At 46.7% G+C, this 115,343-nt stretch carries 83 protein-coding genes (2 of these 83 only partly in view); 47 read left to right on the top strand and 36 right to left on the bottom strand.

The annotated features are described in order from the left end of the window. Positions 1–473 carry the 5' portion of a sulfite exporter TauE/SafE family protein gene (locus ACJJI4_RS09950; RefSeq protein ID WP_444927949.1) on the bottom strand. The gene continues 352 nt to the left of window position 1, outside the view, so 473 of the gene's 825 nt are visible here — the first part of the coding sequence; the start codon lies at positions 471–473; the stop codon falls past the left edge of the window. A 521-nt stretch (positions 474–994) separates the two neighbouring features. On the opposite strand from ACJJI4_RS09950, the gene ACJJI4_RS09945 reads away from it, so the two are divergent. Next, a complete protein-coding gene (locus ACJJI4_RS09945) occupies positions 995–1,204 on the top strand; it encodes a hypothetical protein (RefSeq protein ID WP_444927948.1) in 210 nt (69 codons plus the stop codon). Between the two features lie 356 nt (positions 1,205–1,560). Then, positions 1,561–2,706: a hypothetical protein gene (locus tag ACJJI4_RS09940; RefSeq protein WP_444927947.1), complete on the top strand. Its 1,146-nt coding sequence runs from the start codon at positions 1,561–1,563 to the stop codon at positions 2,704–2,706. A 63-nt stretch (positions 2,707–2,769) separates the two neighbouring features. On the opposite strand, the gene ACJJI4_RS09935 is transcribed toward ACJJI4_RS09940, so the two are convergent. Continuing rightward, a complete protein-coding gene (locus tag ACJJI4_RS09935) occupies positions 2,770–3,642 on the bottom strand; it encodes a glycosyltransferase family 2 protein (protein WP_444927946.1) in 873 nt (290 codons plus the stop codon). A gap of 548 nt (positions 3,643–4,190) precedes the next feature. Between ACJJI4_RS09935 and ACJJI4_RS09930 the strand changes: the two genes are divergently transcribed. Both ACJJI4_RS09930 and ACJJI4_RS09925 read left to right on the top strand, forming a co-directional pair. Next, positions 4,191–5,036, top strand: coding sequence for an alpha/beta hydrolase family protein (locus ACJJI4_RS09930; RefSeq protein ID WP_444927945.1), 846 nt, complete (start codon positions 4,191–4,193; stop codon positions 5,034–5,036). 74 nt (positions 5,037–5,110) lie between these two features. After that, positions 5,111–5,998 carry an SMP-30/gluconolactonase/LRE family protein gene (locus ACJJI4_RS09925; protein WP_444927944.1) on the top strand — a complete coding sequence of 296 codons (888 nt, stop codon included), beginning with the start codon at positions 5,111–5,113 and terminating at the stop codon, positions 5,996–5,998. A gap of 59 nt (positions 5,999–6,057) precedes the next feature. Here ACJJI4_RS09925 and ACJJI4_RS09920 read toward each other — a convergent pair whose 3' ends face one another. Then, positions 6,058–6,450, bottom strand: a complete 393-nt coding sequence (locus ACJJI4_RS09920; protein ID WP_444927943.1) for an allophanate hydrolase-related protein — start codon at positions 6,448–6,450, stop codon at positions 6,058–6,060. Between the two features lie 34 nt (positions 6,451–6,484). Beyond that, the gene (locus tag ACJJI4_RS09915; protein ID WP_444908188.1) at positions 6,485–6,946 is read right to left on the bottom strand and encodes an allophanate hydrolase-related protein; all 462 of its coding nucleotides are present in this window, start codon (positions 6,944–6,946) and stop codon (positions 6,485–6,487) included. A 148-nt stretch (positions 6,947–7,094) separates the two neighbouring features. Here ACJJI4_RS09915 and ACJJI4_RS09910 point away from each other — a divergent pair, with 148 nt between their 5' ends. The 7 genes from ACJJI4_RS09910 (at position 7,095) to ACJJI4_RS09880 (ending at position 16,390) form a co-directional block, all read left to right on the top strand. Further along, on the top strand, positions 7,095–7,661 hold the full coding sequence (locus ACJJI4_RS09910) for a DUF1993 domain-containing protein (protein WP_444927942.1): 567 nt from the start codon (positions 7,095–7,097) through the stop codon (positions 7,659–7,661). A 214-nt stretch (positions 7,662–7,875) separates the two neighbouring features. Then, the gene (locus ACJJI4_RS09905; protein ID WP_413662096.1) at positions 7,876–9,585 is read left to right on the top strand and encodes an alkaline phosphatase D family protein; all 1,710 of its coding nucleotides are present in this window, start codon (positions 7,876–7,878) and stop codon (positions 9,583–9,585) included. 253 nt (positions 9,586–9,838) lie between these two features. Next, positions 9,839–11,269 carry an aldehyde dehydrogenase family protein gene (locus ACJJI4_RS09900; RefSeq protein ID WP_444927941.1) on the top strand — a complete coding sequence of 477 codons (1,431 nt, stop codon included), beginning with the start codon at positions 9,839–9,841 and terminating at the stop codon, positions 11,267–11,269. A gap of 263 nt (positions 11,270–11,532) precedes the next feature. Next, entirely contained in the window at positions 11,533–12,786 is a 1,254-nt protein-coding gene (locus ACJJI4_RS09895; protein WP_444927940.1) for a DUF3592 domain-containing protein, read from the top strand. A gap of 62 nt (positions 12,787–12,848) precedes the next feature. After that, a complete protein-coding gene (locus tag ACJJI4_RS09890; protein ID WP_444927939.1) occupies positions 12,849–13,373 on the top strand; it encodes a hypothetical protein in 525 nt (174 codons plus the stop codon). Between the two features lie 11 nt (positions 13,374–13,384). After that, positions 13,385–15,184: a DUF3592 domain-containing protein gene (locus ACJJI4_RS09885; RefSeq protein ID WP_444927938.1), complete on the top strand. Its 1,800-nt coding sequence runs from the start codon at positions 13,385–13,387 to the stop codon at positions 15,182–15,184. A gap of 312 nt (positions 15,185–15,496) precedes the next feature. Further along, a complete protein-coding gene (locus ACJJI4_RS09880) occupies positions 15,497–16,390 on the top strand; it encodes a hypothetical protein (RefSeq protein WP_444927937.1) in 894 nt (297 codons plus the stop codon). Between the two features lie 415 nt (positions 16,391–16,805). On the opposite strand, the gene fghA is transcribed toward ACJJI4_RS09880, so the two are convergent. Together fghA and ACJJI4_RS09870 are read right to left on the bottom strand one after the other, a co-directional pair. Continuing rightward, positions 16,806–17,657: an S-formylglutathione hydrolase gene (gene fghA, locus ACJJI4_RS09875; protein ID WP_444927936.1), complete on the bottom strand. Its 852-nt coding sequence runs from the start codon at positions 17,655–17,657 to the stop codon at positions 16,806–16,808. Between the two features lie 56 nt (positions 17,658–17,713). Next, on the bottom strand, positions 17,714–18,844 hold the full coding sequence (locus ACJJI4_RS09870) for an S-(hydroxymethyl)glutathione dehydrogenase/class III alcohol dehydrogenase (protein WP_282932909.1): 1,131 nt from the start codon (positions 18,842–18,844) through the stop codon (positions 17,714–17,716). A gap of 140 nt (positions 18,845–18,984) precedes the next feature. Here ACJJI4_RS09870 and ACJJI4_RS09865 point away from each other — a divergent pair, with 140 nt between their 5' ends. Beyond that, a complete protein-coding gene (locus tag ACJJI4_RS09865; protein WP_444927935.1) occupies positions 18,985–19,854 on the top strand; it encodes a LysR family transcriptional regulator in 870 nt (289 codons plus the stop codon). 76 nt (positions 19,855–19,930) lie between these two features. Here the strand turns inward: ACJJI4_RS09865 and ACJJI4_RS09860 are convergent, their stop codons facing one another. Next, positions 19,931–20,698, bottom strand: a complete 768-nt coding sequence (locus ACJJI4_RS09860) for an alpha/beta hydrolase (protein WP_444927934.1) — start codon at positions 20,696–20,698, stop codon at positions 19,931–19,933. 28 nt (positions 20,699–20,726) lie between these two features. After that, the gene (locus ACJJI4_RS09855; RefSeq protein ID WP_444927933.1) at positions 20,727–21,029 is read right to left on the bottom strand and encodes a putative quinol monooxygenase; all 303 of its coding nucleotides are present in this window, start codon (positions 21,027–21,029) and stop codon (positions 20,727–20,729) included. A gap of 108 nt (positions 21,030–21,137) precedes the next feature. Between ACJJI4_RS09855 and ACJJI4_RS09850 the strand changes: the two genes are divergently transcribed. Next, on the top strand, positions 21,138–22,136 hold the full coding sequence (locus ACJJI4_RS09850; RefSeq protein ID WP_444927932.1) for a GlxA family transcriptional regulator: 999 nt from the start codon (positions 21,138–21,140) through the stop codon (positions 22,134–22,136). Between the two features lie 49 nt (positions 22,137–22,185). On the opposite strand, the gene ACJJI4_RS09845 is transcribed toward ACJJI4_RS09850, so the two are convergent. Continuing rightward, a complete protein-coding gene (locus ACJJI4_RS09845) occupies positions 22,186–22,755 on the bottom strand; it encodes a DJ-1 family glyoxalase III (RefSeq protein ID WP_444927931.1) in 570 nt (189 codons plus the stop codon). Between the two features lie 573 nt (positions 22,756–23,328). Between ACJJI4_RS09845 and ACJJI4_RS09840 the strand changes: the two genes are divergently transcribed. Further along, a complete protein-coding gene (locus ACJJI4_RS09840; protein ID WP_444927930.1) occupies positions 23,329–26,262 on the top strand; it encodes a YncE family protein in 2,934 nt (977 codons plus the stop codon). A gap of 368 nt (positions 26,263–26,630) precedes the next feature. On the opposite strand, the gene ACJJI4_RS09835 is transcribed toward ACJJI4_RS09840, so the two are convergent. The 6 genes from ACJJI4_RS09835 to ACJJI4_RS09810 all read right to left on the bottom strand — a co-directional run bounded on the left by ACJJI4_RS09835 (position 26,631) and on the right by ACJJI4_RS09810 (position 30,518). Next, positions 26,631–27,515 carry a homocysteine S-methyltransferase family protein gene (locus ACJJI4_RS09835; RefSeq protein WP_444927929.1) on the bottom strand — a complete coding sequence of 295 codons (885 nt, stop codon included), beginning with the start codon at positions 27,513–27,515 and terminating at the stop codon, positions 26,631–26,633. Between the two features lie 265 nt (positions 27,516–27,780). Then, complete coding sequence (locus tag ACJJI4_RS09830) at positions 27,781–28,008, bottom strand: hypothetical protein (RefSeq protein ID WP_444927928.1); 228 nt, start codon at positions 28,006–28,008, stop codon at positions 27,781–27,783. Positions 28,009–28,070: 62 nt separating this feature from the next. Continuing rightward, on the bottom strand, positions 28,071–28,460 hold the full coding sequence (locus ACJJI4_RS09825; RefSeq protein ID WP_444917235.1) for a hypothetical protein: 390 nt from the start codon (positions 28,458–28,460) through the stop codon (positions 28,071–28,073). A gap of 297 nt (positions 28,461–28,757) precedes the next feature. Then, positions 28,758–29,261: a GrpB family protein gene (locus ACJJI4_RS09820; RefSeq protein ID WP_444927927.1), complete on the bottom strand. Its 504-nt coding sequence runs from the start codon at positions 29,259–29,261 to the stop codon at positions 28,758–28,760. 120 nt (positions 29,262–29,381) lie between these two features. Next, positions 29,382–29,747, bottom strand: a complete 366-nt coding sequence (locus ACJJI4_RS09815; RefSeq protein ID WP_444927926.1) for a cupin domain-containing protein — start codon at positions 29,745–29,747, stop codon at positions 29,382–29,384. Between the two features lie 312 nt (positions 29,748–30,059). Next, on the bottom strand, positions 30,060–30,518 hold the full coding sequence (locus ACJJI4_RS09810; protein WP_444927925.1) for a nuclear transport factor 2 family protein: 459 nt from the start codon (positions 30,516–30,518) through the stop codon (positions 30,060–30,062). Positions 30,519–30,767: 249 nt separating this feature from the next. Between ACJJI4_RS09810 and ACJJI4_RS09805 the strand changes: the two genes are divergently transcribed. After that, positions 30,768–31,007: a hypothetical protein gene (locus ACJJI4_RS09805; protein WP_444927924.1), complete on the top strand. Its 240-nt coding sequence runs from the start codon at positions 30,768–30,770 to the stop codon at positions 31,005–31,007. 448 nt (positions 31,008–31,455) lie between these two features. On the opposite strand, the gene ACJJI4_RS09800 is transcribed toward ACJJI4_RS09805, so the two are convergent. Both ACJJI4_RS09800 and ACJJI4_RS09795 read right to left on the bottom strand, forming a co-directional pair. After that, positions 31,456–31,899 carry a bacteriohemerythrin gene (locus ACJJI4_RS09800; protein ID WP_444927923.1) on the bottom strand — a complete coding sequence of 148 codons (444 nt, stop codon included), beginning with the start codon at positions 31,897–31,899 and terminating at the stop codon, positions 31,456–31,458. A gap of 1,031 nt (positions 31,900–32,930) precedes the next feature. After that, positions 32,931–33,314, bottom strand: a complete 384-nt coding sequence (locus tag ACJJI4_RS09795) for an SMI1/KNR4 family protein (protein WP_444927922.1) — start codon at positions 33,312–33,314, stop codon at positions 32,931–32,933. A gap of 102 nt (positions 33,315–33,416) precedes the next feature. Here ACJJI4_RS09795 and ACJJI4_RS09790 point away from each other — a divergent pair, with 102 nt between their 5' ends. Then, the gene (locus tag ACJJI4_RS09790) at positions 33,417–34,367 is read left to right on the top strand and encodes an IS5 family transposase (RefSeq protein WP_444927921.1); all 951 of its coding nucleotides are present in this window, start codon (positions 33,417–33,419) and stop codon (positions 34,365–34,367) included. 446 nt (positions 34,368–34,813) lie between these two features. On the opposite strand, the gene dbpA is transcribed toward ACJJI4_RS09790, so the two are convergent. The 4 genes from dbpA to ACJJI4_RS09770 form a co-directional block, all read right to left on the bottom strand. After that, a complete protein-coding gene (gene dbpA / locus ACJJI4_RS09785; RefSeq protein ID WP_444927920.1) occupies positions 34,814–36,202 on the bottom strand; it encodes an ATP-dependent RNA helicase DbpA in 1,389 nt (462 codons plus the stop codon). Positions 36,203–36,465: 263 nt separating this feature from the next. Beyond that, positions 36,466–39,600, bottom strand: coding sequence for an efflux RND transporter permease subunit (locus ACJJI4_RS09780; RefSeq protein WP_444927919.1), 3,135 nt, complete (start codon positions 39,598–39,600; stop codon positions 36,466–36,468). After that, positions 39,594–41,132: an efflux RND transporter periplasmic adaptor subunit gene (locus ACJJI4_RS09775; RefSeq protein WP_444927918.1), complete on the bottom strand. Its 1,539-nt coding sequence runs from the start codon at positions 41,130–41,132 to the stop codon at positions 39,594–39,596. Before ACJJI4_RS09775 ends, ACJJI4_RS09780 begins: the two co-directional genes overlap by 7 nt. Positions 41,133–41,317: 185 nt before the next feature. Further along, positions 41,318–41,719: a hypothetical protein gene (locus ACJJI4_RS09770; protein ID WP_444927917.1), complete on the bottom strand. Its 402-nt coding sequence runs from the start codon at positions 41,717–41,719 to the stop codon at positions 41,318–41,320. Positions 41,720–41,918: 199 nt separating this feature from the next. Here ACJJI4_RS09770 and ACJJI4_RS09765 point away from each other — a divergent pair, with 199 nt between their 5' ends. The 4 genes from ACJJI4_RS09765 (at position 41,919) to ACJJI4_RS09750 (ending at position 46,055) form a co-directional block, all read left to right on the top strand. Next, a complete protein-coding gene (locus ACJJI4_RS09765; RefSeq protein ID WP_444927916.1) occupies positions 41,919–42,812 on the top strand; it encodes a hypothetical protein in 894 nt (297 codons plus the stop codon). 73 nt (positions 42,813–42,885) lie between these two features. Continuing rightward, complete coding sequence (locus ACJJI4_RS09760; RefSeq protein WP_282932883.1) at positions 42,886–43,443, top strand: hypothetical protein; 558 nt, start codon at positions 42,886–42,888, stop codon at positions 43,441–43,443. Between the two features lie 222 nt (positions 43,444–43,665). After that, entirely contained in the window at positions 43,666–44,493 is an 828-nt protein-coding gene (locus tag ACJJI4_RS09755) for an SDR family NAD(P)-dependent oxidoreductase (protein ID WP_444927915.1), read from the top strand. 314 nt (positions 44,494–44,807) lie between these two features. Continuing rightward, positions 44,808–46,055 carry a DUF418 domain-containing protein gene (locus ACJJI4_RS09750; RefSeq protein WP_444927914.1) on the top strand — a complete coding sequence of 416 codons (1,248 nt, stop codon included), beginning with the start codon at positions 44,808–44,810 and terminating at the stop codon, positions 46,053–46,055. 272 nt (positions 46,056–46,327) lie between these two features. On the opposite strand, the gene ACJJI4_RS09745 is transcribed toward ACJJI4_RS09750, so the two are convergent. From ACJJI4_RS09745 to ACJJI4_RS09730, 4 genes are all read right to left on the bottom strand, one after another. Further along, entirely contained in the window at positions 46,328–47,680 is a 1,353-nt protein-coding gene (locus tag ACJJI4_RS09745; protein WP_444927913.1) for a lectin-like protein, read from the bottom strand. A gap of 463 nt (positions 47,681–48,143) precedes the next feature. Beyond that, positions 48,144–49,115 carry a methyltransferase gene (locus ACJJI4_RS09740; RefSeq protein ID WP_444927912.1) on the bottom strand — a complete coding sequence of 324 codons (972 nt, stop codon included), beginning with the start codon at positions 49,113–49,115 and terminating at the stop codon, positions 48,144–48,146. Positions 49,116–49,176: 61 nt separating this feature from the next. Continuing rightward, positions 49,177–50,367, bottom strand: a complete 1,191-nt coding sequence (locus tag ACJJI4_RS09735) for an AMP-binding protein (protein ID WP_444927911.1) — start codon at positions 50,365–50,367, stop codon at positions 49,177–49,179. A gap of 117 nt (positions 50,368–50,484) precedes the next feature. Next, a complete protein-coding gene (locus tag ACJJI4_RS09730) occupies positions 50,485–51,699 on the bottom strand; it encodes a CaiB/BaiF CoA transferase family protein (protein ID WP_444927910.1) in 1,215 nt (404 codons plus the stop codon). A gap of 327 nt (positions 51,700–52,026) precedes the next feature. Between ACJJI4_RS09730 and ACJJI4_RS09725 the strand changes: the two genes are divergently transcribed. From ACJJI4_RS09725 to ACJJI4_RS09715, 3 genes are all read left to right on the top strand, one after another. Next, positions 52,027–53,151: a mandelate racemase/muconate lactonizing enzyme family protein gene (locus ACJJI4_RS09725; RefSeq protein WP_444927909.1), complete on the top strand. Its 1,125-nt coding sequence runs from the start codon at positions 52,027–52,029 to the stop codon at positions 53,149–53,151. Positions 53,152–53,164: 13 nt separating this feature from the next. Continuing rightward, the gene (locus ACJJI4_RS09720) at positions 53,165–54,724 is read left to right on the top strand and encodes a BCCT family transporter (RefSeq protein WP_444927908.1); all 1,560 of its coding nucleotides are present in this window, start codon (positions 53,165–53,167) and stop codon (positions 54,722–54,724) included. A 523-nt stretch (positions 54,725–55,247) separates the two neighbouring features. Continuing rightward, on the top strand, positions 55,248–56,006 hold the full coding sequence (locus tag ACJJI4_RS09715) for a putative outer membrane beta-barrel protein (RefSeq protein ID WP_444927907.1): 759 nt from the start codon (positions 55,248–55,250) through the stop codon (positions 56,004–56,006). 84 nt (positions 56,007–56,090) lie between these two features. On the opposite strand, the gene ACJJI4_RS09710 is transcribed toward ACJJI4_RS09715, so the two are convergent. Further along, positions 56,091–57,695 (bottom strand): (2,3-dihydroxybenzoyl)adenylate synthase, encoded by a 1,605-nt coding sequence (locus ACJJI4_RS09710; protein ID WP_444927906.1) that lies wholly within the window; start codon positions 57,693–57,695, stop codon positions 56,091–56,093. Between the two features lie 121 nt (positions 57,696–57,816). Between ACJJI4_RS09710 and ACJJI4_RS09705 the strand changes: the two genes are divergently transcribed. From ACJJI4_RS09705 to ACJJI4_RS09640, 14 genes are all read left to right on the top strand, one after another. Next, positions 57,817–58,554 (top strand): thioesterase II family protein, encoded by a 738-nt coding sequence (locus ACJJI4_RS09705; protein ID WP_444913889.1) that lies wholly within the window; start codon positions 57,817–57,819, stop codon positions 58,552–58,554. A gap of 317 nt (positions 58,555–58,871) precedes the next feature. After that, on the top strand, positions 58,872–59,201 hold the full coding sequence (locus ACJJI4_RS09700) for an isochorismate lyase (protein WP_020415350.1): 330 nt from the start codon (positions 58,872–58,874) through the stop codon (positions 59,199–59,201). After that, on the top strand, positions 59,198–60,613 hold the full coding sequence (locus tag ACJJI4_RS09695; RefSeq protein WP_444927905.1) for an isochorismate synthase: 1,416 nt from the start codon (positions 59,198–59,200) through the stop codon (positions 60,611–60,613). The genes ACJJI4_RS09700 and ACJJI4_RS09695 overlap by 4 nt, the downstream gene beginning before the upstream one ends. Then, positions 60,591–67,214 carry a non-ribosomal peptide synthetase gene (locus ACJJI4_RS09690; protein WP_444927904.1) on the top strand — a complete coding sequence of 2,208 codons (6,624 nt, stop codon included), beginning with the start codon at positions 60,591–60,593 and terminating at the stop codon, positions 67,212–67,214. Before ACJJI4_RS09695 ends, ACJJI4_RS09690 begins: the two co-directional genes overlap by 23 nt. Before the next feature lie 48 nt (positions 67,215–67,262). Further along, positions 67,263–72,848 carry a non-ribosomal peptide synthetase gene (locus tag ACJJI4_RS09685; protein ID WP_444927903.1) on the top strand — a complete coding sequence of 1,862 codons (5,586 nt, stop codon included), beginning with the start codon at positions 67,263–67,265 and terminating at the stop codon, positions 72,846–72,848. Next, positions 72,849–74,642: an ABC transporter ATP-binding protein gene (locus ACJJI4_RS09680; protein WP_444927902.1), complete on the top strand. Its 1,794-nt coding sequence runs from the start codon at positions 72,849–72,851 to the stop codon at positions 74,640–74,642. It abuts the gene before it with no gap. Continuing rightward, positions 74,639–76,393, top strand: coding sequence for an ABC transporter ATP-binding protein (locus ACJJI4_RS09675; RefSeq protein ID WP_444927901.1), 1,755 nt, complete (start codon positions 74,639–74,641; stop codon positions 76,391–76,393). The genes ACJJI4_RS09680 and ACJJI4_RS09675 overlap by 4 nt, the downstream gene beginning before the upstream one ends. After that, positions 76,390–77,490: a saccharopine dehydrogenase NADP-binding domain-containing protein gene (locus ACJJI4_RS09670; RefSeq protein WP_444913883.1), complete on the top strand. Its 1,101-nt coding sequence runs from the start codon at positions 76,390–76,392 to the stop codon at positions 77,488–77,490. Before ACJJI4_RS09675 ends, ACJJI4_RS09670 begins: the two co-directional genes overlap by 4 nt. Continuing rightward, positions 77,487–78,638 (top strand): class I SAM-dependent methyltransferase, encoded by a 1,152-nt coding sequence (locus tag ACJJI4_RS09665; RefSeq protein ID WP_444927900.1) that lies wholly within the window; start codon positions 77,487–77,489, stop codon positions 78,636–78,638. The genes ACJJI4_RS09670 and ACJJI4_RS09665 overlap by 4 nt, the downstream gene beginning before the upstream one ends. A 9-nt stretch (positions 78,639–78,647) precedes the next feature. Continuing rightward, positions 78,648–80,921: a class I SAM-dependent methyltransferase gene (locus tag ACJJI4_RS09660; protein ID WP_444927899.1), complete on the top strand. Its 2,274-nt coding sequence runs from the start codon at positions 78,648–78,650 to the stop codon at positions 80,919–80,921. Next, on the top strand, positions 80,911–82,017 hold the full coding sequence (locus ACJJI4_RS09655; RefSeq protein WP_444927898.1) for a Gfo/Idh/MocA family oxidoreductase: 1,107 nt from the start codon (positions 80,911–80,913) through the stop codon (positions 82,015–82,017). The genes ACJJI4_RS09660 and ACJJI4_RS09655 overlap by 11 nt, the downstream gene beginning before the upstream one ends. Before the next feature lie 76 nt (positions 82,018–82,093). Next, the gene (locus ACJJI4_RS09650; RefSeq protein ID WP_282932862.1) at positions 82,094–82,981 is read left to right on the top strand and encodes an ABC transporter ATP-binding protein; all 888 of its coding nucleotides are present in this window, start codon (positions 82,094–82,096) and stop codon (positions 82,979–82,981) included. After that, positions 82,978–86,388, top strand: a complete 3,411-nt coding sequence (locus ACJJI4_RS09645) for an ABC transporter permease (protein ID WP_444927897.1) — start codon at positions 82,978–82,980, stop codon at positions 86,386–86,388. The genes ACJJI4_RS09650 and ACJJI4_RS09645 overlap by 4 nt, the downstream gene beginning before the upstream one ends. Before the next feature lie 31 nt (positions 86,389–86,419). Next, a complete protein-coding gene (locus tag ACJJI4_RS09640) occupies positions 86,420–88,564 on the top strand; it encodes a TonB-dependent receptor (protein ID WP_413662052.1) in 2,145 nt (714 codons plus the stop codon). Positions 88,565–88,663: 99 nt separating this feature from the next. Here the strand turns inward: ACJJI4_RS09640 and ACJJI4_RS09635 are convergent, their stop codons facing one another. The 5 genes from ACJJI4_RS09635 to ACJJI4_RS09615 all read right to left on the bottom strand — a co-directional run bounded on the left by ACJJI4_RS09635 (position 88,664) and on the right by ACJJI4_RS09615 (position 93,447). After that, positions 88,664–89,347 carry a VOC family protein gene (locus ACJJI4_RS09635; protein WP_444927896.1) on the bottom strand — a complete coding sequence of 228 codons (684 nt, stop codon included), beginning with the start codon at positions 89,345–89,347 and terminating at the stop codon, positions 88,664–88,666. Positions 89,348–89,638: 291 nt separating this feature from the next. Further along, positions 89,639–90,250, bottom strand: a complete 612-nt coding sequence (locus ACJJI4_RS09630; RefSeq protein ID WP_444927895.1) for a hypothetical protein — start codon at positions 90,248–90,250, stop codon at positions 89,639–89,641. A 319-nt stretch (positions 90,251–90,569) separates the two neighbouring features. Next, the gene (locus ACJJI4_RS09625) at positions 90,570–91,868 is read right to left on the bottom strand and encodes a type II toxin-antitoxin system HipA family toxin (RefSeq protein ID WP_444927894.1); all 1,299 of its coding nucleotides are present in this window, start codon (positions 91,866–91,868) and stop codon (positions 90,570–90,572) included. Further along, positions 91,862–92,218 carry a helix-turn-helix transcriptional regulator gene (locus ACJJI4_RS09620; protein WP_282932855.1) on the bottom strand — a complete coding sequence of 119 codons (357 nt, stop codon included), beginning with the start codon at positions 92,216–92,218 and terminating at the stop codon, positions 91,862–91,864. The genes ACJJI4_RS09625 and ACJJI4_RS09620 overlap by 7 nt, the downstream gene beginning before the upstream one ends. A gap of 710 nt (positions 92,219–92,928) precedes the next feature. After that, positions 92,929–93,447: a MerR family transcriptional regulator gene (locus ACJJI4_RS09615; protein ID WP_413662048.1), complete on the bottom strand. Its 519-nt coding sequence runs from the start codon at positions 93,445–93,447 to the stop codon at positions 92,929–92,931. Positions 93,448–93,594: 147 nt separating this feature from the next. On the opposite strand from ACJJI4_RS09615, the gene ACJJI4_RS09610 reads away from it, so the two are divergent. Then, complete coding sequence (locus ACJJI4_RS09610; protein ID WP_444927893.1) at positions 93,595–94,704, top strand: LLM class flavin-dependent oxidoreductase; 1,110 nt, start codon at positions 93,595–93,597, stop codon at positions 94,702–94,704. Positions 94,705–94,918: 214 nt separating this feature from the next. Next, positions 94,919–95,383, top strand: coding sequence for a GNAT family N-acetyltransferase (locus tag ACJJI4_RS09605; protein ID WP_282932853.1), 465 nt, complete (start codon positions 94,919–94,921; stop codon positions 95,381–95,383). Between the two features lie 120 nt (positions 95,384–95,503). Here the strand turns inward: ACJJI4_RS09605 and ACJJI4_RS09600 are convergent, their stop codons facing one another. Further along, on the bottom strand, positions 95,504–96,037 hold the full coding sequence (locus ACJJI4_RS09600; protein WP_282932852.1) for a Dps family protein: 534 nt from the start codon (positions 96,035–96,037) through the stop codon (positions 95,504–95,506). Between the two features lie 261 nt (positions 96,038–96,298). Here ACJJI4_RS09600 and ACJJI4_RS09595 point away from each other — a divergent pair, with 261 nt between their 5' ends. The 3 genes from ACJJI4_RS09595 (at position 96,299) to ACJJI4_RS09585 (ending at position 101,427) form a co-directional block, all read left to right on the top strand. Next, positions 96,299–96,787 carry a hypothetical protein gene (locus ACJJI4_RS09595; protein WP_444927892.1) on the top strand — a complete coding sequence of 163 codons (489 nt, stop codon included), beginning with the start codon at positions 96,299–96,301 and terminating at the stop codon, positions 96,785–96,787. 615 nt (positions 96,788–97,402) lie between these two features. Then, positions 97,403–99,454, top strand: a complete 2,052-nt coding sequence (locus ACJJI4_RS09590; RefSeq protein ID WP_444927891.1) for a S8 family peptidase — start codon at positions 97,403–97,405, stop codon at positions 99,452–99,454. Positions 99,455–100,041: 587 nt separating this feature from the next. Beyond that, positions 100,042–101,427 carry a S8 family peptidase gene (locus tag ACJJI4_RS09585; protein ID WP_444927890.1) on the top strand — a complete coding sequence of 462 codons (1,386 nt, stop codon included), beginning with the start codon at positions 100,042–100,044 and terminating at the stop codon, positions 101,425–101,427. A 100-nt stretch (positions 101,428–101,527) separates the two neighbouring features. Here the strand turns inward: ACJJI4_RS09585 and zigA are convergent, their stop codons facing one another. Then, complete coding sequence (gene zigA, locus ACJJI4_RS09580) at positions 101,528–102,733, bottom strand: zinc metallochaperone GTPase ZigA (protein WP_444927889.1); 1,206 nt, start codon at positions 102,731–102,733, stop codon at positions 101,528–101,530. A gap of 121 nt (positions 102,734–102,854) precedes the next feature. Further along, on the bottom strand, positions 102,855–102,992 hold the full coding sequence (locus ACJJI4_RS09575; protein WP_444927888.1) for a hypothetical protein: 138 nt from the start codon (positions 102,990–102,992) through the stop codon (positions 102,855–102,857). A gap of 616 nt (positions 102,993–103,608) precedes the next feature. Between ACJJI4_RS09575 and ACJJI4_RS09570 the strand changes: the two genes are divergently transcribed. The 5 genes from ACJJI4_RS09570 to ACJJI4_RS09550 all read left to right on the top strand — a co-directional run bounded on the left by ACJJI4_RS09570 (position 103,609) and on the right by ACJJI4_RS09550 (position 110,945). After that, on the top strand, positions 103,609–105,525 hold the full coding sequence (locus tag ACJJI4_RS09570) for a VCBS domain-containing protein (protein WP_444927887.1): 1,917 nt from the start codon (positions 103,609–103,611) through the stop codon (positions 105,523–105,525). Positions 105,526–105,612: 87 nt separating this feature from the next. Next, on the top strand, positions 105,613–105,843 hold the full coding sequence (locus ACJJI4_RS09565; protein ID WP_444927886.1) for a hypothetical protein: 231 nt from the start codon (positions 105,613–105,615) through the stop codon (positions 105,841–105,843). A gap of 1,727 nt (positions 105,844–107,570) precedes the next feature. After that, positions 107,571–108,623: a hypothetical protein gene (locus ACJJI4_RS09560; protein WP_444927885.1), complete on the top strand. Its 1,053-nt coding sequence runs from the start codon at positions 107,571–107,573 to the stop codon at positions 108,621–108,623. A 273-nt stretch (positions 108,624–108,896) separates the two neighbouring features. After that, the gene (locus ACJJI4_RS09555) at positions 108,897–110,147 is read left to right on the top strand and encodes a hypothetical protein (protein ID WP_444927884.1); all 1,251 of its coding nucleotides are present in this window, start codon (positions 108,897–108,899) and stop codon (positions 110,145–110,147) included. 375 nt (positions 110,148–110,522) lie between these two features. After that, positions 110,523–110,945: a YecA/YgfB family protein gene (locus tag ACJJI4_RS09550; protein ID WP_444927883.1), complete on the top strand. Its 423-nt coding sequence runs from the start codon at positions 110,523–110,525 to the stop codon at positions 110,943–110,945. Positions 110,946–111,751: 806 nt separating this feature from the next. On the opposite strand, the gene ACJJI4_RS09545 is transcribed toward ACJJI4_RS09550, so the two are convergent. Beyond that, positions 111,752–113,662, bottom strand: coding sequence for a histidine kinase (locus ACJJI4_RS09545; RefSeq protein WP_444927882.1), 1,911 nt, complete (start codon positions 113,660–113,662; stop codon positions 111,752–111,754). A 366-nt stretch (positions 113,663–114,028) separates the two neighbouring features. Further along, positions 114,029–115,343, bottom strand: partial view of a histidine kinase gene (locus ACJJI4_RS09540; RefSeq protein ID WP_444927881.1) — the 3' portion only. It continues 599 nt past the right edge of the window; only the last 1,315 of its 1,914 coding nucleotides appear in the window; the start codon falls outside the window, past its right edge; it ends in the stop codon at positions 114,029–114,031.

Here is a 115,343-nt window from a genome sequence, read left to right as displayed (position 1 = left end):
CCAAAGATCGCTGCGAGCCATCCGATTACTCCTCCGGAACAGATCAAGGGGGCTGTCCCGGGTAAGTGACCGCCATTTTCTTGTGAGGTTGCCGAGGCCAATCCACCTAAGCCCATACGCACGGCCATAAATATGGCAAATACGCCAATCAATAGCTGCAACCAAGCACCAGGTAACAAGTCTGCTGTCACGCCGCCCAGCCAAGACCCTACAAGTATCCCTGGAGTCATAATCCAAAATAGGTGCCAGTCAACGGCACCTTTTGCGTTATGTGCCCAGACCGAACTGATTGAAGTCACGATAATGGTTGCCAACGAAGTCCCCACCGCCATATGGGTCAGCACCTGGGGGGAGATACCCGTGGCAGAAAAAATCAACACCAAAGCAGGCACGATGATTAAGCCTCCACCAATCCCCAAGAGGCCTGCCGCAGTACCCGCGATGGCGCCGAGTAACAAGTAAACAAATAGCATTTCCATAGTCTAATAGTTTAGTCACTCTTAAAGGCAACCAAATACACTGAGTCGCGCTGTTTGATACATTAAATTGCTTCATAGGATTTTTGCGTTCCAGCTAATTGACTTTTAAAAAATCTATTCGAGCCCCCATTTAAAAATAGAGGAGGGTGCCTCTGTAGGATTTGCACCTTTCAAGTTTGAGCTCTAGACGGGGTTTATATTGGGCTGTAAAGGTGTGGTGTTTGGTTGGCACTTGAACTATATCAGAAAGCTATTTACTCATTTCCTGGCTCCTAACTACTAACCCGGTGTGTTAGCCTCTATAAGTATTGAAACTATTGGCTATTTTTTGCATTTAATGAAGTTTGCTTTGCTTATGTCTTTGTGTGGTTAGGTCTGAGCAAGGATGGGAATCATAGGCATAAGTATTTTGATAGGATCAAAAAATATACTTACCTTTCCAGACTTAAAGAAATTTGAAGCTTCCCTATCTGTATAATTCAAGATGCATTTCAGGTTAGAGTGAAGGTGATTTATTGAGTTTAATAAAGGTTGCTTTGAGTATTGAAATATTTACTTTTCATATAAAAGAACAATTTTCCATTGTGTTTAACGGTATTGGAACAGGGCAATGCTTTACTCAACAGGCTCAAACGATTTATAGCATGTTAAGGTTCTATGGGGCTACGTGGGCACATGCAACAGTATTCAGGATTGATCCAACTGCAGTTGTTGAGTCACTTTAGAAGCTTGGTCTGCCAATTATTTAGATGGTGAAGCTTATCATCAGATAAGGCTTCGTTAGCTTTAAATTTAAGAAAATAATTTGATTAAACATGCGTCTTGCGACAACCCTGTCAGGTATCTATGGGCGTGTAGTTTTTCTTTAGTTATTATTTAGATATGGACCCCGGCGCATACACAGTTGTGTTAATGGTTGTTAGCTGATAATAACTACTTGTCTTATTTTTTTCTACGTCCTCTTTATGCTAAGTTGCTCAAAGGAAAACCTTGAAGTAATTGTGGCCATAAGGGTAGTTGACTAAATTTAGATGGTATGTGATCGACTGAAGTGACAATCCCTTCCTTGTAAGGTGGTATCGTGGCCGACAAATCCAACTTTCTGTCCAGATTATTCACGCCGATAGAAGCGCCAGAGAGCTTTGTCCAGCAGCACTTAAAAGGTTATGGCTGTGTATCTACTCTGCTTATAAATGTTGTCACTAGAAGTAACCAAGATGAAATTACTGATTGTCTAGACAAGCTCTATGACTTAGTTGCATTGACTACCGCGCCTCACCCAAAACGCTTTTACTTAGAAAAGATAGAGGCGCTGAGGAAAGAGCTGACAGGTGCCGTTGGAAGGAAGGCCCTATATAAGAGGTTGGAGGTCGAAAAGATCCCCTTCTACATCCACTTTGATAGCACGTCTGTATGCTTTATAGCAAATCATGATTTTTTTTCCGGTTACACTGGCCTGCTCTTTTCTAAATATGCCAATTGCTTGTTGAAGAAAGATCAGGAGAAGTCAGATGCATATTACTCTTCAATAATGCATATATACAAGGGTAATGGGCAATACTCGAATTTTCACCGAGTTATAGGGCTGGCCCAAGCTATATTTATAGGTTTAAGTCTGAGAATGTTTAATAGGAAGGAGAACAAGCCAAATCCATTTCTCTTGGAGGAAAAGGGTTGTATAAAAGGAGATCTCGATGACATCGTGTTGGTGTCAGCTAAAGTTGAATCTAGCGAGATATCTTTCGAAAATGTTTTGAAATCTTTTATAGATAATTTTGTCAGTACTTTCGAAAGGCAGCGAGCAAATATATTGATTACCCAAGAGTTTATTCACAATATTCCGGATCAGGGTGAAAGACTGGCTGGGGTAGGAAATACGGCGTCTGGTTTCTATTTTTCTCTAAATAAACTCTCTAGGTATCAAATATACCTATTAAAAAGGTACCATATTGCATATTATGCAATGGTGCTCCTCAACCTGTTAAAAGTTGAGAAGCAAGTTACATCAAGTATTAACGAAGACTTTACATTTAGTTATTTGCCTGCTCGAGAGGTCGACTGTATTGCGACCTATTCAATCACAAGAGATGCACTGGTTTTTGTTATTAGTAAAGCTTCTGATGGTTATCATATTGAGGTTGCTGTTAATGAGGCTATTTTCTCTCTTGATAAGGTTGTTCTGTTTCTGAAATCTTTCTCTAGTGAGATTGAACTATCAGATATCTGATAGACGCTTGAAAAATGTATACTAATATTTAGGTGCGTTTAAGTTGGTCACTCATGTCAATTGCTAGCTTGCAGTAGTTGTTAGCCCAAATCGTTTGAATTCGCGATTACTAAACTCATAATAACCGGAAATCCTCTTGCAGATATATTGATAGTTTGGGTTGCTCAAATCTTTAATTTTGTTCTTCTTGCCATTGATTGTCTCTGTTAACTTTATGTTGTCCTGGTGGTAGACAATGGCTTCTTTCATAAAAATTGGCTGTACTTTGAGCTCATTGATAACTCGATAAGCCAGGTCTATGTCATCGTAACCCCAAGTTCCGTCGTATTTTTCATCAAAAAAACCAACTTTAATGACATCCTGCCTTTTAAATACCATATTACATCCATAAAAGTGCCCCCAGGGGTGTTCTGTATTCGGTAATTGCTCTATTTTCCCTAGGCGCCTATCTTTACTGAGTCCATAATTTGATGGGCTATTAAATCTAGGGCATGCGTCAAGGTACTTGCCGTCGCTGTCCATTTCTGCTGGGACAATATCTTTAGAGTGAATAAACTCCCTTATCCCGGTCATACAGATGCTAGGCCCATAATCATTGATTATTTTTTGGATCTCTGCCAGATAGTTCGGGGCGGGGATACAGTCACTATCTGTAAATATACACCACCCGTGTCTAGCAATTTTTACACCTAAGTTTCGCGCCGAGTTTAGTGCGAATGGGTCTGGTAATTGAGGTCTGAATAGTAAAGTTAAAGTAAGGTGGTTCTTAAACTGGTTGTAACATGACAGGATGTTGGGATCTTTTGAGTTGTTATCGACAATAATGATTTCAAAATTTTCCTTTGGATAGGTTTGTAAAGTGTAGCCTTGTAATAGGTTATACAGAAGGTCAGAATCATTGTAGCATGGCATAATAATACTGAATCGATCGGACATGCACCTAAACTTCCTGTTGTCTATAGCTCAAAATCATTTTAAGTGAATCAGGTGGAATATAAGGTAAGCGATAAATCGAATCCCTTTAACTTGGCGACTGGATTGATCGGCTATCAAACCTGATCCTTGCATTTTAGAGTACTTAGAGGTTTTAGCACTTTTGATAGTGAATATGAGGGTTATTGGCAGGATATATCTTTGTGCAGCTCACTTGGACATTTGCAGGTGAGGTAGTGGAAAGCTAGAGAAATAGTCTGCCATGTTATTTGACTTCTTGGTAAAGCTACCTCCTTTCAATTCATAAACTGGAACATCGAATCTCATTATATAGGGCGATATAATTAAGGCTTTTAACTTGCTCTAGTCTTTAGGGGGTGGTAAATGTCGAGAAGTGAATATTCAGGTCAATTTATTGCTCTTGGAAGGAGGAAATACCTGTTAGGGATCAGCTTGTTAATTACATCTCATGCGATAGACCGGAAGTATTGGGTGGAATTTTAACTTACCCAATAGTTTGTGTTGAATTACACGGGGGAACCTTTGAGTAAATGATTGAGGCTCAGCAAATCCCCACTAACGATGGGATAGTGCTTGGTGGAAGGCTATTCTCGCCGAGTGAGGTGCCCAAAGCCGGCATCATTATTAATTCTGCTATGGCGGTTAAGCAGAGCTACTATCGGGATTTTGCTTGTTTCTTAGCCCGGAATGGCTATTTGGTTCTTACTTATGATTACCGAGGTATCGGAAAGTCCGCTATCGAGAGTCAAAGGGACAAACGGCTGACCTTAAGAGCCTGGGGGGAGAGAGATTTGGCGGCAGTGATTGACTGGTGTAGCAAACGAGCTAAAAGCTTGGAGTGGCACTGCATTTGCCATAGTGTCGGTGGTCAAATTGTAGGTCTTGCATCAAATAACACCCGATTTGCGAGTGTGTATTGTGTTTCTTCTCAGAGCGGTTATTGGGGGCACTGGGATGCAAGGTATCAGCCAAAGCTGTTGTTTGGATGGTACTGCGCATTTCCTTTGCTATCGAATGTTTTGGGGTGGGTGCCTGGAGTACTTTGGGGGGGAGAGAACCTACCTGCAGGAATAGCTCGTGAATGGGCTTACTGGGCTCGACATAAGGATTACGTTGTCGATCAGCATGGTCTGCCGATTCGTGAGGGATTCGAGCGCTTGCAGTGTGATATGAAGTTCCTGCTAATAGATGACGATAAGGACTTTGCACCAGAGAAGGCTGTCTGTGCATTGCGAGATTTTTACTCTAATGCAAATACAGATATTGAGGTTATTCAAACCAGCTCTATTGGAAATACATCAATAGGCCACTTTGGTTTTTTCCGAAAGGAGTTCAAGGAGAGTCTTTGGCGGAACGTATTAGGTTGGCTGGACTAGTCCCTCCTGGCGTTGATACGTCCTCGTATCACAAATGATGCCTTTTTAAGCAACTCGAGTCTGTGGTCGTTAGCATGGAAAGACAAGTACTGTGTAGAGGCTTACAAGAACCAGAAGGGCCCGTCTGTCTGCCTGATGGCCGCATTTATGTCACTGAAATGGCATCTGGACGGCACTGTATAAGCCGTATTGACTTGCAGGGTCAATATCAACAAATAGGCTATCCTGCTCGGCGTCCTAATGGCATGGCAATCGATGGGTATGACAATTTATGGATTGCAGATGGAGGGGGTAAGCAGCTTGTTCGCATGGGGCTAAATGGGGATCTTATCGAATCTTATGACGGACCAGAAGATCAGCCCTACTTATGGCCCAATGATCTGGTTTTTGGTGAAAATGGCTTACTTTACATAACAGACTCCGGGATTGACCCGGATATTTTTGTTCAGGGGCAGGTGATTCGAGCTGATTGCCGATCTTGTCGCTACGATGGACAGGTATTAGAGATAGATCCTCGCAATGGAGATGTGTTGCGACAGCTTGATTCCGGATTGCGTTTTCCCAACGGTATTGCCATTGATGATCGGGGCCAGCTGTATGTAGGGGAGACTATTAGCGGCAATATCTACCGCTACGATCTCGCTTCGTTAACGCACCCCAAACGGGAGCTTTTCGGCAATGTGGTTGTTGGGGCGCCAGAGGGATTTGTCGGGCCAGATGGGATGGCTTTCGGTAGTGACGGGCGATTATATTGTGCAGTTTTTGGTCAAGGTGACATGACCGTTCTTGATGGTGGGGGAAGGGTGGCCGAACGTATACCCACCTGTGGTAAGCGACCCACGAATATAGCCTTTTGCGAAGACTCGAGAGGTGGGGCGGTAGTAACGATTCTGGATGCAGGGTGCTTAGAGTGGGTAGGAATACCGTGCCGTGGTAGGCAGCTATACCGCCCAAAGATATAGACTGAGTGGATTGTCTACCTAATGATATTGTTTAGGGTCAAATAAAAGCAGCTTCAACGTCAGTTTTTAGATTTCTGTTGTATATAGTTGCGCCATCCATGAAATTGGGAAATATCTTCTTGTTGCTGAGTCAAATAGTTTTCTCCTAATATCCCTAAAACTTGCCCGCCATTTTCTAAGACTACTTTACCCAAAGTTAGTCCCGCCGCTTCTAAATTAAGCACTTCAATTAAGTTGGCCTTGGGTAAGGACCAAATTTCAACGTTGAACCATGTTCCACCTGTGCGCACTCTCTGCATCGAAGGATATTCGCCTTTGATTGCCCACATCCGGTAAATGGCTTCTGTTTTAGCCTCCCTGACAAATGTTGCATTGTTTTGTATTAAGTTTTTATCTAACGCCAGGCCACGCATCAATGGTCCATTTACTGCGACTTCTGTATGTGTACTCATTTCGATTGTCTAAATCAAATATTTGATATTAGTGCTACTGACCGGTTTTATTACTACTCATACTCTCCGCATAAGCTCGCCAGCCATGCCACTTGGATATATCTTTCTGGTTTTGGACAATATAGTTTTCACCCAGTATGCCTAATACTTGTGTTCCATCCGCTAAAGCAACTTTACCTAAAACTAACCCTTTGGCCTCCTCCTCTAATAGATTGACCAAGTTGGCTTGCGGAATCGACCAGATCTCCAGTGTAATCCATGTGCCGCCGTTGAGAACTCTTTCCATTGCGGGGTATTTGTCTCCAATTGACCACATGCGATAGATCGACGCCGTTTTAGCCTCTCGTACAAAAGTGGCATGGTTTTTAAGCATATGTTTTTCGAGGGCGAATCCACGCATTAGCGTGCCATTAACTGCGACGTCAATAGATTCAGCATTCGCTAGTGACACCAATACCATTAAACTAGCAGCAATATATCTGAGTATCCTGAGCATTTATTTATCTCGAGTTGGCGCCTTATGAATTTAGCTTAGATATGGAGGCAAGAAGACACTAAATTATGCTTGTGCCTCCCTTATTATTTTAGAATGCTACCAGAGATATATTTTGTCGTTTATCAATAAAAACCAGTGGAAACATATTATGAACCTGACAGATTTGTTATTACCTACATATATACAACTATTGGAAGCCCTTTCTAGTTGGTTGGAAAAGGCAAAAACAGAATTTCCAGAAGATGAGTCTGAAGCCCTCCTTAAAGCGAGGCTTGCTCCAGATATGTTTCCTTTATCATCCCAAGTGCGGTTTAGTTGCTTACAGGCGCAAGAGGCAATATTTCGATTGGGGAGGCGTGCGCTTCCAGATTTTCTGGAGCAGTTGGCTCGTGAAGGGCAGGGAGCTGGTGAAAACCCCGGGTCCATTTCCGAAGCTCAAGAGCGAATTCGAGAGGCACTGGCATTTTTAAAAAGCGTTACGCCAGAAACAGTGATGGTAGCAGTGGATGAGCCTGTGACGATTAAGCTCCCGAATGGGATGACTTTCGATATGACTAATGAGCAATATGCCAGGGACTGGGCGCTACCTCAATTTTATTTCCATATCAACACGGCCTATGCAATCTTGAGAGCTCAAGGTGTTTCCTTAGGAAAAGCCGACTATGTACAGCACGCTTTTGCTTATCTCAGACCAGAGATGATTTCAGATTGCTAATGGTTAACAAAGCTAAGTTTTTCAAGTTCATAGCTGATGGAGAGGGGGACTTTGCTTTTCCCCATCTGACTTTTGTGTATTAACTCCATAAGTGTTAATTTCGACGGAGAAAGAGATTACTAGATAAAAAGTCAAACTTCTTTGTTGGTACGTTCTTCTATAGAATCCGCTCCCTTTCCGATTCTTCATACGTACGATAACAGGAAGTTTATATATGACCATCTCCCGCCGAACCTTTGTCCAGGCCATGGGTGTTGCACTTTTGACCCCCTTTACGGTCCGTTCTCTCGCGGACACTGATAGCGAAACCTATGCACGTTTTGTACTGGGCGGCACCACATTTGCTGATCAAATTGATAACGACGGAATTGTTTTTGATTTATCAGTAGCCTCGGGAGATCCCAGTCAAACTGGAGTGGTCCTTTGGACGCATATTAACCCTGATTCTTATATCGCGGGTCAGTCTTTGTATGTAGATGTCGCGCTGGATGAGGAATTTACCCAGCCAATTCTAAGTGCTGAGATTAATGCTAGTGATATCACTGCAGACCGTGATTACACCGTTAACATCGACCTGGAAGGCTACTTATCTTCTGACCAACGTTACTATTACCGCTTCAAATACGGGACTGTCAGTAGCCGCGTTGGGCGTTGTCACACACTGCCTACCGGTAGCCTAGAGAATCTAAAGATGGCTGTGGTTACCTGTCAGGATTACACCACCGGTTATTACAACGCCTACAATCATATCGCGGACGAAGATGTACATTGCGTACTGCATTTGGGTGACTTTATCTATGAATATGCCCAGTACGAAGGCTTTGAAAGCTCGATAGTGCATTCGCTCTCTCTGCCTTCTGGCGGCTCTGTTGCGATGGACCTTGAGGACTATCGTCATATTTACAGAGAGTATCGCAAGGACAAGAACCTGCAGCGAGCGATGGAAATGCACTCATTTATCATCACCTGGGATGATCATGAAACTGCAGACAATGCTTACTGGGATTACGAGCGGGATACTCTAGGTGTGCCATCTCATCCCTACCAGACCGGCGATAACAACCCTGACCAGCTGCGCCAGTTGCGTCGCGATGCTCAGCAGGCCTGGATCGAATATGTTCCAGCGCGGGTAAAAGTCGATGAATCCGCAAGCCACGCTTTTGACTACTTACAGATTTATCGTTCTTTCCAGTTCGGTGACTTGGTTGATCTGTATATGACAGATAGCCGCACCTATAGAACCAAGGAGCCGTGCAAGGATGGTACAGCTTGGGAAAACTATTGGTGCACAGATTATGAAGAAGATACCCAAACCATGCTGGGTAAGACTCAGAGGGATTGGCTGATTGATGGAGTTGTTAACTCCAGTGCCCGCTGGAAAGTGTGGGGGAACCAGACTTTGCTGGCACAATTGGCTGGTACTATCCTGGGGCGTTCGCTTGTGTACGCTAATTACGATGCCTGGGATGGTTACCAGTGGGAGCGGGAAAAAATCCTGTCATCTGTTAAGGACAGCAATGTCGATAACTTTGTAGTGCTGACAGGGGACCTCCATTCCAGTATCGCTTCATACCTGAAAGTTGATTTCAGCAAAATTAGCAATTGGGACTACGACAACCTTGTCGGCGTTGAACTGATGACCCCTTCCATATCTTCTCCCAATATGAACGATACGATTGAGAAAGGTATTGATGTTGGCAGTGTGTTTACATCACTGCTAAATGGCGGGGTTCAGGTCAATAACCCACATATCAAAGATTTTGTTAGTAATATCTATGGATATGCAGTGATCGAATTCAATGTCAATGAATTAAACTGGACCGTATACAACATCGATAAGAAGAGTGATAACCCGGATACCGAAAAAGCGGTATATAAGAAGTTTAATTATGAGCCTGTTGGCATGTGGTTAACCGAAAAGTAGCTGGTTCCCAGTCAATATGAAGTTGTGGGGCGCTTGCCCCCAACTTCACAAGACTCCACTATTTCTATCCCTTCTTCATCATATCTAGCTTGTACGAGTAAGAAAGTCCTTCCCCGGTAGCAAAACTAATAAGCCAATGAACACGCATTTGATATATGCCTGCGGGTCATCTATACCCGACGATGGGCACAATGCTGTATCTGGCGTTGGGGCGCTCTTGATAGATCAAGACATCAAGTAAAAGGATATTACTTTGCTGCAAGAATCTTACCCTTACTACCTGGCCAATGAAGCAGTGCATGCCAACACCGATCTGGAAGTTACTGACAAGTATTCAGGGAAACTAGCTACCCGGGTTGCAATGGCTGATGCCAAGGTTATTGACAGTGCCATCGACTGGGCGCTTTTGGCAGAAAAACCGATGGCTAATTTGCCGTCTTACAACCGCCAGGAAGTTTTACAGCATTGTGTTGTACGTTTTCGTGAAAGGTTTGAAGAGCTGGCCGAAGCGCTGTGTATTGAAGCTGGTAAGCCAATTCATGATTCACGGGGCGAGGTACTGCGTTTAATCGATACATTTCATGTGGCTGCTGAAGAGGCAGTGCGTATCAATGGCGAGATTATCAATCTTGAGATATCCAAGCGCTCACGGGGTTATCGCGGATATATCAGACGAGTGCCGGTGGGCGCATGCTCATTTATATCGCCGTTCAATTTCCCTTTGAACCTTGCCGCTCACAAGGTGGCACCTGCCATCGCGGCTGGATGTCCCTTTGTACTGAAACCTGCAAGCCGGACACCTATTGGGGCATTGATTATCGCTGAAGTCCTTGCGGAGACTCAGTTACCGAAGGGCGCTTTCTCTGTATTGCCCTGCCATAGAGAGGGAGCAGAGCTGTTTACAGTGGATGACCGATTTAAGCTGCTGAGCTTTACTGGCTCACCTGCTGTGGGCTGGGACCTAAAGGCCAGGGCGGGACGAAAGAAAGTGGTTTTGGAGTTGGGGGGTAATGCAGCCTGTGTTATCGATAGAGATACAGATCTTGATGATGCTGTAGAGAGGTTAATTTTTGGTGCCTTTTATCAGTCGGGTCAAAGCTGTATCGGCGTCCAGAGGATCTATGGACATTGCAGTCTATATGAAGACCTGAAGCGACGTCTGGTTGAGCGTACCAAAAAGCTTAAGAAAGGCGATCCTCGATCAGAAGATACATTTATTGGCCCAATGATTTCTGAGGGAGAGGCTACCCGCTTGCATTCCTGGGTGGAAGAGGGGGTTCAAGCAGGGGGAACCCTGCTTTGTGGAGGCACACGAGATGGCGCCATGCTTGATCCAACGCTATTGGAAAACGTGCCCCATGACTGCTCCATTGTGCAGCAGGAGGCATTTGGTCCAGTTGCAATTCTGGAGCCTTTCGATAGCTTTGATGATGTTTTAGACAAGGTGAATGACAGTGCCTTTGGTCTGCAGGCTGGCATATTCACTCGTGACCTTTACAAATCCCAGCAAGCCTGGGATACCTTGGAGGTGGGTGGTGTGGTTATTGGTGATGTACCCAGCTGGCGGGTAGATAATATGCCCTATGGTGGTGTTAAGGATTCGGGTCTTGGTCGGGAGGGGGTACGTTGGGCTATTGCGGATATGACCGAGGAGAGGCTGATGGTGGTGCGAACTCCAGGGTAGGGATTTAGAGCTTTCCTTTTTAATCGAGTCATTTAATTGCAGAGTGGAATGAAAAACTAAATCTTATTTCTGGTATATACCGATTGTGATATTGTAGATCTATCAATTTAATTTAACGCAGTAATTGGTACGCTATATATGTTTTCTTTCCTCTTTTGCCCCCCTGTTTATTATTTCTCAATTTGCTAAGTTTCTTAGAAGTCTTCATGGTGATGGAGTCTACTGGTTCTGATAATAATTAAAGTTGTACAAGGTTTTTATTCATGGAAGATCAGCTTAAGAAGAAAGCTAAGATAACACCAAGATCCCTACTGTTTTTCACTTTTTATCAAGTTGTATTTATCAGTTTTCTATATCCTTGGGTGCTTTCGCCAATATTTGATAATGTCAGAATGTTAAATTGGTATCCAATGGATGCTCAACTGCTTGACGTTGATATGGAAATTTACGAGAGTGAAGATGGTACACAGAAACAGGTTGTAGCTAGCTATGAGTACTCTATAAATGGAAAGACCTATTGGAATAATCGGGTCGATATACACTCAAAGCCAAACGATACCGAGCTTGCTAGCTATCATACAACTATGTATAGATTGCTCCAGAAACATATAAAGCAGGGGAGCATATTTAGCGGCTGGTATAACCCAAGAGATCCATATGATTCAGTGCTAGACAAAAACATACGGTGGTCGGAGATAATTATTCCTGGATTGGTATGTTTTGTGTTTATTTTTATAGGGTTTGTCGTTTATCTGGCCTATATTTTTCGAGAGCAGGAAAAGAGCCCCGATGTGGTCAGAAGAACACCATGGTTAGCAAAAAGTAAGTGGAAACCTGAAGGGATACAGTCAGAAACCAAAAAAGATATAAGAGGGCAGCTTTTGGGAGGCACGCTAGCAGCTTTATTGGGTGTGATTTTTGGCTATGTGGGGATGATGCTTATACTAAATAGAGCTTATAGTGGCCTGTTCTTTATAGTAATTGGGATGGTTGGTTTCTATGTGATGTTCAAGTCAGTTAGTAGTTGGCTTAGATTCAAGTCGATTGGAGATGTCTTCGTTACTATTACACCTTTCCCTGGCCAGATAGGTGGAAAAGTATCTGGATATATTCAATTTCCTCCACTGCTAGCAATAAGAGATAAATCTATACGTATATTGCTAAAGCAATCCAAAATTGTTACAAAGCGTACGGCTAATAGCAATAATAAAAGGGAGTTTGTAAACTGGGAAGCAGTTACTTTCGGCAAGCTGAAGGTTACTAAATTAGGAACTCGCATATATTTTAGTTTCAATGCTCCTGATGACTTGCCTGAATCCAATACAGATGTCTACTGTGGAGATGGGGAATATTGGTTCTTAAATGTTAGTGGAGAGATACCTGGGGATCACTTTGAAAGACGGTATGAGCTCCCAGTGTTTAAAGGAAGCCTTTCAACGAAAGCTAAAACTACTGAAAAAGAGCAAGACAGAAATTTCGGAAGAGATAGAGTGCAAGTAATGCTGGCAAAACGCTAATTACCGTGCCTGTGGGTGAGCCAGTTAAGAATTTTTCTGGAGAACTGTCAAGGAGAGTTGAAATGGAAATATGTGGAGCTACAACAATAATAAGGCAAAGGCCAATTCTTTATGATTTTTGTTTGTGGATGATGGGGGCGTCTCTCCTTATTGTAATCATTGCCAGTGTGATTTCCATTATAAAAGCTGAGTTTTATCTTTTTGCATTTGGGGTTGCATTCTTGATCTTTGCTTTGGCGATTCCGACAATATTTTCGATGAAGGAGGTACACATCACGCGAGACTATTTGATTCGAAAAAATATTCGCTTTGGCATTCTCCGAGATATTGAGCAGGTACGGCGTAACTCAGTTAATGAGTTAGTGACTAAAAGTACTGGATACACAATTTATGTAGGAGGCCAGGCTCGAAAATACTACAACCTATTTGCCAAAAGTGAGTGTGGACGGGATATTTTGATCGCAGATTTTATTCCTGGTTTTGGAGTAGTTGAACAATTACGAAAAAGAGTGAGCCTAATAATTGGGCGGCGAGCGCGCCAAGCTAAAAAGAGCCCTAGTAGGCTTGATTCATTAGAGAAAGGTTAGCAGGCGGAAATATGAGTAAGTTTAGTAGGTTCTATTTTTCTTTCAACCCTTACTTATTTAGCATCGCAGGGATATTCTTTAGCTTTGCTTTTGCGGCATTTCTCTATGAAGTTGTTGGTCCTGTCCGGGATTTGCTTAAGATGCATAGTTGGAAGTCAATGTCAGCAGAGATACTCGAAGTTGAATTGGCAGAGAGTTGGGGAAATGGAGGTTCAGTAAGTTATCGAACTTTCTCAGCATATGAATTCATAGTAGATGATAAGGCTTACTGGAACAATCGAGTGGGTATCAATGATCGTTTTGAGAGCCTTGGGCAATACCAGATACATATTTACCATAGATTGAACAATGCCAAAGAGAGAGGTCTTCTAGTTGAGGGGTGGTATAACCCCAAAAATCCATCTGAAGCCGTGATTGATCGAAACTTGAGATGGATGCAAGTACTACCCTTGATCTTCTTTTGCTTGCCCGTAATGATTTTCGCACTCATGGTTATGGGTGCTTCAGTAACGCGAAAAAGAGATGCCGATATCGACCTGGAATCAATTGATTTCCTGTTTAAAGAAGAATGGAGGAAGAGCGGGATTTTATCGATAGAGCATAGAAGTCAATTGTTTATGTGGCTATTGTTCATGCTCCTGAGCGCTCCGGTTATTACTTGCATATATGTTGCCATTGATAAGCTAACTAGAGGGGTATACGATCTTGAAATAATAATGGCGTTGTTTTTTTCAACATCTCTATTGATTGCGCTTTATCGCCCTCTTAAGAGTAATATACAGCAGCTTCGATATGGGAGAGTGCCTTTGGTGCTAGTTCCATTTCCCGGTATCCTGGGACGTACTCTTTCTGGATACTTGCAGTTTCCGAGCGAAATTGATGCTAGCAAACACAACTTTCAGTTTTCACTTCAACAAGTAAACACATATGAGAGTGGTTTGGGTGAAAACACTAATCTTCAGAATTCTGTCAACTGGGAAGCTGGGGGGATAGGTCATCTAGAGTTGGTCGATAATTGTTCAAGAGTCTATTTTGCAATTCAAATCGCAGATGACTTACCCCAGTCAATAATTGAGGGGTATATTGGAGATTGGTGGCGGCTTAAGGTCAAGGGCGGCATGTCAGGAACTTGGTTTAATCGAACCTACGAAGTTCCAATTTTCAGTGAGGGCTATGAGGTTCAAGAGGCTGATGTGTTTAGTTCTGAGGTTTTGGTTAAAGTCCCACTTGGGCGAGAGAAGTTGGACTACTCTGAAGATCTGAAAAAACTTGTATCGATCGAAAGGTTAGATACCGGTTACCAGATCCGGCAGAAAATTTTCACCACGGTACCCACCGTAATTCAGTTCGTTGGTGGGCTGATCGTGTCTGCTGTTGGATTGGTATTAGTATTTACCCACGTACCATTTATTTTCGCTGCTATCTTTGCGATAGCTGGGTTACTTCCTATTAATTCTGCATTAAAAAGGACGGTCAGATTCTATCAAACATATATAGGAGAAAGTAAGATTACTTGCCTTTTCTCTTGGATGTGGGCGAAGCATGAACAAAAGGTATTCGAGAAGTCAAAGATAGTTGGCGTCTATATGAAAAAATATACCGGTTATAAAGGTAGGGACGACAGGAAAAAGGAGTACTTTGATTTTTACCTTGTTGTTGATAACGGGAATAAAGTGAAAATAATATCAGACTTGCTGGGAGAGCAGGTGGCTAATCTGCTGCTTGAGCGAATTGAAGATTTAACTAATCTAAAGTCAATCAGTGAGCTTGAGCTCCTCTCTCTTGAGCATAAAAGAAAACTTGAGGCCTGAACTCATCTCTCTGCGGGTATCCTGCTTACTATATACCCCTCCGATTTTAGCTGTAATGAGTCCTTAAAACTGCGCTTCTCATTTGAGAATTTATTCTCAATGCTGAAATAAGGAGCTTGGTCAAGACTATAGAGGTCACCCAGTATTTTCCCGGGCTTTCAAGAGCAGTAATAATTGCTTGGAAGTGGTGATGCATTCTGATGGCAATAACTGGACGTCATGGCAGGAGTCGTTTTCTGTGCGTGGCGCCAATAATTGCCGGTGGTTCCCTAAAAAACCTTAATGATGATTTCCACCTCCCTGGAAGATGATATGAAAGCGTTTTCTCCTCTTGCTAGTGCAATCACAATGATAGTTTGCGGTTCAGCTATTGCTGATAGTAATGTCACCGTAGTCACCCAAATAGGCATGGGTAACCTTGCCACCCCGAATCAAAGTGACCCAGCAACAATGAATAGCCTGATTGAAATTACGCAGAATGGAGACTTTAATCAGTCTGCTCCTATACAGACAGCTGGGACTCAGAGCGCAATTGTTATCCACTCTCAGACAGGGACCTCAAATACTGCATTGACTTTACTGCAGCAGAATAGTGATTCCACACAGATTACAGCAGTCCAGCAAGGCAGTATGAATGATGTTGATATGCAGCAAATTGATTCTCAGTTTAGCATTACACTTATTCAGCAAAGTGGAGATTCTAATGGCTTTAGCGGTGGTCAAACGGCATCAGTCAGTGACACCATTACAGTAGTACAAGTAGGTGACTCTAACTTTGCCGCCAGTTCTCACTCAGATAGTTCATTGAATACCGCCACTACATTGCAAACTGGAAACTCGAATGACTCGGTGACGGTACAGTTCACGGGAGATTTTAATACTGTTTTCGTTAATCAAATTGGAGATGTCAATGAAAGTGAAGTTCTGACATTGAATAATTCAAGTAATAATACTGCTGCTGTATTCCAATCAGGAGTTCAGAATAGAGTTGGGATTGACCAGGACATGGCAGATTTCAGTAGTGCCACTAGCAGCCAAATGGGTACGCTTAATTTGGCTTTTATCGATCAAACAAGTTCATTCAATAGCGCTAGCCAAACACAAATTGGGCTCTCAAATCTCCATGAGATTGATCAAGCTACCTCAGGTAATACTGCTTCAGCTTTTCAATCAGGAAGCAATAATATGGGAATGATTTTGCAGTAACCGAATGATTTCCTCATGGGCTTATTTGCTTGGAATAGGCTTGATAGTAATTCTACGGTTATTATGTAAATTGAGTTACGGTTTCAAGATTGCTTGTAGCCAAGTGCCTTGAATCTGGTGGTTGAGCTACAGTAACTCATTTTGGCTAAGTAGCTCTGAAGACCGTTCTGATTTTAGTGAATTCTCCAGCGCTCTAGTTTGACTGTTGTTGATCGGGGTGCATTTCGAGCAAGTATACTTACACGAAATGCGAAGGATGATATAAGTTAGAACTTTGTACGAGTCTTTAGGGTTGCAAAATAATCAAGAGAGATTCGATATAGTGCCGGATCTACGATGTATTGAAAAAGGCCTGGCAGACTGATAGAACTCGGTAGGGCCGCTTCAGGTATTGGAGCATTCTCTTGCACATAAATTAATTTGAATGTGCTTGATTGAAAAAGCCTCCATGAAACCGAAGATGTTCCTCAATAAAGCTGGCGATAAAGTAATAGCTGTGGTCATAACCGGAATGGCGGCGAAGTTGGAGCGGGTAGTTACTTGCTTTGGCAGCCGCTTCGAGCATCTCGGGTTTCAGCTGTTCAACAAGAAAGCTATCGGCTTCCCCTTGATCCACCAACATCGGCACAGGCTTCTCGACACTTTTGAGTAGTTCGCTGCTGTCGTAGCCGCGCCAACTATCCCGATCTTTGCCTAAATAGGTTTCAAAGGCTTTTTGTCCCCACGGACACTGAGAAGGGTTGCTAATGGGGCTGAAGGCTGATGCGGAAACATAACTTGCCGGATTGCGTAGGGCGATCATCAGTGCACCATGGCCACCCATTGAATGTCCTGCAATGGCGCGCTCTGTTGTTACAGGGAAGGTGGTCTCGATAAGTGCCGGCAGTTCTTCCACCACATAATCATACATGTGGTAGTGCCGACTCCAGGGCGCTTGGGTGGCGTTGATATAAAATCCAGCACCTTGCCCCAGATCATAGGCTTCATCATCGGCAACAGATTCTCCACGGGGACTGGTGTCGGGAACAACGATGGCTATCCCCAGTTCGGAGGCAATCCGCTGGGCTCCTGCCTTTTGCATAAAATTCTCATCGGTACAGGTCAGACCTGACAGCCAGTAGAGCACCGGAACCTTGTGCATTTGTGAAGCTTGCGGTGGCAAATAAATAGCAAAACGCATTTTGCAGTTAAGTGACTGAGAGTCGTGAAGGTATTGCTTGTGCCAGCCGCCAAAACTCCGGTTGGCACTGATATTTTCAATAGACATGATGGATAGCCCTAATTGGACCACCGCCAAGAGATGGCCCAATTGATCATTGCTGGTTATTGATCGAAGTGAATGACGGTGCGGATACTTTCGCCTTTATGTAACAGATCGAAAGATTTATTGATGTCATCCAGGCTCATGGTGTGGGTGATAAAGTCGTTGAGCTGGAATTCGCCATTCAGATAGCGCTCTACGTAGTCTGGTAATTCGGAGCGTCCTTTAACTCCGCCGAATGCGGAACCGCGCCAGACTCGGCCAGTTACCAGCTGGAATGGGCGGGTGGAGATCTCCTGGCCGGCACCAGCTACACCGATAATGACCGATTCACCCCAGCCCTTGTGGCAGCACTCCAGAGCGGAGCGCATCACATTGACGTTGCCGATACATTCGAAGGAATAATCCACACCGCCCTCGGTGAGTTCGACAATGACTTCTTGAATTGGCTTATCGTAGTTGTTGGGGTTGATGCAGTCCGTCGCCCCCAGTTTGCGGGCTAATTCAAACTTGCTTTCATTGATATCGATGGCAATGATTCGTGAAGCTTTTGCCATGGTGGCGCCGATAATCGCCGAAAGACCGATACCCCCAAGGCCAAAGATCGCAACGGTATCGCCTTCTTGAACTTTGGCGGTGTTCATCACAGCGCCCATACCAGTAGTGACACCACAACCCAGCAGGCAGACTTCCTCTAACGGCGCAGCCGGATTTACTTTTGCCAGCGAAATCTCTGGCAATACGGTGTACTCCGAAAATGTAGAGCAGCCCATATAGTGATAGATGGGCTTGCCATCTTTATAGAAGCGTGTGGTGCCGTCAGGCATCAGGCCTTGGCCCTGAGTTTCACGGATCTTTTGGCAGAGGTTCGTCTTGCCGGATTTGCAAAATTTACACTCACCACATTCTGGGGTGTACAGAGGGATAACATGATCACCCTCTTTGACACTGGTAACCCCTTCACCGACCTGCACGACAATACCGCCACCTTCATGGCCCAAAATACAGGGGAATTTGCCTTCCGGGTCGTCGCCAGACAAGGTGAAAGCGTCGGTGTGACACACTCCCGATGCAATGACCTTGATCAATACTTCACCAGCCTTTGGCAGCATGACATCCACTTCTTCGACCGATAACGGTTGGCCAGGCCCCCAAGCGATGGCGGCCTTCGACTTGATAAATTGTTCAGACATAAGATTACTCGCTGTTAAACCATGTCATTCAGGGCCTGTAGTTGGCTGGCCCCGCTGTGACGACTGGGGAGCCATTATATTGATTACAGAATTGATTATAATTGGGTGTTTTTGAAACTTACTTTTACATATTTGCAATAATGAAAGACTGGGAAGGCATTACGGAGTTCGTTTATGTCGCTGAAAGCGAGAGCTTTACCCTCGCAGCGCAGCGGCTGGCTATTTCCACCGCTAAAGTCAGCCGCCAAGTCAGTGCTTTGGAGAGCCGCTTGAATGTCAAACTGCTATATCGAACCACGCGCAAGGTGTCACTGACACAAGAAGGTACGCTGTTTTACCAGCATTGCCGGGGGGTGCTCGATGGGCTGGAAGCGGCGGAACGAGCAGTAACTCAATTACAGAGCCACCCACAGGGCAAAATCAAACTGACGGCACCGGTCACTTATGCTGAAAAGAAGGTTGCACCACTGATCAATGATTTTGTGATTCAAAACCCCAAGATTGAGGTCAATGCCTATTTCACCAACCGCCAGGTTGACCTTATAGATGAGGGTTACGATATCGCCATACGCCTGGGTAAGTTGCAGGACTCAACCTTGATGGCAAGAAAGTTGGCGGACCGGCGAATTCATCTGTGCGCCTCACCGGATTATCTTGAAGAGCACGGGACCCCGCACTCATTGTCGGAATTGAACAGGCATAACTGCCTGCTGGGTACACTGGATTACTGGCGATTCAATACCAAGGATGGAGAAAAAAACCTTAGGGTCAAAGGTAGCCTTCGCTACAACAACGGCGGGGCGCTTTTAGATGCTGCGCTTAAAGGCCTGGGGGTTGTGCAGTTGCCCGATTACTACGTCGAGCAATATATCGCTGAAGGAAAATTAATCACCCTCTTAAGTGATCTCGAAGATAGGGATGAAGGGGTATACGCAGTTTACCCCGGCAATCGATATATCGCGCCGAAAGTCAGGCTGCTGATTGATTATCTAGCCGAGTATCTCACTTGAGAAAAGGGAGGAGGCAGATTAAGGGTTTGGTGTAGTAAAGGGTTCACAGTGATTTATTGCTAGTGGAGGTGGTTTTTTAAAATTGTTGGCTTACCCACGTGCTGCAGAATTCCGCAATCCGCTTCCATTTTGGCTCCAGCATTAAATAGTGACCATAACCTTCTGCCCGGTAGAAGGTGGTATTTTTACCTTGCCGCTCCGCGATTAACTGTGCTGTGGAAGGGGGGATTGCCAGGTCATCGGTTCCCGAAACCATTAAAGTGGGGCAATTGATTTTTTGATAGTCAATTCTGGTTGTTTTATTGCTGTCAAAAATCCAGAAGAACAATTCAAATAGGACTTGCCCAGATTCAGGACCCAATCGATCGAAGACCTTGTGCTGGTCGTCTGGATTAAGTTTATTCAACCCGAATTTCGCCATTGTTGCGAAATCCGGTAACAGGATATCATTCCAAAATTCACTTGCAGCCATAAACAACTTGCCCAGCGCACTCTCTTCTTCTGTGGTGGGCAGTATTCCCCAGTTTACGCTTCCGTTAAGCAACACGATTGCCCGTGCCAAATCCATAGTTGCCAATTTTTGTGCAATAACACCGCCCAGGGAGTGGCCGACTACAACAGGTTTTTGATTTAAAGATTGTACAAATGCCCGGATGTCATCAACGTAGTCGGCAATACTCAGTCCTTTAAGGTGTTGCTGATTTTGTTCTGACTTAAGATCTTCATGGTAGCGGTAGCTTGGGCTGTGACAATAGAATCCTTCCTCTTCAAAATGCTGGTGGAAGTTCTCCATTGTCCAGGGGCCGGCATTGGTTCCGTGGATAAAGACGAGAGGGGTATCCAAAGCCAGCTCCCGGTTTTTCAAGGCTTCCTTAGACTTTAGATGCGAGGATGTCCGCAGTCATAATTTGTGGTTCTGATACGAGCAGTTCATCCGCTTTGCCAAGCAATGCTGCAGCGATCTTGCCGTTAAGATGTGCAGTTAAGCCGTCTTCATCGCTAAACGTGTCGAAAATAGCAAATCGCGTAGCGTTGATTTGTACGGCATACCAGCTCAGGGTTCCTTGCTCTTCCACAGCGAGCGGTTGGGCTGAGGTGAGCAGCGCCTTTACCTCATCAGCCTTATCCGCTTTGGCGTCGATCAGTGCCACGATGGCCAGCTTAGCTTCAGTCATTGTTTTCTCTCACGTTGTTTGGTGATGAGTATCCTAGGGGAAGCTCAGGCTTGACTATCAGTGTCCAAAAAGACAATGATCAGACAAAATTCGCCACTTTGAGGATTTATGGCCCAGATAGTCATCTTATCTATGCCGGGAGTTTTGCCGTCGGCTCTGGCTGGCGTTCAAGATATGTTTGCCCTGGGTGGCCTCCGCTTATCTGAAAGCCAGCACTCCCTGGACCCTGCCTATCAACAGTCCTGGTCCCCCGAAATCCTGGTCGCCAGTTCTGATGGGGCCGACATTATAGACGGGCAGGGCAGGTACTTTGCTGTAAGTCATGGGGTATCACAAATATTCAGTTGCGAAGCCGTGATAGTCCCCGGATTTATGCCCAACCAGTTTGGTGTGCCTCCTGAAAAGTTACTGGACCAGCCGACTTGCGAATGGTTGCGAACCCAATATAGGCGCGGGGCGATTATCGCGGGTTCCTGTAGTGGCGTTTTAGCGCTGGGTGAAGCGGGTCTGCTAAATGGACGACAGTGCACAACCACCTGGTGGTTACACAATGAGTTGAAATCCCGCTTTAGCAATGCCTGCCCGCTATGGGCCAGTGGACTGTTAGTAGATGAAAATATAGTGACAGCGGGTGGCCCTTTATCTTGGGTAGATGTGACTCTACAAGTGATCAAGATGCTAGCTGGCGATGAAGTCGCTACCAAAGTTGCTGATCTCGCCGTTGTGGACTCCCACCCGCGTTCGCAAACTTTGCATGTACCAAAAGGCTACCAGGTATCAAAAGAGCAGTTTCTGGTAGATGCAGAGAATGTGGTTCGGCAATATTTCGGTCAACAGTTAAGCAGCCAGTTATTGGCAAAAGAACTGTCGATATCTGAGCGAACATTACACCGGCGTCTAAAACAATTAACAGGCCAAGCGCCTAAGCAATTCATTGATAGCGTCCGTATGGAATACGCACGCAGCCTTTTACTAAACCCAGCCAATAAAGTTGCCAGTGTTGCGCAAGAATTAGGCTATTCCGATGATGCAGTATTCCGACGTGTATTTAAGTCACATGTGGGTATGAGTCCCAGTCAATTTAGGCAGAAATATCAGAAAAGCTGATTTTTTTGGTGATAGAAGTCAGCGCCCCAGGTTCCTGGAAAAAGCCAAGCTAATTTGGCGGTAGATAGACATTCACCGTCTGTGCAATCTCCTGCGATAGTTCTTTCCCAAATAAGCAGGTGACGAGTTCAAAAGCGAACTCGATAGCGGTCCCGGGTGATTGGCTGGTTACTAAATTCCGGTCGACCACCACTCTCTGATCACTGGTTTCCTTCACATATTGACTAAGTTCACTGCGAAAAGTCTTGTAACAAGTGGCCTTGAAATTGGTAATTAACCCTTGCCGACCAAGAACGATTACCGGAGCAGTACAAATTGCCCCTAGCCAGCGACCCGATTCCAGTTGCTCTCGGATGAGCTTTATTAGGGGGGCTGAGTTATGCATTTGCTCGGCACCTTCCTTGCCGCCTGGCAGGGCTATTAGATCCCACGTAGAGTCCAAACAATCCTCTATGGAGCAGGGGGCTTCAATAACAAGGTTACGCAGGGTAGTTATACGCCTACTTGGCATAATCGATGCTAAGGCAAGCTCTGCATCCGTGCGGCTCAAAATATCGTAGATGGCAATGGTTTCGATATCCTCATTACCATCGGCGAGGGGAATCAATATGTTGGGCATTGATATAACTCCAAATTATTTAGATTATCTATACGCTTTTAAAACTAAAAATATACCTTTGTATCTTTCGTCTTTAATAATTTATAGCTAATGTGCATTGCGAAAATGTTTGTGCCAATTTGAATGCTATTTGAGTTGGATAAGGATTGCTGGTGTAAGTCAAACTAAATTGTAGTTGAGCAGCTGTATTTAGCTGATTTTTGTACCATTTATATGGCTGACTATCATTTAAAGGCAGAACTAAAGGTGATTTTTAATTGTTTCATCATTAATGACATGAGTGGACTTATTCTTAAGGGGGGGGTTAAATGCAAGAATAGAATGCAAACCACTCATATTAGGAGTATGCAATATAATAACCATAACTGCCAAAATGTTCGAAGTGCCAAAGTTTTTGGTACGGTTAATACAATTTGATACTTGAGGCCCTTAAAGAAATATAAGCTTTTATCTGATAGTATTAAACATTTAAAGTCAAAGTGATTTTGTTTCGTGGAACTAGGCAATTAAACCTTTGGGTCGACCATGCCGGCAGTTCTGTTATTCCTTTATATCTAATAAGTTGGGGCAGTTATGAATTGCATCTACAAGCAAGTACTTGTGATTTTAGCCGTTTTTCTTGTATCTGCATGCGGCGGCAGTGGCGGCGGAGATGGTGACGGTAATACGGGTGGTGGATCCAGTTTTCGAATCACAGAGGAGAATGCCAATGTGGTTGCTTCACAAGCCATGGACTCAACTGCCACTATATTAAAGCTTGGAATACAGCTACAAGAAGCTCTTGATGCCACAATTCTATCTGGAGAGGAAAGTCATGAGTTTTACTGTGACGGTTCTGGAAGTATCTCCATTGATGTGGTGAGCGAAGCAGAGGTGCTTGTAAAATTTAACAGTTGCGAGAACTCGCAGCTAGAGATTGGATTTAGTGGGCAGGCTGAGTTAATCCCCGAATCTGTATATTCTAATTCTGCTCAAGAAGTTTTCTTTCAAGGACGGGTCAATATTGATGAGGATTTAAGTTTACATGATAACACCTACGTATCTGTACTAGGTAGCTTCACCCTCGGTTTACAGGCAACCTGGTACGGTGATGTTATTGATGTGAAACATATTTCTGAGAACCCACTCAAACTAAGAGATGAGTCAAACAGTATTACTTTTTCCAAGATAGAGGCAAATATTGAATATGACCTAGATCAAGGTTTAAACATGTGGCCTAGGTCAAACTTCTTTGGCGAATATTCTGTGAAGTTAAATAGTAGTTTACTAGGAGGCGAGATCAGTTGTGATACCAAAGAGCCATATGGTATGGGAGCGTGGAATCCGAAAGATTTTGAAATTTATTGTTCTGACAGTAACCCTGATGTTTTGCTTCTTAGTGAGGGGTATGCTGGAGGGACTATGGATGTATCAATTCTTGACGCAGACAGCCAGGAGTATCGCCCAGTTTTAGGCATGTACTGGAATGAGTTTGAATCAGTTTATGAGTATCAACCTGGATTCCCTCAACCAACCTTTGAAGTTCCTGGACTCCCATCTATTGAATTCAGTATGGATATCAATGATGCGGTTTACGCCTCGAGTTCGGGCTATTTTTATATAGCCATACCTGACAATGGGTCAGAGTATGCCAATCACTTGATAGAGTATGAGCTATCGTCAATGAGTATCACCCGTAGTCTTGCACTAAAGGGGGAGGCTGGTCCGCTGGCAATATCTGGTGATGGAGCAATTTTGTATCTGGGTTATATTAATTTTCCTGAAGTGCAGCGTGTAGATCTTTCTGATTTTACCCTATCAACTTTACTTGATTTGGGAGAAGAGGATGGGAGACTGCATTACCCACGCAATATAACAGTATCTCCATCTGCTAACGATACGGTTGCTGTTACGACTTACCAACTAGAATTTGACTCGGATAGTAAATATTCGGCAAAAATAAAATTTTTCCGAGATGGGGTTGAGCAATCGGTTGTGGGAGACTGGTTTTCTAGTCCAACACGAATCACTTTTGATGAGGATGGAAGCAGATTAATTGCATACACAGATGATTCAACCGCCTATGATATTGACGTTTTTTCGGTCGGTATAAATGGGTTGGATCATGTATTGAACTTAAAAGATTATGCAAGTGGACCTTCCGACATTCTTATGTATGACGGGGCTCTTTACAATGGAATTGGAACTGTAGTTAATCCAGACTCCGGGGAATTGTATGGTAGAAATTCAGTTGTTAACGGATATGACAATGAGGAATATCGAAAGCTTGCGCCTTTGATTACACCGGGTGGTGAATATACCTATATATTTGCTAAATATCTTGAGATATATGACCGGGATCGATATACCTACTTGGGAGTATTCGATCCAGGTGTAGAAGGTAAATTTCTACGTTTAATTAACATTAATGATAACAAATTTGCTTTCGTAACTGATGCTGGAGTTAAGATATTTAGTCATGAGGATGTTCCAGTTGATCGAGATGCGAATTGTGGGCAATATTTTATTCCCGATATGAGAGTTGATCTCGATATTAGCTTTTCCGGTTGTTTGTTCGGTGATGCAGCCTACAGTGCAGAGTATGATAAAATTTATGCATCAATTCCGGGAGTTGCAGGTGTCAATGGTAATTCTATAGCTGTTATAAATAGAGAAACACTGAATTTTGAAAAATATATACCTGTTGGTTCTGAACCCTACGAACTTGAAATAAGTAAGAATGACAAATTCCTTTACATTTCTTATCTGGGTACGAATAAATACTCTGTACTTAATTTAAACGATTTATCCCTCGAAATGAATGTAGACCTGGGAACAAGGGGTAACTATTCTGGACCAATTTTTGCTGGTGATCTAGAACCTTTCCCTACAGATGAAGGCAGTGTGCTTGTTTCTACAGCCAGGCAAGGGTATACCACAGACTTTGAAGGAATGGAGGTATATGTGGATGGCATTAAACTATCGACAGGATCAAGTGATATTCCTGCTGGAATCCGTGCAAATCGAATCCGTTTTGCAAGTGATAATTTAGTATTTGGTTATAATACTGATAGTACCGGTTTTGAAGTGAGCGAATTCAAGGTTGATTCTAGTGGAGTCACCTTCGTCAATGAGTATGATGATCTAATTTGGGGATTTCCAAATGAAATCGCTTATTCTTCCGAGAGACTATATAGCTCTCTTGGATATGTGATTAATACTGATTCCATGGAGCTAGTTGGACAGATGGAAGGCTTGTCGACAGATAATTGGACACGCCATCATTTTGTAATTGATGAAAACCGGGGAGTGATGTATTTGTATGCATCAATGTTGACATCTGCCAATGATCCAGCACTCAAGGTGTTTAGTCTGGATACATTTGAAGAGTTAGCTTCAGTAAAAATGCCAACATTTGCGATTCTTCTGGGGGAAGGCAGGGCGCTCATTGATCTTAATGAAGATGAATTACTTGTCGTGCTTGGGGGTGTTATGTACAAAATTAATAAGGATGATATTTTACATTAAACAAGAAAATGGGCCCGGCAGGGCCCATTTTAGTTACACTGAATAAAAATTAAGTACCTTATACTAGAGTACGCTGCATCCGATATCTTCAATCTTCCATTTTTTAGTGACTGTGCTGCCACATTGCGCTTAATGACACTGCCGGCCCAGTTGGTATGTACTTCCGGACCTTTGGCGATATCCAGACCGCGAACTGTCACCTCGGTGGCCAGCAGAATTGAGGCGCTCAGGCAATTGCGAGTCTCAGTGTTGCTCCCTTTCCCCTATTCATAATTCAGCAGTCCAGCTAATGCCCTTTGTAATAATAGCCAATCCAAGAGAGTGGCTGCCGAGGGTAGTCGTAAGCGGAAAGAAGCGGGCTAAATTTGTTAGTTGTGATTATTTATGATGTATTCCAGGTGCCTTGTATCAGTGCCGCAGCAGCCGCCCAATATATTGAACCCGTTATTCTGATTTAAGCGAAGCATAAGATTACCCCATTCTGATATGCTGTCGGAGCGCGTTGTTTTGCTGTTTTCTAGTTCATTGTGCGTTAGTGATGAAGCATTGGCTTGTATGCCGATTAGTCTGTCAGGTAATTGACTTGAAGCGTTTAGAAAAGAAGGATGAGAACAATTAATAAAGTACCCAGAAGGTTTAGGCGAAACCTGGTGATCAATATGTGAAATTGCTTCTTGAATGGTATGGCCATCTAAAAGGCGGCCATCTGAGCCAATGACAAAGCTAATAAAATATGGTTTAGAGTACTTTGACATTAGAGATGCAATGCCAAGTGCCTCTGGTATAGCTGGTAGGGTTACTCCCATGAGGTAGTCAGCATTAGAGGCTCCGAGCTTATCAATTTGCCAACGATGATAAGAAAGAGATTCTTTGTAAGTTAGGCCTTGTTCTGGTTTGTAGCAGTCATTTTTACAGCCGACTAGGCCTCCTACATATACATTTCCTTCTTTTGGCAAGATATTCGAAAGAAAATTAACAGCGTCTTCATTGATAGATGTAGGTGCTTTGGCTAGAGAAACTCTCTCTGAGCTGGCCCTCCATGTAGGAGTTGCAAGCAAAAGAGGGAGTTTTGCATCAATTGCAAGGTTTATGTATTCACTGTAGATTCGTTTAAGGCTTTCAGCACCAGCTTTGCTATAGATTAATTTAGCATGGTCGACATGGCTGCAAAGGCTTATATCTTTGTTACGCCTGACTCTTTCGAGTATGGCCGCTTCAGTAAGAATCAACTTTTCTGAAAGAATTCCTTGCATGATGCTCTCCGGTGTAAGCTGTCGGGCGCTGAAGTTGAACACCCAGTTATATTTAAACTTTATACTGCCGCCATTAAAATTGCCATGCAAGAAAGACTAGGATTAAAACCCAGCTACTGACAAAGTAAACTCCAACGAGTCATAAAGTGTACTTGGTACTTTTGGAGCGAATGAGCTGCACAACCAATTCCCACTAGCAAAACTAGCGAGTGTAAGGGCAGGAAATATGATTAGCTGGATGTCGTTAGTGGTTAAGAACTCAGCCCTAGATTTGAAAGCTCTGAAATTCGATATTATGGGCCTCTATCTCCTGATGTTCTTTAGCTAATCCAAGCTCATATTCTTCGCTATTTTCTAACAAGGATACAACTTTAGAAATTCCTATCTTAGAAAAATATTTGGCGTCTTCAGTCAACAATTTTGAAGAGGTTTTAGGCATTGCATGAAGCGTACCGTTACCAATCTTTGTCACTTCAAAAACTGAAGGGATCATAAAAATCCTTCTTACATAATACTTATGGATGCTCCAGGGCTGGAGTATCCTGTCTGCGATTGTTATTGTTTATGGAATCCTGGGCACATTTCACGAAGTTGACTGCTTGCCAATTGCACCATACTCTTGTTGAAATTTTGAGCAAAGCTTCTGGCCTGCGCTATAAGATCTTCATGGTTAACACAATACTGAGAATCAGCTCCAACCCAAAGTATCTCCCATTTAGTATTTTTAAAAACACATGAAGTAAATGGAATATCGAAGCCTGGGCGAGAAGGGCCAATTCCATCTGCTACTACGATGAAGTAAACATTATCCTCTTTAAACGCCTTCTCTGCTAAGATCGCTGCAGTTTCAGGTTTGTAACTATCCTTTTTCGATTCAAAAGAGCAATCAGAAAGTGCCTTGCCAGAAGCCAACCATAGTAGAGCTAAAGTCAGTATTTTTTTCATGTCTGTACCAACGTCGCGAGTAAGAGCAGCCGAAGTAGAGTATAAGCTGCCCAACCATCCGAGTGGGTGATCTTGCAGGGCTTGTTGAGTTAAAACGAAGCTATAGTGCCAGATTGTAGGAAAACTCTCAGGAGTCGTGTGCTCAGGTAGAGGTTAATTCTTGCAGAAAATACAAGCCACCTAAAAATTGACTGCCAGAATAACGCTTAACCGGTTGAAACGGAGTTGTTTTTTCACGCTAGCGTAGTATTAAGGAGTGAACGAATCAACGTAGTGGAAGTTGGGTTAACTATTTTTTTAGCTGCGTATCCTGCCCGATAGTACAGCCTTGATAAATGGCCATTTGTTTTCAGTGTAGGCTTCACGGTCTTGAGGGTTATCTTGGGCAAGCTTTTGTTTTAATGCTGCGTATTTCTGAGCGATGGTACGGTTATTGCGCAATATATCGCGAAATTTAAGGCGCTCTTGCCAAAGATTACTTTTGAATGGGATAAGGTGAAGATGATGCGTGCGGTATTCAGGTTTAGGTTTACAAAACCAATGCATAACATCATCTTTGTATGGGTAATAGCAATAATTAATCACCGATAGGGCTTCAATAGCAGGTTTGGAGCTGGGTAAGTCTTTTACCCCAAACATTATGTCGATGATGGGTTTTGCAGATAGCCCCGGAACTGAAGTGCTACCAACGTGCTCGACAGCTCCGCACAGCCATTCGCCTGCTACATTTAGAAGGATTCCTTTCTCCTTCTCAAATGCATCAGGCCAAGCACTATTGTAGTTTTCTAATTCAATTTTCATTTCAAAGAAGAAAGGCTGTTGACGCCCGATTAATTGGTAGGCAGATATTGCCCCAAACTGATACGTAGCGAAAACTTCATAATATTGGCCTATCCATCTGGGTTGTTTGCTAGCAGTAAACTAAACCCATACATCATTTTCTGCCGTTAACCTGCTTTCAGTACCGCCAGTGTTAACAACACCTTTAGGCTCAACAATCATGATTTGGCATTCATCTGTTGCAGATGGTTTATGTTCAACACCCTTTGGGATAACAAACATTTCCCCTGAGTTAATTTCAACCTTGCCATCACGGAGTTCAATAAGTAGTGACCCTTCAATTACAATAAACACTTCATCTGTTTCAGGGTGATTATGCCATACAAAGTCACCTTCAACTTTAACCAGTTTAAATTGATAATCATTCATCTCTGCGATAACACGCGGAGACCAATGTTCGGTAAATTTTGCGTATTTCTCTTTGAGATTTATTGCATTGAACTCCATTCAGAATCCTTTCTGCTAAGTGCCGCTAACGAGTGTGTAGAAAAACTCACCCCTCACTTTATATTGTACTTTTACGTGAAAAATAGCCTACTGACCAGTGAAAACTCAGCCAGAATTTTCGTAGAATCGCCACTTGAGGTTAATATTTGATCACACCTAAGGGAGCAAAAACACACATTAGTTTTCTACAGCCTGAACCACTGGATAAGGCACGCCGTACTAACGCACTAGTTTTATGTTAACTTGCGAAGCCGGTGAGCAACCCAAAAGCGAAGTAGAAATGTAGGCGTTGCCCCTCATTCATTATGTTTTTCAGCGCATTTCTAGATATGCAATCGACGCCGGAACCCTCTTGGGTTCAACGTGTGTAGAATGCATCTGCTGTAGAACCCATTTACCATCTTCCTTGACCACCACAACACTTTCCAGCCATACAACGTCCCGCGTACCCTCTTTAGAGGAAAACACAGCTTTATTCCAGTAATTTATAAGGGCAATATCTTCTCTCACATCAGTAGAGATAAGGCTGTAGTAGTTCTCCCTCTTGTATTCAGCAGGTGGAACAGCGGCGATAAGTTCATCAATACCCCAAACTTCTCCATTCTCAAGAAGCTCAAATTTGTCTGTTACGGACCTCTTCATAGCAGAATGATCAAACTTAGAAATAGCTGAAAAGAGTGCAACAACCGGTTCAAATACTGGATCTGATTCTGCTACAGCAGGTCCAGAGAACAGTGACAAAACCAATACAATTTTTCTTAGTGTTTTCATGGTTCCCTCTTAAAAAATAACGTTGCTAGCAAGAGCAGCCGAAGTGGCGCGTAGCTTTTCAAGCCCTGCCATCGCCCGCTAAATTCACAGGGAAAAATATCATACTTTTCCCACTAAATAACTATCTGATTGGATCTCCACAATGTGGAGCTGGCTTACTTGGTTTGTTAGTTTAAAACGAGGGTACTCAAACAAAACCATGATACCAGTTTCAGGAGGGATCATTGGGTAGTTGCGCTCAGGTATAGTATGGTGCTTGCTGAAACTAAAGAGTTTTCATTTTTTGGGGCAAAGCTTGCCTGGCATGATAAGTCTCTGCTCCAACTAAAATACCATTTTTGTCAGCTTGCTAGTCGATCCCGCGGTATTTTGATTGGCAAGACTCTGAAAGAGCTTGCCGTGTTTCTCCGTGATTGGATCAATTGTTTTGGTATAGTCCAAGGCTATAAAAATGTATTGATTTGGACTATTGGATACGGCAGAGATTAAGAATGATTTATTGGAAGAATTGGCGCAGGGAGAGCGAAAGTCCGAAACTTATTGCGCATAGGTGTAAGTGAATCGCTGGCAGTTTATCAGCAATTGTTAGCCACTTTTTCGTAGTTGCTCACTATATATTTCCTGTATCACAGCATGGCCAACTACCTTTGAACCCTCTCGAACCTCTAGATTGGCACCTACCTCGAAGCATTTTAGATATGCCTCTGGTGTGGTGAATTTATCAAGCACCTGGGTGCGGCAACTCCTGTATCAATTAACCAATGAATTGTAGTTATGAGGTAGTCAGCTTTAACCTTATTATGAGGTCAGTATCCATTCTTTACGGAGAATTTTCTCCAGAAAAATAAATCTGTACATAAGTGCCAGGTTTTCAGTCCGGGTTTTCATTTCTATTGAAGTTATCATAAATCTCATTTAAGAGTTGAGTACATGAATTTCACTTGAACAATCTGTGAACGGTGCGACTTATCCACCCCTGATGTTTAGTCATTTCTTTCCTCACATAGGGAGAATAATCTTTGTCGTCGTTCTTAATGTGATTTGTCAACCAGATTTTTAAATCACTCATAAGTCTACGAGTTATATCCTTTCCGTTTTCGTGTTGCTCAACATATGAGTCTATCTGCGCAACAAAGGATCTGTGGACTTTCTTGTGAGTGTCCGACAGAGGATAACCTGATCTTTCCATCAAGTCTTCTTCAAAATCGAAGTGGGTGGACGTGTAATCGGCAAGGCCTATAAGTACTTTTGATATTCTCTCTTTATCATTTTCAATATGTGCCAAATCAAGCTCGTTTATATAATCTACGATTCTCCTATGCTGCTCATCAATGACGTTTATACCCACTGACAACGACGCATCCCAGGACCAATAGCTCATTTTTCTTCACCAGGTTTTTATGTAACACTCGACTCTGTAGCAGGCGCGGAGCCGCAAAGCGGCGGAATAAGCATCCCAAAGCCGAAAACGTGATAACAGCTGCTTGTGAGTTCTTTTTTTGTAATTTTTCACTGTTTCTCAAAATTCTGATTTTCGTGCAGTGGGACAATCTATTTATTCGACCAACTGACCTTCAACTAGTAATCTCAATTTTGACTCCCTGTTAATACTTGAAACTTATGAGGCCTTGAAAGCCAAGCCAGTTTCATACATTGGCGTGAAACAATTCGGGTATACCAATTCGTATTCTGTAAGACCTTAGTTACCACGCTTGTCTTGAGCGTACTTATGCGTCTTGAAGGCCTTTTTTACTTCACGATGCGAAGCCAGTCGGGATGCCTTTCTCGTACATACCTAGCCTGATTATGGCTGGCGTGTTTCAGGCAGACGACTAGCACTGTACTAGCCAATAGCTTGGCTGGCCACTGCCCAATATTTACGAGGAAAAAATACCAAACTATCCCCACCCAATTTCTTTCTTACTGGCACCCAGTGAAATTTCAGCGAATTGCCCCTATCTACCACGCCCAAACGAACACTCTAGGAACGAAACCGCTTGACTTTCAAGCTGGCAATTAGCAAAAAGCTGAATGCCAAATTAGTACTTAATATTCTATGTTGGCATAATCAAAAATTTATATGGTCTGCTACCATAACGCCTCCACTAAGTTTTATACACAGACGTTTTGCGCTTTCTTGATGTAAATCAATAATTTGTAGCTTTATTTCAATTTAACTGTGTCTTATATGGAGTTGTTATGCAAGATTGGGGAACTGGTGGATTTAAAAATCAAGCCGTGGGGGATACTCGATTGGGCTCTTTATGGATTCCAGGGGTTGGAGTTTTGAGATCCTATCAATAAAATTAGCTATAAACGGAAGCCGGAGCAACTCATAGGCAGTCCGGTGGAGGCTGTTTCTTGGTCAGAACGTACTTAATGACTTTGTTAAATGTTTTCGGTTGAAATTTTCTACTCTTCAAGACAGTCATTGATATATTCTTCAATGTTTGAAGCTAGCTTCATATTTGAAATTTCTTTGTGGTTAAAATCTTCTTCATGGTCTGCTATATATATAGTGGTATCTTGTTGGCTTAAATTGATAAAATAATAATTTCCGAAGCCGTCGAAGCCTATTGCAAAAAAATTATTTGGCCAATGATCTTGATAACAGAAACCATCTTCACGAAGCTTCCGATTAGTTTTTATAAGCCAGTCTAAGTCTTTTACAAGTTCTCCCTCAATCTGGTCTGGATCATCAGATTGTGGGAATGGGTAATTTATAAGAGTATCGGTATAGAAAGATGGTAACTCAATGTCAAAGGCATTGTTAATTGTATTAATTGTATTTTTCATGTGTTTGTGTATTGCCCACGTATAGCATTTATATAGGGAGCCTCTGAATAATTCTGAGTCAATTTGGTAATATTCACCTACCCATCAAGACTACGATGAATCATGCACCAAGTCACCTTTGCCGAAGCAGAATATAAGCTAAAGCGCCGTATAACTCGCCGAGAGAAGTTTCTTTCTCAAATGGAAGCCCTCATCCCATGGCAGCGACTAGTAGCTCAGATCACCACTTGCTATCCACAAGGCAAACGTGGCCGACAGCCATATCCATTGAGTGTCATGCTCCGTATTCATTGCATGCAGCTATTTTACAATCTCAGTGATCCCGCTATGGAGGATGCACTGTATGAAATTGAATCCATGCGTAGTTTTGCTGGATTGACTTTGAGCGGCCCAATTCCCGATGAAACTACGATTCTTAACTTTCGCCACTTACTGGAGCTCAATCAGCTAGGTACAGCTCTTTTTGATGAAATCAACAAGCATCTTGCTGAGAATGGCATGGTACTGCGAGAAGGCACGATTGTAGATGCCACTATTATCTCTGCGCCAACTTCAACTAAGAATAAAAAGAAAGAACGTGATCCAGAAATGCATCAAACAAAGAAAGGTAATCAGTGGCATTTTGGAATGAAAATGCATATCGGGGTTGATGATGTGCTCGGAGTAATACATAGCATAGATACAACAGCAGCGAATTCGCATGATGTCACAACCACAGAGCGAGTTCTCCACGGGGAGGAGAAAAGAATCTGGGGAGACTCTGGGTACATTGGTGCGGAGAAACGTGAAGAGTTGAAAGAGCGGGAGGCGGATTGGTATATAGCAATGAAGCCGAGCAAGCTAAGAACTCTTCCAGGGCGTGATGCACTCCGTAAAGCGGAAAAGATCAAGGCGCAGATAAGAGCGAAGGTCGAGCACCCCTTCCGCTACATCAAACGGGTATTTGGTTATGACAAGGTCCGCTATCGGGGACTGGTAAAAAATACTGAGAGGCTGTGCTTACTGGCAGGCTTTACCAACTTATTAATAGGGAGAAAATACTTGGCTGCCTAGGGGTGGTTCGCCTGAAACCCACCTATTGAGGGTTTCAGATGAAAAATTAGGGGACTATTACGCGAAAATTACGCGTTTGTGCGTAATAAAGAGAATTTTTCAAGCAGCTCAGCTTAATTCTGGAAGAATGCTTCGTTGATCAGAGTATCCATAGTAATCATACGGATCACTATTATCCTGATTACTATTTCAGAATCAATTTCTTCGCTAAAACGAAAATATTGTTATAAAATCATTGGGTTAAATTTAGTTGTCACGGCCGTGCAAACTGCAAAAAGGATCACTTTGACTACTATCCCATTTCTTATATCACTCTGTAACTCTTTGATTCATAGTTGATTATTGTATTTTTCGTCTGCTCTCGAAATAACAGTCAGGATAACCATGAACCCGAAGCGAGCGCAAAAGGGCAATCCCCCGGCGTCGCCAGGGGATATTCACTCGACTTACCCTCGGATACGCCGCACCCGAAATTTACGTCCTTTCAACTTGCCGTTTTCTATTTTCTTCAGTGCTTGTGATGCCACATTGCGTTTAATCGCAACATAGGCGGTCATGTCCAGTACGTTGATCTTGCCAACATCTTTCCCGTTAATCGGGCGATCGCCGCCGGTTAGGGCACCGAGGATATCGCCGGGGCGGACCTTTTGCTTCTTGCCGCCATCGATCTGCAGGGTAGCCATCGGTGCCTGGAAAGGGGGTTCGCTTAATATGCTGGCTGGTGGCGGTGTATCTGGGTCGGATAGTGGGTCCTGGGTTAGATCCATACGAACTAGTTTGTGGCCTTCCTTCTCGGCAAAAAAGGAGTAAGCGCAACCGCGCTCACCGGCGCGGCCTGTCCGCCCGATGCGGTGGGTGTGCACTTCCGGGTCTTTGGCGATATGAAAGTTGATAACCGCATCCAGCTTGTCGATATCAAGACCGCGTGCCGCTACATCGGTGGCCACCAGAATTGAAGCGCTGCCATTGGCAAATCGAATCAGGGTTTCATTGCGCTGGCGCTGCTCCATATCACCATGCAGGGCGAGGACATTGAAGCCAGCCTGTTTCAGATCATCGGCCACCTCATCGGTTTCGCGTTTGGTGTTGCAGAAAATCAGGGTATTGACGGGCTTATCATTGAGCAGAACACGCCGAGTCATCTCCAGGCGATCCTCGAAACTCTCAGTTCTGTAAAAGCGTTGTTCGATCACCTCGTCGCTATGGGCAGAGTCGATTTTAACCATCACCGGTTTTTGCATCACTCGGGCGCTGAGCTTTTCAATTTCATCGGGGTAGGTAGCGCTGAATAGTAACGACTGCCGCCCAGTTGGCACCTGCGCCAGAATGGTATCGATAACGTCCTGAAATCCCATATCGAGCATTCGGTCGGCTTCGTCAAAGACCAGCGTATCGACATGCTCTAAGGAGAGCGTTCCTTTGCGCAGGTGTTCTTCGATACGTCCTGGAGTACCAACGATGATATGGGCACCATGGGCCAGGGAGCCGATCTGCGGGCCGAAAGGCATGCCGCCGCAGAGAGTCAGAATCTTTATGTTGTGAATTGCTCGTGCCAGTCGGCGCAGTTCCTGCGCAACCTGGTCCGCCAATTCCCGTGTTGGGCAGAGAATCAGCGATTGAATCCGAAAGCGGCTGACATTGAGCCGATGCAGCACCCCCAAACCGAAGGCGGCCGTTTTACCGGAACCGGTTTTTGCCTGGGCGATTACGTCCTTGCCGTCAAGAATGATCGGAAGCGTTTTGGCCTGAACCTCGGTCATGGACTTGTAGTTGAGTGACGCCAGGTTTTTCAGCAGGGCGGGGTTTAGGGGAAGATCGGAAAAAGGTGCAGTCAAGGTGAATCCTGGAGTCGTTAAATGTCAAATACACGTATTACACAAGCAGTAGGGAAAGTGATCGTCACCTACTTAGCCTTTGTGATCGCTGCAATTTTGCAGTTTGTGCAATACAAAATTTGTATGGAATTTTAACAGTTAACCCTGAAGAAACCTATGAATCACCTTGTTCCCGTCAAAGTCTCTTCTATCCAGATTACCTTCTTGTGAGAAGAGAACTGGGGCATTGGGTAGCATAAACCCGGTGCCCCAATTTACTAACGTCAGCTTTGCTTTCCTTCGCGGGCCTTCCACTGATAGAAAACCCCGGGCATCACTAACAATACAAACAGCAGTGTGGTTATGGTGCCGCCCACCATTGGTGCTGCGATCCGTTTCATAACATCTGCACCGGTGCCATCGGAAACCATGACTGGTATCAATGAAATTAACAGTGTCAGGCTGGTCATTAGCATCGGGCGAATACGGCCAGCTGCCGCTTGGGCAACAGTCGCTGTATTACCGCGCTCTGAGTTATGTCCGGCGGCAGATAAGTAGTGCAGCATTAATAACCCCATCTCAGCGGCGAGACCAGCCATGGCAATCATACCGACCCATACAGCAACGCTCAGTTTGTAGTCGAGCAGGTATAACAGCCAGAAGGCGCCGATCAGTGCCATTGGCATGGCGGTGAGTACAAACAGGGTGTCGGATAGCCTGCCTCGATGCAGATACAGGAGGAAGCACACAGCCAACAAGGTCAGGGGCACTAACCATTGCAGGCGGGACTTGGCGCGCTCCAGGTATTGGTATTGGCCGGCCCAGGCGATACGTTGCCCGGGAATCAGATTAACCTGATCGGCAACAACCTGCTTTGCGCGATTAACATAATCTGCAACGCCGATATCGCCCTTCAAGTCGACAAATACCAAGCCCACCAACTGCCCATCCTCATTGCGGATCATGGGCGGGCCAGTGCGGAAGTCCAGATCAGCCAGCTGGTTCAGGGGCACTTGGGAACCATCAGAGGCGGGGACCAGGATTTGTTCCAGCTGTTCAGGAGTATCCCGGTAGTCGCGGGCATAGCGCACTAACACATCGTAACGTTCGCGGCCTTCGATGGTCTGGGTTGCGGCCAGGCCACCAGCCGCTGCGGCGATCACATCTTCGATATCCTGTACATTCAAGCCGTGGCGGGAAGCCCGTGCGCGATCGATATCAAAGTCCAGGAAGTAACCGCCGGTTAGACGCTCGGCGAAGACGCTTCGGGTTTGCTCCGAAGTGCGTTGGTCACTGCGCAGTGCTTCTTCGATGGCCAAAGCAGTCTGTTCGATTTCCTCCAGGTTATCCCCAAACACTTTGATGCCGAGCTGGCTGCGAATACCGGTGGCGAGCATCTCAGTGCGGGTTTGGATGGGCATCCACCAGATATTAGGCATGCCCGGATAGCGCAGCTTTTCATCCATTTCCGCCAGCAGGTCGTCCCAAGTCATGCCGGGACGCCACTCACTTTTAGGTTTCAGAGTGATAACGGTTTCTACCATTGAGAGCGGTGCAGGATCGGTGGCGCTGTTGGAGCGGCCAATCTTGCCAAAGACATGCTCAACTTCTGGGAAGGCTTTCAGTTCCTCGTCCATTTGTTGCAGCACCTTGCCCGCTTCGGTAACCGACATGCCGGGTAGGGCAGTGGGCATATACAGGATGCTGCCCTCATTGAGCGGCGGCATAAATTCACCACCTAGCTTGCTAATGGGGTAGGCCACAGAAACCAGAGCTAATACCGCGAGAGTGGTCACAACTTTGCGTTGCCGCACGCAGAAGTGAATCACTGGCTGTAGTGTATGGACTAAAACGCGGGAAATCGGGTTTTCCCTGTTGCGAATTTTGCCGCGCATTAGCAGTACAGCGAGCGCTGGAATCAAGGTGATTGCCAATAGGGCGGCGAAAGCCATGCTGTAGGTTTTGGTGTAGGCGAGGGGCTTGAATAGGCGGCCCTCGGTAGCTTCCAGCGCGAATACCGGCAGGAATGAAACCGTGATAATAATCAGGGAGAAGAAAATACTCGGTCCGACTTCCTGCATTGCCCGAACGATTAGCGTTCTTTTCACGCCCGGAGACAACTCCTTATCACCATCGGCTGCCAGCTTTTTGTGGATGTTATCCACCATTACCACTGCCGCATCCACCATGGCACCGATGGCTACGGCAATACCTCCCAGTGACATAATGTTGGCGGTAAGCCCTTGTAGGGACAGTGGAATAAAGGCCAGTAAAACTGCAATCGGCAGAGTGATTACAGCTACCAATGCGGAGCGGGCGTGGAGTAGGAAAATAGCGATCACAGCGGCGACCACCAGCATCTCTTCAATCAAGGTGTTCTTGAGATTGTCGATCGCACTATTAATTAATTGTGAGCGATCATAGGTCACTACCAGCTCAACGCCTTTCGGTAAGCCCGCACGGACTTGCTCGATGCGCTCTTTAACTCTCTCAATAACCTTGAGGGCATTTTCACCGTAGCGCATCACCACGATGCCACCTACGGTCTGGCCCTCGCCGTCCAGCTCGGCAATACCGCGCTGCATCGCAGGCCCCAGGGTAATATCCGCTACCTGATCCAAAGTCACCGGAATCTTTGCCGCATTGACCCCGATCACCACCTCTTCGAGATCGTCAACACTGCGGATATAGCCACGGCCACGCACCATATGTTCGTGGCCCGCGATCTCAAGTACCCTTCCTCCGGTGTCGTTGTTACTGCGGCGAATGGCCTCGACCACTTTACCAAGCGGAACCTTAAACATCTGCAAGCGATGGGGGTCGATTTGGACCTGGTACTCCTTTTCGTAGCCTCCAATGGAGGCAACTTCGGCCACGCCTTCAACAGAAGTGAGCCAATAGCGCAACTTGAAATCCTGTAGCGCGCGCAGTTCTTGCAGGTCGTTATTACCGCTTCGATCAACTAGCGCGTACTGGAATACCCAGCCCACTCCGGTGGCATCCGGGCCAAGCTTTGGCTGAACACCTTCTGGGAGCTGGTCGGCTACCTGGTTGAGGTACTCCAGGACCCGTGAGCGGGCCCAGTAAATATCGGTGCCGTCTTCAAAGATGGCGTAGACAAAGCTGAGACCAAAAAAGCTCTGGCCCCGCACATATTTGACTTTGGGCAGCCCTAGCATTGCGGTGGAAAGCGGGTAGGTGATTTGATCTTCGATCAGGTCAGGGCTGCGCCCCGGCCAGTCTGTCATCACAATCACCTGGGCGTCGGACAGATCCGGAATAGCATCCAGGGGGACACTGGTTAGCGCCCGGTATCCCGCCAGGGCCGCGATCGCGACAAGAATCAAAGTGATCCCCGGCTTGCCGGCGCAGGCCCCAATAATTCGGGCAATCAGCCCTTTGGGTTCAGAATTTACCACTGCTGTACCCCCGACTTCAGGCGACTTTCCGCCGCGATCAGGAATACACCCGAGGTGACAATTTTATCTCCTGCCTGGAGGCCAGAACGGATAACAATCCTGTCGCTGTCGCCATAACCGGTGCGTACTTGTACCGGCTCCAGACGGCCCTGGCCCAAATCGCGGAAAACAATGCGCTTTTTGCCGGAGATCAATACTGAATCCCTGGGTACCACCAGGAGATTTCCCAGTTCGGCGGTTAACATGATGTCCGCAAACAGTCCCGGGCGCAGTTCACCATCGGTATTGGGCAAGGTCACACGCAGCCGTGCACTGCGGTTATTGTGATTAAGGAAAGGATCAATCTGGGTGAGGGTGGCTGGGATTTCCTCATGGTAGACGTTGGTTAAACGCACTTTGGCCGGCATGCCTTTTTCTATCAGTGGCAACTGATCTTCGTAGGCGTGGGCTTCAATCCAAACCTGGCTGAGGTCGGCTATACGCAGCAGGTTGTCGCCCTTTTCAAACGCAGAGCCCGCGACAATATTCTTCTCAATTATCACACCACTGGCGGGTGCAAAAATCGGGATATAGTCCTGTGCTTTTTGCTGTTCAACCAGCCAGTCGATTTGCTCTTCAGAGAGGCCCCACAACAATAGACGCCTTCGTGCTGCTTTCTCCAGGGCATCGCCACGGCGGCGGGCCTTTAGATATTCATCCTGGACTGCGAGCAACTCGGGGCTGTAAACAGAAAACAGTACTTCGCCGCGTTTAACCTGCTTGCCTTCAAAATCTGCATCCAACTCACCAATCCAGCCGTCGAAGCGCAGGCTGATATCCCGCAAGCGGGTTTCGTCATAGGTGACCTGGCCGTGCAGGTGAATGGGCAAGGCGAATGGCTGTCGCTCGACGATACCGGTTTTGATACCAATAGCCTGGCGTCGGCCGCTATCCACCACAATGCTGCCACTTTTCAGTTCATCGTGGCTCACAGGTTGCAGGTTCATACCGCAAATAGGGCAACTACCGGCTTCGGCAGCTCTCACCGACGGGTGCATCGAGCAGGTGTAATAGGCGGTATCTGAAGCCTCAGGCGCAGACTTTAGGCGCAGGCCTTTGCGATTGGTGCTCATATCAAAGGCAAGATCGACATGTTTATCGTGGCCTGTCGCTACGTCTACCACCATGGGCCAGGAGCCCACCATGGCCAGCTCAATTTCACCGGTGAAAATGCCGGGGCTGGATTCACTGATATCGGCGACGGCACGCATAGCTGGCATGGCGCCCATGGCGGGCATCTCGGCTACCGCGCGAACTTCGGCTCCAGATACCGGCTTATTGTCAGCATTGCGAACTTCAATTCGAATTTGGTTTTTACCCGCTTGGGGTTGCAGCGGATCGACAGACACTGCGATCTGGAAGGGGCCAGCTTGCACAAAATCAGCATTTGGAGCTTCGGCTTGTGCAGAAATTTTCTTCCAATAAAAGGCCGCGCCGGCAGCCGCTAACAGCAGGGTAAGGGCGATTAAGCTCAATGTTCTTTGCTGGCTCATAGGGCACCCTCCTGAATGAAGGAAAGGGGCATCTGCCCGCAAAGCACGTTATCAATGAGCAGGCCACCAATGGCCGCTATAGCTTGTTGGGAAATCAAAAGGTTCACTCCTAGAACAATCTTTCTGAAGCCGCCAGCAAACATGGGCTGGGGGCATATTTCGCTAGTCAGAGAGAAAGGGAGTGATCAAATACGCAGGCGCAAAGTGGCAAGCCAAGTTCGGTTGCCGGGGTGAGATTCTGTCGCAGTAGGAGATAATTCAGGCGTACTGAATGGCGGAGCCAGAATTTGGGGCCACTGGTAAGTTGGAGGTGGCGCCAACTGGGGAAGTTCCAGATTCAAGTATGCGGCGGTGACGGCAACTTGGTGGTCGTCCAGCGAAGTCTTCAGGGAGACTTGGGCGTCATAGCCACAACAGTCATCATCTGAGTCTGACCCCTTGGCCATATCATCGCAGCAACATTCCGCTGATGGCTTGGGGTCCTCCATCATTTCGCAGGCGAGCACGGTCTGCACTTGCAACATCAGCAGGAGCAGGGCCGCCATGGCTATCAGCTTGGCGCGAAATGTGGACGAATAGTTCTTCATTACTGATAAATCATACACCAGAGGCCGGTTGCTCGACAAAGGTTGCTTTCGCTATGTGATCAAGGGGTACTTCCAAGTTTTTCCTTCTTCCATTAAGGGTAATTACGGCACAGGTTAACCCTTCGGCAGAGATTTCTTGACGATAGTTAGTAGATTCCCTTGGATAAATGCGACTACAACAGCACCACAAGGTGTCTCTATGAAATTAACTCCCCCGGTTTGCCTCCTTCTGATCTGTTTATTGGCGGCACCTTCTTTTGCAGATTCTAAACGCACATCTCTCGAGGAGTTATTTGCGACTACCTATAAACATAATGAAGAGATTAACAGTGAATGGGTGCTGAGTAGGGAGCGGAACTGGGCTGCCTGGCAAAGAATGAGGGCTGTTAGGGAAGCTGCTAATAGGGGGGAAGACTTGTCATACCTCAGCAAGTATGGGCTTGAGAGAAAGTCCGCGTGGTACGAGATTGATTTAGGAAAGCAACGAGCGTGGCTGACGTCATTCAGACTGCTAGGGGTACTCTCTTCTTGGTATATGTTAAAGACGAATCAGGAGGAGCTTTATGAGCTTGGTATGACTGTGGCTGAAGTGGAAAAGTTGGGTCGCTATGTTATCGCCAATGACATCAAAGAAATAAACATCCAGGCAAGATTGGATTATTTCCACAAAGAGGAAGCTGGTTACATAGGCCGGATCCTTCAAGGCGGTGAGGACTTTGCCGCTATCTATTTAGAGCTTCAAGGTAATCTTGAAGCTCTTGAACACCTCTTGGAAACTAATTGGATCATAGATCTATTCAGAAAGTTTGATAGTGAAGCTCAAGAGATATTACTGGCCTATAGCTTATCGAAATATAATTCACGAGAGGGAATGGGCCGTAGTAATTACAGTCTGGATCAAGAAGCCGAAATGTTTGTCGATAAATTTCTCTCTGGAGAGATCAATGCAATGACGAAGGAGGCTTTGGAAAGGCTTCAAGAGAAAAGGCTGGCTAAAAAAGCTACCATCAATGTGGAATTTAAGCCCCCGGTTGATTCGCCCGTAAATGAGTGCAAGTGTCCTCCCGATCAATGTTCCTACAATAATTCTTGATTATACTTAATTTAATAGATTTCCCGTCATAATCGACCGCGTGGCATGGTCTTCACTTCGAGTGGTAGTTGTAATGACTGTAACAAGGATCTGTTTTTGGCTTGTCGCGCTTTTCTATTCCTTATCCCCCTTTGCAGATGAATACATAGTTCAGAGCGAGGACTACGACCCGTTTACCCAGATGACAGAACTCTGGCTAAAGGGTGAAATATCAAATCGTCAGATAAGGGATTTGGCACTAAGAGGCCGATATCAAAACAGCTCTGCCGCTAATAGTGCTCATGTCTCCTTCTTTCTTGATGAAATGCAGGTGATTGCGCGGGGGAATTCTGTATCGGGTCGTTCGGCCCAGATATCCGTCCAGGTTGATGAGTCAATTTTTGACTTGGATTATGACCTTGTTTCTATGCATATGATGATCAATGGTCATGGAAATGGGTTATCGAGCAAGCAGAAATTCCTTTTGGTTACTTTTATGTATCGGTTAGCAGCAGAAGGCTGGAGTAAGTCTTCTGGAGTCGATGAAATGGAGAAACATCTTATTTATCGAACTCTCGATTACTTATCTGAAATGCCTGCAGATTATAAAATGTGGGTGATTGCCAAAGAAATACAATACCCGGTTCATTAGGTTGTTAATCTATAGCTTCATTAAAGTTTAAGTGGCTTAAATGGCCACAACAGACTTTAACAGAAGGGCTAAAGGATAAGATTCCTGGCAGTTATTCAGATTATTGGTAGAGGTTTAATTTATTCAGTTTTTATTGCTGTGAATAGCTATATATCAACTATTTAAGGATTTGTTTAATCTAAAGTTCCTAATCACGTGGAATATATTGTAAAAAGGAAAGTTATGGATTTGTCCGATAAAGTTGCTGTTGTTATAGGAGCGGGAAGTGGACTAGGGCGGGCTTTAGCAATACGTTTGGCCGAAAAAGGAATGACGTTGGTATTAGCCGGATATACCCTAAGTCATCTCGAATCAACAGCCAAGTTGATAGCACTAGAAGGTGCTGAGTGTATATGCGTACAAGCAGATGTATCTAAACTTGGGGATGTGCAAAACATCGCCGATAGAACTTTAAAACACTTTGATAAGGTACACTTGCTCTGTAATGTGGCCGGAATAGGTCCTTTGGGGGCTATAGCAGAAACCTCTATGGATGAGTGGGAGTGGATTTTATCAGTGAATTTGTGGGGGCCTATTAACGGTATTCATGTATTTCTCCCTCATATCGAACAGAATGACGAGGGCCATATATTGTCTGTAGCATCGGAATCCGGCCTATATGGTATAGGGTACTTAGGGGCCTACAATGTTTCAAAATTTGGTGTTGTAGGTTTAATGCAAAGTTTAGAGCGGGATCTTCGTTTAGCTAACTCGCCTATAAAAACTTCTGTATTTTGTCCTGGTGCTATAAAAACTAATATTCTCGACTCTTCACGTAATAGGCCTGCAAGTGTAGCGGTAATTCACCCTGAGTCTGAAGTCGAGAAAAAAGTTAAAGCCAAAGTTGTCAAGGTGGTTTCTGAAGGTATGAAGCCAGAAAAAGCTGCTGATATCATTACTAGTGGTATAGAAAGCGGGCAGTTTTGGATTTTCTCCCATCCTTATGTACCCGAAACTGCATTTCAGCAGGCAAAGGCGATGTTGGATAGTAATACGTTAATTGATATTTAGCTTAGTTAGGAAACCTCTGATTAATTTCGAGCCAACTTGGTAGTATTCCGCTATCCGTCAAGATCTTGCCCCTAGCTACCTTTGCCGAAGCTGCATATAATCTGAAGCGTCATGGAACTCCCCGCGAGAAGTTTCTTTCTCAGATGCATGCTCTCATCCCATGGGGGTGGCTAGAAGTCCATTTATCAAAGCTTCCCTAGAAAGGCCCTAGTTGGTACCTACGAGCAGAAAAAATATAGCGATTTCTTCCTTTTTTCCTGTAATCTCCACCTCAGTATATATCTGTAACGTATTTTAGTTTTAAAAGGACTTATATGCAGGATCGAATATCACAGTTGGATTTGTTGAGGGGAGTCGCTTTGTTGGGGCTTCCTTTAATGAATATGATAAATTTCTCTATGCCTATGGCGGCTTATTTGAATCCAAAGGCCTATTTGCCAAATGGCCCTTTGAATGATTTTCTCTTTAGCTTTTTCCATTTGTTTGCTGATCAAAAGTTCATGGGGCTTTTTGCCATGCTTTTCGGCGCAGGCATCATACTTTTAGCTGAGAAGCGCGAGCAACAGAATAAGTCTGCTGCAAAAATTCATTACAGTCGAAATTTCTGGCTGTTATTGATAGGCCTTTGTCATGGCATCTTCATTTGGGAAGGCGACATCCTGATGATCTATGCCTTTATAGCCATGTTTGTCTATTTGTTACGCAAGTTGCGCGGAAGCTGGCTGATTGCATTGGGGGTGATTACTCTTGCCTTGTCAGCATATAGCTCATATCTGACAGGAGCTTTTATAGAACCCCTAACAGGAGAAGCTCGATATGCAACGGCAGCCATTTTTGCCCCTGATACAGCGCAGATCCAGCAAGATATAGAAATATATCGAGGAGGGTTCTGGGATCTGGTCGGGAGTCGATTAGTTGCTGGTAATTTAGCTTCTAGTCCGGAATCAGCAATCGTTATTTCCTACTTTAGTCTCTCCATTATTTTAAAAGCTGCCGCTATGATGTTGCTGGGAATGGGCCTGTTTAAGTTGGATATCCTACGTGGCCAGGCCAGTTCGTCTGCCTACAAAAAACTAGCTATTACTGGGTTGGCTATTGGGGTGACATTGACCGGTATAGGGCTTATCTGGAACTATAGTCATGACTGGAGTATGGATGATTACTTCACCTATGGTGCCATTTTTAATTTGGTAGGGTCCACATTTACCAGTATCGGTTATATCGGCTTGATCTGCCTTTGGTTCAAATTAGGTAAACACCTATGGATCAAAGGCAAGATCCAAAGTGTTGGGCGGATGGCATTTACCAATTACTTGGCTCAATCATTTATTTGCATTTATATTTTTTATGGCTTTGGATTGGGTTTGTATGGTGAGCTGACACGTATAGAAGTACTTGGGGTCTGTGTGCTGCTGGGTCTGTTTCAGCTGGCCTATTCGGATCTTTGGCTTAAGGCATTTCGTATGGGGCCGCTAGAGTGGTTTTGGCGAACTTTAACATATTTCAGGTTTGCACCGCTGATAAAGGAAAGGGGCGTACCGGCGACCGAACAGCGCTTATAGAGTTCATAGCTAAAATTTGGCGGGCTGCTATTAATCTTGAGAATAGGAGTCATCGGTAGCTCGTTACCTGTACCACAGATTGTTTATTGCGAGGTCTTTTGAATATTTTTATAGGATGATTGGCCGTAAAGATAAGATGTTTTCACATTAAAAATAGGCATGATTGAACTTGATCTGACAGGGCTTCTTCTAAGAAGCGGGTAACTGTCAGATCAAGTTGAAAGTTAGTAGATCTCTAATTACCTTAAGACAAAGAACCCTACAATATCTTTTTAGTAATCTACAGTTGTTATTATAAAGTCACCTTCAATTGTGCCTTCATTATCCTGGTCAGTATAAGCAATCCAGGCTGCTGTCTCACTGGCAGCTGCCAGCTTACTTTTCAATGCGAGCGCTTCCATCATATTGCGAGGCACATCGAAGTGCCATTGAGTACCCAGTGCCTGACATTCACTCTCTCCATTCGACCAGGTAGACTTCCTCGTAGTCAGTGACCACATGACAGGGTAATCGATAGCGCCATCATCTTTTAAGTCGTTTACATGCAGTTCGCCATTTAACCGCCTTTTACAAGCAAATGAATAGGAACGATCACATTGACGGTCATTAAAGCGCCCGTCGCTTCTGATAACAGCGCAGTCCTCTCCGTTACCATGATCATTGGGTTCTCCCTCTCCCCAAGACCATAGTCCTTTATTTTGAAATCTGCTGTCCGTAGCACTGACATCATAGTGTTCTACGGTGTTGATACCGTCATCCCAGTTGTCCAGGGAATCGTCATCGCCACTCTTCCAGTGCCTGTCCAGTCCACCCCATCCGTCGAATATTACATCGAATGACTCATTATCATCCCCAATATTGCTGTCATTTTTTGTCCAGAAAAATACGAATCTCTTTTTTCCATTTACACCATCATGTTTCCGGACTGTCTCCCGTGATAACTCTTGAGAGGGGAGTGAGGTTCGTTTATAGCTCGTGACTTCAACCCCATTGGGAAAGTCCTCTCTATAGTCTTGGGGTGTGTAAATGTATTCCAGGCCTACCTGATCTATAAGATGATTTTGAAAAGTTACCTGGGCACCGGACGATACCGCATTTTCGATATGTACGATTACTGTACGATTAGTGCCATATTGATCCTGCTTGTAAGCCCAATCCCTCAAATCTCCCAATACAGTAGAGATAGGAACGCGTTGAGGATCAAGCCAGAAATTACAATAGAATGAGCCATGACAAAAATATTGTTCACCACTGAACTGATGCAGGTCCAGCTCAATAATTTCAGCACCAATATCAATTTGGTCTTTAACCCTGGCAGATTGTTCAGAGCCTACCCAGATAGCACCATAGGCATCAGAGTTATAACTGTTGTGTGTTGCAAGGACTTGTGTATAGCGAATTGGTGTTGAGTAAGTCAGGCGCCGTTGTAGCTCGAGTGCATATTTTGCGTGGTCATTGGTACCTTGTTCTGTCTCGTAATCGTAATAGAGGTTGAATTGAACCAACATTGAATAAGGATCGGTCTCTGCAAATAGAGGCGTACTCATCAACGTTATATAACTAAATAGAGCGATACAAATCTTCTTTAGCCCTTTCGAGAGTGGCCATGAATAGTTTTTTTTCATTATTATTCCTACTGTTCGCCTGAGTTTGTTATTTTTTAAACAGATTTAATTGCGCTCTCTATTACGACTGCCGAGATAAAAGTAATCGCATGCAGCAATACTTGCGTCTCTAAACGTATGAAGTTTATTTCTACCCATCTCCCTTGTGAGGTCGGATATCAGGAACTTCAATAATCTTCAAATGTTTCAAGTATAAACCCCTGAAGGGCAATAGAGTGCGAAAGCAATGATATCGAAAAGATATAGCCTGTTAGCTACTTTAAATGTATTAACGAGAAGCACCTCACAAAGTTATAGTTTTATAATGCTTAAATCAAAAACTATTTACTATTATTTAAAGGTTAAACACTTTCTAGCTAATACCCTAATAGTCAGTCGGTGACGAAATGGTAATCAAAAAACGAACTGCTCTTGGAAGTAGTGATAGATAGCATATAAGTAAAATAGGATAATAAGGGTAGAGCTAGGGTTTTCTGGCCGATAATACCGAGAAATAGCCGAGTGCCTGATATGATTGAGGATTTACAAATCCTGCTGTCTCAAGCATCCGATAAAGCTCTTTGGCTGAGTATAGTTGGGAGCCGTGGTTCATAAACAAATGAAAGCAGAACAAGCTTGGCGTTAAACGAGTATCATCGAAGAGCATATCGTGGATAAATACCTGCCCACCTTTTGGTAAAAGTGCGAAGGCTCTGTCGATCAAGATTTGGCATGTAGCGTGCTGCCAATCATGCAACACATTGCTAAAGCAAATACCATCGAACCCCTCAGGCCATGGGTCTCTAAAGAAATCCCCCTTAACTATCTGGATTTGCTGATTTTTTTTGAACTTATTTATATACATTGCTGCTATATCGCAAACCGGCGGCAGGTCGAAGAGCAGCGCATTGCGCTCAGGATAGGTATCGCAGAAGGCGAGAGCAACGGTTCCAGAGCCTCCGCCGGCATCGAGTAAGGTTTGAGCGTTTTCAAAAATACCGCAGGAAGCAGCCTCAACTGCGGAGGCAAACCCCTGCGAATGCATCAGATGAGTAAAAGCTGCTGCCGAGTCATTGTCCATGTCATTTTTTTGCCACATGTCGGTTACAGAGCGACCTTTACATTCCAGCTCATATTCTCTTTGTAAGCTGGTGAGTATCTTTTTATCCAGGTGATTGATGTCATAGATTTGAAAAGGGTCGAGTAAGACTTCCCCCCAATAGTAGTGACTACTTTTGGAGAGGTAGCATTTTCCCAGCTCTGTATTTTTCACTTGTTGTTTGTCGAAGCAGATATACCCCAAATGACTCAGAATCAGTAGAAAGAAGCCCATTCCTTTATTGCTGAGCTGCAATTCCTTACTGAGTGCTTCGCAGGAATCATAACCGCGTTCAATTAGCCCGGTGATATCCAACCTTGCAGAAACCATTAGGCAGGCAAAATCATAGTTTCCCATAAGACGGTCCCACATAGGACCGTCGGATGCGCTAGGGGGAGTTATGCTTTGAGTTCTACCGCTATTTCCCATCGCTCATTCTCCAAATAACCCGGGGAACTTTGTTGGTGCGTTCGATACGCTTAAGTCGCTCGGCTTTTTGTACTGTGAAGGACTGAGGGTACTGTCTGACAACAGAGGCGAGGTTGTGAATGTTGTTCAAAATATGCTCACAGATGCTCTTGGCACTTGCCGTGCCTGTGAACTGAACGACTATTGAATCGGCAGACTTTTTTGTTGGGGGGTCGCCGCTGAGAAGTAGTTGAACTTCTTCGACGCCTTCACATTCATAGGTGAGCTCTATGATCTTATTGAGGTCCAGAAGAGCGCTGCATAAACCGACAGTGTCATCTGCTCTCCCCTGAATAGATAGGCCATTAGGACGACCACAGGGACAAGTTGCTTTTTGGATTAGGTCACCTAACCGGTAACGCACTATCGGTACCGTCCACCCTGTACCTACCCGGGTAAGCAGGGCGCCTTGATCGTCAGTTTCAATCAATTGGTCCGCTAAAAGGTGATAGATGTTCAAATCACACTCAGGGGAATTGACAGCAATGCTATTGGTTTCTACCGATCCATAGTCGCACCACAGCCCAGCATTAGGGAAAGCCTCACGTATGACCTTCAGCTTTGCTTTGGTCCAAGGTTCCCCCATCCAGATAATTGTCTCTATTGGGAGTTGGCTGCCTGAATTTAGTATACCTTCGGCAAAATCTGCCAGTCCCGTGGGTGCGCCAGCGAGTGAGTCCACATTGATGTTATGTAGAAGTTCCAGCCAATTCTCCACCTCACCAGGTATAAAGGGGCCTGTAGGTGCAATGGTGCATTTGGAAGCCTCTGCCAGTGTTTGAATAAAGTAGTGTGCACCCCATAGCCGCCCTGGATTAAAGAGATTAAGAAGAACACTTTGAGAGCTGAGCGGGCGCCACTCCTTCAGCAGTCTTTGAGTTGCCTGGTGATAAGGTGTATAGGCCAGCTTTGGCTTTCCAGTTGTGCCGCCGCTGGACATGATAATGGCTCCGTGTTCCTGCGCGGCATATTGGCTGATATGTTTAAGTTCAGCGGGGCCACTAACGGGGATGTCATCGAGACAGACGGCAGAAACAGGTATATCTGGTCCACCGTAAGGTGAAAGACTGCGGGCGTGGGCGAGAATGGCATTCCAATCCAGGTGGCCGATGTTCATAGCGTTAAGGTAGCTTCCGTTCAATCCCGTCTTCCTGGGGTTGTGAGGTATCAGGGGGACTGAGGAAATTGTAGTAACATGGCGTTCAGGTAGAGGGCAGTCTGGCCATTCGGAAGTTCTTGCCAGCAAAACCGATGCATTTCAGCAGCAATAGATCACGCCAGCTTTTGCCAGGGACTCCACTTCATCTTGTGGAATACCCAAGTCACCAAGGATCTCTCGAGTATTCTCTCCGTAAAGTGGTGCTTGCTGAAAAGGGATTGGAGGAGTGTCGGGAATAGAAAAGGGGGCGTTTATATATTGTATTGAGTCGCGGCTTTTACTGCGTGTATAGGGAATCGATACAGTCTTGTCGTTATCTCGGACATAGGGGTTGTTAAGCGCCTCAGGGATATCATAGACCGGGGCACAGGGGATTTTACCCTCCATTTGAGCGCACCATTCTTTCGTTGCTCTCTTCTGGAAGTGCTGGTCTAGAGCTTCTGTCAGTTGCTCCCTGTTTTGCATCCTGTTCTCATTGGTCAAAAAGCGGGCATCAGCTTGTAAAATGTCGGAGCCTAGTTCGTGACAAAGCAATTCCCAGAATTTCTGGGTTAGACAGGCCACATAAAACCAACCATCTGCTGTCTTTACTAATTGGCAAGGTGCTTGGGATGCGTGGGCTGAGCGAGGTTGCTTCCCTGGAACTATCCCCTCGTTGAGAAACCATAACCCTTGGTAGCAGAGGCAATTTAGCGCAATGTCGAATAAGTTAGTGTCAAAATCACCGCCTTTTCCTGTGACTTCGGTCCGCAGTAACCCTGAAACTGTACAGAGGGCTGAATAGACACTCCCCAGGAGATCCACTACTGAAACGCCAACTTTGGTTGGGATAGATCCTGGTTCTCCAGTCACTGACATCCAACCAGTTTCTGCCTGCATAAGGAAATCATATCCTGGCCAGTGTTTTCTATTGTTGTCTCTACCGTATCCTGAGAGATGGGTACAAACTATTTTGGGGTTCGCCACTTTGAGGTCAGCATAGGTAACGCCTAACTCTTCGGGCAAAGAGCCTCGAAAGTTGTCGATAACAGCATGTGAGTTATTCACAAGCTTCAAGAATACCTCCCTGCCAGCGGGATCCCTGATATCCAGGGCCAAGCTCTTCTTGTTGTGGAGCGTCGATTCACTTGTCTCATTGTCTTCGCGAGCTTCATCAAGATAGATAGATCCCATTTTTCTAAGTGGATTCCCACTTTGTTTGGGGTCTTCAATATTGACTACTTCTGCGCCCAGAAAAGCTAGTAAAGTGCCATGAAAGGAACCTGCGCCCCAGGTTTCGAATGAAAGGATACGCTTACCGTGGAGAGGGAGCATTATGATATACCTGATTTGCGCAAACAAATTAATGGCCAGCCAAGTTTTGCCACTTAGTTACAAGTGGGTATTAGTTTATAGATCACTGTGTAAATCTGATGTGGGAAAATAGAGTACGAAGTTTGCATTGGTTATTAGGATCTATTTAAGTTACGGCGGACATTGAGTGTTTAATTATTCCTCATAGGTTTGATTGGCAAATAATATCCCCAAGCCGAGAAATAGTTTGTGCCTGGTAGTAAGTCTAAGTATGTGCCACCAACGCACAACTGGGCATTGCGAACTAGACTCCTTGAGATCCAGTTAATAGCTTTTAAGGATGTGAATATGGATCGTTTTCATATCAGCAGGGTGGAGCTATATGCGATAGCCGATAAAAATGCGCCGCCAATTTGTTGGACTGCTAATCAAACTCCGTTGTTATACACCAACAACGTTATTCGCATTATAACCAGTAATGGTATCGAAGGTATTGGTGCGACATTGAGTTATACCGAGAACGGTTTTGATCGATGTATTATTGAATCCATGCGCACAATTGCACCTGGTATTTTGGGTAAAAACCCATTGAGGACAGAGGAATTATATAACTGGTTAATGGAACGGTGTACTTGGGGCGGGTTGCCTGCTAAATCGCCTTTTGATATTGCTGCATGGGACATAAAAGGCAAAAAGGCTGAGATGCCGATTTATGAACTTTTAGGTGGGGCACGCTCAAAAATACAATCTTATGCATCCTCTCCTATGTTTGACACTGTGGAGGAATACGAAACATATATCGAAGATTGTATAGCGGAGGGGTTTACAGCAATAAAATTTCATTGCTCTTGTATATATGAGAGAGATATGGAATTAGTTTCAGCAATTCAAGCACGTTTTGAAGGGAAGTGTGTGCGTTTCATGCTGGATACAGCCTCTCTATATACTCCTGCTGAAGCTATGGGCATGGCCAAGTGGTTGAGTGAAAACAACTGGGAGTGGTTTGAAGCTCCAGTTCCAGATTCTGATTGTAGGACTTATCGAGAGCTTGTTAATAAATTCGATATACGAATATTAAGTGATAGTAATTCCTTGTTAACACCACATGAGATAACTAATGCGTTGAACTTGGATACCTGGACTAGTGTTCACCTGGATGCCACTGTTTGTGGAGGAATTACGCCTTTAAATAAATGTTTTGCCATTGCGGAAGGGTTTGGTAAAACGTTAGAGATACAAAGTATGGGATTTACGCTTACACAAGCTGCTAACCTACACGTTGCCCTTGCACATAAAAATTGCAATTATTTTGAGCAGTTTTTCCCTTATGAAGGTTTTGAGCTTGCGAGTAAGGTGTTTATTCGAACTGATAAGGAGGGTTATGTCCATGCCCCTCAGGGAAATGGGCTGGGAATAGCCATGGATTGGGAAAAGGTAAAGGATAACTGTTTTTGTCAATATGTGTTTGAGTAGGGTGATCTAGACTATGCAGGAATCGGATGCCAAGAAATATATTATGGATAAGAAGTTAACATTGGTTAGTTTCTTTTTGGTTTTACTTCTTGGTGTTGTTGCAGTTATTTATCCTGAAGGTACTAAGGACTTTATGAAAGAAATGTTAGCTCTAACTATAATAGACTTAGGGGCAATATTTCTTTGGTATACCCTTTTAGGGACCTTGGCCCTTTTGTTTTTAGCCTTTTCAAAATATGGCAAGCTTCGTTTGGGAGAGGGGAAGGCAAAGTATTCTCTTGTTCAGCTTTTTTCTATGGCTCTCTGTGCAGGTATGGGAGCTTCGACGATGTATTGGGCATATATTGAAGTAATTCATTACTATATGGACCCCCAGTTCGGTATTTCTGCCGAATCAATTAAGATGGAGTACGCAACGGCTTTCAACATTTTCCACTGGGGGTCGGCAGGATGGGTTATCAATTTGATGGTGGCGATCCCTTTTTCTGTGAGTTTTCATATTAAAAAGAATCGAACCCTTAAGTTGTCCTCTGTATTAAATAATATGCTTGATGATCGTATGCCTGAGTGGTTGAAAAAAGGCGTAGATTTATTGTTCATTGTGACCACGCTTTCGGCTACGACATTAACCCTTGGTCTTGCGATTCCAATGATTTCGTATAATGTCAGCGCCTTAACGGGTATTCCGGATAGTCTTTCTACAGGAATAGCCATTATCATAGGTTTGTCTCTCCTTTTCTCATTGTCGTCATTTATTGGCATTGAGAAGGGGATGTCACGTATATCTGGGTGGACCATCTATATAGCAATATTCCTACTTTTATATACGTTTATTGTTGGGCCAAGTGCTCTTGTTGCAAATAATGTAACGAATAGTTTGGGGATATTGTTTTCTGAATATTTCCGCATGTCCTTGAGTACAGACCCATATGGGAGTACTCATTTTCCTCAGTATTGGACAATTTTCTTTTGGGCAACCTGGATATCCTATTCGCCGGGTGTAGGTGTGTTTGTTACAAAAATTTCTCAGGGGCACCGTCTGAGAGATGTGATTTTAACTTTGATCCTTGGAGGAGGGCTTAGTAGCGCATTTATCTTTGGGATAGCGGGAACTTACGCTGTAGATCTTATGAACCAAGGGGCTGTTAATGCAGTGCAAGAGCTTTCCAGTGGGGAGCCTCTACGTCTCGCCCATGATATTTTAAGTCAATTGCCGCTTCCTGAGTTGGCGATAGCCATTTTTCTGCTGTCAATGATACTGTTTTGCGTGACAACCTTGGATGCAACTTCATATTCATTGACCGGGGTTGTCACAAAAAATCTTGATGCTGAGGCAAATGTTATGCCGGCATATCGAGTTTTTTGGTGCGGATTGCTAACGGTGATACCCATTGTGTTTTTATTTATTAACGCCGATATGGATACGCTAAAGTCTTTTCCCGTTTTAATTGTAATCCCTCTCCTTCCTATATTGGTAATTCTATGTGTTAAAACAGGAGCTTATCTGTCGTCTCAATTTGGCGACATGTCTGAGGGCGAAATTGAAGCGTATAGAGCACCTGCTAAGATGTAACGTGCAGGAATTGATTGAGTTGTACATTAATTGTAGAGTGTAACTCTGTGCTAAATAGCTGGCTAAATGACATGAAAAGATAAGTGGTCGCGGAGTGTTCCGATTTTCAGCCTTCCTCCTTGAGTTGTCCGATATAAAAGTATCGGTAATATTAGCGTGTCGGTTTTGAATGTAGTTTATATCGAAATTCAGAGTGTTTAAACGGGGTGTATAAATTTAATCGCTGCGCTCTTATATTGTTGGTTTATGCCCGTTCATCACATTGTTAAGACCTTTCGGTACCCTGGCAGTAAATTGAGCCCTGGAAGTTTGGAGTTACTGCTACTTTTAAATTCATAGGAGTATAGATTTACTTTGAATCCATAGCTGTTCATTGCAGAAGAAAGTCATTTATCGATATTAAGATGAGAGTGTTGACAAATAGTGTTTTGTTACGCCGTAAAGGGCAATGAATCATATCGATAAATCGTTGTATTAGATATTGCGTGGGGTTTGAGTTGTGTAAAGCGACAAGGAGGTTACTATGCGCCTGCACTTAGCTGTCATTATTGGAACACTTATTTTTTCCATGGAAGCTATAGCTGCTGACTATGGCAGTCTAGAAAATCCGTGGGGGTTTCGTCCATATGTTTCACTGAATGGTGGAGTTAATAGGCTAGAAGTTAAGCAGGATTATCGTACTGTAGGGGTACTTTATGACCCATACTACTACTACGATTATTTTTACGAATATAGTTACTACAAAACCTCAAGTTCAGGAAGTGAGCCTTGGGGCAGCGTCGATATCGGGATCGACTTCAATGGCTACCCGTTTGAACTTCGCTTTAGCTATGGCAGAACAAATTTAGGGCGATCGACATCGATAGAAAATATCGATTATATTGATGACGAAGTTACAGTTATTGAGCGATATCAGGTCAATCAGAAACATCGCTTGGATGTATTTTCAATTACAGGAACTTTGGATTTATCTTGGTATTGCGACAGGTCCTGTATGTATTTGTTGTTGGGCTATAGTTTTGCGGAGCTGGACTGGTCATATACTATGGCTGAATTTTACGCCGGCGGTAACTATTATGGGTCAACAGAATTCAGTAAAAGCTATTTCCATGTAGGTCTAGGTGCGCGCTACAACTTAAATAACTCTTTGCGTATAAGTGCCGAATACATGCTGCACAATGTTGGTAAGGTGGGGGAGTATTATATAAATGACTTTGACCATATAGAATTTGACTTAAGGAATCTTAATGTGCTGCAAGTTGGTATATCCTTTATATTCTGATTTATACTTCTTGTTCATTTAAAATGAAAGTATGGATTAAAGCCATACTTTCATAAATATGGGAACTCAATCTCTCAATTAGTACTAATCGATAAGATCTAAGAGCTTCCTCTTATCAACTTTCCCGACTGCGGTAACCGGCAGACGAGTTAACACTTTAAGCTGCTCAGGTAGCTTAAAGCTGGCCAGGCCTCTTTCGGTTAAGAAGTCGCGCAACGTTTGCAGGCTTGGCGCTTTATCTACACATACGATAGTCGCTCCAACTTGCTCTCCCATCTCTTGGTCTGGCAAGGGAATGATAGCTGCTTGTTGAATGTTGGGATGGGCGAGTAGATGCTCTTCAATTTCATCACATGCAAAAGTTTCCCCGCCCCGATTTACAACATCTTTGAGTCGTCCAGTAACTACAATATTGCCGTTATCTAGAATGCGTACACGATCGCCGCTGCGATAGAAACCATCTGGGGTAAAAGCGCGTCGGTTATGTTCTTCTGCACGGTAATAGCCTCTCAGTGTATAGGGGCCGCGAGTAAGCAGTTCTCCTTCTTCTCCGGCTTTCACTTCCTGTCCGTACTCATCAACCACTTTTAGAGTATCGAGGGTACTCATAGGTCTTCCTTGAGTATTGGTGATGGTTTCATTGTTATCTTCGCGATGGGTGTAACAAATCAACCCTTCGGCCATACCGAATACCTGCTGTAGTGCACCGGGAAAAGCATCTATCGCAGCATTGGCGTCAGTTGGACTCAGCTTTGAGCCACCAACTTGAAGTAAGCGGAGAGAGCTTAAATCAGCATCTTCCCATTCTGTCGCTGCAGTCCAGACTTGAGCCAGTGCTGGGACCAGGGCTGTGGCGGTTACGCCGTAGCGCTCTATCAGCTCGAAGCAGTAGTCCGGGCTTGCATCTTTGGTGAATATGACTTGCCCACCCATGGATAGCGTGCCCAGAATGCCGGGGCAACCCAGTGGAAAATTATGGGCGGCGGGGAGTACTGCCAGATAGATTTCATCTTTTCCTAAATTACAAGCAGCCGTAGCGCAGGTAATGTTGTAGCGATAGTCATTGTGGGTGCGTGGAATAAGTTTCGGAAGTCCTGTAGTGCCACCGGAAACGAGGAATAGAGCTGGGGCGTTGGGGTCTACTGGAACAGGGGTGAAACCTTGGCATTCTCTTCTGGGCAGGGGGCGGAATGTGTCATTTTCATCTGAGCTGTATATGCCTCGCAAGGTCGGAGATTGCGAAGCAATTTGTTCTATCATGCTGGGGCGACTTCCATCAGTTTCAGCTCCTGAAGTGATATAGATACTGGCACCCGAGACTTGTGCAAAATGGCATATTTCATTTTGGCGATGTGCTGGCAAAGCTAATACAGGAACCAATCCCGCTCGAAATAAACCGAGTAGGGCTGTGATGAAACTGACTTTATTGCTCCACTGGAGTATTGCCCGCTCCCCAACTTTGTAGCCTTGTTCCACCAGGCCTGCAGCAATGCTATCGGCCTCATTAACCAATTCAGCATAAGTTAATTGATCCGATAGGTCCCGAACTGCGCATTGATTGGGAAAGTTTTTCGCATTACGTGTGATCAGCTCCCAAATAGGTTGGTTATCCCAAATTCCTTGTTGCTGATAGAAATCCTCTAGTTCCTTTGGGTGAGGCGTGTAACCATTAAGTAAATTATTTTCCATGCTGGTCTCCTGAAATGTTTGGGTGGAGCAGGGGAGTGTTTTTTTGAATCCTCTTCAGATTTCTAAATTAAGAATTAACAGTTAGTATTCACGGCTTCAAATTTCTTATTGAGATAAATCTATGTCCGGCGCTTGGCTACAAATCCCTCGCCCTCAACCTAAAGCGGCTATCCGACTTTTGTGTTTGCCTCATGCTGGTGGTACAGCATCACTTTACCGGCCCTGGGCGAAATTATTGCCAGATTCCATAGAATTGGTTCTCGTATGTTTACCGGGTAGGGAGCAACGCTGTAATGAAGCTATGCCCGCAGATATGCAAACTTTAATTGCTTTGTTAAGTAGGGCTATCAAACCTGTCATCGATAAACCCTGGGCAGTATTTGGGCACAGTATGGGAGCTACAGTTGCTCATGAATTGGCTCTCTCCTTGTATCGCGAAAAATTGCACGGTCCTGAACACATATTTGTCTCTGCGCGTGAAGCGCCACAATTTCAAAAGAGTGGAAACATACACCAGTTAAGTGATGAATCTCTGTGCCAACAACTCATTGAGCTTGGCGGCACCTCTCCTGAATTATTGGAAATTCCTGAGTTAAGGGCTCTACTACTTCCTGCTATACGCCAGGATTATCGATTGATCGAAACCAGCAATATGTCCTCGGACCAACTTCTAGATTGCCCCATCACCGCGATGCTAGGACGGGATGATCCTGAGTTGAGTACCGTTGAAGCTCAGGGTTGGCAGCAGTGGACCAATGGTGAGTTCCAATTGAATGAATACGCAGGTAACCATTTTTATCTGTCAGATTGCCCCGATCTGGTGGTTGGCCATATTGTTCAGAAGCTCCGCTTGGCCTAACTGTATGTGAAGTTATGTTGGCCGTATAAAATATTTCTGTTTCTTGTAACGCTATCGAAATTAATTGTTGGGAGAATAGGGCTGTTGAGCGGCTCTATATTCTCCATCGTTCAATAGATAGCGGATCTCTACTTCAATTAATCCGGGATCGTTATTTTTAATGATGTTCGAATTATTTCTCTTTAGTAACAAGTAGCACACTCTCTCTCCACCCTGACGCCCAAATCCAAAACAAACATCCCGTTGATTTCGATAATGATATGTTATAACGTTTCATTATTGATGGGAAGATGAACTGCTTAGGTGATGGAGTTTCTATGCAAGCAACGAAGCTACCAATGGAGTGTGAAAATCTGAATGAGATCCGCCAAGGTATCGATTCCATTGATCGCGAGATCATCAGGCTGTTGCAGCGGCGTATGGGGTATGTTTTGTCAGCAGCCCAGTTCAAGCCGGATGAAACGAGTATTCCTGCTCCAGACCGGGTTGCGGATATGTTGATTGACCGCCGTCGTTGGGCTGAGAAAGAACAACTTTCCGCAGATTATATAGAGCAGCTTTTTACCGGGATTATTCACTGGTTTATCAATCAACAAAAGCTGCATTGGCGCGCTGAGCGCGGCTTGCCCGTTGAGGAAGGTGTATGAAGGGCCGCTCTAAATATGCTGGCCTGGAAGCCTGTTTGCAGGAAGCCAAGTCCAGGGTAAGCCAGGGACAGCCAGAGGTTCTGGCATCGTTTTCAACTCCATGTCATAGACGTAACCCAATAGGGTTGTTTGCCACCGGCTATCAGCATGAAAGATTCGCGTCTCTGTGGGGTGTGCCCTCTAGATATGAATATGCTGTGAGCTTTGGCTCTGCCTGTGAATTTAGTTGTGCCCCAGGGGAATCTTGGTCTGAAATCCAAGCCAATTGGCAAAAATTACTGTCCTCCGCTGTGGTAAGCGGGGGGCATCGGCCGGTTTTGTGTGGTGGGTTTGCTTTTGATAGCCAAAAAGATTCCTCATCCTTGTGGCAAGACTTTCCCGCAGGGGCGCTTACGTTGCCCGAGTTGGCCCTTTACTGTGAAGGGGATCGCAGTTATCTGGTAATGAATTTTATCGTTACCGATCAAACAGAATGCAATCAGACTGCGGAGCGGATGAAGGCGCGGTGGCAGCATATTTTGTCTCGTAGCTCTGACCTTTCTGCGAATGACAATGTGTTTTCGGTGGAGTCTGATTTTAGCCAAAATTATGTAGGCCAAATGGCTTGGCAGCAGCGTGTAGTTGGTGCGGTCGAATCAATCAAGCGCAACGAGTTTCAAAAAGTAGTTCTCGCTCGTTCTGAATCACTGAGCGCGGATTGCTGCCCGGGAAGTATTCTCGGATATTTACAAGAATCTTACCCCGATGCCTATTTATTTGCCTTTTCCCGCGGAAAAAGTTGCTTTCTTGGGGCTTCGCCTGAGCGCTTAGCGGCTGGTAAAGACGGGCGTATTAGCACAGTGGCTTTGGCCGGTAGCGCACCTCGGGGAAAAGACCTGGCAACTGATTACAAATTGGGGATATCTCTGCTTGACAGCGAGAAGGACCGATTTGAACACGACCTGGTTGTCCAACATCTCCTTTCTATTTTGCGCAAATACTGCCACAGCGTAGCGGAACCTGAACCGCCCCAACTTTGTAAATTAAAGCAAATTCAGCATTTACTGACGCCTCTAGAGGGCTTGGTGAAAGATGGTGTAAATCTGTTGGATATCTTATCGGATTTACACCCCAGTGCTGCGGTGGGAGGCCTGCCGAGGAAAAAAGCACTGAAGTATATCCGTGAAAATGAAGACCTGGATCGCGGTTGGTATGCCGGACCTGTTGGTTGGCTCAATGCCGAGGGGGAAGGGGAGTTTGCTGTTGCGCTGCGTTCTGCACTTATTACTCCGGGCAAGGTAACACTATTTGCCGGTTGTGGCCTGGTTGAGGCTTCCCTTCCTACCCACGAGTATCGTGAAAGTTGCATCAAAATGCGTGTTATCCGAGACGCAATAAGGAGCGTATCTCTTGTCGCCGAAGCCGCAGAATAAATCAGAGCCAATCAGTCCGGCCAGTTTGTTAAAGGATTTAGTTTGTCAGGCTATTGATGCCGATATTAATGGCATTCATCCGCAAGCTGACTTAATTGCACTGGGGCTTAACTCAGTACAAATCATGAAGATAGCTGGTCAATTAAGGCAGAAAAAGATCAAAGTAAAATTTGCTGATCTTATTGCAGTGCCTCAATTGGAAGCCTGGCTTTCTCTACCTCAGTTGGCTACTGGAACTGAAGAAAGTACCAGTGAACATTTATCTGTGCAGGGAGTCTTTGATGAAGGCACTCCCTTTGATTTGGCACCGATGCAACATGCCTATTGGATTGGACGAGACCCGAACCAATATTTAGGGGGTGTAGCCGCACATTTTTATCATGAGTTTGATGGCCAGGATGTAGTACCTGAGCAACTGGAACAGGCTGTGCGCTCCCTATTCGAGCGGCATGGGATGCTGCGTGTTCAAATCCTCGATGATGGTCGACAGCAGATTCCCACAGAAGTGAGCTGGCCCGGTTTAAAGGTTCATGATTTCAGGCATCAGGCTGCCGCAGAAGCGGAGCAGAGTCTTATCGCTGTTAGGGAGCAACTCTCCCATCGGCAGCTGGATATATCGCAGGGCGAGGTTTTTGATGTACAGCTCTCATTGTTACCTGCGGAATTAAAAGCTGGCGGCACACGCCTGCATATTAATCTGGATATGGTAGCTGCAGATGCCTTTAGTCTGCGCGTATTACTGAATGACCTGGCCAAGCTTTACCTGGAACCAGAGCAGTCTCTGGTACCGCTTAATTACAGTTATCCGCGCTACCAGGCTGACCGCAGCGCTCTTCACTCAAAGGAAGAGCGCCGAGCTGAGAAGCAGCAGGCCAAAGAACACTGGCAGGGTCGCCTGGCAGATTTGCCCGGTGCCCCTCAGTTGCCAACCGCAATAGGTGCTGAGTCCAAAGACACTCGTCGAGTTGTTCGGCGTCACTATAGCTTGTCTGCGGACCAGAAAAACCAGCTGGCAGAACTTGCGAGCCGTCACCGTATTACTTTGTCCATGACCCTGGCAGCGGCGCTTGCTGAAGTGCTTACGGTCTATAGCGAAGAATCAGACTTTCTGCTGAATCTCCCCCTGTTCGACCGGGAATCCCTGCACCGGGATGTCAACTCCCTGGTAGGAGACTTTACTTCTTCGATCTTGCTTGCCTGGCAGGGCAGCCAGAGTGGAACCTTCGTTGAGCGTGCACAGCGTTTACAACACAACTTCCGTCAGGATGTAGCGCACGGGAGTTATTCCGGCGTAGAGGTGCTGCGTGACCTCAGCAGGCAACAGGGACAAACGGTGTTTGCGCCGGTTGTCTTTACCAGTGCGCTTGGGCTGGGAGAATTATTTGGCGAGTCAGTTCGCAGTGCCTTTGGAGATGTGAATTGGATTATCTCCCAAGGGCCACAAGTGTGGCTGGACGTACAGGTTATGGAGCTCAAAGGCGGCCTGTCTGTAAACTGGGATGCGCGGGAAGCTGCTTTTGCTCCCGGCGTTCTGGATGGCATGTTTGCGGCCTTTACGCAGTTACTGGAATGCCTGATCGGTAGCCCGGAATTCTGGGCCCAGCCCATACCATCGCTGCTGCCAGCGGAGCAAAAGCACCAGCGGCAGCAGGTAAATTCCACAGCCAAGCCATACCAGTCTCACCAATTACACGAACATTTTTTTAGCAATGCTAAAAACTGCCCGGAAGCAGTGGCTCTCTATTGGAACGGTGAACAAATCCGTTACGGGGAGTTGGCCCACAGTGCTTTGGCGATGGCCGCGTATTTACAGCTTCAAAGTGTTGAGCCCGGTGATTTGGTCGGTATTTTATTACCCAAGGGGCCGGAGCAGATTATTGCAGCCTTGGGCGTATTAGCGGCAGGAGCGGCTTATCTGCCACTGGGTATAGACCAGCCACCGTTGCGTAGAGAGCGCGTACTGAAACTTGCTGGAGCCAAGCTGGTTATAGATAACTTGTCTGTGCTCTCCGGTGTCGCGCCTTTATCCAAGCCTGTTGTGGGAGAGGCAAAAGATCTCGCCTATACCATTTTTACCTCTGGCTCTACCGGTGAACCTAAGGGCGTCGAAATTAGTCACGGGAGTGCCTGGAACACCATAGCGGACATTAACGCGCGCTTTTCGGTTAATGAAAATGATCGCGTGCTGGCCGTATCGGCATTGGATTTTGACCTTTCCGTTTACGATATTTTTGGGCTCTTGTCCGCCGGCGGAGCATTGGTATTGGTTGAAGAGGAATCCCGGCGGGATGCTGAGCGCTGGCATCAGCTGGTGTGCCAACATGGCGTTACTGTTTGGAATACGGTGCCGGCGCTGTTGGATATGCTGCTGACCACGGGTGGTAATACCCCAGCTGGAGAGCTGCGCCTGGTATTAAATTCTGGCGACTGGATCAGCCTCGACCTGCCGGAACGGTTAAAACGAGTAAACCCCGGTTGCCGCTTTATCGCTTTGGGTGGCGCCACTGAAGCTTCTATCTGGTCGAACAGTTTTGAAGTCAAAGAAGTTGATTCCTCTTGGCGATCTATTCCCTATGGTTACCCCTTAGCCAACCAGCAATTCAGAGTGGTGGATGCCTTGGGGCGCGATTGCCCCAACTGGGTGACAGGGGAGTTGTGGATCGGTGGTGCTGGCGTTGCTTTGGGGTATCGCGGTGCTCCCGGTATCACCGCAGCCCGTTTTGTGACAGACGAAGGCGAGCGCTGGTACCGCACCGGAGACTTGGGTCGCTACTGGCTGAACGGGTGCCTGGAGTTTTTGGGCCGCGCCGATAACCAGGTCAAGGTGCGCGGACACCGCATTGAACTCGGCGAGATTGAAGCGGCACTAACCGCGCACAAAGGGATTGCGCAGGCGGTGGCACTGCTGACTCAGCGAGGTGTGGTTGCGGTTGTCGTTCTGGAATCCAAATTATCGCAAGGGAATATCAATCCAGAAAAGTGCTTTGTTGATTTACAGCAGTTGCAGGCACCCTTGAACGACCTGCGGGAGTTCCTGACCCAACGATTGACCAGCGCCATGCTGCCCAGTGAGCTTTGCTGTCTCGCTGAAATACCTCTTACCGCCAATGGCAAAATTGATCGCGGCGGTTTACAGCAGTTTGCCGATGAATCCATAGCGCAACACCAGGCAAAGCAGAACCCACCGCAAGGTAAATTGGAGCAGCAGGTGGCTGCCGCCTGGAGTAAATTCCTCGATGTTGCTGATATTGCCCGGGACGATAACTTCTTCGCACTTGGGGGTGACTCCCTGTTAGCAACCCGTGTTGTGCGAGATCTGCGTGAGTTTGGTTTTGAAGATGTCACACTGTCGGAATTGTTTAGCCAGCCAAGCCTGGCCGCCTTTGCTGCGACATTAGCTCAAGACCCTGCTGAGAACCCAGAGCAGAATAACAGCGCCACTGAAATTGCCACTACGCCTTGGCAATCGGATACGGCCAATCGCCACGAGCTTTTTGAACCTACTGAGGTTCAACGGGCCTATTGGCTGGGAAGGGACCCGGAATTTGTTTTGGGTGGTATCGGTTGTCACTTTTATCGTGAATATGACGTTGTTGATCTCGATCTGGAGCGCTTGGAATCTGCGCTAAACGCCATGATTGCCCGCCATGAAATGCTGCGGGCTGTATTCGACAGCGAAGGTCGACAGCGCATCCTTGCCGATGTGCCGAGATTTTCCATTGATGTTACAGAGGTAGACAGCGATCCAACTTCTGCTTTTGCGCAACTGCGACAGGAATGCGCTGAGCAGGTGTTTGAGCCCAGCAGCTGGCCACTGTTTGATGTCCGTGCGGTGCGCTGTGGCAGCAATACCCGATTGGCCATCGGTTTGGATAATTTGATTCTCGACGCTTTCAGTATTCTGCTGTTTTATCGTGAGTTAAATATTCTCTACCAGAGCCCTGATACTGATCTACCTGCAATCGATCTATCTTTCCGCGACTATGTGCGCAATATACTGCCGCAAACTACCGCCGTATTTGATAGTGATCTTGCCGAAGGTCCCCTGGCTGCCGCAAAAACATTTTGGCAGCACATATTATCAGAGCTACCCCCCGCGCCTCAATTACCCATTGTTCAGGAGCCGGCATCCATTGAGCGCCCGCACTTTGTGCGCCATCAACAGCATATTGATAAGCGGATCTGGCAAAATCTGGTTGCGTGCGCGGCTCAGCAGGGAATCACGCCATCAAGTCTGCTTCTAACCGCTTTTGCCGAGGTGCTTAGTCGTTGGAGCAGTCGCCCTGACCTGAGCTTGAACCTTACCTTGTTCGATCGCCGTGAAGTTCACCCGGATATCTATCGAGTGATGGGGGATTTCACCTCCCTGACCCTGGTGGGGTACCGACCTGAGGCCGGTGACAGCTGGTTGGTGAGAGCGAAAAAAATACAAGGGGAAGTTGGCGCGGCCCTGGAACATCGCGAAATTTCCAGTGTAAGCCTGATGCGGGAATTAGCCCGCCGGCAGAGCGACGCGGAAGCCACAATGCCCGTGGTTTTCACCAGTGCACTGGGTATTCCCGGTGGCACAGCGGCACCGGAGGATGGGCCTCTGCGGGAACCCATCTGGGCCCTGACACAAACGCCGCAAGTCTGGTTGGATCACCAGGTGGTCGAAGTCGAGGGAGGCGTTTTCTTAAATTGGGATGTGGTCGAAGCGCTTTTCCCTGAGGGGATGTGCGCGGAAATGTTCCAGGCCTATATCGGCTTACTCCAATGGGCGGGTGACGCTGAATGGGATTCCACACCGCCTGATTTATTACCCAAGGCTCAACGGGAACTGAGAACCCAGCTTGAAAAGCGTACCGCAATTGACCCAACGGATAATTTGTCGCAGCGATTTTTCCAGCGGGCAAAAGCAAATCCCGACAATATCGCCTTATATTGGGGAGACGATAATTCTCTGAGTTATGGCGTTCTGGCAGAACGTGCTTTGCGTATCGCTGCCTGGTTATTGGAAAGCCAGGTTTCACCTGCCGAGGTGGTGGCCGTTAACCTGCCGAAAGGACCCGACCAGATTGCCGCTGTTTTGGGCGTACTCGCAGCGGGAGCCACTTATTTACCTGTCGGTATCGATCAACCGCAGGCGAGGCGTGAGTCAATGTTGCGCCGTGCCGATGTAAAAGTGGTACTCGACCAAAGTGCAATTCAACAGGCCGAACAGTTCGCTCCTATAGATGAGCCTATTGCAACAGAAGCTGAGCAACTGGCTTATACCATTTTCACTTCCGGCTCCACAGGTGAACCCAAGGGCGTCGAAATTAGTCATGGTGCCGCCTGGAATACCATTGCGGATATCAACGAACGTTTCTCTGTTGATGAAAATGATCGTGTACTGGCCATTTCAGCCCTGGATTTTGACCTCTCTGTTTACGATATTTTCGGACTGCTATCGGTCGGTGGTGCGCTGGTATTGATTGAAGAAGAGGACCGACGGGATGCCGAGCGCTGGCATCAATGGGTATGTCACTACGGCGTCACCATCTGGAATACGGTACCGGCACTACTGGATATGTTACTCACTGTCGGTGCCGGTACACCGCCTGGCAATTTGCGTTTGGTATTAAATTCCGGCGATTGGATTGGCCTGGATTTACCCCAGCGCTTAAAACAAATACAGCCCGATTGCCGTTTTATCGCACTGGGTGGTGCCACTGAAGCTTCTATTTGGTCCAACAGTTTTGAAGTAAAAGAAGTTGACCCAAGCTGGCATTCGATTCCCTATGGATACCCACTGGCCAACCAGCAATTTAGGGTGGTGGATACCCAAGGGCGCGATTGCCCTGACTGGGTTACAGGTGAACTGTGGATTGGCGGTGACGGAGTCGCCATGGGCTATCGCGCAGCACCAGAGTTAACCGAAACGCGCTTTGTCACTGTCAATGGTGAGCGCTGGTATCGCACAGGGGATCTTGGGCGCTATTGGCCGAATGCCTGCCTGGAATTTTTGGGACGTGCCGATAGCCAGATCAAAGTGCGTGGCCATCGTATTGAGTTGGGTGAAATCGAAAGCGTACTTACTCGCCAAGTGTTTGTGCAGCAGGCCCTGGTGCTGGTTAATGCACAAAAGTTGGTTGCTGCCGTTGTGCTCGGGCCCCAGTGCCCAACAGATTTTAATACTGACGACCTACGGGAATACCTTCGCTCCCAGCTGCCTTCTTATATGGTCCCGGATTTCGTTGTGACTTTGCCGGAAATGCCCCTGAGTGCAAATGGCAAAGTGGATCGCGCTCTAGTTTTAAAGCAAGTAAATGCAGCAGAAAAGCCGGAACAACAGAAAGCCCCTGAACTGGTAACAGACAACGAACGCTTGGTGGCGCAGATTTGGCAGGAGCTTCTCAGCTTGCCAAAGATTAACCGCGATCAAAGTTTCTTCGAACTCGGTGGCGATAGTTTATTGGCGACACGCTTTATTGACCGCCTAAAACAGCAGCACCGTTTGCTCCTTCCCCTCAGAAGTTTATTTGCCTCTCCGAGACTGGCAGATGTTGCCGGTGCCCTAAGCACAATGGAACCGCCAGTGGATATTGATGCGGATATGGTGGAAGAGGGCGTGATATGAATTTGATAAGTAAATTATTTTTCAGCGATTGGACGGAGTTTTAACCCCATGACGGTTATGGAACTGATCGACGAACTACAAGGGCTTGGGGTTGAACTTTGGACCGAGTCTGAACAATTGCGTTTCCGCGCAGCCAAAGGCCTGCTGACCGAGCAGCACAAGCAAAGGTTACGGGAGCATAAGTTACAAATTATTGAAATATTAAACGCTGCTCAATCAGGCGCTGACAATGACTCTGGTTTGGGGGTGGTGGTCGAGGCCGACACAGAAAATCGGCATGAGCCTTTCCCTTTAACCGATGTACAGACTGCCTATTTGTTGGGGCGGCAAAATGCATTTGGCTATGGTGGCGTTGCCTGTCACGGTTACCTGGAGCTGGAATATCCCGGATTAAACCCAAAAGGTTTGCAGGAAGCCTGGAACCAGCTGATTGAGCGTCACCCTATGTTGAGGGCGGTTATTGAGCAGGAGGGATATCAGCGGGTCCTCCAGGAAGTGCCGCACTACCAGATGATCAGTCAGGACCTCACCGGCATGGATGAGGAAGCCCTGGAACTCGCCCTTAAATCGGTGAGAGATGAACTGGACCACCGTGTGTACACCATTGGTGAGTGGCCGATGTTCGAGCTGCGTCATACCCGCACCGATAAGGGACATATCGTGCATTTCTCTATGGATGCACTGATCGCAGACTGGGCCAGTGCGGGCATATTGTTCAGCGAACTTGATATTCTGCTAGCGAATCCCGGTGCGTCCCTACCTGCACTGGAAATCGATTTTCGCGATTACCTACTGGCCGAACGGAGTCTACTGGACAGTCAGGGTTACCAAAACGATCGCCGCTATTGGTTGGACCGCCTCGATCAACTGCCGGCAGCACCTGAGCTACCGGTATTGCCGCCAGCCTCAGAAGTGGAATCTGTGCGCTTTAATCGCCATCACTACCGCCTGGATATTACCCATTGGCAGAAACTGAAGCAGCGAGCCGGTGCTGCTGGACTGACCGCATCAGTTGCCGTACTGGCTGCCTACGCCGGGGTATTGCAGCGTTGGAGTCGTCAGCCACGCTTCAGCCTGAGTCTTACATTATTAAATCGATTGCCCTTACACCCTCAGGTCAACCAGTTGATCGGGGACTTTACTTCGGTCAGTGTACTGGCGATTGATGATTCCACAGGAAAGTCCTTTCGCGATTGGGCGGCCAGTATCGGCGAGCAGCTGTTCAATGATATTGATCACCGCTTGTTCTCCGGCGTGGAATTACTGCGGGAGCTATCCCGTGCACGAGGACCGGAGGCCGCATTGATGCCGGTGGTATTTACCAGTGCTATTGGCCTGGGAGATACAGAAAAACCTGCCAGCGGTAGAGAGTCTGGCAGAGGAATTACCCAGACACCGCAAGTCACCCTGGACTGCCAGGTGAGAGATGACGCCGATGGTCTGGAAATCAACTGGGATGTGCGCCAGGGCGTTTTTCCATCGGGCCTGGTGGAAGATATGTTCGCGGCATTTACCGGCTTGTTGAATGAGCTTTCCACGAGTGGCGATGGGCAATGGCTGAGTACATCTCCGGTTTCTTTACCCGAGTGGCAGCAACAGGAGAGACATCAGGTTAATCAAACCGATGGACCTGTTCCTTCAGCGTTATTGCATCAGGGCATTTTTGCCCAGGCAGCGGCGACGCCGGAAGCTATCGCCATTATTGATTGCAATGGCAGTGTGAGTTATGGCGACCTGGCAAAAAAAGCGGCGGGCATCGCCAAAGCCCTGGCCAAAGAAGGTTTCCAGCTGGGTGGCCGCGTTGCTATCGCAATGCCGAAAGGGCGAGAGCAAATAGCGGCGACCCTCGGTGTGCTTTTGGCCGGTGGAATCTATTTGCCACTTGACTCGGCACAACCGGAAATACGCCTCAATAAATTGTTGCTCAGTGCAGAGGCGGAATATGTCCTGACACTCAGTGACCTCGCCAACCAAATTAAGTGGCCGTCAGAAGTGCAGGTGATCAGTGTCGATAGCCTGGCTCCTGAAACTGAAATTCCGGTGGCCAGCAACGGCGACCCGGAGCAGCTCGCTTACGTTATCTATACGTCCGGCTCTACCGGCGATCCCAAAGGCGTGATGATTAATCATCGGGCCGCTTTGAATACGGTGCTGGATATTAATCGCCGTTTCGAGGTGGGCCCGAGCGATCGTATTTTGGGTTTGGCTCAACTCAGTTTTGATTTGTCGGTCTACGATATTTTCGGCCCCTTGGCAGTGGGTGCGACTTTGGTATTGACCGATCCAGCCCGTGGCGCAGACCCTTCGCACTGGGCGGAGGCCATGGATGAGCACCGGGTGACATTGTGGAACTCTGTTCCCGCGCAGTTACAAATGCTGGCTACCTATTTGGATACAGAACCTCGTCCATTGTCTGAGTGGCGATTGGCAATGCTGTCGGGAGACTGGATTCCGGTTACTTTACCGGAACATATCAGGCGCCATGTGCCAGCACTCGACCTGATCGGTATGGGTGGGGCTACTGAAGCTGCGATTTGGTCCAATTACCACCGTATTGATCGGGTCGACTCTGCTTGGACCAGTATTCCCTATGGCGTGCCGCTGACGAACCAGGGCTTCAGGGTATTGGATAGCCAATTGCGCGATGCCCCTGTTTGGGTAGCGGGTGAGCTGATGATTACTGGCCTCGGATTGGCCGATGGTTATCTCGGTGATGCGGCGCTCTCTGAACAGAAGTTCTTTTCTCATCCGGTGGATGGCCAGCGCCTTTACCGCACTGGTGATTTGGGCCGCTATTTACCCGGTGGTGAACTCGAGTTCCTGGGCCGTGAAGACGGACAGGTAAAAATTCGCGGACACCGTATTGAGCTGGGAGAAGTGGAGTCTGCATTGCTGGCCCACCCCGCAGTGTCAACAGCGGCGACGGTGATTGAAAAGAAAGAGGGAGACTCGCGAGCGGATTTAAATCTGTTGGGTTTTGTGGAAAGCCGTCGCTTAGATGATGCAGAACCGGCGACTATTGATCCCGAGCTGGTGAATTCAGTGCGTCAGTTTGCGCACTATCAGGCTGGTGAGCCAGAAGCTGTCAGTGTCGGCGATTATGTGCAGGCACTTGAAAATGCATCCCTGTTATCGATGCTTCACGGTCTGGTGGAATTAGGGGCGTTTACAAATTGTGAGCAGGGATATAGTTCAGAAGAAGTTCTCTCCTTAGCCAAAGTACATGAAAAGCATCACTGGTTAGTGCGTCGTTGGTTGGACCTTCTCGTTAACGCAAAGCTGCTCAGCTTATCCACTGCCAGCTCCAGTACTGAGGAAAAATACACGCGAACCCAAGAAATTGATGCTTCCGCTGTTGATGCTGTGTGGAAGCGAGTTGAGCAGGGGATTGAAAGCGGTTTTTGTAATCGGGAATTCCTGCAATATCACCGGGATCATATCGAGTTATTACCCCAGTTATTATCGAATCAACAAAACCCATTTGAATTGTTGTTCCCCCAGGGCGACCAGCAGGTGGCTTTGGCTCTCTATCGGGATGATCTTATTGCCCGCTATAACAATGCCGCCGCTGCCGCATTAATTAACCGTATTGCCGCCCAGAGCGATAGAGGGTTAAGGGTTCTTGAGCTGGGTGCGGGCACAGGGGCTACCAGTGCTTCTGTTATTCCTATGTTGGATGGATATGACGTCGATTATCTATTCACTGACATGACCGCATTTTTCCTGACTGAGGCTCGCCGCCAATTTAAAGAGTGGCCTTGGGTACGCTTTGGATTAATGGATCTCAATACCGACTATCGCGCCCAGGGTTTGGCTCCTAATAGCGCAGATGTCATTTTGTGTGCAGGTATGCTCAACAGTACCCGAGATCCAGAGGCGGCTATTGCCAGTGTTGTGGAGTTACTGGCACCCGGAGGCTGGTTAATCCTGACTGAGCCAACGGTGGATCACGCCCATATCTTACTTACCCAGGGCTTTATGATGGACCCGGCGGGTGATGATCGCGCTTGTGGTGCGACCAAGTTCCTTTCTATCGGGAAATGGCAGTCGCTGTTGAAAGCCAATGGAGCCGGACAGATTCTTTCCCTGCCTGAAGATGACCATCCTTTGTCTGCCTTCGGCATGAATCTACTGGCCGCGCAGATGAAAACTGACAGACAGGATTTGAGTGCCAGGACACTGCGGGACTTTTTAGCGAATCGGTTGCCCGCACATATGGTGCCCGCACATTTGCAAGTTCTCGACCAGCTACCGCTCACCGCCAATGGCAAGATCGATCGCAAAAAGCTGGCTGGTTGGCGCCCAGCAACGGGGGATACGCAAGAGGCTGCGAACTCAGAGCAAATGGACCCACTGGAAACTGCTCTGTGCAAACTCTGGGCGAATGCGTTGGGTCTCGATAATGTCGGACGCCAGGATAGCTTTTTTGATCTCGGTGGTGATTCGCTGATTATGGCGCGGGTTGCAGGGCGATTGCTGGAAGAAATTCCGGAAGCGAAACCTTTCACTTACGACGCCTTGTTGCGACACATGCTCAACGGACCAACGGTTGCTGCATTGGCCAGAGCCCTGAGAGTTGAGCCGGATGCTGTTGCCGAGGGGCAGGAAGATACTGAGAGCGACACTTTGGTTGCCACTACCCGCGAGGGCAGCAATTCCTTGATGGTTCCTTTCAGTCATATAGGCGAGGGTAAAGGGGCCTCTAAAGAAGGGGCGCCGGTACGGATTATGTTCCATGCAGCCCTGGGTACCCTGGATTATTTCCAGCACTTGGGCAAAGCGCTTGCGGCTCAAGATCTGGGTCCAGTATTTGGGATTGCGGTAGCGAATACGGAAGAGTATTTGTCGATCGATGCAAAAGAATTAATCGAGCGCACCGCCGACGATTACGCCCAGCGAATAATTGACGAGGGCTACCAGCGCTGCCAGTTAATTGGTTACTGCCTGGGTGGTCTGCTGGCGACGGAAGTTTCGCGGAGATTGCTGGAGCGCGGCGTCGATGTGATTGACCTGAGCCTGATCGACAGTATCCCAATGTTTGTGGATACCGATGAAGAGCTGGCTTTCGAAGCGATTTTTGCCCCCAACCTAAATCTCGATCCAGTAAAAGCGGTATTTGGTGAGCATATCGAGAGCGAAGACATTTCCCGCGCGATCGAGACCTTAATGCAGAAACACAACGGTCGTGTTCCCGCCGGTGCAATGGCAGAACTCGACGGTGATGCAGGGCTTAAAACGGTCGCTGAAGCTGTGCGACAACGCTCACAACTTACCCAGGAACAGCGCCTGACCGGTTATACCGAGTTAGCCTCTGCCCAAGCGGGTGTGCCGGTCGAAGCCGCGATGATACCGGGGCTTTTCCGGGTGTGCCGACACAGTATGCGCGCCGCCTGTTTTGACCTTCCTCCCTATATTGGCGATATGACGTATTTGCGCTGCCAGGAAGAGCAATCCTTCGGTGTCACCGCCGGCGTAGGGCATATGGCTGCGCCTTATTGGCAGGAAGTTTGTCTGGGTGATTTTGAATTAATCGATGTGCCGGGCAATCACTTTAGCGTTATGGAACCGCCGCAGGTTGCCACCGTCGTCGAGCATTTGGCAAAACCACTACAGCGCGGTAAAGCGGACAAATAGATGGCTGAGCAAATTTTGCCAAAGTCCGACCTGCGGGAACTGATGCGTCCATTTCGTGGCCTCGTGGGGCTGGGGGTGGCGCTCGGTGCTTGTGGTGCACTCACTTCGCTGATCCCTTTTATTGGTATCGTTGAGTTGGCTCGCCTGTTCCTTGCGCCCGATATCAGTGATATCGCCGAGGCGATTATTCCTGCTGTATTCGCGATAGTTGCCGGGCTGGCGATGGGCTGGATTTGCACCGTAATCGGTTTGTGGTTAACCCATATTGCCGACCAGCGTATGCAGGCGGAACTGCGACGTGCCCTGGTGCGGAAATTGGGACAGGTCCCTCTGGGTTGGTACAGCGAGCACACTTCCGGTGCGGTGCGTAAGGCAGTACAAGACGATCTCGATGATCTTCACCATATGGTTGCGCATCATCAGGTGGAGTTGGCCGCTGCGTTTGCACTGCCGCTGGCGGGCTTGGGCTATTTATTTTGGCTCGACTGGCGCTTGGCCCTGTTAGCGGTAGCTACCCTGCCAATTTACCTCGTGTCCTACGCCTGGATGATGCGTGGTTTCGGGGAAAAAATGCAGCAGCTGGATAAGGACTTTGGCCGGGTCAGTGCTGCGATTGTCGAATTTGTCCACGGCATTGCAGTGGTCAAGGTTTTCTCCCAAACCGGTCGCGCCCACAGAAATTACCAACAGGCCGTGGAAGATTTTAGTCGCCGTTATACAAGCTGGGTTACACCGCTTGTCCGTTTGGAGGCCGTGACGTCTCTGGCCTTGTCGGTGCCCGTCATTATGTTGGTGAGTCTGGCCGGAGGCGCTTGGCTGGTGGTGAATACAGGCATTCAGCCAATCGATGTTCTTGCAACCACACTGATCGCGGTAATGATTCCTCAGACCATCCTGACTTTGAGCCAGGGATTAACCGCCCAGCAAAAAGCCAAAGCAGCCGCAGCCAGGATTGATCAACTATTGGAGGTTGCGCCCTTGGCTGTTACCTCTGAACCCAAAGAGCCCAAAGATGCAGGGCTGCTCTTTAAGCAGGTCAGCTTTGCCTATACCCAGGATCGGCCGGTATTAAGCGATATTACTTTGCGCTGTCGCCCCGGTTCGATCACAGCTTTGGTTGGGAGTTCCGGTGCCGGGAAATCCACCCTGGCCAAGTTGGTTCCCCGTTTTTATGACGTGGCCCAAGGTGCTGTGCTTCTGGGAGACGTCGATGTCCGTGATATAGATCCGGACAATTTATATCGACATGTTGGCTTTGTACTTCAAGAGACTCAGCTATTGGCTGGCACTGTGGCAGATAACCTGCGCCTTGGGCGCCCGGATGCCAGTGACCAGGAGTTGGTAGATGCAGCGCGCAGTGCCTGCATCCATGAAAAAATTTTAAGTTTCCCCCAAGGTTACCAGGCGGTTATTGGCAAGGATGCCTTTTTTTCTGGTGGAGAAGCACAGCGTTTAAGTATCGCGCGCACGCTTTTAGCAGATGCCCCTGTGTTGATTTTGGATGAGGCCACAGCTCACGCCGATCCGGAGTCTGAAGCCCAGATTCAACAGGCATTGTCCAGCCTGGTGCGCAATCGCACGGTACTGGTGATTGCCCATAAGCTGCACACCATCACCGAAGTCGATCAGATTGCGGTCCTGGACGGCGGCCGCTTGGTTGAATGCGGAAGTCACCGACAACTGTTGGCTGAGAGCAAGCACTACGCGGAACTATGGCGTTTGTACAACAGTGCCGAACAGAGTGAAAAAGCAATGAGTGGTGAGGCTCAGGTTATTAGCGGGGTCTCATCATGATTCGCAGTTTGCTCGCCATTCTCGGACCCGCGCATCGCCGTGAAGTTGGCATTTACGCGGTATGGCTTCTCGCCTATGGGGTTTTGCAGGGAATCGCGGTGACACTTCTGGTGCCCCTGCTCTGCTCACTGTTGGCCTCTGAGATGGAGGCGGTTGGGTACTGGTTGCTTTCCCTGTTATCGGTAGTTGTGATTGCTTGTATTGCTCGTTACCAGCAAACCGTAAAAGGGGCTGCACTGGCCATCCTGGTATTGAAAACCCTGCACAATCGTTTGGGTGAACACCTCTCTCAACTTCCCCTCGGTTGGTTCAGTGCAGAAAAAGTCGGTCGTTTGTCCCGCAGTGCAACCGGGGGCACCTTGATGGTGACTAACGTTTTTGCCCACCTGTTGCCCCCTGTTGTCAGCGGTGTTGTCACTCCGCTGACAGTGGGGGTGGCAATGTTGTGGTTTGACTGGCGACTGGGGCTGACCGCTTTGTTGTTTGTGCCCTTGATTTATGTCGGCCATCGTTGGTCCTCCCAGTGGATCGGCGCCATGGAAACGGAAGTGGATGCTGCTGGTGCTCGCGCCAGCAACCGGGTAGTGGAGTTTGCGCGCAACCAGGCGGTAATGAGGGCATTTGGTAAAAACGTCAGTGGTTATCTCCCACTGGAAGAGGCGATTGCCGGGCAAAGCAGAGCGGCGGGTTCCATGTTGCAGCAGACCTTCCCCCGCTTGTTTGCCGGTGGATTTATGGTGCAACTCGCCTTTGCCGCAGTGATTGCCGTGGGTGTTTGGCTCACGCTCAATCAACAACTTCCCCCTATTGAATTGGTGGCTTTGCTAGCTTTAGCGGCCCGATTTACCGGTCCTCTGGCGGAACTCGCCGGGCGCAGTGGTCTGCTGCGCATGGCCGGTAATGATTTGCACAGACTGGCCGCTATCTTTTTTGAGCAGTCGCTACCTGAGCCATCCAGATCTCAGCCTTTTACCGAGCAGGGTGGGTTGGTTGAATTTTCAAATGTGAATTTTAGCTACGAGTCGGGGCAACCGGTATTGAAGGATCTTTCCTTTAGGGTTTCTCCGGGTACCACTACAGCGATAGTCGGTGCATCAGGCTCGGGTAAAACCACCATCACCCGTTTGTTATTGCGTTTTTTTGATACCGACCAGGGCCAGGTAAAAGTGGGCGGGGTGGATGTGCGGCAACTGCGCACAGAAGACCTGATGCGGCAGATCTCTATCGTTATGCAGGATGTGTATCTGTTCAGCGACACCCTGGAAGCGAATATTCGCTTGAGCTGTCCCGAAGCCAGTCAGGAAGAACTGGAACGTGTGGCGAAACTGGCTGGCGTGGATGAGATTATCGAGCGTTTGCCCCAGGGATGGCAGACGCAGGTAGGTGAGGGGGGCGCTGCACTTTCTGGTGGCGAACGCCAGCGGGTTTCTATCGCCCGTGCCCTATTAAAAGCTGCACCTATTGTTGTGTTGGATGAAGCAACAGCAGCACTCGATCCGCGCAATGAAAAGTACCTGAACAGTTCCCTGCAGCAATTAAAACAAGGGTCCACTGTCATTGTGATCGCCCATCAATTATCCACCATTATGAACGCGGATCAAATAATCGTACTTGAAGAAGGTGCGGTGGCTGAAGTTGGCAATCACCGCAAGTTGTTATCACAGCAGGGGCTGTATGCACATTTTTGGCACCAGCGCAGCCGTGCTACTGGCTGGCGTTTGGTTGAGTCCGATACGGAGGTAAGCCTATGACAATTGCGATTTTAGGTGGTTATGGCGATGTGGGCGCAGCGGTTACCGGTTATTTACAGTCCCTCGAGTTGGGTGCTATGCGTATTGGTGGTCGCAATGCACATAAACAGCCGCTATCCAGTGATTCGGTAATTTCTTATCAGACGGTGGACTACCTGGATGCAGCCTCACTGGATCAGTTTGTATCTGGCTGTGAGGTTCTGATCAATTGTGCAGGACCTTCACATTTAATTGGCGACAGGGTTGCCAAAGCTGCGGCACAAGTGGGAGCAGCCTATATCGATGTTGCTGGCGATGAAGCCCTCTATGAGCAACTCGATGGATCCTATTACCAGAGCCATGGTCTGACCGCAGTTTTATCTGCTGGATTACAGCCGGGGCTCAGTAGTCTGCTACCACGCTGGCTGGCAGAGCAGGAGTTTTCACAGGTAGAGAGCCTGATCAGCTATTTCGGCTTGCGCGATCGATTTACCGATGTCGCCGCCGATGATTATTTGCAAGGTGCCAATGAACAGCACAATAAACCCTTGGCAGCCTGGCGCAATGGACGCCGGGTGAGTGGAATATTGAAACGCCGTTCCGATGTCGAGCTGCCCTTTTTTCCTGCATCTACCACTGTGCTTCCGTATTTAAATAGCGAGGGCGAGCTCCTGGCTCAGGATTTATCCCTCTCTGATGGTGATTGGTATAACGCGGTTAGCGGCTCTTATATTTTATCCGCCTTTAATACTGCCCATGGTTTTAGCCGCGATGAAGCGCGTGCAGCCCTGTGTCGGGCCAGTGAATTGGATCTGGCGGGGCGCGATCCCTATGTGCTGATGCTTTTGCAACTTACCGGTAAATACAACAAGCAAGAGCGCACGCGCACAGCCGCGTTGCGGGGCACTGGCAATGCAGATCTAACAGCAGCGGTAGCCGCAGTCACCACTATGGCTGTACTTCGCGATGAAATCCCACCGGGTTGTCATTACTGCGCCCAAGTATTGCCGCCGGCATTGGCGATGGAACGCATGTCGAAGATTGGGGCATTGAGTTTTTTAACCACCCTGGAAACAAGTATTGAAGATATGGTGTGCCTTGAGGAGGGAGCCATTTGAAAAACCTAACACCTCCACCCGCCGATACCGCCCATGAGGCTGGGCTGGCAGCTTTACCCGCTGAGCTTGCTACAGACAGTGGTTTGGCAAAACTGCCGGCTGCAATGCAGAGGCTTGAGTTTATCAGCCTGTGGGCGATTATGGAGTTATTTTCCTCCAGCGGAGCGCTGACTCCAGAGAGTGTTGGGCGCGGCAGTGAGGAAATTATTAATACGCTAGGTGCGGCCTGCCGACACCATTGGTTAATTCGCCGCTGGCTGGTGGCCTTGGTTGAACGGGAGTTTTTGAAACTCAGTAATGGCAACTACTCCTGGGAGCAAATTCCTGAGAGTGCAGTCGGAGCAGATAAATTACCGGAGGCCTACGGTGCGCTGGGATTCCCCCCTGAAATGGCCGAGTCACACCAAAAGCTCCTGAGGCATTTGTCTGAACTGGTGCGGGATCAAGTCTCCATTAATCAACTGCTGTTTGAGAATGGAGAAATACTAACGGCACTGGCCGCCTACCAGAACAACTGGTTTACGACGTATCTCAATTATGCCGCAGCGTACATCATAAAACAGGCTGTCAAGCCTGGGCCTATGCTCAGGGTGCTTGAATTGGGGGGAGGTGCAGGCCTAACCACTTCGGCAATTTTAGATACTTTAGCCGGAAGGCCGGTTAATTATCGCTTTACCGATGTATCGCCAGTATTTACCACTGCGGCACAGAAAAAATTTCGCAATCACATCGGTTTGCGTTGCAGCCTGCTCGATATCAATGTCGATTTTTCTGCGCAGTCAATTGCGCCGGCAAGTACCGATATCGTTGTGGCTGGCAATGTTTTGCACAACGCTGCTCATATTGGCCAAACGCTAAAGCGTATTCGCAGGTCGCTTGTCCCTGGTGGCTGGCTATTGTTTAGCGAATCCACTCGGGATAACCACGCCATGTTAACGGCTATGCAGTTTCTGCTTTCCCCTGCTGAATCCGGGACTCTTTTGGGCAGTGAAGATCGGCGAGGGGGCTCGGATCAGGTATTTATCGATAGCGCAGCCTGGCAGGAAGAGCTGGTTAGCGCTGGCTTTGAGATTAAGTACTTCCTGGCACCCTCGACATCGCCGCTATCAGTAGCCGGCCAATCCTTATTTGTTGCAAGGGCGGTTTAAGGGACTGTGATGAAAATAGAAGCAATAGCAGCAAATATTTTAAGTGGTTTGGAACAGTTGGGTGAAGATCCCGCATTATCACTTGAAGGCTGTGACTGGAGTGGCAGTCAGGTGCTGACTTGGACTGATTCCGTGGTTGCAAAGCTCAGTGAGCAGCTTGCAGAACAGGGCTCACAGCGAGGCAAAACACTACTCTGGCAAGCTGATAATTCTGGGAATGGGTTGCCTCTGCTGATGCACTTGGTGGCACTAAGGCTGGGCATCGGGTTTGAACTTGTGCCTGAGGCGAACCCAGAGAAGGATTGCTTGACCTTAAAGGTACAAATCCCGAATGCGTTAGAAGGCCATCGAGGTGAGTTTTCGGTATTGCTGGCAGAAAACATCACCGTGGAGACAAACCTTACCTTACTCGAAGCGCAGCAAGAAGCTTTGGGGCCTATTCAGGGAAAGGTCGCCGTATTTTCTCCGCTCAATGAATTTGCTCGCTTTGGTATTTTCGCAGCATGGAGTTGTGGGCTGCCTGTGCGATTGCAGGACCCCGCTATCAACCCAGCTAAAGCGCTGGTTGCTCTGGAGCGCTCAGGGTTTTCCGGTGTGGTATTGACGGCAACTTTATTAAAAGGCTTGGTCGCACACCCGGCATTAGCCCTGACCAATCTCAAAAGCCTGCAATGCCTTTTGTATGAAACCGATGTATTGCTATCACAATCGTTGTTGCGGGATGTTCAACGCTTATTGGCAAACGATATTTCCGGTTGGGTCTGTACCGATAAAGGTATAGAACCCGTTGCAAAGGTCCAGCAAGCCCAGACCCAAAAGCTTGCGACTCTTGTCGAAAGTGTGGCGAAACACCCTGCGGTTGCCAGCTCCGTGACAATTCCCCTTGCTGGAGAGAATCGCTGGGCGGTCTTTGCGCAGCCCAAAATGCAGGTAGAGGCCAATAACCTTGATATGGCAGGGTTGTTCGAGCGAATTAATACTGAGCTGGATGCGGAATTTGCCCATATTGATTTGGAACATGCGGTAAAGGTAACGGAACAACTTAACGCTACTGCTTTGCTATCCATGCTGAATGCTTTCAGCCACCTGGGACTGTTTTGCGATCGACAATCAGTACACAGCTTAGCGGAAATACTTGAAGCCCCTCCGGTGGCTCAGCAGCACCGAGCTTTGATTAAGCGCTGGATCAAGGTTTTGCAGGAGCAGCAGTTACTAAGTACTGATGGCGAGTATTGGTCGCCAGAGGTAGATCCAGACAGCTACAGTGATGCTGCCCTGGCTCTGGCATGGACTCGGCTGGAACAGGAATGGCGGATGCTGTCTGGAGCCAGTAAAACGATCGATTACGCCCGCGCTAACGCGGAACAATTACCAGATCTGATTCGGGGTAAGGTTCAGGCTGTGCACCTGCTGTTCCCCCGTGGTAGCACTGAGTTGGCGAGTGCGCTTTACCGGGAGGGTATAGCGGCCAGGTACCAGCAGCATTCAGTAAGAGCTTTATTGAAGTCCATCTTAAATAATTGGGAAGGCCAGCAACAGACTCTGAAAATACTGGAAGTTGGCGCTGGCACTGGGTCGACTACCCAGGCTCTACTGCCAGTGTTGGATGGTGTCAGTGGCCATATCAACTTTGAATTCCAGTTTACGGATATCTCTGCGGCTTTTCTCGACAGCTTTTTCGCAAAACATGGGGATCAGGAGCAGCGCCCCTGGTTGCACCGTGGATTGTTTGATATTGATCGTTCACCGCGCAGCCAGGGATTTTCCCCCAATAGCTTCGATGTAATTATTGCCGGTGGTGTTTTTAACGCTGCCCGCGACACAGATGCGTCATTGCGCAGGGCAGCCGAGTTATTGCGCCCTGGTGGTTGGTTCATTATGACGGAGCCAACCAGTGAGGAGTTCTGGGTGATGGCATCACAGGCGTTTATGTTGGTGGATGCCGTCGATGAGCGCACAGATACCGGTGCAACCTTTCTGTCACTTTCTCAATGGCACAATGCCTTGGATGCTGCCGGCTTACAGCTGGTCATGGATTTGCCTGTCTCCGAACACCCTTTGTCCAGGCAAGGGCATCGCTTCTTCGCCTGTAGAGCCAAGCAACATCAAGTGCGACTGACAGCAGATTGCCTGGCCGAATATCTCGATCACTTTAATTCTGAAATCTATATCGAAGTTTTGGACCAATTGCCTCTGACTCTTGAGGGTCAGATAGACAAGAACCAACTAGAGCAATGGGCCGTGTCCATGGCTGAAAACCGGGGAGAGTCAAATGGGAATTGATAACCGCAAGCGGGTTGTCGTTGCAGGGACAGGTTTTGGTCGTATTTATCTCGAAGCCCTGACATCGTCCAGATTACCCGGCCGAGAACATTTTGAACTCTCTGGATTATTGGCTCGTGGCAGTGATTATTCCAGGAGCTGTGCCGAGCAATATGGAGTACCGCTCTATACCGAGGCAGAGCAGGTCCCCGATGATATCGATATTGTGTGTGTTGTTGTGCGTTCTGGTGCAACCGGGGGCGAGGGTTCTGAAATAGCACAATCGTTTCTTAAACGAGGCATTCATGTATTGCAGGAGCATCCGGTCCACACCAAGGAAATTACCGCCAACCTGCTAGCTGCAAAGCAGGGGAATTCGGCCTATGCCGTTAACACCCTATACCCCAATTTGCGCCCCACCAGGCAGTTCCTGGCTGCGGCAGAATACTTACGTCGGCACCAGCGCCTGGAAATGATCGATGCTATTTGCAACAGCCAGATGGCCTATCCGCTATTGGATGTTATTGGTCGTGCAGTGGGCGGGCTTCGCCCCTGGTCTTTTAGCGAGCCGGTGCAACCAGAGGGCCATCCTTTTCAAAGTCTGTCGGCTACCTTTGGTGGTGTGCCCATGACTTTGCGTATTCAGAATCAGGTTCATCCACAGGACCCTGATAATCATTCCCTGCTATTACATCGGCTTGCTATAGGTGGCGAGGCTGGGGTTTTGACTTTGACTGATACTCACGGCCCCGTGCTCTGGAATCCCAGGTTGCATTCGCCAAGGGACCAAACCGGCCGGCTTATTTTAAAGGGCGAGGGTACAGAGCGGCTGGCCGTTCCCAGCATGGTTACCCTGGGCGATACGGAAATGCGTAGTTACCACGATATTTTTGCCCTCACTTGGCCGGAGGCGGTTATTGAGGCTCTGCACTCCCTTTGTACTGATATCGCACAACCCGAGAAGCGCAAGCAAAGTGGTCAGTGGGCATTGAGTGCCTCAATGGCGTGGAGTGATTTAACGGCCCGAATCGGTATGCCGACTTTGATCCAGCCGGGGGAACCGGAGCCGGTATCAGTTCAGGCACTCGCGGATATTGTCGGCCAGGCTTGCGACTAGAGTTTTAAGAAAACACGAACAGCACAAAAAAAGTGATTACGGAATTTTTACTTATAAAACGGGGTTAGGAGGAGAGATGCAAAATCAATCAGGGTTGATCATCGAAGGGCTCTTTAAGACATATAAAAATGGGGTGAAGGCGTTAAACGGCGTTAACTTGGAAGTTGGCCCCGGCATGTACGGATTACTTGGGCCTAATGGTGCCGGGAAAAGTAGTTTGATGCGTACCTTGGCTACCCTGCAAACCCCGGACAGTGGTCGGATCATGCTGGATGGTGTGGATGTGCTGGCAAAGCCGGACTTTATGCGCAGTAAACTGGGCTATTTGCCGCAACATATCGGCGCCTATCCTGGAATTGCAGCGCGGTCATTGCTGGAGCGTTTTGCCTGGCTCAAAGGCTTCACCGAAACAAGCGCAAGACGCCGTGAAGTGGATAGGCTATTGGAGCAGGTCAATTTGGCCGATGTAGCCGATCGAGCCGTATCAACCTATTCCGGCGGTATGCTGCGTCGTTTTGGTATTGCCATTGCATTGATTGGCGAGCCGCGCCTGATCATCGTTGACGAGCCAACCGCTGGCCTGGACCCGGCTGAACGCAATCGCTTTCACTGTGTTTTGGCGGATGTCGCGGCGGATGCCATTGTATTGCTTTCTACCCATATCGTTGAAGATATCGAAAACCTGTGTCAGCGCCTGGCGATATTGGCCTCAGGGCGCATTGTCGTTGAGGGCACAGCCCCGGAGGTCACAGACCCTCATATAGGCAAGATGTGGCAAGCACTGATTCCCCGTGGCGAATCACTTCCCGCATCCCTGCACAATATTGCCAGACCCGATGGTACCCAGGTAATCGTACACGGGGAAAAACCCGCAGACTCTCGTTTTACTGCCCACACGCCTCGCCTGGAAGATATTTATCATCTGGCTATTGAGCAGGTAAAAGACCAGCGGGAGGCTGCATGAACAAGCTGGCGCTTATTGCCCATGAGGCAAAGCTGGAGATAAGAGCCGGATTTAGCAGCGGCATCGTGGCTTTGGCCTTCTGGGGGCTGGTGATCTACCTGCTTCTGAATTTGGTCAATGCCGACTATATGCAGAAAATGGGGGCCACAGATATTCCCCGGAACTCACCGTCACTCATTTACCTGATGGGTGCGGGATGTATGTTCTTTCAGTTTTTTGCCTGGGCCTGGGTTTTCTCGCAGCCTATTTTGCGGGACCGCAAAGCCAGTCTGCATGAAGTGGTCTATACAACACCGAATTCCCTGAGCGTAATGCTTTGGGGGCGGTTTCTTGGCGCTGCGGTAATAGGAGCCATATTAAGTGCATCTGCGCTGGTAGGGTTTTTGGTCTCGCCGGTATTGGTGTGGATGGGCTTGCTGCCCGAAACAGCGATTGGCCCAGCGCCCTGGAAAGCCCTTGGATTTGCATGGATCTGGTTACAGATTCCCGCGAGCATCGGTATTGGCGCTCTGTATTTTGTCGCTACATTGCGAACTCGCAGCCTGGCCGGTCCTTTTGGACTCGCAGCGGCTTTAATGATGTTGTGGATGTTTGCTGTGATCGTTCTTCGGGGTGGCAATATTAATCCGCAGCTGGCTGCGGTAATGGACCCCTCGCTATTTACTTTCGTTTATACGGAGGTTACTTCCTGGACACCTCTGCAAAAATCAACCTCGCTACTGCCGTTTACTTTGGGTTCGGTACTGAATCGAATTCTATGGTGTCTTGTTCCTTTGCTTGCCTTGGCGGCTTGCCTGAAATACTTGCGAAGGGAAACACTGGTACTGGAAGGGGCTGCCAAACCTGCCCGGGCGAAGGCCGCTAAAAAGGCAGCCACTCGCAAGGTTAAAGATTTCTCTCCATCTAAGCCCGATACCGCATCGGTTGGCCGCTCCCTGCGTCAACTCATGCTGGAAGCCCGCTGGAGATTATTTCACGTATGGAGTAGTCGCGCTTGGTGGGGCGGTGTTGCGGTCCTGGTAATAATGGGGGTGGCTAGCTCGTTTACCCAGATCATCTGGCACGCTGAAGGGCCTATGGCACCGCGCTTGGAAATGCTATTGCCGCTTCTCAAGGATGTTATTTTCCTGGTTATTGCTTTTGTAATCGCCGCATTGACTGGCTTGGTGTGCCGCAGGGATCAGGTGCCTGGGTTTGACGACATGCTATCTGCAACCCCCGCGCCCGACTTCACACGATTATTTGGCGTTGCCCTTACCGTATTCGCCATGACGGTGCTGTTGGCCCTGTTGCCGGGTCTATCGGGCATTATTGCTGTGCTTCTCACCGCTCCCGCATCTGTCGATATCGTACAGGCGTTCACTTATCAATTGCTGATAGTGACAGCTCCTTTATTGGAGTTGTCGATGATGGTGCTTTTGGTGCATGCACTGTTCCGCCATGCGGGCTTTGCCTATTCCATGTCAATGTTTGTGACCTTTATCCTGGTCCTCAATCATGAGCTGGAGCTGGTGCATTACCCGCCCTATGAAGTGGGTATCACCGCTCATATTCAACTGTCAGCACTCAGTGGTTGGGAACCCTGGATCGGTTATTTATTGGCCTTGGATGGTTTTAAAGTTGCGCTTGCCCTATTGATGATCGGCCTGGCTGCTCTTTTGATTCCCCGTGGACTGGATAGCCGCATGTCTCAAGGTTTTGCCTTGATACGTTCACGCCTTATGGCCCCTCAGGGTGCCCTGGTGGCTTGTTCTGCTTTATTTCTTCTCGGTCTCGGTTCTGTATTGGGAGATAGGCTGGTAGTGCAGGGCGGGTATCAATCACCAGAGCAACTCAAACAAGAAGATGCCCTCTGGGAATCTTATTGGCTGCCGAAAGCGAGTGGGTTTGAGGTGTCCGGTGGTGAATTGAATATCAATATCAACCCGGATAACCAAACAGTAGAAGGTGAGTGGTTATTGCATAAAGTTCATGTCGAAGGGCAGGGCTTGCAGTTTGAATTACCCCACGGATTTGTATTGGTTAAGGCCTTAGTGGGCGGGCGTGAAGTCACACCGGATCAGCGTTACGACCATATGTCGCTGCCAGTATCAGGCTGCTCTGAACAGAGTTGTAACATCAAACTGTTGTGGCAAATGACGGCGCCGGGGTGGTCCGCAGAGGGAGAGCCCTCAGGGCTGACTGCCAGTGGAGTCTGGTTACAAGCGAGCGATATTGTTCCGCGTATCGGTGTTGACCCCGAGCGTATCTTGCGTGTGTCAGCGGAACGTGAAGCGCTGGGCTTGAACCCTGAGTTCAGCCTGCCGGCTTCACAGCTGGCCACAACCCTTGAGGGCGCGGCCCCATCGGGGGACTGGCATTGGCAGATCCAAATCCAAAGGGATGATAAAAATGTCTTTAGTGAGCAGGGGAGCACTCATGGCCCCTTGGATTTCTCCATTCAATGGGCACCCAATACGAAACTAGCGGTATTCGATGGGTTTGATATTTCCCATGATTCCGATCGTTCAAATATGGTTTCCGCCATTGCTAAAGACGTTGGGCAGATGCAGGCCTGCGTGAGCCAGCGGCTGGGTACTGATATCGAAATTAAACGGATTGCCCAATGGCCAAGAGGACTTGGAGAGACACGGGCCAGCGGTAATTTGCTGCAACTGTCCGAGGGGCCTCATTGGGATATCGCCGATGAAGGTACAGGGCGCTGGCTGCGACGGGTCGATATCGCCCGAGCCTTGGCCCGCCAGCATTTACTGGAAAGTTCGGACTTACGACGTATTGCCGGCTCCGCGTGGCTCAGCGATGGAGTTTCTGGAGCGATTGGCCTGCTTTGTGTAGCGGAAATCGACGGCATTGAAGTGCTTGATGATGTGCTGGTTCGATACTCCGATAAGACGACCAGAGACTTGGCTGGCAGTGAGGTACCCGTTGAGCGCTTAAGCACCGCACCGATTTCCGGTTGGACTCGCTACTACGCGCCGGTGGCTGCACTGGACTGGACGCTTCTGCAATCTCCTGAGTCCCTGTCTGCGTTACTCGATGACATCAAGCAGCAGAAGAATATTGAAAATGTACTGAGCGCTTATGTCGGTGAGACACGGACGCAAAATATGCTCGGGGCTCCTCTTTCATCAGCTCTGACGGTCGAGTACCTGGAGTCCGGTCAAATACGCCTGGACGGACAGCGTTGGCGCTGGGAGAAGGGTGGATGGCAACCGGTCGCACAAACGGCCAGCTACCGTTTGCTAGCCGATATCAATGAGTTGGATTCCGAGGTCATCAATGGAAAAACGCTGATTGAGCGTCTGCCCTCGGAGAAAGTTCTAGCGCTGGATATCTGGCCTTCCTATCAGCGGGACCCTGCACAGAATTTACTGGCTGAGAGTTCTGAAGTATCGAATATCAATTAATAGCCTAAGTAATAGAAAGGAAATTCAATTTATGCTCAGCTTAAACCTAGATAAGAAAGTACTTGCGAAACAAATTTCGCTAATATCGGCAAGTCTGCTATACGCTTCCGGAGCCTACTCTGCGGCGGAAGGAGCGGAAAAGGAGAGTTCTTCCGAAACAGAAATGGAAGTCGTTGAAGTTACTGCCCGGCTTACAAAAGAGAAAGCCAAGGATGTTCCCTTCAGCTTGAGTGTTGTTAGCGAAGAGGATTTGAAAAACCGATTGCTGCTCAATTTTGAAGATGCATTGCGCAGTGCACCTGGAGTAGATGTTTATTCTTCCAGTGGTGCGGTGGATGCAAATATCCGTATTCGCGGGGTTGGTTCACTGACTCAGGTAAATAAGGATGATGGCTCCGTTGTAGTGAACCTTGATGGCGTATCTATGCCTGCGGGAAATGTGTCCCTTGGGACCCTTGATATCGAAAGACTGGAAATATTAAAGGGTCCTCAAGGGACCTTATTCGGGCGCAACAGTGAAGCTGGCGCTATTAATATTACCACTAACAAGCCAACCGAAGAGTTTGAAGCTTACGGACGTGTAGAGCTCGGAGAGGATAACCAGAGTTTATATCAAACTGTTATCAGCGGCCCATTCTCTGAATCACTCCGTGGCCGAGTAGCCATCCGACATATCAGTGAGGACCATTGGGTTGAGAATACGACTAACGGCGATCCAATGACTGAACCCAAAGACCTGGCTTTCAGAGGTAGTCTGGAATGGGATTTGGGTGCGAAAACATCAGCCTTATTTATTGCTGAGAAGCAACAACAGGAAGGCTTTCTGAACCTTCAGTTATTACAACCTTTCGGTGATGACCCTGGCAGTGAACACACACCAGGAGCTTTTGACGATAATGAAAAAACCGTTGAGCGATTTTCCACTGAAATCAATCACCAATGGGCTAATACTCAACTGACTTCTATCACTGCATTGGTCAACACGGATTTTAGTTACCTAACCGGTTTTGACCAAGAGACTGCCCAAGCAGTGTTCAATTTCCCAATGGAGTATCTTCGTGGCGATAGCCAGGACGAGCAGACCATCAGCCAGGATCTACGCTTGTCCTCATTGCCTGAGGCATCTACATTCTGGGTGATTGGACTCAATCTACAAGAAGGTGAAAGAAGTTTTGACTCAATTGATTTGGTGTCCTTCGCCAATCAATACCGGGATTACGATACTGATAGCCAGGCTATTTACGGTGAGACTACATTACCTGTAACTGACTCCCTAAAATTTACAGCTGGATTACGTTACACCCAAGAGAGTAAGAAGTACGCCGGTGAGTATTCCAGCTACGGTATGGATGGCAATCTCTACGTTTCTCAAGATCAAAGAGATTTGGACGATAGTTATACAACTGGCCGCTTGGCTCTTGGTTATTCGCTGTCCAATTCCACAAATATCTATGCAGTTGCCGCACGAGGCTATAAATCCGGTGGGTTCAATGACTTTGCTTTGCAGTCTGCCGATAGCGTTGCTTACAAGCCCGCAACTGTCGACACCTTCGAGCTAGGCATTAAAAATGAGTCAGACAGTTTGAATATCAGTGGTGCTGTATTCTTTAGCTCAGTGGAAGATGATCATTTGTTAGGCTTTGATTTTGCTTCCTATTCCTCTGCTGCAGTAAACGCAGATACGGAGACATTTGGTGCAGAGCTTGAGGCCGATTGGTTTATTACCGAGCAGTTTAGTATTGCCGGTGGCTTGAGCTTCCTGGATACGGAAATTACAAAAGATGTGTATGGTGTTTCCGGTGGTGACGTTTTGGCGGGTAATGAAGTGCCTGACGTACCCAGCTGGAGTGCTAGCCTGGCATTGAATTACTACCAGCCTCTGCCAGACTTTATGGGGTTAAGCGCACCGGCTCTCAATACTAACTTGACTGTACGCCATGTAGATGAGCGCCCGGCAGATGCACAAAACCACTTTAACCTGGATGCTTACAGCAAGGTGGATCTTCGTGTAGCACTGCAAACGGACTCTATGGAGCTTTATCTGTTTGCTGACAATCTGCTTGATGAGCAGTATCAGTTATATGGCTACACCAATGCGATATTTGCCCCTGATGCCAGAATAGGGGCGCCGGCAAAAGGACGTCGTGCGGGAGTTGGAGTTCTATACCGTCTGTAATGAGATTTCGACAGTTTAGTTAACGACTGTTTTATCTATCTTGATGGTGAGTGGATCAATCTCTGTAGAGATTGATCCACTAAATAGCTCAGAGGCTCCTTAGCTTGCTGGGTTGATTGTACTCCCATGCAATAGAGTCGGGTCCAAATTTTCTCTCAGTCCACTAACCTCTATACCCGTAACTTTGGTTGTAGGCCCGGGTTTGATATTAAATGTGGAATCTTTATCGATTAAACGTTGTACAGTTTTCCAGTCCTGTTCACTGACTTCCATGTGCACTTTACTCAGGCCAGTAGCACCATTTTTATGGTTTGTTTCTTGAGGGTACTGAGGTGGGTTATATGGACTTACAATAAATGGCAGTCGCTCAGAGCGAGGATAAACAAAGCGGAAGCTGGTTTTTTGTCCGTTTGGCTTGGTTCGTTGCCAGGGAATCACTCGCCCGGTTTGAACACCCTCACGCTTCATCGCTGAAAGATCATTATCAAAATCGTCACTGACTAAGGCAACATCACAAAAACCTTCCCCTTCTTGCGACCAACGTATCATCCTACGTCCTGCGCCCCGGCCGGCTAAGAGATCAATAATCCATTTGAAGTATTGAGCATTGGATGGTGATGTCAATAACTCAATAATAGCCCCTTCACTAAACCAAATATGGGCGTGCTGGGCGTTCTTTTCTTTTGTGGCGTAATCCACAGAAAAACCGAGCTGACGAAAATCTTGTACAGCTTGATGAATATCCTCCACCCAGAGTAAAACGTGGCTACAGCGTGTTCTCATAAGAGTGCCTTTTGTCTAAAATAGTGTTGTTTGTTTGGTTTTTATTTTTTAGGCGGCAGTTGTTAGTTAATCATTTCTTGTGGTTGATTTAACCATACCAGAAATTACGATAAGGGTGATTTAACTTTTGCCGAAATTTTAATAATTATGAAAGTAATATAATCTACTTGGTGATTCTTTCAGAAATTGTATGGGCCGCTAAACAGTGTAGGGATCAACGGCCCGTACTGCGAATCGGGTATCTATTTCTAAAAAACACAAAAGATTGGTGTGACTTGGATCGGGCAGAAATTATTCTGAAACCTCAGGTTTCATCCCCACGCAATATTTGGCGGGAACCTCATCTAAGCTAAATGCCTTCATCAGTTTTCTGCTTGCTCCCACATAGGACTCTGCCGTTGCACCTGACCAGTAACCCGTATCACAACTCAGGGAAACACAATCGCCTCCAAAAGTTACAAAAGACTTATCCCGTACAATCTTGCATGTGCATATGGCTTTAAGTGGATTCATCGGGTCGACAATGCAGGGTTGATCCAGGCAATCAGTCCACGGTTTACCTTCGGGGCAGGACAGTACAGGTTTGGTGGGAGCCTGTGCGAAAGAAAATGTCGATAAGGCTTTTTTGACGTCGTTTGAGTCAGTCACAGGAGCCCGGGTTTTACATTCGGAAAACCCGAAGTTCAACCCCTTATTAACGTCACACCTGCAAATTGCATTTGAATTTGGATTGCTGGGGTCTGGAATGCATGGGGCAGATGTGCATAGAACATACTCATTATTACAAATGATGCCCTTGCTATTCTTGACTGATTTATGGCCATCCTCTTCTGCTGCCGTTTTAACTCCCATAAAAGCAAGGACAATCAAAATTATTGTGAATAGATGTGACTGTTTCATCATGAGCAGCTCTTTTATACGCTAATCGCCAAAATAGAATGAAAGCTGATATTTCCCAGATGAAGATGATTGAAGTGTCGTTTTTTTAGATTGGACCTGGCTTCATCCCGCCCGATATCTCATAGACTATTAGCTCGTGTACGGTGCCTCTGTTCTATTCGACAAGGGATCTTTGGAGTTAAAAGATACACTGGGGCCGCCGTGGGAGTATGGTTGGGAGGCTGAAGGTTTTAGCGGTAAAATTTGGGATCGAGCCCTGGCTCCATCCTTGGGGCCACAAAAGAAGTGGGTAGCGGATAGGTCAATGACATATAGATAAAATTTAAGTTAGCTTGCGGTGGTTTTGGCCAATTTCAATAGTCCAGCTTTCAGAGACACCGGAGGCTTCAGCGAACTGCTCCCAATTTGCTACCGCACTTGCGACCTGATCAATTATCTCCATTGGGCGCTTAATACTGATGGATTCCCCTAATGTTATTAAGTCATCTAAATTGAAGTGATCACGCTTTCCGTTAATACTTATCTGGTGTTGACTTGTCCAAGCTCCGCCAGGATTGTGGGCATAAGTCAGGTCAAAGGCTGGTGAAAGAGACCATTCTCCGGCTGGGTCCATAAGAAATGCAATATTCTTTGTATGATCATCTTGATTCCTGGCCAATACGTTGAAGACCATACGGCGATATTGCTGAACGGCTTCATTTTTAGGCAGATATAGTTCACGCATTATGCTGAATACTTGCTCATAGGAGTGTGCGCCTGCCATGTTGAAATCCAAGTGCGCAATACCACATAGAGACTGCATATGAAGCTTTTGCCCGTTTACCCGATCAAAGCGCCGCGTCATAAAATGCGCTCGGCCATTTTCCTCCAGTAGCCCGCACTCCGCCATATTGATACCCGCTTCGCGAGCCATATGATAATAGGCGTATTCAACCCGCCCATAGCCATCGCTTGCCCTGAATTCAAGATCTCCCGCGCCGTCAAATTTTAAAAGCCAGTAGTCATAGCCTTTAGGGGCGGGGACCTGACCAGAGCGAATATCCCCCATAGCATTCATGGCAATAATTGCTTTTGCACGGGCGCCTCCCGCACTGGTTCCTACGCGCAATATGTCCAGTAAGGAGCCTGATTTTTCAGTATCACTATGTCCAAATTGCGTATTGAGATCCGTCTGCCTATTGGTAATTGCGGCAGCTAGATTGACTAATTCTTCAACGTTCAGGTCGACAGAGTCTTTGAAGGTGCCGTCCACCGCCGGTTGAAATTCAAGCGCTCCCATGCCACGAGTACCGGTGTAACAGAGTCGCTCAATAGGGTTGAAGCTCTCTGGAGTTCGCCCTTGGCGTGCGAGCCAGGCATCAATCACCGCATTGCCGAACTTGTCAGGCAGGCAATCGGCGAGGAGTCCCGGTAATCCTTTAAATGTTTCCCGACTGAGGCCGCGAAAAGTATATGGCTCATTTGAAGCTTCAATAGGCATGGTTATCGGAGCTATATCCAGCCCCCGACGCAAGAACTCCGGTGCATACTCGAATGAACCATAACCACTGTCACCCCAGTGGACAGCGCCTACCAACTCGCCCCACAAGTGAACTGTTGCGGCATTTGTCTGGTTTACCATTCCGGCTTGCTCCTTTTCTTATTGCTGTTCAAGGGCAGGGTATCGCGCTGATTCTGTGAGCTGCGGCTGGCTCTCTGCCGCTGTTTACCTTGAGTAGCAATTTGCATCGGACTTACTGCCGGTTCAGGTAAGAAGCTATCCAATGAATCAAGTTGGCGAAGTACTCTCAGCGCAGCAACAAGGCTATCAAGCCTGCCACGACCAGCCTCCAGCCCTTTAATGGTGGAGGTGGATAGGCCTGCACGCTCAGCCATGTCATCTTGAGTAAGGTTCATTCGTAAGCGGTAGTTTTTGAGACGATTGCCCAGCGACTCAAGTATTTGCTTATCTGATTGACCGTGAAATCCCATAATAGTTGCCTTTCCACCCTTTGATTAGGTTTTGTCGAGCTAAAGGGTGCTTTTTGAGCTATTATAGTCTACAAAGGTTAAAAGTGTTAATAGGTGGAGTTGCAGCTATTAATGCTTAAATTGATCGTTTACAGGTGTTATTCAGGCTATTATTTGTATTAATCCTATTATTGATGGAGGCCGCCTCTGCCGGAAGCTCAACTTCTGCTGGCGATAAGAGAAACACCTGTTCTACATAAGATTTGATGCCATAGGCGGGCGACTACTTTCCTCGGGGATGATTAGGCTTCACTGCTGCTATTAGATTTCTTGCCGTTGCCAAATGGGAACAACTAAGAGGTTTCTCAAATGGGAACAACTAAGAGGTTTCTATGGAGATTTACATTAGATACTGCCATGAACAGTGGCCGCAAATTAACTAGAAGCAAATTGTTTCCCTATATTGTTCTATGGGTAAACCAACAGTAGCTGACCGTTACAAAATTTATCCCTGTTAACTTTAAGTTAGGAGGAAGGTTTTTGTATACGCTCCCCTATAGTTTGTAGAGGATTGTAAGCTGCTCTATAGGTATGGTAGGAGTTCTTTAGATTTGGTAGGAGGTAAAGCTTATATATTGATAGCTAACAGGGCGACGATAAGAGAAAGTACATAGATTAACGACGGGGCAATGCTTTGGAAACCAAAACAAATCAACTGCTGTAGACGCTCTTTAGGCCTTAAAACCTCTTGTACTTTTTATTTCTTCAGGTTTCATACCTAGAGACTCAAGAAACCTCTGGTGTTGTTCAGGTTCCATTTCCTCAAACTTATGGTGCCAAGCGAGCATAGAGTCTTCATCAAACCCTGCCGCTCTCATTATTTCTACCCATCGATTCTTAGTGACCATTTGATCTTTAAGCAAACTTGGCTCTTTTAATAGGGCGACGATCGCTCTCTGTTGTTCTTTAAGCTTGTGAATTTCGCTCTCCAATTGGTAGAAATGATCTTCCAGAATCCGAGACTGAGATGAAGTGTTTTGGCCATCAAGTAATCGTTTTATATCGTTCAGAGATAGGCCGTAGGAACGATAGGCAACAATAGCTTCCAGCCTTCTAGTTTCATTTTGGCCATACCAGCGATAGCCGTTATCTGAGCGCCGTGTGGGCGCAAGTATTCCTTCTCGTTCATAGTAAAGAATCGTTGCCCTGGATATACCACAGTGCCTGGCCAGTTCTGTAACAGTTAGCATAAATGCTCCAGATAGGTAGAGCAGGTGATGATCAACCCTGAACCTGTAGACAGGTCAAGTCGGAAGGCGATACCTTGAATTGCTCTTATGGAAGTGTAAAGGAGATTTGAACGGCTCCGTAGTATCCCTTCTTTTGTGCTAATGAAAATGACACTTACCGTAGGTTTGTGTATATGGCGAATATATGGTCATTTATTTGCTATTGACTCGTCTATAGATGCAGGGTTCAAAGTTCTGGGCTTTAGCAATCAGCGAGAGATGTTTTTGGTTATGGGTCACTCAATTAGCAATATTAAGAAGTCACTATTCTGGCTTTTGGACTATCACCCGGAGGTCGAAAAATATCCCAGTTTGTTGATGAAGCACTGCATAGAACATACGGTGTTGTCTGAAAGAGCTGGCTTCAATAGTGTTTGGTGTGCAGAGCATCACTTCCAGCATCTGGGACATATTCCCAACCCTGCTGTTTTCCTTTCAGCGCTTTCCCAATTGACTAAAAGGATACGCCTAGGTTCGGGAGTTTCTATCTTACCCTTAAGGAGCCCGATTCAGGTGGCAGAGGACTATGCCATGTTAGATATTTTGTCTGCGGGGCGCCTCAACATGGGAGTGGGTACTGGTGGGCAACTCTTGGAGTCAGAAGGAATGGGGTATGACTTTTCAAGCCGAGGGGAGAGATTTAAGAATAACCTAGCTGAGATTCAAAAGCGCTGGAAGCTGGCTTTAGAGGGCCATAGAGGAGTTGAGTCCTTAAATATATCTCCTGTGCAAAAGCCTTCTCCCCCAATTTACATCGCGAGCAATAACCCCGAAAGTGCATATGAAATTGGAAGGTCGGGATATGGCCTGATAACAATTGTTGCGCCTTCAACCGAGAATATTGATGAAATCGCTGTGCGAATTGAGCAGCATCGTCAGGGATTGGCTGATAGCGGCTTTGGTAAGGACCATGCGGAAAGTGTAGTTACCATCTTCTCCCAGGTGGGGGAATCGGAAAAGGACGTGAGGTATTCAGTAGAGCCTGCATTGGCCCGTGTGATTTCTTATCTTTCCGGTAACAAAGTCTCAGATGCTTCGGGGATATACAACTGTATGCGTGATAAAGGAACTGGGCTTTTTGGTACTCCAGGGGAAGTTCAACAAATGATCGCTCGTTATCAGGATATTGGTGTTGAACATATGGCATTTATCAATCGATTTGGTGGCTTGGATTGGTCTGTTGCTTTACGTAGCCTCGAATATTTAGGAGACATTTAAGAGGCGATCTATAAGCGCTGGGATCAAGGTCTCAATAAACCGGCCCCTGATTAAGGGGCTCATCCCCTTCACTTAAGAGCAATTCAATAGAGAGTTGTCCGCTTTCTTTCCTACGCACCCAGCTTGCTGCCAGTAAAAATTGCTGATAGATTCTAAATGTGATCACATTTCAGCTGGGCAAAAATGTAAATAAGTTAAAGGGAAGGGATAGTTTATGGTGAGTCCGATTGTAAGGGCCGGGGTGGAGCAGAGTAATGAAGTCGCAGGACTGGTAACAAAATTGCTGCAAGCCCTTGTCGGTCATAAGCGCAACATCGATCCAGAGGTGATGGCAGTAACGGCTAAGAAGCTGTTATCACAAGATAATGGATTCCATGCTTTCCTATATCATGTCGATGGAGCTCCTGTAGGAGTTATTACCCTATCCAGATCTGCCGCTATTTATGCCGGAGGCAACTACGGGGTAATCGAGGAGCTGTATGTTGAACCAGGGTTCCGCTCGCAGTTTATTGGCAAGGCTCTTTTGGCTGAGGCGATCAGCTTTGCGAAGGAGGAGGGCTGGCCACGGTTGGAAGTTAGTACTCCAGAAAGAGAAAACTGGCAACGAACAATTGATTTTTACCTCCGAGAAGGTTTCCTCGAGAATTCGGTCGGGGAGAGGTTGAAGCTGGAGCTGTAGCTCTTAACCTGAAAAGGAACAGGCCGCTTTGGAAAATGAAAGTCGTATTGGTTGAGTTTGATCTGACAGGGTAATTCAAAAAGTAGCGCTGTCTGCCAGATCAAGCTTGAGCCAAAGGGCTCAGTGGTGTGTCAAACCAGAGCTGCGACTAGCCTCAAACAAAAACCATGACCGCTTTTCTGCCTGATCAATATACTCTTCCAGCAAGCTTGCGGTAGCAATATCTCTATGCTCATCACAAAGTTCGTGGACTTTACGCATACTTGAGATCATTTCCCGGTTATCTTCGCCTAGCTCTAACAACATATCTTGCGGATCTACATACTCGGCATCATTGTCTGAAGATCGTTGTAGCTTGGCGATATGGCCAATGGAGCGAAGCGTAGTGCCTCCTAGTTTGCGCACGCGCTCCGCCAGGGCATCGGTCATCTCGAATACTTCATCGGCTTGATCATCGAAAAGCAAATGATAGTCCCTGAAGTGGGGGCCGCTAACATGCCAGTGAAAGTTCTTTGTCTTCATATATAGGCTGAAAGTATCTGCCAGCAGGGTATTAACGGCAATAGTAATGCTGGCCCTCGCACTCTCACTTAAATCAGAAGGGGCGGCTAGCCTGGATTGTGTGCCTACCGCTTCTCCAGTTGCTTTTCTCATATCAAACCTCACAAGTTATGACAAAGGGACAGGTGTTGCAGTCGGTGTCTCCATGGCACTAGATTAGACACCTATATGGCGACTAGCCATTCACAAAGGGTTGGAAGCCAGAGAGAACCAGCACATTATTTTTCCATCAGTCTTATACTGGTTGATATATCTCAAGCGTATATGGAGGAGTCTGTTTGAGATATAAAGCGGCTCAATCTGATTTGTTAAAAGGCTCTTAGGATAGGTAATGCAGCTACGGAGAATTGCTGAGTGTTCAATAGCTTCAAAAAGGAAGAGTTGTCTAGAAAGTTGTGTAATCTTTTAACGGATGCATATCTAAAAGTAAAAGACCTTGGTTATGATGAGATAGTTACTGAGTTTGATAAGGTTGAAAGCATACACTACCCGCTTATTCAAGAATATCCAGATTTAGTGCTTGAAACAAAGCGGCGTATTGCTGAGCAGAAGTTTTTATTGCTCTCTGAGAGAGGCTTATCTTTTGGAGTTATTCAAGGTCTTCACAAGGATGTGCACGACTTGGGGTATTTAAACATTGATAGCGAAGATACTCTGGAAACAATTTTTTGTCGGCACTGCTTAAACCACCAAAAGTATGCTCTTGCCATTGAAGTTGCTACTGCTCTTAAAAAGAGTGTCCTTTCTGAGCTCGATACTTCTCGGGGCAACAAAGAGGCCTATGCCTATAAAGCTATAGCCAGGTGTGATCGTTTAATTTCACTGGCGAAAGAACACCTATAAAGGCCGAGATATAGCAGCTATACAACTCGGAGAAATTAGATTTGCTGCTGATTTATCAAACGGTGAATGGTTAGCTCAAGTAAGAGGCTGATAACTAGCGCCGATTAAAGTAGTAGATTTTTTCTTTTCTTTCATACTCGCAAGAGCGCCCAGCCCTCATTGAATCAACTTACCAGTCATCAAAAGTCATAGTTAAATAAAATATTTTTGATGTGATATAACATTGCTTTATGTTTGAGGGATAAGGCCGTATTTTTTTTCATAAGTGATCTGTTAATCCTCTTTGGTTGTATCTCCCGTGAACCATTCCACACTTTTTTGCGGAAAAATATTTATTACTTAAGTTTTTTGTAGAGATTTAAAACTTGTCATCGCAGTCCACATGAGTTTCGAGATCTCCATTGAGGACAACAATTTCCAAGTCGTTATACATTTGTACCAAGCTGAAACAATGGTACCAATTTCGCTCAAGCTAACTAAATGATCCTAAATTCAGCAGTTTTTGGGCTTTCCCTTTATAGAATTTATTTAGCCAAAGCGGGGCGGTTTAGGAGTAACCAATATCGAATGATTTTTTGGTATTGGAATAAATATAACTTCGGAGAAACCACAATAATGAAATTATCTTTAAAATTTCTTTTACAAAAGACGGCTTTAGCAAGTGCATTCTCATTGCTATGCACTGCGCCTTTTGGTGCCTATGCGGAAGAAGCGGATAACAAGCTGCTAACTGATCGCATCATCGTTAAGTACAAAGAAAGCGCTAAAGTTGGACGGGCCGCTACTATGGCTCAGGAAACTGTGGAAAAAGCTTCCCGTCGCGCTGGCCATAAAATGCACCATCTGCGCCGCATAGCTACTGGCGCTCAGGTAATGCGCCTGGAAGGTCGAAAAAATAGAGCTGAAGTAAATGCAATTATCGATCGCCTGAGGCAAGACCCGGATGTGGAGTACGCAGAACCAGATCTGATCTTGAAAGCAGTGGCTGTACCTAATGACCCAAGTTACCTCAATCAGTGGCACTACTATGAATCTACCGGTGGCTTGAACCTTCCATCAGCCTGGGATACCACTGCGGGTAACGGGGCTGTGGTCGCGGTACTCGATACTGGTTATCGACCCCATGCAGACCTGGCAGCCAACATTTTGCCGGGCTACGACATGATCGACGATACCTTCGTTTCCGTAGATGGCGATGGTCGCGATAGCGATGCCACCGATCCGGGTGATTGGTATAGCTCTGGTACTTGTGGAGATAGCTCCTCAAGCAACAGTAGCTGGCACGGTACCCATGTTGCCGGCACTATCGCTGGCGTTACCAACAATAATCTTGGTATCGCTGGTGTTGCCTATGAGGCCAAGATCGTTCCTGTCCGTGTGCTCGGCCGTTGTGGTGGCTATACGTCAGATATTGCTGACGGGATCATTTGGGGGGCTGGCGGTTCTGTCAGTGGCCTGCCAGCCAATGCGAATCCCGCCGACGTACTCAATCTCAGTCTTGGCGGCAGCGGAAGCTGTGGTACTACTACACAAAATGCCATCGATACTGCCCGCAGTCTCGGTGCCACGGTTGTTGTAGCCGCTGGCAATAGCAATGCTAATGCAAGCCAATTTACTCCTGCCAGTTGTGATGGGGTGATCTCAGTGGCTGCGACTGACCGCAGCGGTGGCCGTGCTTACTATTCTAACTACGGCAACGTGGTAGATGTTGCAGCACCTGGTGGAGCACAGAGCTTCGCCAATGACTCCGACGGTGTCCTCTCTACTTATAACAATGGTGCTACTGACCCCGGTAGTGATAGTTACTATTACATCCAGGGCACCAGTATGGCTGCCCCCCATGTGGCCGGTGCTGCAGCATTACTCTATTCCGTAGACCCTACCTTGACCCCAGATGAAGTTGAATCAATTCTCACCAGTACCGCGCGGAGCTTCCCGGCTTCTTGCAGCAGCTGTGGTTCAGGTATTGTCGATGCGGCGGCAGCCGTAGCCATGGCCAATGGTGGTGGCGGCGGTGGTGGTGGCGGTAACGACGGTGGTGAACTTGAAAACGGTGTTGCTGAGACGGGTATTGAAGGTAATAGTGGTGAAGAAATTGACTTCACGCTGGATGTACCTGCAAATGCTACAGACTTGTCTTTTGTAATGTCTGGCGGAAGCGGTGATGCTGACCTCTACGTTCGTTACGGTAGCGCACCAACAACCAGCACCTATGATTGCCGGCCCTACACCTCAGGCAATAATGAAACCTGTGATATCGCTAACGTACAGGGAGGGACCTATCACGTCATGGTGCGAGGCTATAGTTCTTTTTCTAACGTAAGCCTCGTAGGTAGCTACACCGCAGGTGGTGGCGGCGGTGGCGGTAGCGACAGTTGGGAAGAGACAAATCTCAGTGGTTCCCGCAACAGCTGGCAGCACTTCACTATCGACGTTGATAGCGGAGCTTCATCGCTGAGCGCCGTAATGTCTGGTGGCAGTGGGGATGCAGACCTCTATGTTCGTTTTGGCCAAGAGCCCACCCGCACAGCGTACGATTGTCGTCCTTACGAGTGGGGTAATGATGAAAGCTGCAGCATCAGCAATCCAGACGCAGGTACCTGGTATATCAGTATCCGCGGTTACTCTGACTACTCTGGCGTTTCTCTGAGTGCTAGTACTGAGTAAATGGGCCAACTCCCACTCCACAGGTTCCTGTGGGGTGGGTAGATAGCAGTTCTACTCAAATAATGTTAGTCAGTTAAGCTGACTAGCATTTTCATTTAACACGTTGATCTCCGCAGAATCCTTTCCCAGTTATATTGCCGGCAATATCACCAATTCTGTGATGATCATTTCCACTGCTCGATTAAAGCTCGTTTTATCAGAGTGGATTAACTTCAAGCTCCAGCCTTTTCTTTAAAGTTGATAAATTTCGAAAAGTATTTTGCAGCCTTTCTGTGCACAGTGAGTGGAAAGCCCTTAGTTATCTCTATATCGGTGCAAAGACAGATAAATAAGTTTGTTTAGGTGGAGGCTGTCACAAGAATAGAAAGAGGCCGGCAATCACCTAAGAAGGATACATCGGTTGGCACTACTATCCCTGTGGGCAAAATTGAAACACTGGTACTAATTTTGTCTCGATATCCAGCCATGACTTGCTCAGGCATATATCTTGCGTAAAGCCTAACGTGCCCTGTCACAACAGGGACAGTGGTACTAATGGTTAGGATGTTACACCCCGTCGGCTAAATCATCATGGAGAGATAACAATAATGAAGTCACTGTTGAAAAAATCCACTCTAGCAGGTGTGTTTTCACTTCTATGTACAGGCTCCTTCGCCACCCAAATGGATAACCTAAGTAGTTCCCCAACAACTGACCGGATCATTGTGAAATACAAGCAGGATTCCACGATCGGACGGTCAGCGAGCATGACTCAGGAAACTGTGGAGAAAGCCTCTCGCCGTGCGGGCCACAACTTGCGCCACTTGCGGCGCATGGCGACGGGTGCACAAGTCATGCACCTGGGGAGCCGAAAAAGCCAAGCCGAGATCAACCTGATAATCAACCGCCTAAAACAAGACCCCAATATTGAGTACGCTGAGCCCGACTTGATGATGCACCCTATGGCGGTCCCTAATGACCCCAGCTATTACGACCAGTGGCACTACTTTGAAGCTGATGGTGGACTGAATTTGCCCGCAGCCTGGGATATAACTCAGGGGGAGGGCGTGGTAGTAGCAGTTATTGATACCGGTTATCTCGCTCACACAGACCTCATGGACAACTTGCTGCCTGGTTACGACATGATTTCGGATTCCGATATCGCTGTAGATGGGGATGGCCGTGATAGTGATGCCAGTGATCCCGGGGATTGGTATACCGATAGTTACTGCGGAAACCCACTGTATCCCGAATTTGATAGCAGCTGGCATGGCACTCATGTGGCCGGCACCATTGCTGCCGTCACCAACAACAAAATGGGTATCGCTGGGATAGCCCATAAAGCAAAAGTGCTCCCCGTTCGAGTACTCGGCCGCTGCGGCGGTTACACTTCTGATATTGCCGACGGCATTGTCTGGAGCGCTGGCGGCTCGGTTAGTGGTGCACCAGCCAATGAAACTCCGGCTCAAGTGTTGAACTTGAGCCTGGGGGGCTTTGGCCTCTGTGGAAGCACAACTCAAAGTGCCATTAATACGGCCCGTAGCCTGGGCGCTACCGTTGTTGTTGCGGCGGGTAACTCTGGGCGGAATGCCTTCTGGTTTTCGCCAGCTAACTGTTCAGGAGTTATTACAGTATCCGCAACCAACCGCTCCGGTGGGCTTGCTTACTACTCCAACTACGGCAATGTGGTCGATGTCGCTGCCCCCGGAGGTGAAACTAATTCGGTGGAATCCGATGGCGTTCTCTCTACATTAAACAGCGGCGCACGGACTCCCGGTAGTGATAGCTTCGCATACTATGCCGGTACCAGCATGGCCGCTCCACATGTTGCCGGTACAGCTGCACTTATATATTCAGTCAAGCCCAATGTTACACCAGATGAGGTTGAATCCATTCTCACCAGTACAGCCCGAAGCTTTACGGGCTCTTGTCGGCGTTGTGGATCAGGCATTGTTGATGCGGCGGCAGCCGTTGAGGCCGCTATAGAGGATTGAATTGTAGAAAGGAGTAAGTTTGATAAAAGACCGGCACTTTGCCGGTCTTTTACACTTTTCCACTGAAGGATTTAGCCAAGTAAAGGGGTGAGGTTAATATTCATCCTTGTTCCCATGCGGGAAATGGATCATTCAATGTCGCCCAGTATTCTTTGCCTCGTAGCACTTCGTCCTCGCTTAGCAGGCAATCATCAAGCGCTTTTGTCATGCTGGTTTGATTCAGACTCTGGCCAATAAAGACTAGTTCTTGCCGCATATCACCAAAGGGTTCTACCCATTGCTTTTTAATGGAGCTGCGATAATTCTCGTCAGTGGGCCAGTTTTCTTTGGGTATAGCTTTCCAGAACATTCCAGCGAAACCATAGTGGGCAATGCCTCCCGCCTGACTCCATTCGCCCGCAAACTCAGGGCGGGACGCCAGCCAAAAATACCCTTTGGAACGAATTAACTTGCCGTGCCTCTCAGTATTGTGCAGAAATTGATGAAATTTTTCTGGATGGAAGGGTCTACGTGCTTCGTAGCTGAAACTGCTAATGCCATACTCTTCAGTTTCAGGAACATGCTCACCTCGCATCTCTTTAAGCCAACCAGGTGCTTGCTGCGCGCGCTCGAAGTCAAATAAGCCGGTACTTAAAACCTCGTCAATATTGACTTGCCCTTGAGAGATCGGAACTATTTTTGCCTGCGTATTTAGAGTTCGCAGAATGGCCTCTAGGCGCTCAACATCAGAAGGGCCAGCTAAATCCGTTTTACTGATCAGAATGACATCTGCGAACTCGACCTGGTCGATCAGCAAATCAGTTACACTGCGTTCGTCGTCTTCGCCTAATGATTCACCAGCATCCTGTAAAAATACTGCCTCGTCATAGTCCTTTAAAAAATTGACTGCATCGACCACCGTCACCATTGTGTCCAAACTGGCAACATCAGAGAGAGAAACACCATTTTCGTCGGCAAAAGTGAAGGTTTCTGCAACGGGTAAGGGTTCAGAAATCCCTGTTGATTCAATAACGAGATAATCAAACCGTCCTTCCTGCGCAAGCTTAGTGACTTCCTCCAGAAGGTCTTCTCGCAGAGTGCAGCAAATACAGCCATTACTCATCTCAACAAGCTTCTCCTCACTACGGTTAAGAGAAACTTCGCTCTGTACCTTCGTCGAATCAATATTGATTTCACTCATGTCATTGACGATTACAGCAACTTTTTTGCCATCGCGATTGTTCAGTATGTGGCTAAGTACGGTAGTTTTACCGGCACCTAGAAAACCTGAAAGGACGGTGACAGGGAGTTTGTTTGTATGCGCCATTAGCCTCTCCGCACTCTGAGTGTTCATCCATGTGTACTAGGTTAATCAGATGGTGTGCAATGATATATCGTATCTTTTGAAGGTCAAGCTATTTCATTTATATGAGGGCAGGGCGGTAGTATTACCGCTCCTCCTTAACCCGCTTACTCCGCCCACTTTCATGCCGCTCCCGCATGTCGGAATCAATGTAGCGATCAGACGTAGCCATACTTGCATGGCCCGTGTCATCGCGCACATGCTCGCGGGGGCGGTACTTCACATCTTCAGAAATACCCGTCAGGAGACAAAGGTTGATGTTGTCTACTTATTGAATGACTTTGTCTTCGTTAGCAACTTCCCCACCTAAATTGTTTTTCGGGTTTAGTAGGCCTCTACACAAGACACTCCTGGGAAGGCGTGCCCTGATTGTAAGGTGCTCTGAAGGCCAGAGAAATCACAGAAATATTTAGCGGCTACCTTTGGGCCAAGGTTGTAAAAATATAGCCGAATAATATCGAAATGATACATGGAGGTTGAAAGTGGTGAGCTTTTGGGATTTTGCCTGCATCTATATAAAGTTCACAAAAATGAGAAAAAATTTCAAGAAAGACTAAATTCTAAAATTTACCGCCTTAAATCTAATGACGCTAACGAGTTTTATACAATAATAAGGCCTCCAATGTTTAGGTTTAGTTGTGGCTAATTAATCCACGTTTGTTTAGTGGATGATTATGTTTTGCGCAGGGCAATATATACATATGATTTGGTTGAATTATTGCTTTGTGAAAAATTACACTTTTGATGGTGGCTGCGCAATCAATTAGATAAATAGATTGCCTGTGTAGCCAAAAGTTAAACACGGAAAATAACCTTAGAAATAGTGCTTTGGAGAATGTGTGAATAATATAGGTATGATCTCAGCTGCCATTTTGTTATCTGTTCTTGCAGCTTCATGCGGAGGTGGCGGAGCAGACTCAAACTCTGACCAAAACACGGATGAAAGTTCTGTTGGGAATGGTAACTCAGGAGGCGGCAACTCAGGAGGCGGCAACTCAGGGGGCGGCAACTCAGGGGGCGGCAACTCAGGGGGCGGCAACTCAGGAGGAGGGAATGACTCAGGAAGTAGTGATGATTCTGGCGACACCAGTCCGAACCAAATAACAGGTGGTTCTGGTAGGATTTCAGAAAATCTCGAAGAGAGAGTTTCAGGGAAGCTCTCCAGTGACACAAATAGTGAAATCCAATTTACTCCAGGTAGCTTTCAAGGGGTTTATGGCGAGCTTGAAGTCAGTGCAGATGGAAGTTGGGTATATGTACTTGATGATCTTCTTTCAGATCCTATTCAGGGTGAGGAAGTTGTAAGTGATAATTTCGATATAGGAATTCAGGCAAGTAGTGAAACAACTCCCATTGTGATTGCAATTGTAGGGTTTGATGATCCATACGAATTTAATGTAGAAACACCAATTGGCACATTAGTGGTTGGTGACTCAGAGTACTTAACCGGAACGCTAACTATCAGTGATATTGATGGAAATGCACCAACCTTTAATGATGAAGCTATTGAGGGCGAGTACGGCGAGTTTAATATAAATGAAAATGGTGACTGGGAGTACCGCCTTAACGAGAAAGCTGATGAAATTCCCTCAGGAACTTCAGTTACTGAAACGGTTGAATTGTCACTAAGTGATAATAGCTCTCAACTATTAACGTTTTCTATTAATACCATAAAGGTTAAGGAGAGTAGTATTGTATTCATATATATGGAGTTCGATGGTGATTCGTCATTAGATATTCTGGGTATTTCTGATCTTGCAAATAGAGTTTTCAATAATTCAGACTCTATGGATAACGTATATTATAGCAATTCGTTTGGGCAACATAATTTTGTACGGCATCGTGCTGAAGATAGCTCACTAGAGAATTATTGCTACGGCTCTCCTGGGCAATATACCTCTTCAATTGATTGTGTAATTTTTAATGTTCCCGATGAAATAAATGGAGACATGCTTAGCTACCAAGAGATATATGATAGGGTACATCTTGGTGGCCGATATACGGACAAAGGGCTGAGTTTCCGTGACGAAGCTACAGCTTGGGCCAAAGAAAACCTGGTAGATGAGAATAACGAACCTCTAGATCTAGGGAAGTGGGACCATCGAGTATACCTTTATCCGAAAGCTATTTTTGGAGCAAGTGCGATAGCTGCAACCTGGGGGGGGTGGTCCTTAATAGGGTTGGATTATGGTCCAGTTCGTGGTATAGATTTTATTCAGCATGAAGTGGGTCATAATTTTGGGCTGGCCCACGCGAATTTTGATAGTAACAATGATGGGGATGCTTCTGATGGTAGATATGGAGGTCTAGGAATAATGGGGTATGGATATTCTAAAATATTTGGTAGTGGCCAGAGAGAATTCTTGGGGTGGTATGAATCATTCCCAGGATATACCAGTGTAGTCACACCGTCTGCAGGCGTTTTTCAAGAGGCTGAATTGCAATCAATTTACCTCGGCCCCGGAGAGCTTTCAAAGGATATTCCCCAGCAAATAAAAATACGGAGTGAAGGTAGTAGTCACGGTAAAGATTATTACTACATAAATTATCATACTCGCCACTCCATAATGAATCCAAGTCAAAGCTCCCCCTCAGTAGTTGTTAGTTATGCCGATGATGGTGCATATAATGATGTGGTGAGACTTAAGTCGCTAGGTGAGTCTTTTACAGATCCTATGAATGGGTTGGTTATCAAGTTTGAATCGGTAGATGCTGTAAGTGGTTACGCAAAAATTTCCGTAAAATATAGTAACTGATTATTTTTAAATAAATGTGTTTGTAGGGTGGAGATTGTGTTGAGAGTGCTATTATTGGTAATTTTGTCTGTTATGTCGGCGACTGTCTTGGCTGAAAGCGTTATAGTCGGGACGGTAGAGGAAATTGTTTTAGAGGGTGAGGGGTTTAGTCATATGGAGTATGTTTTTTCAGTTAAGGATGAGGCTTCAGGAAATTATTTTTTCATGGATAAGAAAGAAATAAAAGGCCTTGATGTAAAGCACGGAGATCGTGTCAGCATTAAAGCTGAATGTGAAGGCTCTCAGATTAGTGAAATTAGTGAGATTAATCTGCTATAAACATATTGCTGGGCGTGAGATGTACCTTAAGAAGGCATGCATGACCGGGTGAAATTTCTCATGCTTTTGGGTGCTGGGAGTCGGTGAGCTACTCACTAAATTCGATTACGAATCTGCTTAATAGCGGCTTCTAGGCCCAAACAGAAATAGAAGCTAGTGCATAATAGTGGTCAACTCTTCTTGATAGCCGCCCCCCCCCAAGCGCCCCAGTATTTCATCTCCGCCATATTTGGTGGTAGCCTGTCTTTTTTGATGTGATTTTATTGGGCTATAGAAACCCATAATATAATTAATAACTTTCTGTTTAGCTGGGGGGGAGGATTTGTAGCTAATGTCCCGAGCCCGTTCCGGCTTTGCTTTTGATCCGTAGGTCATCGTATGTGTCGGTTTGACATTCTGGTATTGATGGCCCGATAGTTGAATGCTTTCTAGGCTGAGCGAGCTTCGCTAGCCGTTCAGCTTGGTTTCAGCTGAGTTGTATGTCGCCTTACGTTATAGTCTTTGATATTGTCCTTGCTCCACCTGAGCCGTTGCTAATTTGTAAGCTGTTCGTGTCCGGATTTAGTGGATTGCTACAATTGAACACTCCTCATAAAAAACTAAGAACTAAAAATTGAAGCCCACAAAATAAAGCATTTAGAGGTTCCTCAAGATAAAGTATAGAAATTATTAGAGCCACAAGAGGAAGTGAAAATAATGGATGTAAACTCAGTCGGTAGCGCAAGAACAACAAGTGGGGCGCCCCAACATTAAACAACACGCGAGACAACCGATCCGCTGAGAGCAATACAGGTCGAAAAAGATTAACCAAAGCGCGCAGAGCTGATCTCTGTGACCGAATTTTTACTAGATTATGTTGCAGAAAGAAAACTGTTCAAGCCGCAAAGACCGTCCGAATCAAGTAACGACTGAGTCATTAAGCCTGGGGGATATAAAACCTGCGGTTATGTCCACATTAATTTACAAAAGTCCCCACTCCAGCAACCAAAACTGCATACTCTTTTTGCTTATGTAAGGGTAGCTGCTTCTTTAGCTGATGGACTATTTGATCCGCGAGGCTTTGTTGACGAATGACTCTAGAGCTATGAACTGACATTCTGCATAGCAAACTGCTTATCACTGTAAGCGATTACAGGTAATTACTCCATTCAGGGCATTCAAGTTGAGTTGTTCATCTGCCAGGCAGAGAAGCCTAAAAAGGTGTGTCGTCAATCGATAAATATGGTGATATGAAGTCTATACCAGTCGTCTTGCTGGCATAGATTGCACATTACTTGCAGTGCTTCTGAGGGGGCATATTTTTAATGCGAAATTACGTCCATAGTGTCACATAATATTTACCTATAAGCGCTGCAGGGCCTAAAGGCTGTCAATATTGAGTGTAAATCACCGTAGTGGGACCTGGTCATTTGTAGGACCCCTAGTTTTCTGTTTGGGGGGCATGGGACTGGTAGCGTCATTCGCACTTTGCGTTGCGACCGCTTGAGATGGATTGATACTCCTGTGAGGCGGTGTATCGATTTAGAGCCAATCCAGAGTCAGAAGTATCGGGTTATTATTTAGGAACTTCTTAATTCTAAAAAGATAAAACTAAAATCAAAAGATTTGCCTGTTTGAAAGGAGTAAGATTCAAGTAAGTAACTTTGCAGTAATGTCTACGTTTAAATAATAAATGTAGCAATAGACTTGCTTGGTATTTTGTTAACTCTTTAATAGAGGAAGATATAATGGGATCTGTAAGTGGGGTAAATAATCAAGGGCGGATAGCTGTCTCTAGTCCTGAAAATGGGCGGCAAAATCAGGCAGGCAATCAAGAAGGGCAGGTCTCAAAGAAAAGGGCTGGCCTTGGAGCTAAGATTTATTCACTTTTAGGTTGCTTAAACCCTATAAAAAGGGGTTCTCCTAATCCAAATGAAGTAGTACCTACAGAATCTATAGGCAAATCTACAGTAAGGCCAAATTTTGCTCTGCCGCCCTTAAAGCCCCATATGCTTGAGGCTGAATTGGTATCTACTTGTACCGACAGGGCTGCAATAAACAAGCCTAATAAGCAAGAATGGAGAGGAATGAATACCAATGATATTGTGAGAGCGTATGGATACAAGGTGTCAGATCCAGCTGTTGATCCTTCCAAGCCAATCTTTGATCGTGATGATAATCCGATCGTCTTCAGCTGGGGATTACCTAGTGCACCAGAGAAGGATTTGACCCAGCAGAATCTTGATCGGTCTATGAATGATGAAGTCTACTTTATGCGGCTTTTATCTACGGAAGGTAGCCAGTTAAAAGATCATTGGATGACTGTCGGAGAGAAAACCTTTACCCAAGAGACTATTGAATTTTTGCAGGAATTTGGGCGTGCGATAAATGTAGGTGATACTACTGGGGCGCAAGAATATCCTACCATTGACCTATATATAAATAGGGCAAAAGCTGTCGTGTTGGAGGAGTTGAAATCAGGAAAAAATAGTAGCCTTGAAACTTTTAAAACGATTGCGAAGAAGTATATTGAGCCTGACGCTAATTATGGATTTGGATTTGGATTTGAATCTGATGAGGCTGACTTAAAGCCAACGTTAAACGTATCTTGGGAGGAAAGGTCGCTTGTTGTTGATGGTTTTAAGGAGTTAAAGGATTTAAAGGGAGATTCATCTATAGAAAAGGCAATTGATGATATATTTACAGGTTACGGTAAGATAGTTGGTACTATCTATAGTACTTTTGTCAAAAATGTAAAAACCGACCATGGGAACATCCCAAAAGATGATGTGAGCCTCTAGACAACTCAGAAATATCTCTGCGGGCCTTAAAGGCCGCAGAGGTCAGGCGCTGCTCAACGCGAATGGCCTTAGTCTTTTGCAAGAGCTTCAACGTAGCAGACGCGGCCTTTAAGGCCCGCCCTTCGGGGCTTGCAAAGCGGTTCACACTTTGCGCTACGACTTTTTGAAAGGTCTAGATATTCTGCGAAGCCGCGCTTTGATTGTGAGCCGTTCTGCTAGCCAGAGACCATAGGGTTATTCAGTGGCACCCTTATTTAAGTTTGTATGTAAAAAATGACGAAAATTAATTCTCCTCAATCTGTTGGTGCTAGTTCTTCTTCTAGCAATTTCCAGTCGCTTGTTGAAGTGAGCGGCGATCAAACCTTAAATCAAACTAATCCCCCGAAACAATCCGGCTTTAAATGTAAACTACAGGTTATGGGGCAAAGATTGCGTGGGGCATTGGCATTCGTGATGCCCGGCCTGAAAAGTAGTAAAAATACTCGGGTACCAGTTCCCAATGAAGCAAGCTCAGCTGGTAAAGTTGGACGGCAGTCAGTTGATTTCGGTCGGTTAGTGCGGCTGAATGCTTTTCCCAAAGAAGCTGAGGATATCTTTGCCAGAAACGACTTGGCGCAATTAGAAAACTTTAAATCTAAAATCGATAAAGAGATTGAATATCTTCAGGCAATTGCAATTAATTTTGAATCAGATGGTGAGGGTGACAAGTATGTCAAGGGTGAGATTGAAACGGGGGGGAAATCGTTAAAAGATTTGTCAAGGAAGTGTGAGGCTTACTTATTAGCTCCAGAGAAGGATTTGACACGAGAGACTCTTGATCGATCCATGTATGATAAAGTCTACCTTATGCGGATTTTATCTACGGAAGGTAGCCAGTTAAAAAAAGTTTGGACAGATACCGCAGAGAAAGCCTATACCGATGAAAGTACTGAGTTTATGCGGGAATTTGGGTGTGTAATAAATGTAGGTGTTACTACGGAGCCGCAAGAATATCCTACCCTTGATGGATATATCGATCAGTTAAAAGCTGCTTTGAAGGAGGACTGGGATTCAAAAATACCTAGCAATCTTAAGAATTTAGAAACGCTTGCAGATAAGTTTGTTAAGGTTGGTAGTCAATTCGGGTTAAACGTATCAGGGGGTGATAAAAGTCTTGTTGTCGATAACCTTAAAGTTTTAAGAAGCTTATATCAAGAAGAAAATTCAAATGATGAAGTTTCTATTTCCGGTGGTTCACGGCATGATTCAATAGAACAAAATGATGAAAGTTCTAACTCTTTTGCCTCTCTTGATCCTACAGAGATAAGCTTTTCTGAAGAGTCAGTTCAGCCAATTGATGAATCCTCTGGCCCTACAAAGGATCCTTTCTCCACTGCAGTGGATGGCTTAATTAAAGGCTATGTATCTATATTAAATACAATCCATAGAGATTTTATGAGCAATATGAAAGTGCATGAAGATTTTAAGGAAAGCCTCCGAGAGCAAAATAGGGTAGATTTATTTTGGTTTGGTAGGGCTTTTTAGGTTTTGAGCTCAGTTCCGCATTCCATTAATGCGGAACTGTATCTATATATCTACCCCGGGTATTAAAATGAATGATTTTTCAACGGTTGTTTCAATTCGAAGATCAAGCTCATCTGAAGCATTATGTGGGGCTCACACTAACAAGAAAACTAGTTCAAGTTTTAGTCGCAATATTAGTCGTCTAGTTGGCTGTGTCGCTGGAAGTCTTAAGACGTTAATTTCTGGTTTAAGGCATAGTGATGCAGAGAGATTGAAGTCCCAACAAAAGTTCAGGCTGATCTGGGGGTAACAGGGGGTGCAAGGAAGAATAATGACAAGGTTAATTCTGAGCCTGGCAGTGCCCAAAGCCATAAGAATGTAGGAGTAATTCATAGTGTGAGTATTAGTTATCAGATACATAGCATCAAGAAATTTTGTGAAGATGCCCCTTCCAAATTGAGGAGTTTCTCTGATAAACGAAGCTTGGATGATTTTCTGGGAGAAGTTCAAGAGGCAATTTCGGAGTTGCAATCTATCGGTCAATACTTATTTCGGGATAAGGATGATAGTGATATTTTCTTGGAAAGGTTGGAAGATTGCGAAAAGTTAATGGAAAGTTTGGAGCAATTGGAAGTAGCTACAGAGAAAAAAATAGAGCACGTTGATATCAATAATTCCTTTGCAAAGAGTAAGGGGGAAGAGGGGAGACGGCATGGCCAAGCGGTTTCCGGTTTAGATCGATTTAGTTCGCCTGACAACTCTGGATGGTATGAACTTGATATTAATACTGGTCAGATTGTTGCTAGATTGTCTGACTAAATTGTGGTGGTCCAGCTTATATCCATACGATAAGCTGTGTCTATCCATGCAATTGATTCTATAGATATACCCTTAGTCTGGTATAGTGATTTCTTAGATTTTTTCCTCTTCGATGGCCCACCTCATGGGCCTTTTTTATGTGATGTAGGTATTGCTATTTGTTTATCAATGTTTACCGGGTGGATTGGTCGGGGAATCCTGGATCAAGCGGCTGTGGGCTGCTTAAACGAAATGTGAAAAATTGGGACTTACTAAAAGTGTTTTCTCAGGCGTACTCTCTTGTTGTAGTTTATTTAAAATTTACTCGCATACATCGAATTGAAGTATTTGCTTTTAGGAATTTTTTGTAATATAAAAATTATATTGAGGCCGATGCCCAGTATGAAAATAGTTAATTATTTCAGCTTAGGACTCTTTATATGTTCAAGCAGCAAATAGCTATAGCAGTTAGCCGCTTTCGACAATAATGAAGGCTCGATATTCAGCGAAAACAGAAATCGTGAAATTGCAGCTCTATTGAGGGACACGTTCAGTTTTAAGGAATCAGTGATGAGATAACTGAAGATCGGCTTGGTGTGCCCTTCTTCTGTACAGCGATTGTGAGTGCACTTTAATTTGAGGGTATGTCCAAGGGAGACTCTAGGTCTCCCAGCTATTCAGGTGGGCAGCTCAGCGCTTAGGGGCCGACATTCGATCAATTCGGCAGCTCTATTGGTTCGTATTTTAACGCTAAGGTTGGAAGCCAATATCAGTTTAGCTTTGGTGCATCTGAGCCCCGCTTCTTCTTAAGATACGATGTGCAAAATTTAGTAAACATAAATTGCACCGGACCTTTCCGCGCTATTGTCGTTCTGATCGCCATTAACACCGATAGCACTGCTGTCCTCAGAGTCAGCCCCTACAGCCAGGGTATTGCCATCGGCACTGAGGCTGACAAAGCTACCGAAGAAATCACGAGCTTCGGTATTGCTCGCTTTTAGGTAGGCCCGTTGTACCCAAGCTTCATTCACACGGGTAAACACGTAGGCGGCACCTGCGAAGGTGGCTTCATTATTGAGCTGATCGCCATTAACTCCGGCAGCGCTGCTTTCTTCACGGTAAGCTCCTACAGCCAGGGTGTTGCCATCGGCGCTAATGCTGATGGAACCACCGAAGGAGTCACCAAAGCCTAAATTAGGCTCCTCAGTATTACTGGCTTTAAGATAGGCTTGCTGTGCCCAGGCGTCATTCACTCGGGCAAACACATAGACCGCGCCGCTATCGATGGCACTATTATCAGTCTGATCACCATCAATACCGATAGCGCTGCTATCTTCGAAAAAAGCTCCCACAGCCAGGGTGTGGCCATCGGCACTGAGGCTTACAGAGGTGCCGAACTGATCACGAGCATCGGTATTGCTCGCTTTAACGTAGGCCTGCTGTACCCAGGACCCCTCACTTTGGCTAAAAACATAGACCGCACCTGCTGTGCTGGCGCTATTATCGGATTGATCGCCATTAATGTCGCTAGAGCTGCTACTCTCGTGATTTGCCCCCACAGCTAGGGTTTGACTATCGGCACTGAGGCTTACAGTGGCGCCGAAGAAGTCACCAAGATCGGTATTACTGGCTTTGATATAGGCCTGCTGTAGCCAGGCTTCATCCTCACGGGAAAAGACATAGACGGCACCAGAGTTTTCGGCACTATTATCATCCTGTTCGCCGTTAGCTCCGGTAGCACCGCTGTCTTCGGAATCAGCCCCTACAGCCAGGGTGTCACCATCGGCACTGAGGCTTACAGAGGTACCGAAACGATCAAAAGTATCGGCGTTGCTGGCCTTGAGGTAAGCCTGCTGTGTCCAGACTTCGTCCTCTTGGGTGAATATATAAACTGCGCCTGCAAAGTCGGCGCCATTCTCCGATTGATCGCTAGCAAATCCGAGAATGCCAAAGTCTCCGGCATTAGCCCCCACAGCCAAGGTGCGACCGTCGGCACTGAGGCTGACGGAGCTGCCGAACTGATCACCAGCATTCGTATTACTGGCCTTGAGGTAAGCCTGTTGCTCCCAGGCGCCATTTACTCGAGTAAACACATAGACTGCGCCCGAATCCTTGGCGCTATTATCGGATTGGTCGCCATTGGTACCGGTAGCGCCACTGTCTTCGCGATCAGCCCCTACGGCCAGGATAAGGCCATCGGCGCTTAGGCTGATAGAGAATCCAAAATTGTCAACTGAGCCGGTATTGCTGGCTTTAAAGTAGCCAATGCTCGCTACTAGGCTGTCGCTGACAGAGAGCAGGTCTGAGTCACTACACTGTTCTTTCTCTCCGTCGCTGTTACAAGCCCTCAGTAGATATTGTGCATTGGTGCGGGCGAAGAGGGGAACTTCCAAAGCCAGGGTGCCGTTGCCCTGGGGGATATTCTCAGCGACTGGGATAAAGCCTGAACTCCCATCGGGGTTTTCCAGCAGATGGTAATGGGTAGCCCCTTCCGCGTCGGTCCAATCAAAGCGGAAAATCTTGGTCGCCTCGAAGCTCAGGGTGAAATTCTGAACTACGCCAGGGGCAGCAGGTGGATCTTCCGCTGGCGGGTCTTCCGCAGGTGGATCTTCTGCAGGCGACTCTGTTGCAGCCGGTTCTTCGTCGACAGTCTCTTTATCACTGGAGCCTCCGCTACATCCAGAAAGGATCGAGAGAAGCAGCAGCATTAGTAGAACTTTGTAATATTGAATGGTCATTTTTGTTGGCTGTTGGGTATAGATAAGAAAGGATGATTATCCCAATAGTCTATTTATTTTCTTTAATTTTCAGGCGTTTATTTTTAGGTTTCAGGCTTTATTGGGTGCGTAATTAGAACTGCCATCGTTAGAGGGGGCTGCTGGGTTGAAATAGTTCTGCGCGCTGAATTGGATGTACTGGGATTACAGTTATATGGAGAGGTTTGTATGGAGGAACACTACCGGTTGCGTTGAGTATGCTCTAATTCGAGAATGGGTCAAGAGAGGCCCTAGGCCTCTCAACTACTTAAATGTAGGGGATGGAATTTAGTGTCGGTTTTATCTAAGAGCCTCCGAACTTCTTCCTTAATATTTCATATGCAAAATTCAGTAAACATAGACCGCGCCGCTATCGATGGCACTATTATCGGTCTGATCACCATCAATACCGATAGCGTTGCTATCTTCGAAAAAAGCCCCCACAGCCAGGGTGTGGCCATCGGCACTGAGGCTTACAGAGGCGCCGAACTGATCAAAGGTATCGGTGTTGCTGGCTTTCACGTAGGCTTGCTGTACCCACTCTTCATCCACACGAGCAAACACATAGGCCGCGCCCGCAACGGTAGCGCCATTATCGAACTGGTCGCCATTAATACCGTTGGCGCTGCTGCTCTCACCAGGGGCCCCAACTGTCAAGGTGTGACCATCGGCACTGAGGCTAACAGAGTAACCGAATAAATCACCAAGCTCAATATTGCTGGCTTGATCGGTACTGCCGGCCTTAAGGTAGGCTTGCTGTGCCCAGGCGTTATTTACCAGTTTAAAGACATAGACAGCACCTGATGAGAAAGCGCTATTGTCGGATTGATCGCCATTAACACCGGTAGCACCGCTGCCCTCGAGATAAGCCCCCACAGCCAGGGTGTAACCATCGGCACTGAGGCTTACGGAATTGCCAAACTGATCATAGGTATCGGTGTTGCTGGCCTTGAGGTAGGTTTGCTGTGCCCAGACGCCATCCACCCGGGTAAAGATATAAGCTGCGCCTGCATAGTCGGCACTATTGTCAGACTGGTCACCGTTAACACCGGTAGTGCTGCTTTCCTCAGAGTCAGCACCCACAACCAGAGTGTGGCCATCGGCACTGAGGCTGATCGATATGCCGAACCGATCACCAGCATCGGTATTGCTGGCTTTGAGGTAGGCCTGTTGTCTCCAGACCTCATCCAAACGGGCAAACACATAAGCGGCGCCTGCAAAGTTCGCTCCATTATCGAACTGATCGCCGTTAATACCGTTAGCGCTGCTGCTCTCGCCAGGGGCCCCAACTGTCAAGGTGTGGCCATCGGCACTGAGACTTACAGAGATTCCAAATCGATCAGAACCATTAGTGTTACTGGCCTTTAGGTAGGCCTGCTGTACCCAGGCGCTATCCACCCGGGTAAAGAGGTAGACTGCGCCCGAATCCTTGGCACTATTGTCGGATTGATCGCCATCAATACCGGTAGCGCTACTGTCTTCGGAAAAAGCCCCCACAGCCAAGGTGTGACCATCAGCACTGAGGCTGATGGATCTGCCGAACTGATCACCAGCATTCGTATTACTGGCCTTGAGGTAAGCCTGTTGCTCCCAGGCGCCATTTACTCGAGTAAACACATAGACTGCGCCCGAATCCGCGGCGCTATTATCGGATTGGTCGCCA

This window comes from Microbulbifer maximicatervae (SeqCode) (assembly GCF_052467305.1).
The sequence above is the reverse complement of the archived record's forward strand: the minus strand, read 5'-3'. Positions and strand labels throughout refer to the sequence as shown.

What these genes read in the sequence shown, in the direction of transcription:
- ACJJI4_RS09935 (WP_444927946.1), bottom strand. Translation starts at nt 3,642, where the DNA reads ATGTCCGATCGATTCAGTATTATTATGCCATGCTACAATGATTCTGAC.
- ACJJI4_RS09930 (WP_444927945.1), top strand. Translation starts at nt 4,191, where the DNA reads ATGATTGAGGCTCAGCAAATCCCCACTAACGATGGGATAGTGCTTGGT.
- ACJJI4_RS09925 (WP_444927944.1), top strand. Translation starts at nt 5,111, where the DNA reads ATGGAAAGACAAGTACTGTGTAGAGGCTTACAAGAACCAGAAGGGCCC.
- ACJJI4_RS09920 (WP_444927943.1), bottom strand. Translation starts at nt 6,450, where the DNA reads ATGAGTACACATACAGAAGTCGCAGTAAATGGACCATTGATGCGTGGC.
- ACJJI4_RS09915 (WP_444908188.1), bottom strand. Translation starts at nt 6,946, where the DNA reads ATGCTCAGGATACTCAGATATATTGCTGCTAGTTTAATGGTATTGGTG.
- ACJJI4_RS09910 (WP_444927942.1), top strand. Translation starts at nt 7,095, where the DNA reads ATGAACCTGACAGATTTGTTATTACCTACATATATACAACTATTGGAA.
- ACJJI4_RS09905 (WP_413662096.1), top strand. Translation starts at nt 7,876, where the DNA reads ATGACCATCTCCCGCCGAACCTTTGTCCAGGCCATGGGTGTTGCACTT.
- ACJJI4_RS09895 (WP_444927940.1), top strand. Translation starts at nt 11,533, where the DNA reads ATGGAAGATCAGCTTAAGAAGAAAGCTAAGATAACACCAAGATCCCTA.
- ACJJI4_RS09890 (WP_444927939.1), top strand. Translation starts at nt 12,849, where the DNA reads ATGGAAATATGTGGAGCTACAACAATAATAAGGCAAAGGCCAATTCTT.
- ACJJI4_RS09885 (WP_444927938.1), top strand. Translation starts at nt 13,385, where the DNA reads ATGAGTAAGTTTAGTAGGTTCTATTTTTCTTTCAACCCTTACTTATTT.
- ACJJI4_RS09880 (WP_444927937.1), top strand. Translation starts at nt 15,497, where the DNA reads ATGAAAGCGTTTTCTCCTCTTGCTAGTGCAATCACAATGATAGTTTGC.
- fghA (WP_444927936.1), bottom strand. Translation starts at nt 17,657, where the DNA reads ATGTCTATTGAAAATATCAGTGCCAACCGGAGTTTTGGCGGCTGGCAC.
- ACJJI4_RS09870 (WP_282932909.1), bottom strand. Translation starts at nt 18,844, where the DNA reads ATGTCTGAACAATTTATCAAGTCGAAGGCCGCCATCGCTTGGGGGCCT.
- ACJJI4_RS09865 (WP_444927935.1), top strand. Translation starts at nt 18,985, where the DNA reads ATGAAAGACTGGGAAGGCATTACGGAGTTCGTTTATGTCGCTGAAAGC.
- ACJJI4_RS09855 (WP_444927933.1), bottom strand. Translation starts at nt 21,029, where the DNA reads ATGACTGAAGCTAAGCTGGCCATCGTGGCACTGATCGACGCCAAAGCG.
- ACJJI4_RS09850 (WP_444927932.1), top strand. Translation starts at nt 21,138, where the DNA reads ATGGCCCAGATAGTCATCTTATCTATGCCGGGAGTTTTGCCGTCGGCT.
- ACJJI4_RS09845 (WP_444927931.1), bottom strand. Translation starts at nt 22,755, where the DNA reads ATGCCCAACATATTGATTCCCCTCGCCGATGGTAATGAGGATATCGAA.
- ACJJI4_RS09840 (WP_444927930.1), top strand. Translation starts at nt 23,329, where the DNA reads ATGAATTGCATCTACAAGCAAGTACTTGTGATTTTAGCCGTTTTTCTT.
- ACJJI4_RS09835 (WP_444927929.1), bottom strand. Translation starts at nt 27,515, where the DNA reads ATGCAAGGAATTCTTTCAGAAAAGTTGATTCTTACTGAAGCGGCCATA.
- ACJJI4_RS09830 (WP_444927928.1), bottom strand. Translation starts at nt 28,008, where the DNA reads ATGATCCCTTCAGTTTTTGAAGTGACAAAGATTGGTAACGGTACGCTT.
- ACJJI4_RS09825 (WP_444917235.1), bottom strand. Translation starts at nt 28,460, where the DNA reads ATGAAAAAAATACTGACTTTAGCTCTACTATGGTTGGCTTCTGGCAAG.
- ACJJI4_RS09820 (WP_444927927.1), bottom strand. Translation starts at nt 29,261, where the DNA reads ATGAAAATTGAATTAGAAAACTACAATAGTGCTTGGCCTGATGCATTT.
- ACJJI4_RS09815 (WP_444927926.1), bottom strand. Translation starts at nt 29,747, where the DNA reads ATGGAGTTCAATGCAATAAATCTCAAAGAGAAATACGCAAAATTTACC.
- ACJJI4_RS09810 (WP_444927925.1), bottom strand. Translation starts at nt 30,518, where the DNA reads ATGAAAACACTAAGAAAAATTGTATTGGTTTTGTCACTGTTCTCTGGA.
- ACJJI4_RS09805 (WP_444927924.1), top strand. Translation starts at nt 30,768, where the DNA reads ATGGTGCTTGCTGAAACTAAAGAGTTTTCATTTTTTGGGGCAAAGCTT.
- ACJJI4_RS09800 (WP_444927923.1), bottom strand. Translation starts at nt 31,899, where the DNA reads ATGAGCTATTGGTCCTGGGATGCGTCGTTGTCAGTGGGTATAAACGTC.
- ACJJI4_RS09795 (WP_444927922.1), bottom strand. Translation starts at nt 33,314, where the DNA reads ATGAAAAATACAATTAATACAATTAACAATGCCTTTGACATTGAGTTA.
- ACJJI4_RS09790 (WP_444927921.1), top strand. Translation starts at nt 33,417, where the DNA reads ATGCACCAAGTCACCTTTGCCGAAGCAGAATATAAGCTAAAGCGCCGT.
- ACJJI4_RS09775 (WP_444927918.1), bottom strand. Translation starts at nt 41,132, where the DNA reads ATGAGCCAGCAAAGAACATTGAGCTTAATCGCCCTTACCCTGCTGTTA.
- ACJJI4_RS09770 (WP_444927917.1), bottom strand. Translation starts at nt 41,719, where the DNA reads ATGAAGAACTATTCGTCCACATTTCGCGCCAAGCTGATAGCCATGGCG.
- ACJJI4_RS09765 (WP_444927916.1), top strand. Translation starts at nt 41,919, where the DNA reads ATGAAATTAACTCCCCCGGTTTGCCTCCTTCTGATCTGTTTATTGGCG.
- ACJJI4_RS09760 (WP_282932883.1), top strand. Translation starts at nt 42,886, where the DNA reads ATGACTGTAACAAGGATCTGTTTTTGGCTTGTCGCGCTTTTCTATTCC.
- ACJJI4_RS09755 (WP_444927915.1), top strand. Translation starts at nt 43,666, where the DNA reads ATGGATTTGTCCGATAAAGTTGCTGTTGTTATAGGAGCGGGAAGTGGA.
- ACJJI4_RS09750 (WP_444927914.1), top strand. Translation starts at nt 44,808, where the DNA reads ATGCAGGATCGAATATCACAGTTGGATTTGTTGAGGGGAGTCGCTTTG.
- ACJJI4_RS09745 (WP_444927913.1), bottom strand. Translation starts at nt 47,680, where the DNA reads ATGAAAAAAAACTATTCATGGCCACTCTCGAAAGGGCTAAAGAAGATT.
- ACJJI4_RS09740 (WP_444927912.1), bottom strand. Translation starts at nt 49,115, where the DNA reads ATGGGAAACTATGATTTTGCCTGCCTAATGGTTTCTGCAAGGTTGGAT.
- ACJJI4_RS09730 (WP_444927910.1), bottom strand. Translation starts at nt 51,699, where the DNA reads ATGCTCCCTCTCCACGGTAAGCGTATCCTTTCATTCGAAACCTGGGGC.
- ACJJI4_RS09725 (WP_444927909.1), top strand. Translation starts at nt 52,027, where the DNA reads ATGGATCGTTTTCATATCAGCAGGGTGGAGCTATATGCGATAGCCGAT.
- ACJJI4_RS09720 (WP_444927908.1), top strand. Translation starts at nt 53,165, where the DNA reads ATGCAGGAATCGGATGCCAAGAAATATATTATGGATAAGAAGTTAACA.
- ACJJI4_RS09715 (WP_444927907.1), top strand. Translation starts at nt 55,248, where the DNA reads ATGCGCCTGCACTTAGCTGTCATTATTGGAACACTTATTTTTTCCATG.
- ACJJI4_RS09710 (WP_444927906.1), bottom strand. Translation starts at nt 57,695, where the DNA reads ATGGAAAATAATTTACTTAATGGTTACACGCCTCACCCAAAGGAACTA.
- ACJJI4_RS09705 (WP_444913889.1), top strand. Translation starts at nt 57,817, where the DNA reads ATGTCCGGCGCTTGGCTACAAATCCCTCGCCCTCAACCTAAAGCGGCT.
- ACJJI4_RS09700 (WP_020415350.1), top strand. Translation starts at nt 58,872, where the DNA reads ATGCAAGCAACGAAGCTACCAATGGAGTGTGAAAATCTGAATGAGATC.
- ACJJI4_RS09695 (WP_444927905.1), top strand. Translation starts at nt 59,198, where the DNA reads ATGAAGGGCCGCTCTAAATATGCTGGCCTGGAAGCCTGTTTGCAGGAA.
- ACJJI4_RS09685 (WP_444927903.1), top strand. Translation starts at nt 67,263, where the DNA reads ATGACGGTTATGGAACTGATCGACGAACTACAAGGGCTTGGGGTTGAA.
- ACJJI4_RS09680 (WP_444927902.1), top strand. Translation starts at nt 72,849, where the DNA reads ATGGCTGAGCAAATTTTGCCAAAGTCCGACCTGCGGGAACTGATGCGT.
- ACJJI4_RS09675 (WP_444927901.1), top strand. Translation starts at nt 74,639, where the DNA reads ATGATTCGCAGTTTGCTCGCCATTCTCGGACCCGCGCATCGCCGTGAA.
- ACJJI4_RS09670 (WP_444913883.1), top strand. Translation starts at nt 76,390, where the DNA reads ATGACAATTGCGATTTTAGGTGGTTATGGCGATGTGGGCGCAGCGGTT.
- ACJJI4_RS09660 (WP_444927899.1), top strand. Translation starts at nt 78,648, where the DNA reads ATGAAAATAGAAGCAATAGCAGCAAATATTTTAAGTGGTTTGGAACAG.
- ACJJI4_RS09655 (WP_444927898.1), top strand. Translation starts at nt 80,911, where the DNA reads ATGGGAATTGATAACCGCAAGCGGGTTGTCGTTGCAGGGACAGGTTTT.
- ACJJI4_RS09650 (WP_282932862.1), top strand. Translation starts at nt 82,094, where the DNA reads ATGCAAAATCAATCAGGGTTGATCATCGAAGGGCTCTTTAAGACATAT.
- ACJJI4_RS09645 (WP_444927897.1), top strand. Translation starts at nt 82,978, where the DNA reads ATGAACAAGCTGGCGCTTATTGCCCATGAGGCAAAGCTGGAGATAAGA.
- ACJJI4_RS09640 (WP_413662052.1), top strand. Translation starts at nt 86,420, where the DNA reads ATGCTCAGCTTAAACCTAGATAAGAAAGTACTTGCGAAACAAATTTCG.
- ACJJI4_RS09635 (WP_444927896.1), bottom strand. Translation starts at nt 89,347, where the DNA reads ATGAGAACACGCTGTAGCCACGTTTTACTCTGGGTGGAGGATATTCAT.
- ACJJI4_RS09630 (WP_444927895.1), bottom strand. Translation starts at nt 90,250, where the DNA reads ATGATGAAACAGTCACATCTATTCACAATAATTTTGATTGTCCTTGCT.
- ACJJI4_RS09625 (WP_444927894.1), bottom strand. Translation starts at nt 91,868, where the DNA reads ATGGTAAACCAGACAAATGCCGCAACAGTTCACTTGTGGGGCGAGTTG.
- ACJJI4_RS09620 (WP_282932855.1), bottom strand. Translation starts at nt 92,218, where the DNA reads ATGGGATTTCACGGTCAATCAGATAAGCAAATACTTGAGTCGCTGGGC.
- ACJJI4_RS09615 (WP_413662048.1), bottom strand. Translation starts at nt 93,447, where the DNA reads ATGCTAACTGTTACAGAACTGGCCAGGCACTGTGGTATATCCAGGGCA.
- ACJJI4_RS09610 (WP_444927893.1), top strand. Translation starts at nt 93,595, where the DNA reads ATGACACTTACCGTAGGTTTGTGTATATGGCGAATATATGGTCATTTA.
- ACJJI4_RS09605 (WP_282932853.1), top strand. Translation starts at nt 94,919, where the DNA reads ATGGTGAGTCCGATTGTAAGGGCCGGGGTGGAGCAGAGTAATGAAGTC.
- ACJJI4_RS09600 (WP_282932852.1), bottom strand. Translation starts at nt 96,037, where the DNA reads ATGAGAAAAGCAACTGGAGAAGCGGTAGGCACACAATCCAGGCTAGCC.
- ACJJI4_RS09590 (WP_444927891.1), top strand. Translation starts at nt 97,403, where the DNA reads ATGAAATTATCTTTAAAATTTCTTTTACAAAAGACGGCTTTAGCAAGT.
- ACJJI4_RS09585 (WP_444927890.1), top strand. Translation starts at nt 100,042, where the DNA reads ATGAAGTCACTGTTGAAAAAATCCACTCTAGCAGGTGTGTTTTCACTT.
- zigA (WP_444927889.1), bottom strand. Translation starts at nt 102,733, where the DNA reads ATGGCGCATACAAACAAACTCCCTGTCACCGTCCTTTCAGGTTTTCTA.
- ACJJI4_RS09560 (WP_444927885.1), top strand. Translation starts at nt 107,571, where the DNA reads ATGGGATCTGTAAGTGGGGTAAATAATCAAGGGCGGATAGCTGTCTCT.
- ACJJI4_RS09555 (WP_444927884.1), top strand. Translation starts at nt 108,897, where the DNA reads ATGACGAAAATTAATTCTCCTCAATCTGTTGGTGCTAGTTCTTCTTCT.
- ACJJI4_RS09545 (WP_444927882.1), bottom strand. Translation starts at nt 113,662, where the DNA reads ATGACCATTCAATATTACAAAGTTCTACTAATGCTGCTGCTTCTCTCG.